Origin of the sequence: Virgibacillus kekensis (genome assembly GCF_042654125.1) — a bacterium.
GTDB classification, from domain to species: Bacteria; Bacillota; Bacilli; order Bacillales; family Amphibacillaceae; genus Lentibacillus; species Lentibacillus kekensis.
This window is the reverse complement of sequence record NZ_JBHSFU010000005.1, coordinates 1-113,987: the sequence shown is the minus strand read 5'-3', so window position 1 is coordinate 113,987 and position 113,987 is coordinate 1. Positions and strand designations below refer to the sequence as shown.

The following is a 113,987-nucleotide window of genomic DNA, read 5'->3' as shown; positions in this document are numbered from 1 at the left end:
CTGATTGCTTGTCTATGGATTGCAGCATTTGGGGGAACAGCAATTCACAGCGATTTGTTTAATGGAACACAGATTGCCGAAGCTGTTGATGTGAATGCAGCGGTTGCGCTGTTTGAAACCTATAACTTTCTGCCAGGAACGACAATACTTTCACTTCTGTCGATATTCTTAATCTTTACATTCCTGGTCACTTCTGCCGATTCGGCAACATATATTCTCGGCAGTATGACATCAAAAGGAAGTCTTAACCCTCAATTATTTACGAAGATTGTTTGGGGTGTTCTGATTACAGCGATTGCTGTGGTGCTGTTGCTTGCAGGTGGGCTGGATGCGCTGCAAACTGCATCATTGATTTCTGCACTTCCGTTTACAATAATTCTGCTGGTGATAGTAGTAGCGTTTATACGGATGATAAAAAAAGAACCCATTCCGAAGACGGTAAAGAAAAACGATAGATAATACACAAAGGGAGGCAGCTAAGATGTATCAATCAGCTGCCTTCTTCCATTAGGAAGGCACTCGTGATGCTGTAGGTAGTGAGACCGATCATGGATACCATCAGGATAGAATAGAAGATTGCGGCATCTTGCATCACCAGCCAGCCAAAAAGTAATACAGCGCCGTCTATTAAAAAAATAATAATACCCACATTTAGCGGAATTAACCTGGTAAGCATCAGCGCTAGCAGGTCGACCCCGCCTGTGGTTGTCCTCGTTAAAAGCATAATGCCGATTCCTGAACCAATCAGGAAGCCCCCGGAAATTGAGCTGATAAGTACAGGGGCTGTATGCCATGCAGATAATGGGTGAAAATAATCGATAAACAATGAGGTCACAAGCAAGCCGTGGACCCCGTTATAAAAATAAGAACGAAATTTAAACCACGCAACTGCGTACAATGGCAGACTTAATAAAAGAATTGTCACTCCTGGCTTGAGACCAAGCGTATATTTGGCGATAAGTCCAAGCCCTATAATCCCGCCGTCGATCAGCTGATGAGGGATCACAAAATAATTGACACCGATAGCAACAAAAAAACTGCCGAACAGAATGGATAGTATTTTTTTAATCATACCAGGAATCACCACATAACTTGTCCATTTTTAAATCTTATGAAAAGATATGAATTAATCGAGCAAATTATCCATCCGTGTTAGGGGGAGAAATTCTTGGAGTTTCTAAACTTATTAATGGTTGCTGTATTGATAGGGCTTACTGCATTTTTTGTAGCAACCGAATTTGCAATAGTAAAGGTCCGCGCAACCCGAATCGACCATCTGGTTGAAGAAGGAAATAAAAAAGCAGTCCATGCAAAGAAGTTGCTCGACAACCTAGATGCATACCTGTCTGCCTGTCAGTTGGGAATCACCGTAACTGCACTAGGAATCGGGTGGTTAGGTGAACCGGCAGTCGCAAGCCTGTTACAGCCGATTTTTCATAACTTGGAAGTTAATCCCGCATTATCGCATGGAATATCCGTAGCGGTAGCATTTGTGATTATTACTTTTCTGCATGTTGTGGTAGGAGAACTGGCACCAAAGACGATTGCTATTCAGAAGGCAGAGGAAGTAACCTTGAGTCTTGGACGTCCGCTGATTCTTTTCCATAAGGTGATGTACCCGTTTATTTGGTCACTCAATGGATCGGCAAGGCTGTTGGTGAAATTGTTTGGGTTTGAACCGATGCAGGAGCATGAAGTTGCCCATTCAGAAGAAGAACTCCGTCTTATTCTTTCTGAAAGTTATAAGAGCGGGGAAATTAATAAATCAGAAATGATGTATGTAAATAATATTTTTGAATTCGATGACCGGTTGGCTAAGGAAGTTATGATACCGCGTACCGAAATGATTTGTTTTTTTAAAGAAGATAGTTTTGAAGAGAATATCGAGGTAATCTGGGAGGGCCAGTTCACCAGGTACCCTGTCGCTGAAGGAGATAAAGATCATATTATTGGGCTTGTTAACCTGAAAGAGATCTTCACTGGTCACATAAAAAAGAAATATGATTCAATTGACCAATTTATTCGCCCCATTATTCATGTGGCCGAGAATACACCTATTAAACAGGTCTTGGTACAGATGCAGAAAGAGCGGATTCATATGGCGATTGTGATTGACGAATATGGTGGAACGGCCGGCCTTGTTACAGTTGAGGATATTCTTGAGGAAATTGTCGGTGAAATCCGTGATGAATTTGATATTAATGAAAAACCGATGATTGAAGAAGTGGATGAAAATACAACAATGGTTGCAGGTAAGGTATTACTTGATGAAATTAATGAAATTTTGGGTACGGACCTTGAGGATGAAGAGGTCGACACAATCGGCGGTTGGATTATCACGCACCATTTGGATGCCGAAAAAGGAACGGTTGTGGAATATGACGGTTATCAGTTTATCGTGGAAGAGATTGACGGTTACCAAATTAAGAAGGTTAAAGTTATCAAATTATAATTGTGGTGGCGGAATTTCCGCTTCGTATGGACCCGGGATGGTATGCCTGGTTTTTAATGTGGGGGATAAATATTATGAAAAAGAGCTGGAACATTATATTTGTAGCAGGTTTATTTGAGATTGGCTGGGTAGTGGGGCTGAAACATGCTGATAGCGTGGTGGAGTGGCTGTTGACTGGACTATCCATATATCTGAGTATGCATTTGTTGATTGTTGCATCAAGGAATCTTCCAGTCGGTACAGCGTATGCAGTCTTTACCGGCATAGGGACCGCCGGAACAGTGGTTTTGGATATTATGTTGTTTGGCGAAGAGTTCAACCCCTTCAAGATTCTACTGATAGTTGTGTTGTTATCGGGGGTATTTGGACTGAAAATGGTTACACAGGAACATGAAGGGGAGCGGTCTGGATGAGCTGGTTTTTTCTTATAGTAGCAGGAGTCGGTGAAATGGCTGGTGTAATCGGGATTAATATGGTTAACCGGGAGAAAAGCTTAAAATCATTTATCTGGTTCATTGGCGGTTTTGTTGGCAGCTTCGTTTTTCTGACGTTAGCGATGAACACCATCCAAATGAGTACTGCATATGCGGTATGGACCGGAATTGGAACAGTCGGCAGCGCTATTGCTGGTATGGCTTTCTATGGTGAATCAGCAGATTGGCGCAGAATTGTGTTTATCAGTATGATTATTGCCGCAGCAGTCGGATTGAAGCTTGTATCATAGCGATTTACGATGATGATTATGGGATTTGTTACTGTTTTCATGTTTATTTTCATCCCATAGCGGAAACAAGTCTATTAAAGAAATGAATATGAATAAAGGAGTGCCAATGCCCTATGAATCTCGATGATCAGATAAAACAACTTGAGAATGTAAGAAAAGAAGGTTCCAATAAGGTATTTTCCATGTATTTAAATACCGATCCTTCCGATCCAGAACAACAGGGGGGCGAATGGAAAATCCACTTTAAAAACGGTCTGCGTAATTTTGAGAGTTATCTGCAGGAGGATGAAAACAAAGAAGAGCTTAAAAACTTCCAGCAGGTAAAAAAGAAAGTGGAAAAATTTGTGCGCGGTAATGAACAGAACTATCGTAGAGGAATTATTTTATTCGCTACCGCTGATGAGGAAATCTGGTTTGCTCATCGTGTACAGACACGCCTTGAAACAGAATTCCACTGGGAAGAGACCCCTCAGCTTGACCAGTTGAAAAAATTACGGGATGAATTTCCTAAATCCGGAATTATCCTTGTACAGCAAGATCAGGTGAAAGTTGTGGAAGCAAATATGAATGAGATTGAAGATACTGTTTATTATGAGTTCGATGTTGATACCGATGACTGGCGGCAGTTTACAGGTCCACACCGGGCTGATCCGTCTATGGGGTCCGGCGGTAAAAGCCTGCAACAGGACAATTTTAAAGACCGCTATGAAGCAAATAAACACCGATGGTTCAAAAGTATTGCACCAAAACTTGATAAGCGGGCTAAAGATCATCAGTGGGAAAAAGTTTACGTTGTAGGAGAACCGGACCCAACGCAGGAACTCAAGGAGCAAATGAACAAACCAATTGACGATATAATTCAAAAAAATATGCTCGACCATGAAGAATCCAAGGTACTTGAAGAAGTATTTGGATAAAACACGGAAAACACCCTAGAAGCGGCTGAACGCTTCTAGGGTGTTTTTAGTGAAGCTCGTAGGAGTCGAATTCAGCAGAGCTAAAAGAAAGTAGAGACGGAATCGGAAATATAAAGCAAGGATTACTAGATTCAAATACTTAATACCACGAATACAACCAATAGGCTTACCCCTACTGATGCTCCGACATAGCCGAGCGCTCGCCAAGTTTTCCCTTCATGGATAAGTTGTACAGTTTCATTTCCGAAAGTCGAAAATGTTGTATAAGCACCGCAGAATCCAACCCCGCACAGGAACCACATCCATTCGGCAAGCGCTGTTTCCATATAATACCGGAGCAGGAGGCCCAAGATAAACGAGCCGGTAACATTGGCTATCCATGTGCCGAGTAAACTGGCAAATCTTGATGAGATATAAAATCGGGCAATACTACCGATAAATCCTCCCACCATCACCAATAGGATATTCATGATACTGCCTGCTTTCTTTTAGCCAACTGACTTGACACATAACTTAAGCCCAGCCCGCCGAACAAACTAATCAGCACATATCCAGCTGCAAGTGTTATGCTTTTATCAAACAGCCTAACGGTTTCCACTGAGAAAGTTGAAAACGTGGTAAACGCACCTATCATTCCGGTGCCAAGTCCGCTTACCATAATGGAGCCGAGACGTTCTCGCAGCCTGGAGTTATGGATTAAGTATCCAAGGAGAAAACATCCTATCAGGTTGGCGGCTAATGTTCCAAAAGGAAATCCGCTTCCAGCCCAAACGCCGGAAAGCCCGTACCGTCCAGTGGCACCTATCATTCCCCCGAGACCAACTGCCAAATAAACTTTCAAGTTCATACGGCCTGACATAGTGGACACAGGCCGTATATTTCAAACTTATGTCCTTCAATTGCATAATTGCCAAGATCACTCTCTACCTGATCCATTGGACATACGTTAATTGCTTTTGTTTTCCCGCAATCTTTGCAGATAAAGTGATGATGATGCTGCTGATTGCAGGAGATTCGGAAATGCTTTTCTCCGTTTAATTCGGTTGTTTCCAAAATGCCAACTTCATCAAATAAATGCAAATTACGGTAAACCGTATCAAAGCTGATTCCTTTGTAGGCTGGTTCCATATGCTGCAGAAGGTCTTTAGCGGTACGGTAACCATCAGCCTTAGCAAAAAAGGATAATATATCCTTACGTTTGGCGGTTGTTTTATAGCCTCGTTTTTTTAGGCTTTCAATTGCTTCCTGTAATTTCATTGCTTTACCCTCTTTCTTTTGGGAGAAGTATTAAGCTTTTTGAATCCAATTGCGGCTAACAGTATAAGGATGGAAACAAGTACGATGGTACCACCTGGTGGAATGCTGAAATAATAGCCGGAAATAAGTCCAAGAATAACAGCGGTCTCACCGAAAATAATCGAGTAACCTATCATTTGTTTGAATCCTCTGGCAAGTCGCATGCTGGCTGCTACCGGCAGGGTCATCAATGCAGAAACAAGAAGGACCCCAACAATCCGGATGGACGCAGCGATAACCAGTGCTGTCATCACAATAAACAGCAGGTGAATTCGCTTAGAATGGATTCCTGATACCTCAGCATGCTCCTCGTCAAATGAAAGGGCAACAAGCTCTTTATAAAACAATCGTATTACTAGAATAATAACTATTGAGATAGCCAAAATGGAATAGAAATCAGTCCGGCTGACAGCGGAAACTGAGCCGAACAAGTAGTTGAAGAGCTCTGTATTGAACCCATTAGCAAGAGATATAAAGATAACACTTAAGCCTACACCACCAGATAAAATGATTGGTATTGCCAGTTCCTGATAGGCTTTATAGACACCCCGCAGTTTTTCGATAAAAACCGATCCGATTACCGAAAAAGCCATCCCGCTATATAAGGGGGAAATCCCGACAGCGAACTTCTTTTCCACAAGAAGCCCGAACGCAATACCTGCCAGCGTAACATGCGACAGAGCGTCAGCTATAAGGGAGAGCCTTCGTACGACGATAAAGGTGCCCAGTAGTGGTGCAATCAGGCCAATCAGTAGTCCAGTATAAAATGTATTTCGTAAAAATTCATATTGTAATAAATCCTGCAGCATAATTTTTCCCCCAACATCAGTGATCGTGTGTAACTATATTTACCGGATGACCGTAGAATTGGGATAACTCTTTCTCTGGAAGAGCAGTATATTCTTCGGGTTTACCGTGAAAATGCAATGTTTTGTTCAAGCAGACAATGTCTGTTGCATGCTCGGTCATCGCGCCAGTATCGTGCGTGACAAGCAGCAGTGTAATATTTCGTTCATTATTCAGCTGGTGAAGAAGGTCATAAAACCGCTGTACGTTTTCATAGTCAACACCGACTGTCGGTTCATCCAATATCAGCAATTCTGGATCACTCACCAGTGAACGGGCAATGAATACACGCTGTTGCTGTCCTCCTGACAAGTTTCCGATATTTTCATAGGCATAGTCAGCCATGCCGACCTGCTCGATTGCCTGCAATACCTTTTTTTTATGGAGTGTTGTAAAAAATTTAAGATATCCAACTTTGGCGGTCAATCCCATACAAACCACCTCATAAACAGTTGCCGGAAAACCCTTATTGAATGAATTGGATTTCTGTGAGACGTAGCCGATTTTATCCCATTCTTTAAATTTTTCGATTGGCTGATTAAAAAGGTGAATAGACCCTGAATCAGCTTTTAACAATCCCAGAATCAGCTTGATAAGTGTGGTTTTCCCTCCGCCGTTGGGACCGACCAGGCCCATAAACGCCCCTTCAGGAATTTCAAAATTAATACCATCAAGGACGACTTTATTTTCGTATGCGTAGTTAACATTCTGCATGGTAATAACTGGTTTACTCATTAGCTGTTCCCTCCTGCTCAGTAGCTGTGTCAAGCACGCTGAGGTTGTGTCGCATTAATGATAGATAATTCTCATCATCTCTTATATCTTCTTCCGTCAGAACCGACAAATTGTGAATATACAAGGCCCTAGCATCAATTTCCTGTCTGATGATTTCAGTGACACGATCAGAACTGTTTTGTTCAAGTATTAAATAGTTCATATTATATCGTTTCGCCGCCTCGATAATTCGTGTCAGATCTTTCTGTGAGGGTTCGTTACTGGATGATATCCCGCTTATTGCTATCTGCTCAATTCCATAACGATCCTCCCAGTAGCTGTACGCAGCATGGGAGACAAGAATCCGCTTATCGTTCTTTGGTTTTAGTGTTTCAATAAACTGCTGATCCAATGCCAGCAAATCATTCTTCAGTGTGGAAAAATTCTGCTCGTAAAACTGTTTATTTTCCGGGCGCATGCTTATAAGTTCTTCTTTAATTAGGGAAGCCATTTCTATCATCCTTAATGGATCTAGCCAGATATGCGGATTTACATCTCCATGATCATGGCCGTGGTGCTCTGCTTCCGTTTCTTCATGAGAATCATGAATTTCCTCATTGTGAAATAACTCGTCATGCTTTCCCAGTTCAATCAATCTGACATCCTGCGATTTCAGTGCTTGTGCTGTTGTTTCAGCAAATGCTTCCATGCCCGCACCCAGGTAAATAAAAGCATCCCCTTCAGCAATCGCAGTGATCTCTTTGGCAGCAGGTTCATATGTGTGCGCATCCACCCCGGGGGGGTATACGGATTTGGTTTCCACTGTCTTGCCAGCAATACGTTCTACAGCGTATTGAATTGGATAAAGTGACGTATAAACCGTAAACTGGTTATTTTTCTGTGTATTAGGTGAGGATGTACATCCTGAAATTATAAATCCGCAGATGATAAACATGATGACTAAGTATTTATTCATGGTCGAATCCTCTCTGAAAAGTAATCGCTTATTTATATTATCGTAATGATTACGATTTGTAAATAAGAATGATTACGATTACAGGGAAGTTTTGAAAAGTTGCTTTTTCGTTCAATGTTTTTTTTCAAAAGAAACGTTTATATTCGTTATGATTAACGTATAAGGAGGTAAAGTAAATGAAAAAGTATATATGGATATTAGCCGTGTTGATTCTTGCATTAGTAGCATGCTCAAATGCGGGAGAAAAATCAGAGGAGCAAGAAGAACATGCCAGTGGCCTGCCTGTGGATGATTCGCTTGAGGGACTTTCTTACAATATGAAAACAAATGAGTGGTCGCCGATGATGGTTAAGTTTTTGGCAGAAGTGAACGATCCCCGGGTAAAAGATGCATATGAGACTGCCATTCACAATGCTGATGTGCTTGATTATATGCCGTGTTACTGTGGCTGTTATGATAGTAACGGACATGAGAGTAATACACATTGTTTTGTGGATGAATTTAATGGAGATGTGGTTGCGCTAGACAGTATGGGCTTTAGTTGTGGTATTTGTATCGATATAGCTAAAACATCTGTTGCAAAATACAAGGCAGGAGAATCACTGGTTGAAATCCGAAATTATATTGATGATAACTTTGGTGGAAATGGAATCGGGCCTACGCCTACCCCAATGCCTCAGGGATAATATATCGCTCGTCCAGGTGGAGAGACAACTATCTCCGCCAAGCATTTTTATTGTTTTATATACTGTAGGGGGGTATAGTATAATTATCAATAAAAGGATGTGATCCAATTGGAAAAACAGCCGGTAACTCCAAGAACAGACATTGAAAAACAGGCGGTCATCAATCGAATGAAACGAATTGAAGGCCAGGTCAGGGGCATTCAGAAAATGATTGAAGATGACCGCTATTGTGTTGATGTTATGGTTCAAATCAGTGCGATTAATGCCGCGCTGAAAAAAGTAGGGTTTTCATTAATGGAGCGGCATACGAAGCATTGTGTAAGTCACGCTGTGAAATCTGGCGAGGGCGACGATGCAATAGAAGAGTTGATGGAAGTCATGAAGCAACTATCCAGATAAATGGGGGTGACATTATGGAAGAGGCAAAGAAACATATAGATGTAGGCGTTACGGGAATGACATGTGCGGCTTGTTCATCAAGGATAGAAAAAGTGTTGAACAAAATGGATGGTGTCGATGCCCAGGTGAACTTGACCACCGAAAAAGCAAGTGTCGACTTTGATCCTGGAAAAGCAAGTGTGCAGGATATCACAGCTAAAGTTGAAAAACTTGGTTACGGTGTACAGGTGGAAAAAGCCGAATATGATGTGTTTGGCATGACTTGTGCGGCCTGTTCAACGAGAATCGAAAAGGTATTGAATAAGCAGGAAGGCGTAAAACTGGCCACTGTTAACCTTGCCAATGAGACGGCATCCATCGAATATAATCCAGGCCTGATTGGAGAATCCGATATTATTGGCCGAATTCAGAAGCTAGGTTACGATGCGAAAGCAAAAGCGGACAAAGAAACAAAGAAATCGCAGAAGGAAAAGCAGTTGCAAAAGATGCGGACCAAGTTGATAATTTCAGCGTTGTTATCCATTCCACTTCTTATAACGATGCTGGATCATCTGATGGGTTTGACACTGCCCGCTATTTTGATGAATCCATGGTTTCAACTGGCTCTTGCTGCTCCGGTACAGTTTATTATCGGATGGCAGTTTTACGTTGGGGCGTATAAAAACCTTCGCAATAAGTCAGCCAACATGGATGTCCTGGTAGCACTCGGTACCAGTGCTGCGTTCTTTTTCAGCTTGTATGAGGCATTGAAAACAATCGGTAATCCAGATTACATGCCACACCTCTATTTCGAGACCAGTGCTATCCTTATTACGCTGATTTTGTTCGGCAAATACCTGGAGACCAGTGCGAAAGGCAGAACAACCCATGCAATTTCCAAACTGCTTAATTTGCAAGCAAAACAGGCTCGGGTTATTCGAGATGACAACGAAGTGATGGTTCCCGTTCAGGACGTGCTGAAAGGGGAAAGAATTATTGTCAAACCTGGTGAAAAAATACCCGTCGACGGTATAGTCTTGAAGGGAAGTACGTCGGTGGATGAGTCAATGATAACCGGTGAATCAATTCCAGTTGAAAAAGGAGCGCAGGCCCAGGTGATCGGTGCCACACTGAACAAAAATGGTACCGTTGAAATAGAAGCAACCAAGGTTGGAAAGGAAACAGCGCTTGCTTCGATTGTAAAGGCTGTGGAGGATGCCCAAGGATCCAAAGCACCAATACAGCGTCTGGCAGATATTATTTCAGGTTACTTTGTGCCGATTGTGGTGGGGATTGCCGCAGTAACATTTCTGGCATGGATTATCCTTGTCGCTCCCGGAGAATTCGAGGCTGCCCTGACAGCAGCAATAGCAGTTCTTGTTATTGCCTGCCCATGTGCTCTCGGTCTTGCTACTCCAACGTCCATCATGGTGGGGACCGGGAAGGGTGCCGAAAACGGTATTCTTTTTAAGGGGGGTGAGCATCTCGAACGGACGCACCAGCTCGATACAATTATTTTTGATAAAACAGGAACGATAACAAAAGGTAAACCAGAAGTCACTGATTTTACCGGTGATGATGAAACACTAGCATTGCTTGCCAGTGCCGAAAAAGGTTCCGAGCATCCGCTTGCTGAAGCAATTGTTGCATATGCGACGGAGAAAAATATTCAACTCAAAGAAGTTGCATCCTTTACAGCAATACCCGGCCGTGGTATCCGGGCAACCATTGATGATCATGATGTACTTGTTGGCACCCGTAAACTAATGACGGATAACGGGATTGATGTTACGCATCTTGAGGATGATCTTACCACTTATGAAACTGCCGGAAAAACAGCTATGCTTATCGCTGTAGATAGTAAGTTACAGGGGATTGTCGCTGTTGCCGATACGATAAAAGAAACTGCAGTGGAAGCCATCAACCAATTAAAAGCCCAGGGACTTGAAGTGATTATGCTGACAGGGGATAACGAACGTACTGCAAGGGCAATTGCGCAGCAGGCAGGTATTTCCAATGTTATCGCACAGGTTTTACCGGAAGAAAAAGCGGATAAAGTAAAAGAAGTCCAGCGTCATGGCAAAAAAGTCGGAATGGTCGGTGACGGTATAAACGACGCGCCAGCCCTCGCAACAGCAGATATTGGTATCGCGATTGAAACCGGTACGGAAGTGGCTATCGAAGCTGCCGACGTAACGATTCTAGGCGGCGAGCTTTTGCTGATTCCAAAAGCCATTAAGCTTAGTAATAAGACTATTCGAAATATCCGGCAAAATCTGTTTTGGGCATTTGCCTACAACAGTGCGGGAATTCCAATCGCAGCAGCAGGACTTCTTGCACCATGGATAGCCGGCGCAGCAATGGCTTTCAGCTCCGTGAGTGTGGTTACCAATTCACTTCGCCTAAAGCGAGTGAAAATAAATTAAAGTTTTCTCTAAGTTTTGGTTGCTATATGAAAGGGTAGACTTCTAAGCACCCACTCGTAGAGGAGATAGTTTGGTTCATCTAGACTGTTTCATTATGAAAACAGTCCTTACTATAATAATCAAATTTCTGAAAGGGGTAGTTAAATATGCAAACAACACTAGATGTAAGAGGAATGACATGTGGTCACTGTGAAAGCTCAGTAAAAAATGCTCTGGAATCACTTGAAGGGGTACAGGGTGTTGAAGTTAACCTTGGAACCGGTCGAGTTGACGTAACGTATGATGAGGCATATGTAACCATCAAACAGATGCGTGAAGCAGTTGAAGAACAGGGTTATGATGTAGTGGCTTAATGAATGGCTGACTCCCTGTTGAAGGGAGTCAGCTTTTCTTTTAATTGTAAGTACAACTATGGCTGTAGTCATAAAGTCATGAACTTCAGAAGAAGGATTGCCGAGTTTTCTATTATACATGCGAAAACGGAATTTACCGGCTAAAAACAAGAGAAAAACCTCCCAATTACGACAGATTAGGCCAAATTTAAGCAAATAAAGTTAAAAACAGTACTCTTTTTTTACTTTTAATGATAAGATAGTAAAGGTGTACTAATTGTAGCAATAGATAAAATTTTTTATATGGGGGTAATCACCATGGAGCAGCTAATGCGAAACTTCTTTTTATTTTTGTCCAAAAATAAAACGCTTACCAACCTGGCGAAAAAATATGGACTCCGTTTTGGGGCAGCCCGGTTTGTGGCAGGGGTAGATATTGACCAGGCATCAAAGAAAATCAAGGAAATTAATGATGATGGATTTGTTGTGACGGTCGACCACCTAGGCGAGTTCATCGATAATGAAAAAGAGGCCCGTGAGTCAGCCGATGAATGTATTCATGCGATAGAAGTGATTGCCGAAAAAGGGCTTGATTCTGAGCTTTCCCTAAAAATGACTTCCATGGGTCTTGATATCTCTGAAAAGCTGGTAATGGACAACATGCGACGGATTTTGGATGCCGGTAAAAAACATAATGTCATGGTCACAATTGATATGGAAGACTATGAACGCAGTGGAAAAACACTTGATATTTTCAAAGAGTTGCGAAGCGAGTATGAAAATGTGGGAACGGTCCTGCAGGCATATCTTTACCGAACCGTTGAAGATATTGAGGATTTGAATGAGTACAATCCATATCTGCGCCTTGTAAAAGGAGCTTATAAAGAATCGCCGGAAGTAGCCTATCCGGATAAAAAAGATGTGGATGAGAATTATAAAAAAATTATTAAGATGAATTTGCTTAATGGTAACTATACTGCTATTGCTACACATGATGAGGCCATTATTGATTATGTGAAAGAACTTGAAAAAGAGCATAATATTTCGCGCGATCAGTTTGAATTCCAGATGCTGTTTGGTATTCGTCGTGACCTGCAGAATAAACTGCTGAAAGAAGAATATAAAATGCGTGTATATGTACCGTACGGGGATGATTGGTATGGCTACAATATGCGCCGTCTGGCTGAACGTCCGGCAAATGCTATGTTTGTATTAAAAGGTGTCCTGAAATAGATTAATAGATGGATTAAGAATGCCCCATTTCAGAAGTCTGAGACGGGGCATTTTTGCTTACAGTTTTTGTCCATAATATTTGTCGAGTGAGAAACCGCGTCCAAGAATTTCGGAGGCGTTGATGAACACTACAAACGATGTAGGTTCTTCCTTCTGAAGAATCCTTTTTAACTGTACTGCCTCTTGTTGTTCCGTGACACAGAGTATCATGGTTTTATCCTGGTTGGAATAACCGCCAACAGTACGGACTTTAGTTAGTCCACGGTCAATTTGTTCTTGAATTAGCTGCTGGATTTTTTCTTCTTCCTCGGTGATGATTAAAATCAATTTTGAAGCAGAGGTGCGTAACTGCACAATATCAATGGTTTTACTTGTAACATAGATACACATCAATGCAAACAGCGTCAGTTCCAGACTAAAGACAATAATAGAAGAAATTACGACAAGCCCGTCTACAATTAGCTGGGAATACCCGCTTGAAAGGCCAGTAAATTTTTTTACTACCTGAGCAATTGCTGCTGTTCCACCTGTTGAACCATTTCCTCTATATACTGTCCCAAGTCCTACGCCGAGAACAATTCCTCCATAAATCGCGCCCAAAAGCGGATTAGTTATCGTGAAGGGGAGGTCAGCTGTTAAGTAAATAATGAACGGTACCCAAAATGTGCCGACCAGTGTTTTCCAGCTGAAGTCCTTTCCCAATGCCAGCCACCCCGCGATAAAGATGGGAAGGTTGATCAGAAATTGTGTATAAGCTGGGCTTAATTCGTAAAGCTCAAAAAAAATGGTACTAATCCCTGAAATTCCTCCGGCAGCCAGTTTTGCCGGCAATAAAAATAAATTGTATGACAGGGCGACAAGGGTTGCGCCAATAATTATCTGAAGATATTCATAAACTAACTTTTTTTTCATCGATATGCTTCCTTTCCTATATATAAGGCCATAAATAGTTTAACGCAGTTCGCATCAGCATTAAAGTTTTATCAACATAATTATTTTTTTCAAAAACCTTCTTTTTTATTGCGAAATATCAGAATATAATCTATACTGATAAATAGATGGATAGGGAACTATCTTTTATTTTTAGGAGCAAAAATGAATGAGTATTCATTCAAATAAAGATAGGGGGACAAAACATGAAGCAATCTATCAAGCGCGCAGCTGTCCTCGGATCCGGAGTAATGGGTTCAGGTATCGCTGCACACTTGGCTAACGTGGGGATTCCAACAATTATGCTGGACATCGTACCGCGGGAGCTGACTAAGGATGAGGAGAAAAAGGGGCTTACAATGGAAGACCGAGCTGTCCGCAATCGGATTGCGGAACAGAGTAAGAAGGCCCTGTTAAAACAGAAACCGTCACCTATTACGACGAAAAAAAGTCTTGATTTGATCGAAGTCGGCAATATGGATGATGACATGGAAAAGCTTGCTGACGTTGACTGGATTATTGAAGTGGTAGTAGAAAATCTGGATGTTAAAAAGAAAGTCTTTGCAAATGTGGATAAATATCGTAAAGAAGGGTCTATAGTCAGCTCAAATACCTCTGGCATTTCAGTTGAAGATATGGCAGAAGATCGGTCTGGAGATTTCCGGGCACATTTTCTAGGGACACACTTTTTTAACCCGCCGCGTTATTTAAAGCTGCTTGAAGTCATTCCCACAAAGGATACTGATCCGGATGTACTCGAGTTCATGAAGACATTTGGTGAAGATGTACTCGGTAAAGGCGTTGTTGAAGCGAAGGACACACCGAACTTTATTGCCAACCGGATTGGTACGTATGGACTTTTGGTTACGGTAGAGAAGATGCTTGAAGGCGGCTATAGTGTCGGTGAGGTTGATTCGGTTACAGGGCCAATGATTGGCCGGCCAAAAAGCGCTACCTTCCGTACGTTGGATGTTGTGGGGCTTGACACTTTTATTCATGTAGCCAAAAACGTGTATGACCAAGTGGAGGGTGATGAGAAGAAAGTCTTTGATGTTCCCGATTTTATCCTGAAGATGCAGGATAATGGCTGGCTTGGTGCTAAAAGTGGTCAGGGTTTCTTCAAGAAGGTTAAAGGAAAAGATGGAAGCAAAATCTATGAGTTGAATCCTGAAACACTAGAATATGAGGATCGAAGAAAACTGAAAACAGCAGCTACAGAAATGGCTAAACAGGAAAAAGGTTCACGCCGGAAATTGAAAGCGCTTGTATCTCAAAAAGGTGACAGAGCCAGCGACCTTGTTTGGTCCATTCTAAAGCCGGTACTTATTTATTCAGCTGAATTAACCGGGGAAATCGCGGACGATATTTTATCGATTGACCAGGCGATGAAATGGGGATTCGGCTGGGAGATTGGTCCATTTGAAACATGGGATGCAATTGGGCTTCGTAAGTCAGTAGAACGTATGAAGGAAGAAGGCGAAACGGTTCCTGAATGGGTATTGAACATGTTGGAATCCGGCAATGAATCTTTCTATAAAACGGAAAATGGAAATGTCTATTATTTTGAGAACGGCGAATACAAATTGCAGAACTTCAATAAAAAGGAAATCAATCTGAAACGATTAAAAGATGTTAAAGGTGTCATTAAAAAGAACACCGGTGCTAGTTTAATAGACTTGGGTGATGGAGTGGCAGGATTGGAATTTCATTCCCAAAGCAACGCAATCGGTCTTGACATCATTCAGATGGTGAATTTCGCGATTGAAGAAGTCAACAAGAACTTCAAAGGTCTCGTGATTGGCAACCAGGGCAAAAACTTCTGTGTTGGCGCAAACCTTGGAATGATGCTGATGGAGGCCCAGGATGACAATTTCTTTGAACTGGATATGGTTGTCCGTCAGTTCCAGAATATGGCGATGAATATCAAATACTCAGAAAAGCCAGTTGTAACAGCACCATTTAATATGACGCTCGGTGGTGGAGCGGAGGTATCTCTTCCAGCTGCAGCTATACAGGCATCAGCTGAAACGTATATGGGGCTGGTAGAGTTTGGTGTAGGACTTATCCCAGGCGGTGGCGGAACCAAAGAGCTTTATCTGAAAGAACTTCGCAATCTGCCTAAGGGAGTCAAATTTGACCTTACCAAAGTTGCAAACGATGTCTTTGAAAAAGTAGCCATGGCCAAGGTATCGACATCTGCTGCCGAGGCGCGGGATAACGGCTTCCTCGACAGTAATGATGCAATCAGCGTAAACCCTGACCATCTTCTGTATGATGCCAAGCAACGAGTAATTGCATTGGCCGATGCCGGATATCAGGCACCAAAGCGGGAGAAAATTCCGGTTGTTGGAGATGCTGGGTATGCAGCAATGCTCCTGGGAGCAAAAACGTTAAGATTTGGCGGGTATGCATCAGACCATGACGTCAAAATTGCAGAAAAACTGGCATATGTTTTATCAGGTGGCCGGATTAAAGAAGGCACTTTAATCGATGAACAAGTAATGCTTGATCTTGAGCGTGAAGCATTTTTAAGTCTAATTGCAGAACCGAAAACACAACAGCGTATGCAACACATGCTGTTAAAAGGAAAACCACTGCGCAACTAATTTGAAGAGGGGGAAGAAATGTGAAGGAAGCAGTAATCGTTGCAGGTGCAAGAACCCCTGTAGGAAGAGCAAATAAAGGATCACTCGCCAACACACGACCAGATGACTTGGCGGCGTTAACGATAAAGGAAACACTGAAACGTGCTGGAGGCTATGACGGCAATATTGATGATGTGATTATCGGATGTGCCATGCCGGAAGCAGAACAAGGAATGAACATGGCCCGGAATATTGCCGGGCTTGCAGGGATAAAAAATGATGTCCCGGGTATTACCATTAACCGTTATTGCTCATCCGGTTTGCAGAGTATCGCCTTTGCAGCCGAGCGCATCATGGTCGGTGCAAGTGACACCATCATTGCTGGTGGGGCAGAATCTATGAGTCTAATTCCAATGGGCGGCCATGTCATTAAACCGAATACAAAACTTGTTCAGGATGCACCAGGCTACTATATGGGCATGGGGCACACCGCTGAAGAGGTTGCCAACCGATTTGGCATCTCACGGGAGGACCAGGATGCTTTTGCAGTCCGCAGTCATGAGCGCGCGGCAAAAGCAATCAAGGAAGGCAAGTTTAACGATGAAATAGTACCCGTAGAAGTAACACAGCGGGCTGTTGGTAATAACAACAAAATTGAAGAGAAATCAGTCACTTTTGAAATGGATGAAGGAGTCCGTCCGGGTACCACCACGGACATCCTGGCAAAACTACGTCCAGCGTTTACCGTTAATGGCTCGGTTACAGCGGGTAATTCGTCACAAATGAGTGATGGTGCGGGAACTGTACTGGTCATGGACCGAGAGAAAGCTGAGTCGGAAGGGCTTAAGCCAATGGCTAAATTTCGCTCCTTTGCAGTAGCAGGAGTGGAGCCGGAAATTATGGGAGTCGGTCCGGTCGAAGCAATCCCGAAAGCTTTGAAAATAGCTGGATTGAGTTTATCCGACATTGGATTGTTTGAACTTAACGAAGCGTTCGCCTCCCAATCTGTCCGGGTAATCCAGGCATTAGACCTTAATCAGGAGATAGTCAATGTCAATGGAGGAGCAATCGCGCTTGGTCACCCACTTGGCATGACAGGTACCAAGCTGACATTGAGTTTAATTCATGAGATGAAGCGCCGAAATGTCCAGTTCGGGGTTGTAACCATGTGTATTGGTGGCGGAATGGGTGCAGCGGGAGTCTTTGAGCTTTTGTAAAAAGTGACCTGAGGCAGAATACCCAAGTCAGCCAACCGAATACCAGCTATCCTGTGTTGTAAAAGTGCTTAACGGCGTCTGCAGCAGGACGCCGACTTAATAATTCCTTATATGGAAAGGACGATTTATATGGGTGAAACAAAAGAAAAGTTGTTTAAAGGCGGGGCATTTCTTATTGAAGATTTAACCGGGGACGATGTTATCACCCCTGAGGATTTTTCGGATGAACATCATATGATCGCTAAAACCACAGATGATTTTGTGGAAAAAGAAGTTTTGCCTAAAGTGGATAAACTTGAAAATCATGAGTTTGAGCATTCGGTTGATCTTTTAAAGAAAGCGGGTGAACTTGGCCTTCTTGGTGCAGACGTACCAGAAGAATATGGAGGTCTCGCCCTTGATAAAATCAGTTCCTCGCTGATAACCGAGAAGTTTTCACGCGCAGGTGGTTTCTCAGTAACCCATGGTGCCCACGTTGGAATCGGTTCATTACCAATTGTATTTTTCGGTAATGATGAGCAAAAAGAAAAATATCTGCCAAAGCTTGCAACCGGTGAGTTGCTGGCGGCATATGCGCTGACTGAACCAGGTTCCGGTTCGGATGCGCTAGGGGCAAAAACTACAGCCAAACTGAATGAAGCGGGAACGCATTATATTTTGAACGGGGAAAAACAATGGATTACAAACTCGGCATTTGCTGATGTATTTGTTGTTTATGCAAAAATTGATGGCGAGCATTTCTCAGCGTTTATTGTTGAGCGTGATTTCCCTGGTGTGTCTACTGGACCTGAAGAACACAAGATGGGAATTAAAAGTTCATCAACACGCACATTAATTCTTGAGGATGCGGAAGTACCTGTTGAAAACCTTTTAGGTGAAAAAGGGCGCGGACATGTAATCGCATTCAACATTCTCAATGTAGGACGTTACAAGCTTGCAATCGGTGGTGTAGGTGGTTCCAAGCGTGGCATCGAAGTAGCAACAAAATACGTGAACGAGCGTAAGCAGTTCGGTACACCTATTTCAAGTTTCTCACTTACACAGGAAAAACTTGCTACCATGGCAGCAAGGACATATGCAAATGAGAGCGCTGTTTACCGGACTGTAGGGTTATTTGAACAGCGTATGGGGTCATTGACCGATGAGCAATTAAAAGATGGGCGTGAGGTGGCACGAGCAATCGCGGAGTACCAGATTGAATGTTCCATGAATAAGTATACTGCAACCGAGTGTCTGGACTATGTTGCAGATGAGGCTGTACAACTCCATGGTGGATATGGATTTATGGAAGAATATGAAGTGGCGCGTATGTACCGTGACTCGCGAATTAACCGTATTTTTGAAGGAACAAATGAAATCAATCGCCTGATCGTTCCAGGGACGCTGCTTAAGAAAGCAATGAAAGGTGAACTGCCACTACTTCAAAAGGCACAAAGCCTGCAGGAAGAATTAATGATGATGATGCCGGAAGAACCTGGTGAAGAGCCACTGGCCCAAGAAAAGTATTTGCTCCGAAATGCTAAGAAAATGGTATTGCTCGGCGCAGGCCTTGCAGCACAGAAGTACATGAAAAAGCTCGAGAATGAGCAGGAAATTCTAGTTAATCTGGCTGACATGACCGCTGAGGTTTATAATATGGAATCAGCCATTCTCCGTACTGAAAAAGCGATCAGCAAATCCGGTGAGGAGAAGAATAAGCAGAAGCTTCTTTATACACAGGTATATGTACAGGAAGCATTCAACCGTATTGAAGCCGATGCAAAAGAAACACTGATTGCAGTTGAATCCGGCGATACATTACGAATGATGCTTTCCTCATTGCGGAAGCTAACCCGTCATACGCCGACCAATGTAATTGCCAAGAAGCGGGAAATCGCCGCAACAATTATTGAAGAAGAGAAGTACACAGTATAAGCTACTGCCATCCTCCAATATGGAAGGATGGCAGTTTCATTTCATTAAAAACTTTACGTAGAGATAAACAACGATTTTACCCAATATATATCCGGCAATAACCCCAAACGTGTTTAGAATTAAATCATCCACATCGGAACTTCGCGCCAGCAACCCTGACTGTGAAAGGGCATATTGGACCCATTCAATTGCCAATGTGGTTAAAAATCCGATCACGAAAACCTTCCAAAAAGAAATTTTTCTATTCGTAAGTACTAGCAGGAATCCAATTGGGACAAACACTACTATATTTCCAATCAGATTAACAGAGGCAGCGAAAATTCCTCCGTGGGTAAACAAAAAAATATAATCTTCTATAGTATCGAATGGAATCAAATTGACACCGGTCCAGTCACTGCGTATCACGTCGCTATGAGGGAAGACGGTTAGATACAATAAGCTTTCCAAATAAAGGAGCCATAGTATATAAACCAGCTCTCTCCAGTAAGAAACTTTACGGCCCTGACGTTTAAGTAGATATAATCTTATCGGGGTATATATAATCAGGGACAGCAAAAGAAATTCATACGGTAAGGAATATATATAATGCATTGCTGGCCCTCCTCTCCTGTCCATCTTACTTCCAAATATATTCTTCAAAAAAAGAATTAGGCAATATTATAAAAAATGACGTTGCACAAAATTTATAAACTGCGACGTAGTGAAGACTTCTAAGATAGAGTACTGATACACTGCTACGGAAATACACTACGCTTTCCGCGGGCTCGCGCTGAGCCTCCTCGTTCGCCAAGAACGCGTGGGGTCTCAACGTCTTCGCTTTCCCGCAGGAGTCTTCGTGTATTTCCTCCGCTTGTTAGTATTTTGATCAAGGATTTGTACAGTCCTTCGTTATATGAATGAGGTTTATTTCATCCTAATTTTGAAAGCTATCCTAAGCTGCGAAAAAATGCGACACTCCAGGGGGGAGAGCAGCTTCCGAAGACCCCACAGCGAGGGAACGAGCGAGGAGGCTGAGGTGCTGCCCCCGGAAAGGGAGTGTTTTTCCGCAGCGTCGGTTAAACTTACCATTAGCCTAATGATGAAAAGCACATTATAAATTATCATTACATCGCATTTTATATCAAGCTGCGAGGATTAATGAGCAACAAAAAATCTACGATAATAGTCAAAAGTTAAGTCTAGAACGAAACAGTAATTCCCAACAAGATTACCCGTTTTTTCTCTCGCCAATCGATTATTTCACAATTCTAATCTACTTTTAATTTCCCTGTAAAAAAGACGGTCCCATTATAGTACAATCCAATCGACCTTCGACCAGCTTGTTTGGTATAATAAAATATATGAATAGAGAAATAATAAGGAGGGAAATAACATATGGCACTGACATTTTATTGGTATCCCAATTGCGGAACATGTAAAAAGGCCAAAAAGTGGCTGGACGATCATCAAATTGAATATACACCTATACATATTGTTAATAATCCACCTGCAAAGGAAGACTTACTCGACTTCATGTCCAAAAGCGAGATGCCACCTAAAAAGTTCTTCAACACAAGTGGGAAAAAGTACCGTGAATTGAATATAAAAGAAAAAATTACTGATGCGGATACTCAGGAAATGGCTGAAATACTCGCATCTGATGGTATGCTGATCAAGCGTCCAATTGTAACAGATGGAGAGAAAGTAACTGTTGGATTCAAGGAAGAAACTTTCAACGATACATGGCTACAAAGTTAAGCTGAAATACTAGAAAAAAGCATTATTACCTAGTATAGTAATAATGCAATTATTAAATGGAGGGATTTTCTATGAGCTTGCCAAAAGACTTATTATATTCTGAAGAACATGAGTGGGTTAAAAAAGAAGACAGCAAGGTCCGTATCGGGATCACTGATTTTGCACAGTCTGAATTAGGTGATATTGTTTTTGTGGAACTGCCTGAAGTTGGTGATGAAATTGAAGCAGATGAACCTTTCGGAAGTGTTGAATCTGTTAAAACAGTCTCTGAATTGTATGCGCCATTAAGTGGCACTGTAGTAGAGATTAATGAGGAACTTGAAGACAGCCCTGAGTTCGTTAATGAATCTCCATACGAAAAGGCATGGATGGTTGTTGTCGAACCATCTGACGACTCAGAATTCGAAAACCTGTTATCTGCTGAGCAATATCAGGAAGTAACAGAAGAAGACTAATTATATCAGATTTAATACAGAGATTGGCTATTGAACAGCTATGGTTCATAGTCAATCTTTTATTTTACCGCCAGTATTCACTCCTTGTTCTCAAGCTAGATATTGGGCAAATTTCTTATGTGTGCCTAAACCTTGTGTTTTTACATAAAATAAAGAAAAGAATGTTTCCCCAAACGATACGTATGTGTGAATCAAGGGAATTAATGGTAATGTCAGTTCGGTAATTTGACCTTGTTTAAGGAGTGCATGTTATGATGACGCATGACCCGGAAAAAGTGATTATCGTGGAAGGTCTTACAGATAAAAAACAAATCAAACGGGTAATAAACGATCAAGTTGAAATTATCTGCACCAATGGTACGCTTGGCGTTGAACGTCTTGACGAACTTTTAGAGACATATGATTTGGATAATCGTGATGTTTATATACTGGTTGATGAAGATAACTCCGGATTAAAGTTACGTAAACAGCTTGCGAAGGAGCTTCCGCATGCTGAGCATATTCATGTAAGCAGTGAATATCGGGAGGTGGCCACTACACCGGAAAATGTCCTTGCCACCGCATTAATCGGAAAGCGAATTGAAGTCAATCCACTTTTTTTACTTTAGCAGGTAGTTAGTTAAGTTATACTGCCTGCATATGTGCGACTATGGCATTCGCCATTAGGACTTGTATTTCATATATAAGGACCTTTTAGAAAGCAGAGACTCTTTTTGGAAATTCTATATCAAATACTAAGTTTTATATTTAATGCCGAACCAAGTTATTAAGGGTGATTTTGTTGGAAAAGGTTACGGACGAAATTTTGAAAAAAGACCATTACTTGCTATATATTTATACACCATTTTGTGGGACCTGCGCAGTTGCCAGGGGAATGCTTGAAAAAATAGAAAAGGTCCATCAGGATACTATTTTTTTCGAAATGAATGCCTCACTACACCCTGAATTTATGCAGGAGCATCAGATTGAGAGTGTTCCTTGTTTGCTGATTAAAGATGGTAATCGGATCAGGGAAAAAGTGTATGCATTCAAATCCACTGCCAATATATACAGTTACCTCATGAAATACGAGCCAAGCTTATTTGCAGGAAAATAACATTTTTTATTGACAGGTTAACAAAGCAATGCTATCATCATGATTATCGATTTTAAATTAAATATGTATTATCTCTTATCTTGAGCGGTGGAGGGGCTGGCCCTGTGAAACCGCGGCAACCTCAGATGAATTATATATCTGAAAGGTGCCAATTCCTGCAAAGCAATGGCTTTGACAGATAAGGGAACTTGAAGACCACATATGTTTACGTCTTTCTGTTCTCTTGCAGAAAGGCGTTTTTCTATTTCATTAGGACATAATAGCAGATAAGGCAGAGGAGGATTACCGTGATTACAATTAAGGGTTTAAACAAAGTATTTACAGCCAAAGATCGTAATATTACAGCAGTTGATAATTTGACCCTTGATATAAAAGAAGGCGAAATTTTTGGTGTTATCGGATACAGCGGGGCGGGCAAAAGTACGTTCGTAAGGCTGCTGAACCGGCTGGAAGAACCAACCGGAGGAAATATTACAATTGACAATCAGGAAATTACTGCACTTAACACAAAACAGCTTCGGGCAGCAAGGCAGGAAATCGGGATGATTTTTCAGCACTTTAACTTGCTCTGGTCCAGAACAGTAGCAGATAATATCGCCTTTCCGCTGGAAATTGCTGGGGTCCCTAAGAGCGAGCGGCAGAAAAGAGTGCAGGAACTGATTGAACTGGTTGGCCTGGCAGGAAGAGAGCATGCATATCCTTCCCAACTAAGTGGTGGCCAGAAGCAAAGAGTTGGGATTGCAAGGGCACTTGCCAATAAACCTAAAGTACTGCTCTGTGATGAAGCAACATCAGCACTGGATCCGGAAACAACCAATTCCATACTCGACCTATTGGTGGATATCAATGAGAAGCTGGGTTTGACTGTTATCCTAATCACTCATGAGATGCACGTCATTCGTAAAATCTGCAATCAAGTTGCAGTTATGGAGGATGGGAAGATCGTGGAACAGGGAGATGTTCTCGACGTCTTTTTACGTCCAAAACAGCCTGTAACCAGGAAATTTGTTGAGCAGGTTATGGGTGTGAATGATGAAGACGAAGGAATTGACCATCTAATCGGAACATATGAACACGGTAAACTTCTTCGACTTCACTTTATCGGGGAGACCACAAACCAGGCATTAATCAGCCAGGTTTCCAAGAAATTTAATATCGAAGTAAATATCCTGCAGGGTAAAATTACCAATACTCAACGTGGTGCGTACGGAACCTTGTTTGTACAAGTGATTGGAGAATCGCAAGAGATTAGTCAGGCAGTCGGTTTTATTACAGAGGAAACTTCAGTGGAAGTGGAGGTGATCCATGATGCTGAATAATTTGTTTCCCAACCTGGACATGCAGGACTTGTATACGGCGACATATGAAACATTTTATATGACGATAATTGCACTGGCAGGAACGTTTATTCTTGGAATTCTGCTTGGACTGCTTCTCTATTTAACAATGAAAGGTGGCATCTGGCAGAATAAGTTCCTTAACCTGATTGTAGCTGCAATCGTAAACGTATTTAGGGCAATACCTTTCATTATTTTAATCTTATTGTTATTTCCGTTCACCGACTTTCTTATTGGAACGATCCGTGGTCCTAATGCTGCATTACCCGCTCTGATAATCGGCGCGGCGCCATTTTACGGTCGTCTTGTAGAAATCGCCTTAAAGGAAGTTGACAAAGGTGTGGTAGAAGCCGCCAAGTCAATGGGGGCAAAAACGCACACGATTATTTTCCGGGTATTACTTCCTGAATCGATGCCTGCATTAATATCAGGGCTGACTGTTACAGCAATCGCCCTTATCGGCTATACAGCAATGGCAGGTGTAATCGGTGCCGGTGGCCTTGGAAATTATGCATATTTCTTCGGGTTTCAGCGTCGGGAGTTTGATGTTGTGTTTGTCTGTACCGTACTCATCATAATTATCGTATTTATTTTCCAATTCATTGGAGACTTTATTTCAAATAAATTAGACAAAAGATAAAAAGGAGATAGGAAAATGAAAAAAATATTAGCATTTGCTTCAATACTAACTGTACTTATACTGGCAGCCTGTGGTGGAGAAGAAACAAACTCGGACGATAATGTTATTAAAGTTGGAGCATCAAGTACACCGCATGCGGAAATCCTTGAAGAGGCAAAACCAATTCTTGAGGAAAAAGGGATCACTCTTAAGATCGAAGAATATCAGGACTATGTTTTACCAAACGAAGACCTATCAAACGGCAATCTTGATGCGAACTATTTTCAGCACATTCCATACCTCAATAAGCAGATAGAGGAAGTTGGTTATGATTTCACCCATATCGGTGGAATTCATATTGAGCCAATTGGTATTTACTCCAAATCAATAAAAAGTGTAGAAGAGATTCCTGAAGGCACCGAAGTACTGATGAGCCGTAGCATAGCCGACCATGGTCGTATTCTTTCCTTACTAGAGGCGGAAGGTTTAATCAAACTTAAGGAAGGCATCGAAAAAGTTGAAGCTACAGTTGATGATGTCGTAGAAAACCCTAAAAACCTTAAGTTTTCGTATGATTACGATGCAGCATTACTACCGGAACTTTACGAAACCGAGGAAGACACACTTGTTGCAATCAATACCAACTATGCAATCGGTGCTGATTTGAACCCGCTTGAGGATGCATTAATCCTTGAAGGCGAGGAGTCACCTTATGTTAACGTAATTGCAGTGAAAAAAGAAAACAAAGATAATAAAGCACTAAATACACTGGTGGATGTTCTTCATTCCGAAGAAATACAGAATTTTATTATCGAAAAATTTGACGGAGCAGTTGTCCCAGTGGACGGTTCTTCTAGCAACTAAAATGGCGAATTTTAAGGAATGTACAGCAAATGGAAGGTATTTGCGGTATGTTTTAAGATGAAGTGGTTATGTTTTCACCATTCTTTCAAACCTAATCCCTGACGTTTTTATACGTTTAAATGCACTTTGTGAAGGGAACCGTATTTGTGATAACCTTATTATCGTAATCAAATCGAAAGGATGGTTCACTATTAATAGTGGGATAACGATGAATTACACTCCAGAGATGGAGAAGGCAATGCAGCAGTCCAATAAGATGCCGTATGCTGAATACGAAAGAAAATTGGAAAAGCGTATTGCAGTCGAGAAAAGACGACAGAAAGAATATGAACAGTGTAAACACATGGTTGCTGAAATCGATAGTCAAATTCATAAATAATCAGTATAAAAATAGAGCACTGATACTCCAGGTTGGGTATCAGTGTTTTTTTGTACTATCAGAATTTATAAGTTTCTACGGAAGATAGTATAAGAAAAACTTCGACACTCGTTATAGACGAGACGAATGTAGAGTTTTTCTAACATATCAGAGCGGTGAATTGCTATTTAAACTCCACTTTCTGCCAGGAAGAATTACCAGTAAATCCAACCCTGTAGCGCATACTGTAGATAGTGTATAATATTGAAAGAACACGTTATCCCACAATAATTTCAGCCAATAGTCAAACCACCGTGTAGCTCAATGGGAAAGAGTTGATATTAAATTCGAAATGCTTTAAGATTGTAATGAGAATAGATTGAGAATGGATGTAATATCCATTTGAAAAATAAGCATAATAAAAGTAATTGGAGGTATCGATATGGCAGGATCAACGCTAGAAATCAAAAATCTTCATGTTTCAATTGAAGGCAACGAGATATTAAAAGGTGTAAACCTTACGATAAAGGGTGGCGAGTTCCACGCGGTAATGGGTCCGAATGGTACTGGTAAATCTACACTTGCTTCAGCAATTATGGGACATCCTAAATTTGAAATTACAGAAGGGACGGTTCACCTTGACGGGGAAGACGTGCTTGAAATGGAAGTAGACGAACGTGCTCGTGCTGGTCTTTTCCTAGGTATGCAATATCCAAGCGAAATCAGCGGTGTAACTACATCCGACTTTTTACGCTCTTCCATTAATGCACGTCGCGCGGAAGGCGATGAAATTCCTTTGATGAAATTTATCAAAGAAATGGACAGTACACTTGATTATTTGGAAATTGACAAAAACATGGCACAGCGTTACCTGAACGAAGGGTTCTCCGGCGGGGAGAAAAAGCGTAACGAAATCCTTCAGTTAATGTTGCTTAAACCGGAAATCGCAATTTTGGACGAAATTGACTCCGGTCTTGATATTGATGCCTTGAAAGTTGTTTCAAAAGGTATCAACAAACTGCGCGACGATAACTTCGGCTGCTTAATCATTACCCACTATCAGCGGTTACTTAACTACATTACTCCTGATAAAGTGCACGTAATGATGCAGGGACGTGTTGTTAAATCAGGCGGACCTGAACTCGCACAGCGTCTTGAAGCAGAAGGTTACGACTGGATTAAGGAAGAACTTGGTATCGAAGACGAAACAGTTGAGCAAAAAGCGTAAAAAGTCAGGAGGGGTAGGATATGACCGTGGACACAAAGCTGCCATACGATAAACAATACATCGAACAGTTTTCAACTGATAGAAATGAACCGGAATGGATGAAGTCATTGCGCCAGCAGGCTTTGGAACAAGCTGACACGCTTGGAATGCCGAAACCTGATAAGACAAAAATAACCAGGTGGAATTTCAGCAAGTTCAAGCATGAATCAGCGGAGACGAATAAGATTTCTTCTCTAAGTGAACTGCCGGCTAATATACAGGATTTTCTGGATAAAGATAATATCCCTGAAAACCTTATTGTACAGCGTAACCATTCAGTGGCATATGCTGCTTTGAATGAGGAACTTAAGAATAAAGGCGTTATTTTTACTGATATATTTACTGCTTTGAAAGAACATGAGGATCTAGTGAAGCGTTATTATATGAAAGATGCAGTATCAGTTGATGAGCATCGACTTACAGCACTTCATACTGCATTGATGAATGGCGGAGTTTTTGTTTATGTTCCGAAAAATGTTCAGCTTGAAGATCCGCTTCAGGTTATTTTTTGGCAGGAAGATCCGGAGACAGCGTTATTCAACCATGTACTTGTTGTTGCTGACGATAATAGCTCATTAACTTATGTGGAGAATTATTTCTCAGAGAATCACGAACAGGAAACAGTAGCTAATATTGTTACTGAGGTAATTGCCCATAATAATGCACAGATATCTTTCGGTGCTGTTGATAACTTTGCAGCAGGAACAACAACATATGTAAACCGTCGTGGTGTTGCATACCGTGATGCTAAAATTGACTGGGCTCTGGGACAGATGAACGATGGTAACACGGTGTCTGAGAACATCACACACCTTGTTGGTGATAACTCCGAATCCAATGCTAAAACTGTCTCTGTTGGCCGTGGAAAGCAAATTCAGAATTTCACTGCTAATATAGTTCATTTTGGAAAAGAATCAGAAGGCCACATTCTCCAGCATGGGGTTATGAAAGACAGTGCCACTTCCATTTTTAATGGTATTGGCAAAATTGAACATGGCGCATCTAAATCCAATGCAGAACAGGAATCGCGTGTCCTTATGCTTAGTGAAAAAGCACGGGGGGACGCTAACCCGATTCTTTTGATTGATGAGGATGATGTTACAGCGGGACACGCAGCGTCAGTCGGCCGTGTTGATCCAATGCAATTATATTATCTGATGAGCCGGGGTATTACACAGAAGGAAGCAGAACGCCTGGTTATTCATGGCTTCCTCGCACCAGTTGTAAATCAGCTCCCTATTGCTTCTGTTAAAGAACAATTAACACAGGTAATCGAGAAGAAGGTATACTAATGGATGTAAAAGCATTACGAGAACAATTTCCGATTCTGAATCAGGAAGTCAACGGTCATCCGTTGGTTTACCTTGATTCATCGGCGACATCACAGAAGCCCGTATCGGTAATTGAGGCAGTAAATGAATATTACCGGCAGGACAATTCAAACGTGCATCGTGGTGTTCACACACTTGGTACACGGGCTACTGAGAAGTATGAGGGCGCCAGGGAGAAAGTTAGACGTTTTATCAATGCCGGAAGTACAGCAGAAGTCATTTTCACTCGTGGTACAACCACTTCAATTAATACTGTTGCGTATAGTTATGCGCGGACCAATCTGAATGCCGGGGACGAAATCGTGCTCACTCCAATGGAGCATCACAGTAATATAATTCCCTGGCAGCAGGCAGCGAAAGCTACCGGCGCCACTTTGAAATATGTGCCGTTGCAGTCTGATGGAACGTTTACTTTAGACGATATTCGTGAGACAATAACAGATAAGACAAAAGTTGTTGCTGTTACTCATGTATCCAATGTACTGGGAACAGTAAATCCTATTAAAGAAGTAGCAAAGATTGCCCATGAAAATGGAGCGGTCATCGTAGTCGACGGTGCACAGGGTGCGCCACACATGAAGATTGATGTGAACGACCTTGATTGCGATTTTTATGCCTTTTCAGGACATAAAATGTGCGCACCAACTGGAATAGGTGTCTTATATGGAAAGCGGGAACTTCTCGAGGAGATGGAACCTGTTGAATTCGGCGGGGAAATGATTGATTTTGTTAACCTATACGATTCGACATGGAAAGAGCTCCCATGGAAGTTTGAAGGTGGAACACCAATCATCGCGGGCGCAATTGGACTTGGTGCAGCAATTGATTTCCTGAGTGATGTTGGGCTTGATAACATCACAGCACACGAGAAAAAAATAGCTGACTATGCGATGGCCCAGTTGCGATCAATTGATGGAATAACCATTTATGGTCCAGAAGAACGTGCTGCACTGGTGACATTTAACTTGAATGATGTCCATCCACATGACACGGCTACAGCCCTTGACTCAGAGGGGATTGCCGTCCGTGCAGGGCACCATTGTGCACAGCCATTAATGCGCTGGCTGGACGTTACCGCCACCGCAAGGGCAAGTTTTTATTTGTATAATACAGAAGAAGATATAGATCGTTTAGTCGATGGACTATTGAAAACGAAGGAGTTTTTTGGTGATGTCTTTTAACAACCTTGACACACTATACAGACAAGTAATCATGGATCACTATAAAAACCCAAGAAACCGGGGAACTGTTGACGGGGATGCATCACTAACTGTTGATATGAACAATCCAACATGCGGTGACCGGATTCAGCTGCAACTTCAAGTAGAGGATGGCATAGTTAGAGATGCCAAATTTGACGGAGAAGGCTGTTCCATCAGTATGTCATCCGCATCCATGATGACCCAGGCGATTAAGGGAAAAGAACTTGATAAGGCATTAAAGATGTCAAAAGTCTTTTCACAAATGATGCTTGGTGAAGAAGTGGATACAGACGAACTGGATCTGGGTGATATTGAAGCACTGCAGGGGGTATCCAAATTTCCGGCACGAATTAAGTGTGCCACCCTTGCATGGAAGGCAATGGAAAAAGGAGTCCAGCAGTAGCGGGAAAGCCTGTCAGTGATTGGAACACAGTGTTTAAAATCCATTGCCTGGAGAAATCCGGTTGATGGAGACACTAAAAGGAGGTTTTTTTACATGGCAAAGCAAATGCCGGAAATGGAAGAATATAAATATGGCTTTCATGATAAAGACGTATCGATTTTTCGCTCTGGAAGAGGATTGACCCGTGAAATCGTCGAAGAAATCTCTCGTATGAAGGAAGAGCCTGAGTGGATGCTTGAGTATCGTCTGAAAGCATTGGAGCAGTTTTATAAAATGCCAATGCCGCAATGGGGCGGAGACCTTTCAGAACTTGACTTCGATGAAATCATTTACTACGTTAAACCCTCTGAAAGAACAGAAAAATCATGGGATGAAGTACCAGACGAAATCAAGCAAACGTTTGATAAGTTAGGTATCCCTGAAGCCGAGCAGAAATATCTTGCAGGTGTATCTGCACAGTATGAATCAGAGGTTGTTTACCACAGTCTGAAAGAAGATTTGTCAGAGATGGGTATCGTGTTTAAAGATACCGATACGGCACTAAAAGAAAACGAAGATCTTTTCAAGCAGTATTTCGGAAAAGTAATTCCAGCGTCAGATAATAAGTTCGCTGCACTTAACTCAGCAGTATGGTCCGGTGGTTCATTCATCTATGTACCAAAAGGTGTTCAAACAACCACACCACTGCAAGCATATTTCCGGATTAACTCCGAGAATATGGGACAGTTTGAACGTACACTAATCATTGCTGACGAAGGATCATCTGTTCATTATGTTGAAGGTTGTACTGCACCGGTTTATACAACGAATTCACTGCACAGTGCTGTGGTTGAAATCTTCGTTCATAAAGATGCATATTGCCGTTATACAACCATTCAGAACTGGGCAAACAATGTCTATAACCTGGTTACAAAACGTGCTACTGCGGATGCAAATGCAACAATGGAATGGATTGATGGTAACATTGGGTCCAAACTGACAATGAAATACCCTGCTGTTCTTCTTAAAGGCGAAGGTGCACGTGGTAATACATTGTCAATCGCAATTGCAGGTAAAGGTCAGTTGCAGGATGCTGGTGCTAAAATGCATCACCTTGCACCGAACACTTCATCTACAATCGTTTCCAAATCCATTTCTAAACAGGGTGGTAAAGTATCATACCGTGGTATCGTACACTTTGGACGTAAAGCAGATGGTGCCCGCTCTAACATTGAGTGTGACACACTCATTATGGATAACGAATCAACATCTGATACGATTCCGTACAATGAAGTATACAACAACAATATTTCATTGGAGCACGAAGCTAAGGTATCCAAAGTTTCGGAAGAGCAGTTGTTCTATCTGATGAGCAGAGGCCTATCCGAAGAAGAAGCTACAGAGATGATCGTAATGGGCTTCATTGAACCATTTACAAAAGAACTACCAATGGAATATGCAGTTGAAATGAACCGACTGATTAAGTTTGAGATGGAAGGTTCTATCGGCTAAACAATACCACATAAAAGAGCTCGCTTAGCGGGCTCTTTTTGTATTGGTAATAATATCTCAATTAACTTGCACAGCATAACCCATGAAGATAAGGAGGCTAAGTGCTAGAATAGATATTAAACACTATAATACCTTGATGGAAGGGATATTGTTGGTCTACATAATATGCATGCTAATTGCAGTAATCGCCGCATTTATTGGGAGCTTGATAGGACTGGGCGGAGGAATAGTACTGATTCCAAGTCTGATATTCATGCACCACTTTACCGATGCCTTTGAATGGGCAACGCCACAAGTTATTGTTGGTATTTCCCTGGTAACAATGGTGTTCACTGCCATGTCATCTACTGTTTCCTACTTTAAAAAAGGACGAGTTGACTATAAAACGGGAATGTTATTTTTGACCGGCAGTATTCCCGGTGGTATTTTTGGGTCATGGTTAAATCAATACGTGGAAATGGAAAGTTTCTCCCTTTATTTTGGAATACTGACAATAGCGATTTCCATGTTGTTTCTGATTAAGCGGAAACCCGGAAAAACAGTTAAAGATGAATCAAAAGGCCGGACATTTATGCTGGAAGGCGAGAATCATTATTACAACGTATCTGTTTTTCCAGCTTTTATAATATCATTGGTAGTCGGGTTAATTTCCGGTTTATTTGGAATCGGAGGTGGCTCAATCATGGTGCCGGCGATGATTATTTTATTCGGGATACCGATTCACATTGCTACCGCCACTTCGATGTTTATGATTTTTTTCATTAGTGTAATCAGTGCAGGTACCCATGTTTATCTGGGACATATTATTTGGGAATATGCCATTTTCTTTATCCCTGGCGCGTGGATTGGCGGGACATTAGGGGCAAAGGTTAATCAGATGATTAAGGGAAACAAGTTGGAATGGTTGTTGAGGGTGGTACTAGTAGTGATTGGTCTGAGATTGATTATTGAAGGTATGATATAAGGAGTACAGCTAATGCAGGAAAAATTATTCTTTTACTATACAAATGATTTACACAGTAACTTTGAGAATTGGACAAGGGTTGCTGGGTATCTGAAAAAAGAGAAGGAACGAAGGATCGCAAGTGATCAGTCCTGCTGGTTGTTTGATATTGGTGATCATGTGGATCGTGTAAATCCGATTGCAGAGGCTTTTCTTGGGAAGGCTAACGTGCAATTAATGAATGACGTCGGTTATGACATTGCTACAATCGGAAACAATGAAGGCATTACATTGCCACATGAAGACCTTTTTCATTTATATGATGATGCCGATTTCCAAGTATCGTGTGCGAACCTTCATAATATTACAGAAGATGAACCAAATTGGCTGAAACCCACGGTTGAAATCAAGTCTATTAATGGGATAAAAATAGGTGTCATTGGACTGACAGCACCATTCAATGCATTTTATGAACTGCTTGGCTGGCATGTCGCTCCGCCTATAGAGACACTTGAAAAATATATTAATGGCCTAAATGAATCGACTGATGTTATTATCCTTTTGTCGCATCTGGGAATTAGTGAGGATCAGGAAATAGCTAGAAGGTTTGAGGAAATTGATCTGATAATTGGTGGCCATACCCATCATCTGTTGCGTACCGGAGAAATGGTAAATAATACACTCATTACTGCTGCGGGAAAACATTGTGCATTTGTGGGCGAAGTTATTCTTACCTGGGATCATGAAAAGGAAAAACTGGTTCATAAAGAAGCATATACAACGGATGCCAGTGATTTGGCCAAGGACCTTCACACGGAAAAGTTACTGCAGGAATTGATCGAAAAAGCAGATGTTTTGCTTGGTGAGCCGGTAGTTACTATTAAAGAACCAATTGAAGTTCAATGGTTCCGGCACACCGAAATAATGCAACGGCTGACCGATACGCTGCAGGAGTGGACAAGAGCTGATGTTGCATTATTGAACGCCGGTCTCCTGCTAGACCAGTTCTCCCCAGGTGTTGTCACATATAAAGATATTCATCGGATTTGTCCTCATCCTGTTAATCCTGTGGTAGTTGAACTGAAGGGGGATGAACTGCTTGAAGTAATCAGGGCTTCTCTTACAAAAGATCTGACCGAACTTAAACTGAAAGGTTTTGGTTTCCGCGGTGAGATTATAGGCGAAATGATTTTTTCAGGCATGAAGGTCGAAACAGTGGTTCAGGACAATGGGCATGAATATGTAAAGCAAGTCTGGATAGGTGCCGAGTTGCTGGATCCTGAGCAAACTTACTCCGTTGCAACCGCGGATATATTTACATTTGGAAGGCTGCTTCCCGAAGTAGCCAAATCTAAAATGAAAAAATACTTTCTCCCTGAGTTTCTGCGTGATTTACTTGTGGTTACACTCAGGTCGCATTTTAGTAATCATTAGGCAGGTTACCATTCTGCTCCCTAATGCATATCATATCGTATACGCAAAAGGGAGGAATGTAACTGAATGATCACAATAAACCCGTTGGAACTTGATGGCGTGTTTTTTACTGCAATAAAAGTTGAACTTCCGAAAACCAATCTCCTTATGATATCGAATGAGGTTGGTTATATTATGTGCGGCGCATTGGATGTTGATGTCTTAAATGACGTGTTGAAAGACAGAAAAGTAATTGCTGGTCGTGCAGTTGGCGTTAAAACGATTGATGACCTTCTCCATGCTCCACTGGAAAAGGTTACAGACGCTTCAAAAGAATATGGGTGGGAGCCTGGAATTATTGGTAAAGAGGCTCTGCTTAAAATATCCTAGATGTCTCCCCCAGGGGAGGCATTTTTGCTTTTCACTATAGCTTTATCGACGGTTTTCTGGTATGATTTCTTTGGAGATTGTCGAAATACATAGAAAAGTGTTGAACTTGGGGCAGTTAGGAGAACATTATGAGACTTGTGAGTACGAAATCACTGAAGCCTGGCGTAATGCTTGGCCAAACCATTTACAACGAACGTGGGCAGGTTTTGCTTCAAAAGGGTCTAAACCTTACAGAGCGGCTGATCAGGCGATTAACTGAACGAGGTATTACATACGTTTATATTGAAGATGAATTGACGAATGATATTCATATTGAATCGCCAATATCGGATACGCTACGGATTGAAGCAACGGAAGTGATTAAGGGAACCTTCACAGATATGCGGAACAGTGGAATAATGGATAATTCTTATATACTGGATAAAAGAGGTGAAAAACTGACCAATGTAGTTCAGCGGATTGTTGATGAGATGAGGAACAATTCCGGTACACTGTCATTACTTGCAGACATTTTTGTAACAGACAATTATATTTTTCAGCACTCGCTTAATGTCACCATTTACACCTTAGCAATTGGGTTGGAAATGGGAATGACAACAAAACAATTGTCCGAGATTGGAACTGGAGCCATGCTGCATGATATCGGAAAAGTTTTTATCGATCAGGATATCCTGCAAAAGCCCGGTAATCTGACCGAAGAAGAATATGAAACGGTAAAAAATCATACGAAACTAGGATATGACTTTTTAAGGAAGCAGCTGGAAGTGCCGCTCCTGGTTGCTCATTGTGCCTATCAACATCATGAGCGCTTGGATGGGACAGGATATCCGCGTGGTATCAAAGAAGAAGAACTTCATCCCTATGCCAAACTTCTCGGTATTGCTGACGTGTTTGATGCTGTTACAAGTAATCGGGTATACAGAGATGCCATGCTTCCACATGAAGGTTTGGAGATTCTTTACGCAGGATCAGCCAAATTATTTGATATTAATATAATTGAGGCGTTTAAGAAGAGTGTTGCGGTATATCCGAACGGTTTAACAGTGCAGCTAAGCGATAACAGGACAGGCATTGTTTCCAGACAGAATAAATTTTTATGCGACCGTCCGGTAATTAAAATACACAGGGAAGACGATAAAGAAGTAACCAAACCATATGAAATTGATTTGGGCAGGGCTTTAAATCTCACGATCACCTCAATCTCTGCGTAACATCAGAAGAAAAATTAAAATTCTAACCCTCGTGATACAGGCATAGTCTGTTTTAGGGGGGTTTTTGTATTGAGAAAACCTATGCGATTCAGCAAAAGAAGAATTCCAGGGACACCACCGCCCTTGAAAAATATTGTGGCAGTCACGATGGTGCTTTTTGTTGTTATTTCAGCGTTAAGTATTTGGCTGATTGATGAAGGGATAAAACCAACACTTATGGAGATTGCCGAAAGAAAAACCGAGGAGTTTGCTAGCCGTGCAATAAACTCTGCAGTTAAGTTTGCAGAAGATTATACATTTGAGGACTTTACAAAAATGACAACGGATGATCAAGGCAATATAACTACATTTGGTTGGAATTCTGAAGTGGTCAATGAAATAAACAGAGTGGCAACTGATCGTGTTGAAGAATTTTTTATAAGTATGAATGAGGGGCGGCAGCCAAGATACGAAGAATCGTTGAATGAACCTGTTGAATATGATGACCGAGCTGAAAACCTTCCTAAGAAAGATCCCACCGTAATTGAGATACCACTTGGGCAGGCAACAGGAAATACCGTACTTGCCAATCTGGGTCCCACAATACCGGTTAACCTTAATCTCGTAGGAAGTGTGCGAACCGATATCGTACATGTAAAGGAAAATCTTGGGATAAACGGAGCCCTGATCACACTTTACGTGATGGTCGAAGCAGATGTACAGATTGTGGTCCCATTCATAACAGATGTTAAGGAAGTTAGTACTAAAATATATATCGATAAAAGAGTTGTCATGGGTGATATTCCACAATTTTTTGGTGGGGATGGCGGTCCTGTGCTTTCCATTCCAAAGGAGGAGATAGAAGAAGATAAATAAGCTATTTTACAACCAAACCCATAATATTGAATTCTGGTAATTCAAAAACAATAATAAATATAGAAAATTATAATATTACTTTGACATAGGACAAAAGTATCGTTATAATACAAACATAAATATCAGAAAACAAGAAACATTTTAAAGATTCCTCGCTGCACATCGGGCGGTTCTTGGCTGATGACAGCAAGGAAAAAACAGGGGAGGTACTCAAATGGAAAGTCGTTCACAGTGGGGAACACGTGCAGGTTTTATTTTAGCTGCAGTAGGTTCGGCAATCGGCCTTGGAAACATTTGGCGGTTCCCATCCGTAGCGTTTGAAAACGGGGGAGGAGCATTTTTTATCCCATATCTTGTGGCGTTGTTAACTGCCGGAATTCCAATTCTTATTATGGAATTTACAATGGGACATAAATATCGTGGATCTGCTCCGCTAACGTTCAAGCGAATGGGGGGAAAGAAAACAGAGTGGATTGGATGGTGGGCAGTTCTGGTGTCGTTTGTCATCTCAAGCTACTACTCTGTTATTATTGCCTGGGCAATATCCTATTCTGTCTTCTCGTTCAATTTGAATTGGGGATCTGATACGGAATCATTCTTATTTAATGACTATCTAAATTTGACTGTTGATCCAGGTCAGACAGGGAGCTTTGTTCCTGGCGTTTTAATTCCATTAATTATCGTATGGATTGTAGTACTTGGAATTTTGTTTAAAGGAGTCAAAAAGGGGATTGAAGTTGCAAATCGGATCTTTATACCAGCTCTAATCGTTATTTTTCTTATTATTGTAATTCGGGCGATTACACTACCTGGGGCTATAGAGGGACTTAATGCTTTCTTTGCACCGGATTTCAATGCTATTATGGAACCTGATGTCTGGGTTGCTGCATACGGTCAGATTTTCTTCAGTCTTTCAATTGCATTTGCAATTATGATAACGTATTCAAGTTATCTGCCTAAAAAGACAGACTTGACCAATAACGCGTTCATTGTAGGTTTTGGTAACTCGAGTTTTGAACTCCTTTGTGGTATTGGAGTGTTTGGGGTTCTTGGGTTTATGGCTGCACAGCAAAATGTGGCAGTGGATGAAGTTGTAACAGGTGGCGTCGGATTGGCTTTCGTTGTCTTCCCGGCAATCATCAACCAGTTCCCGGCGCTTAATGAGTTATTTGGATTTCTGTTCTTCGCATCACTTGTACTAGCAGGATTGACATCGTTAATGTCAATCACGGAAACATATGTAGCAGGTCTTTCTGACAAGTTTGGTGTCTCTAGAAGTAAAGCTGTATTATTTGGTGGTGGAACTGCAGCAGTCATTTCACTGTTATTTGCTACACAGGGTGGTCTGTCATTCTTGGATGCAGCAGACTACTTCATCAACCAGTTTGGTGTAGCATTCCTTGGTCTTGTGGAAGTAATATTAATTGCTTGGTTCCTACGAAAACTCAACACGTTTAAAGACCACGCAGATGAAATATCTGATATCCGGCTTGGGCCATGGTGGACAATTAGTCTAAGTGTAATTACACCTGTTGTACTTGGTTACACAATGTTTGGTCTGTTCAGACAGAACCTTCTCAAGTTATTTGATACCGACACAGGTAACTATGGTAACTACTCTGATACCTTTATCATGTTCGGTGGATGGTTTGTTGCTGGTGGAGCAGTAGTAATTGCTATTCTGCTTTCATTAACCCGGTGGAAAAAGACAGAAGCCGAAGAAGAAGAGACAAGAAAAACTGGGGAGGGCTACTAGATGAGTGGTGGAGCAATATTTGTCATGATCCTTGGTATGGTTATTATCTGGGGCGGTTTAGCAGCCAGTATTTTCAATGCAGTAAGAAAAGCTAAATAATATAATAAGCGAGCCTTTGCCGTATGGCAAAGGCTCGCTTATTGTTTCATCTAATTTCTGGCCATGCGTTCCCATTTACGTAGATATGGGTACGGATCAAAGGACCATTCGCTGTATCCGTTATCCTTGTACATCCCATAATGTAAATGAGGCGGGAATTTCCCCGAAGTTCCAGGCGGTCCATAGCCGGTGGATCCTACCTTACCAAGTATATCTCCAGGTTGTACAATATCACCGACTTTAATATCATCGTTATACCCGCTTAAATGACCATAGTAATGGTAAATATTATAAATATCCCTTATGCCGATTCGCCAGCCTCCATAAAGGTTCCATCCCTTTAGCTCGACTACTCCATATGTAGTCGATTTCACTGGTGTGCCATAATCAGCAAAGATATCAGTTCCTTCATGGATCCGCAGACCGCCAAAACCCCGTTTGTGTCCCCAGGTACTCCTGTAACTATAGTTGTAACTTGTATCAACAGGGAAGTCCCGCTTAGTAAGGTAAACTTTATTGAATTTGCGGAAAACACGAGCGGTGTTCATAATGGTTTTTACCGATAAATCCCGTTTATAGTAATCCCAAAGAGCGATTTTCACTTCATCTTTAGACGACCCGTACTTAAGAATTATACTGGCCATTGTGTAGAGAACGTCTTCAGGATTACCTGGATTAGCTTTTCCATCTCCATTGCCATCTTTTCCGGCACCTTGGAAAAACTCAATAATGGTTGTATCCATAATCATTGAGCTATTTCCGAGACCATACCAGATTTCACTTGGTATATCAATGGAAATCAGCTTATCATCGGCACTCTCCTTTTTACTGTTTCGCTCATATTGATCAATAGCCGCTATATAATACCAAGGAAGCTGTGTAAGTGCCTCTGTTTTCTTGAACAAGGCTAAACGTTCTTTATATATACTTTTGGCGTCCTCGGCCTTTGCTTGCCCACCGAAACCTAAAAGCATTACAATAAACAGCAACAGAAACATGTTTATCAAGTTCTTCATCTCTGTTCTCACCTCCTATGGAAAATAGGACTAATCATATTAGCCCTATCATTCCGTTATTTTTTGTTGCCCTGTGGGGTTTTTTTCATTTCATTAATTATTCTTTCGACGGTTTTATCATAACTGTTATCCAGTACACTTGAATTATGAAGGCTCTGAATATCCGACATTAGCGTTGCATTGTCGGAAACATAAATATCGTAGTACCCGGGAAGGACTGAAACGGCCGTTTTCTTGGCAGTATCGGCTGCTCGAGAAGAATCAAGCGCTTCGTCTTTTGAATAAGCAATCAGGGCCACTTCATCTGTAACAAGTGTAGCGACTTCATTAAAACCTTCACTTCGTAAAATTATTCGTGTGATCATATTCGCAAGTTTAGTGCGGTCAACCCGTACAGTATGGTTACGTTCGTTGTCATTTTCAATCTGTTCTTTTGTGTAACGTACATAGCCAAGTTTGTTTTCCTCACCTGGGTTCTGGTTTTCCTGTTCAGGATCCAGTTCATTTACTATCTGTTCATGTTCATCAGCTGCATTATCATTACCCCCACACGCAGTAAGCATGGCTGTTAACAATATAGCAGCAGAAAGATACACTTTCTTTTTCATAGGTCTCCTCCTGTTAAAGGTGATTATTGTGTATAACCCTAGTTTGCTGATTTTGTGTCGAAATCATGCAACGAATTATTATAAAATTGGTGGTTGAGATTGTTACAGGTGTGATAAACTATAGTGTAAGTGGGGTGACGGACTTGATTGAACTACAGGGGAAAAAATATGAAATCATCGAAAATGTAAAAGATGGATTTGATGAAAAAAGACTTAGTGAGCGCTTTTCCGATATATTGTCAAAATATGATTTTATTGTCGGCGATTGGGGATATGATCAATTGCGGCTGAAAGGCTTTTATGATGACCAAAATCCAAAGGCAGCTTTCGACACTAAAATCAGTACACTTGATGATTATTTGTATGAGTATTGTAATTTTGGCTGTGCCTACTTCATCCTTAAAAAAATAGATCAATAAAAAGAGCGGTAGCCCTGTTAAGGACTATCGCTCTTACTGTACGGGGTTCACATCATCGGGTTCGTCATGGATAGGGTGGGCTCCAGGAGTCTGCCGCGGCAGGTCTTCGTGCAATTCTTTATAGGGATAAACGAATGCACTCTCACGACGCTGACCCTCTTCCCAAGGTGTCGACTTACTCTCCACTGGCTCATCCGCATTAATGGATGATCCAACCGGTCCTTCTGGAAATTCTTCTGGAATAAGATTATTATTCCTACTTCGGACATTTGAAAAGTCACTGAATTTTTTCTTGTCTTCTTTCGACATGCAACATTCCTCCTTATCTATAGCTTTTACTTAATAAAGAGAAGTAACATTCCAATTTCAGGCAAATGCATAATCATTATTTCCTACAAAAATATCCTGAATTTAAGATAACTGACATTTGTGCAATAATTTCAAAAAATCGATTTATATTACTAGTTATTTGCCTTTAATATCCATTAAATGTAAATATATGGTACTTATTCGTGACTTTAATCATGATTACCCCCTGTCTTAAGGCGGTATTTCTTTAAAGATTATCACCAAAACTAGGTAATTTTACCCGTGAGGAAACCACCCCAAACTGTAACATAATTGACACACGTTTTTAATGTGTAATGATTAGAATATATTATTTTTACCAGGATTTTCATGATTATCCTACATTGAAAGAGAGGTTCATGCATGCTTGAGTCGAAGAGGAAAGCAATTATATTTTTCTTAATCGCAATCTTATTAGCTGCTTTATCAGGATTTTTAGTATTAAAGAAGGTGCAGGCCCTAAATAGTAATTTAGGAACAATGATAGAAGTTGTTATTGCCAGTAACGAAATTTCCTCACGGGCTTTAATCACACCAAATGACATAACTACAGAGGAAATCCCCAAAAAGTACCTTAGAGACGAACATATTACTAACGTTGAGGATTTAATGAATAAAGTTTCTGTTGTACCGCTTTCCTCAGGAGATATTATTACGAAAAACATGCTTAAACAGGCATCTACTGTTACAGAAGCAGATAATCGACTTGTTACAGTTATACGGTCGGAGCGGGTTTTCTTCGATGAAAAGTTAACGCCCCTTGATCGCGTTGACTTTATCGTTTCACACACATTTAATGGAGAACCTGTTACAGAGGTGTTTATGAAAGACATCAAGGTAGCAAGGACAACAACAGATAACGAAGGTAAGTTTCAAGGTGTACAACTGGAAGTTTCGTTTGCGGATGTCCCAAGATTAATACATATGCAGAATTATGCAGACAGTTTACGAGTTATAAAATCAAACGTTGGTCAGGAACAGGAAACCAGCGAATCACCTGGGTCAGAAACAGAATCCGTGATTGAAGAAAAAGAGAAAGAAACAACCAAAGAAAAACAATCAAAAGAGGATCAAGAACTGAAGAAGGAAGAAAAAAACACTAAAGAAAAGCCAAAAGAAGAGGGAACGAAAAAAGATGGCGAGTAAATACGTTTCTTTTTCTATGGAGGAATCTTATGAAAAAAATAAATGAACTACATGTAATTGGGGAAAATGAACTTCTCTATGAATCAATTCAAGCCCAATTAAATGAAGAATTTCAAATACACCATATCTTAACTCCAGACGTAAAAAAGCATGCAATTCATATTGCACTTGTTTTAAAAACTGGACTAGAGTCACCACTTGACCTAGTCCAAATTGTGCTTGCAGAACACCCTAAAGCAGCAATTGTTTTTATAAATGATACTCAAGACTTCGATTTATTAAGGGACTTGACTAAAATTGGTGTGACAAACTATTTTGTTTTACCAGTAGAAGAGGAAATGCTGAAGGAAAGCTTAAACAATCTTATTGAAACTAGATTACAAGGTGAATTAGGTTCTTCAGAAGTATTTAAACGAGGTGGAGGAAGTGTATTTACCTTTTACAGTGGTAAAGGAGGATCTGGAAAATCATTACTTAGTACCGTTTTTGCCCAAACCTTAAAACTTGAGTCGACTGCTAAGGTGCTTTATATTGATTTGAATCTTCAATATGGTGGAGCGGAAACATTTTTAGGATTAGAAAGTAACCGTTCCATTATTGACTTAATCCCAGTCATTCATGAATTAAATGAACATCATCTACGTAATATTGCAGAGAAAGAGTCTCATTCAGGGTTAGATGTTTTGGTTAGTCCGCGCGATGCTGAGATGGCAGAAAAGATTGATCAGGAATTTATTCTACGTTTGATGCGAGCAAGCAAACGAAGTTATGACTTCATTATTGTTGATGTACCAACATGGATGGAAGAACGGGTTTATACTGCACTCGAAGAATCGGAGAAGATTTATTACGTGATGAATTTGGATACAGTTGCGATTCGAGTATTAAAAAATGTTGAAACATTGTATCAACAGCTGGGTATTAATGCAGCAGATCGAATGGAGCTTGTGATTAATTTTGCCGGTAAAGACAATGAATTAACAAAGAAGGATATAGAACGATTTGTTTCTTATCCTGTTGCATCTGAAATCAGAAGGGATTTAAAAGGCGTCCAGAGTCTTATCAATCAAGGCGTTCCATTACGTAAAGAACCAAAGGAAAAGAAGCTTATCCCTGTTGCAAAAGACGTTCAAAAATGGGTGCGTTACATGCTGAAATAGGAAATTATCATAATTAAAGGTGGTGAGACAATGCCTCTTTTTCAGCGCAATAATAAGGAAGAACCTAAGGATAATTATCGGTCAGACTATATAGTCAGTAATTCTTACATAGATGAGTTGGTAGAACACTATAAATCCAGACTGTTAACAGAGGTCAACCTTGAGCAGCTCACCAGCCTGCATGATGCTGATAAGCGGCTCAAAATTGAACGATTTATTAACCAGTTCATGACTGAAGAAAAAGTTGTTATTCCTAGACATGATAAAGAGACCTTACTTACAAGACTTATTGATGAAAGTGTAGGATTTGGTCCAATTGAATCGTTGCTAAAAGACGATGAGATAACTGAAATTTTGGTGAATGGACCGAAAGAGATTTATGTAGAAAAATACGGGAAGCTTGAGCAAGTAGATGTAGCGTTTAAAGATGAAGCACATGTCAGACATATTGTCGATCGAGTGGTTGCACCGCTGGGGAGAAGAATTGATGAAAGTTCTCCTATGGTTGATGCAAGGCTTCCAGATGGTAGTCGTGTAAATGCAGTGATTTCACCGATTAGCCTCGGTGGGACCATTATTTCCATTCGTAAATTCAGAAAGACGCCTTTTATTATGGATGATTTACAGAAATACGGCACCTTTACCAGTGATATGTCTAAATTTCTGCAAGCTTTAGTAAAAGGAAAAATGAATGTACTTATTTCAGGTGGTACTGGTAGTGGTAAAACAACGCTGTTAAATGCATTGGCAAAAGTTATTCCACTTAATGAACGTGTGATTACGATTGAAGATTCTGCAGAGTTAAGACTTGGGCGTAAGAATGCAGTCGGAATGGAAGCCAGACCACCGAATGTTGAAGGTGAGGGTGAAATTTCCATTCGCCAATTAGTAAAGAACTCACTACGTATGCGGCCAGATCGAATCATCGTGGGGGAGGTTCGAGGTGCAGAAGCCTTCGATATGCTTCAAGCAATGAACACTGGTCATGAAGGATCGCTAACCACCGTTCATTCTAACACACCAACAGATGCGATTAATCGAGTAGAAGGTATGGTTGTTATGGCCGGCATGAACTTACCCACCCACATTATTCGGGAATATATTGTGGGAGCATTAGATTATATCGTTCAAGTACAACGCTTGTCAGACGGTACTAGAAAGATAATGAATATTGCTGAAGTTGAAGTTGGAAAAGACAATAAAATTGAGGTTCGGGATATCTTCCGGTTCAAACGAACAGCTGTAGACGAACAGGGAATGATCCATGGTTATTATACAGCTACTGGCATCCGCCCAAAGTGTATAGAACTTATGGAAACATTGGGCATTACGTTTAGGACAGATTTCTTTGAACCTGAAGGGGAGATAACAGATGAGCTTAACCGTGTCCGTACTTTATAGTTTAGCAGTCCTGTCTTTACTCATCTGTTCATATTTTTTCCTGGGTTACAGGAATCAAAAAAAAGAATGGAAGCAAAAGGTTAGAGAATGGTATCCCGAGGAGCAAAGAAAAAGTGTAATCAGTAAATTGGGTGACCAATTTGATGAACGCGAAAGCTCAAACAAATTACGAAATAAGCTACAAAATGCCAATTTAAAATTATTGCCATCCGAGTATATGGGGGCGTTGATACTCGGGTATCTTGTTTTATTTGTTTTGTTTTACTCAATATTCAATATGCCTGTACCAGTTAGTCTATTACTTCCGCTTGCTATTGTAGTAGCACTAAACTTTTTACTCTTTTACTTCAGGAAAAATAATTATGAAACTCGTTTTAATGAACAATTATCAGAGATTTGCAGATTACTAGGAAATGCAGCAAGATCAGGTCTTACTATAAACCAAGGTATTGACATTGTGGCAAGGGAAGTAAGTGAACCTGCAGGGGGTGAATTTAAGCGTATTTCAAATGAATTAAAGTTAGGGGTCTCCTTAGAATCAGCATTACGATCAGTGCAAAAACGAAACAAATCAAGAGACTTCAATTTGTTTATTGCAACGCTATTAATCCAAAAGAAAACAGGTGGTAATCTTGCTTTGACACTGGATACGATGGCTAATACCTTTGAAGATCGTAAAGTGCTCACCCAGACAATAAAAACTATGACCTCGGAACAAAAATATATTTCATTTATTGTTCCAGCACTACCGGTGTTTTTGTTACTTGTAATGAATAACGTTATTGATGGGTTTATTGATCCGCTTTGGAATGGATTTGGAATCGTACTATTAATTCTTTTCCTTGGAGCAATCCTTCTTTCATTCTTCTTAATTCGAAAAATAACAGATATAAAGGTGTAGCTTATGGATGCATTAATTATTATAACGATAATAGCATTTTGGTTTTGTTTTGTACTATGTATGAAGCATTTATGGTCGTTTTTGCAGGGAAAAAGAAGTGTGCTTGATCATGTCGCAAATGTAACACATGTTGATCCATTTGAGAAAAGGCAAAAGAAGAAAAATAGAAGAGCATCTGTATTTCAGCAAGTTACCAAATACGCAGATGATTTTTCAGAACTTGGTCAACGAATTAACTTTTTTAGTGAGAACCACAGTGTGAAAGAGTGGTTAAGAAAATCCGGGAATCCATTACAGTTAACGGTTGAGCGATTTCAGGGATTAAAAATATTTCTCTTTATAGCTGGTTTCATTATAGGGGTTTTAGCTGTAATTATCGGTCTTCCGTTTTCTCAATATATGTTAGTGTTTGCACCTATTCTGGGATACTTTATTCCTATCATTCTAGTTAGAAAAGAAGCTAAAAAGCGGCAAAATTTAATCCGTAAAGACTTACCTGACTTTCTTGATACGGTAAGTACTAGTGTGCAGGCGGGTGTTAGCTTGGATCACGCATTAAGAGAGGTAATCCGTTACTTCGATGGACCGATACGTGAGGAATTTTCAAGGTTCAATCAGGAAATAGATTTAGGTGTACCTAGGGAAAAAGCATATCGAGAACTACTCAATCGTAATGATAACCCTGAATTTCAATCACTAATTAAAGGACTTATCCAAGGGCTGAATTTAGGAATCCCGATTGCGAAAACGTTTAGAATCCAGGCGGATGATATGCGGCAGATTCGTGAAGAACAAGTTAAGGAACAGGCAGCAAAAGCATCGCCAAAGGTTACGCTGGTAACAACTTTTTTAATTGCCCCAGTATCCATATTGATGATTGCGGGATTGATGATCATGAATATGTTGATGGGTGACAATAGTATTTTCAGTAATTTCTAATAAAAAATTTGGGAGGAATTTAAAATGAATTATTTAAATGGACTTTACGCGAAAATGGTGAACACGCTTGAAGGATGGAAAAATGACGAAAGAGGATCTCAGACATTAGAGTGGATTGGGATTGCGGCAGTGGTTGTTATTGTAGTAGGACTGGTTTCTACAGCATTTGGTACGTTGAAAATAGGTGAGACCGTGGTAGAGAAATTTGAAACATTCCTTGAAAATATTGGAAGTGGCAGCTAATACAATTATTAAATCTACAACTCTGTAAATATAAGGAGAAGTAATTCATGCTAAAAAACTTATGCTATATTCTTTCAGTTTTCATCTTTTTATTAATCATGACTGCTTGCAGCGAAAATAAAACAGGTGATAACAATGCCGAAGATGCTCTCAAAACAGAAGAAACATTAGAATCTCAAGAAAAGACTAAAGATGTAGCGAGCTCTGATAGTAGTGATGAAGGTAGTAAAGAAGGTAATAAAAAAGTTAATGAAGTTTTAAAAAATACCCCACTTCTTCCGACAGATGAGGCTGGGTTTGTTAAACAAAATCCAGGAAAATTTGCGAATAAAGTTATATGGGATGTAGAAGAAGAAGTTAAGCAAGAATTAAAAAAGCTTCCACCAATGAGCGAAAATTCAACTGAACAAGAGTTGAAAAAATATTTAAGCTATATGTATTGGCTGGTGGCAGAAGACTTTCCAAACCCTGCAGATGTAGTCAAAAAATGGGAGTTTGCTTCATTTGGAAACCCAAACTTACCAGATGCAAGATATCATTTTAAAGAAAATTATAATGTGGAAATCATTCTGGATGCTAGTGGAAGTATGGCTGCCGACGTGAACGGAAAAACACGTATGCAACTTGCTAAAGAGACCATTAATAATTTCCTTAAGAGTATTCCTGAAAAAGCAAACGTCTCTTTACGTGTATATGGACATAAAGGATCAGGGTCTGACAGTGATAAAGAAATGTCGTGTGGTGCGATAGAACAAGTTTATGGATTTGCTCCTTACGTTGAAGCTAAGTTTCAAAAGGCACTTAACCAATTTAATCCAAGTGGATGGACTCCGATAGCTGCAGCATTAAAACAGTCAAAGAATGCATTAAAACAATTTGATACCAAAACCAATACGAACCTCATATATCTGGTAAGTGATGGAATCGGTACCTGCGATGGAAATCCCGTTGAGGTAGCTGAATCACTATCAAAGTCGAATGCAAAGCCAATCATTAATATTATTGGTTTTGGAGCGGATGCAAAAGCACAATCACAATTACAAAAAATGGCAGAAGTATCTGGCGGAATATATAGCACTGTAAATGATCAGCGAGGCTTAGCTGAAGAGTTTGAACGTGCTGAGGAAGTATTGGAAGCCTGGGAGGACTGGAAAGAGGATGCCATAGAAGACCTTGATATGGTAGGCGTACACAACAGCTTTGACATTATGAAAATAACAAACGACTGGTCTTCCATTTCAACATCACAATCAAATAACTTAGTTAAAGTGATTGGGATCGCTCAGGATCTTGGAATAATTACAATTGATCAGAGGTCAACTTTATCTAGTATGGAAAACGATGTGGTTGATAGGATTGATAAAATTAAAGATAATATTGAAAACCGCTTAGAGAATATTAGTATCGAAAACATTGAAAAACTTAAAAAATCCATTAATGAAAAATACAACAAACAAACTCAGAATTAACATAAGCGAGGGATGATTATAAGAAGAGTGTAAAACGGGGTGATGAAAATTGGCAGGTTAATGAGTAAAGTTTTTGCTCTTATAGCAATCCTTTTCGTCACTTTCCAGCCGGTAATGGTTCCTGTTGTATACGCTGTGGATTCATGGACTGGAAAGACATGGTCGGGAGATCCCTGGGAAGGCAACCCATGGGAGGGTAACCCTTGGGACGGAAGTAGATTAGAATGGGAAGGCGACCCGTGGATTGGAAAGTCGACTGAAGGCGAAACATGGTCCGGTAAAATGACAGACGGTGATAGCTGGGCCGGAGATGGAACTGACGGAGCTAGTACGGATGGGCAGGATTGGACGGGTTACGACTGGGAAAGTGTACCCTGGTATCTAAAAGGATGGAATCAAACTGGGTTTAATGGGGAGAGCTGGAATCAAAAAGGTTGGATAGGCAACGGCTCGTCAGGTAATCCCTGGTTAAATTCTGGCTGGGAAGGAAATGGTACAGCCGGCAATCCATGGTTGAATCCATCTTGGACTGGGCTTTATGGACCTGATAGTCCATGGATGATGTACGGTCAAAATGGTTATGGAACAATTGGAAATCCATGGGCAATTCCTGGTTGGTCGGGAAATGAAACCTTAGCTGAATCCGGAATCCCGGAGATACCGAATTTTTATGACACTGAAGGGTTCCAGATAGGTGAATATGTTGTAAAGGATATTATAAACGGGCAAGCACAATTTATAAATGCAGCAATGATTTACCAAGAAAAAATGGCGGCCGGTGAAGATGTCAAATTCGGAGTTGGTAGTGCAAGGAAAATGTTCGGCAACATGGTTGTCAACGGTATGAAGTTAGGAGTAGGCAGTAATTTTATTACGGATGCTTATGATACTGCAACACATGTTGAAGATGGAATCAATGCAGTTAGTGACTTTCAGAAAGCGCGTGACCTGAAAAGATTAGCAAATGCTGGTAATGTAGCTGAGGCAGCAGATGATCTGACTGATGCGGTAAATGCAGGTGATACTTTATCAGACATATCTAATACAACTGGTAAAATGGGTGCATTGTCCAAACTTAATGTCGGAGTTGCAGCCTTGGGAACTGGAGTTTCAGCTGTAAAGACATACAATAGTATTGACAACGCAGTAGAAACTTTTAATAGTGACGCTACAGGAGCTGAAAAGACCTCAGCAGCTGCAGATGTTGGTGCAAACCTTGGTGACACATTAATGAATGCTGGAATCGTTACAAGCGCAATCCCGGGTGGTCAAGTAATTGGCGCGGGAATGGCAGCTGCGGGCGCTGGTTTATGGGTAATATCAAAAGGTGTTAAATTATTTGCAAACAATTGGAAAGGAAGTTTAGGATCGACCGCTAAATCCCTGGCGAAAAAGGCAGGTAATGCTATTAAAGATGGCGCTAAGAAGGCATGGGATACTGTAACTGGCTGGTTTTCCTGATGAGATAGTAGAATAGCTCTGGCTCCCCGCCGCTAAACATTTATTGAATAGGACCAAACAACAAGGAGTTTAAGTATGGATAAAATTGTTTTAAATAAAGAAAAGCTAGTAAAGATTGCCAAAGACAACAAAAAACTTTTCGAAAATTATTATGTAAAACGTTTTGCTTATTTGGTTAACGGAAAACCATATTATTTTGCAATCTTTAAAAAAGGAGATAAAACAAAGGGGTATGCTGTTTTATCTCCCGAGTCTGGTAATAAGAATGATCAACTAGTGGCTTTACGGCCATTATTGCATTATTCCGTAACCATCAACAATATCTTAACAGACGGAAAATACCGGGCAGACGTTAATTTCGCAGGATTTTATGAGGTACGGGATTATTTAAGAAGAGTTGTTGAGGGCTCTGTATTGAACGCTGATCTTGAAGTGATTTATCGACGCTCCCTATCCATCATTCAGAATATGATCGAGTTGCAAGAATCCTTAGTCGAACACTACAAGGAAGCAATACGTAAATACGAAGCTGTAAAAGAAAAAGGATTTATTACCGAGGAAGATATAAATGATATAAAGAAATATATACCACTTCTTATGAGGATTCAATATAAGCAGTATTTAGAAAGGTACGACTACAGGAGCGATTTTGATGTAATATATGCAAATAGAAAGGAATTTGAAATTAAACAATTTGATCAGTTTACAGATCCCAGGACACTGAAACAATTGACAACAGATATTGCGGAAAAAGAAATGAAAGAGGGACTATCACGGTTGGATTATGGAAGAGATTTACATGATATGACAGATGAGGAATATGATGAAATGGTTCTAACTGAATATAATATGAAACTTGATCAACAGTTGGAACGAGTCAAAAGTAAATTAAGATATCCTTAAGGGACCAGGAGTTTATTATGATAAAACCTTTAAAATTCACATGGGAAATATACACAGGAAAGTTTGAGAAGCTTCTTGTTATAATGCTTCTGACAACTTTACCGTTGTTAATAGTACATTCACTAGTTACAAACTATGTATATGCCATAACGCCTAATTTAATTGGTGTGTACTCTGTGGCTGATATTTACTATGGTTTTTTGACCTTACTATTGTATCTATTTGCACAGATACCTTACATTAGCTTTGTACTTGCTGAATATGAAGGTAATGAACATAGTCTTAAACACGCTCTATATATATTTATTATAAACGGATTCACCATCTTCCTATTTTCTTGTATTGTTTCATTGATATCAACAATAGGATTTATGTTATTTGTAGTACCTGGGTTAATATTGCTCTCACTAGTTTTCCCTATCCCTTACATCAGTATATTTGATGAAAAGTCTGTGTGGAAGTCTTTTAAAGAAGGTTTTCGATTAGGAAAAAAGCATTTCTTTAAGCTTTTATTAATTGTATTTATTTCAGGTATGGCCGAGCTTATATTCGGTATCTTCGTAACAGCTCAACTGTTTAACATTACATCTTCCTATGCAGCACAAATCATCACGCAAATTGTTTTAAATCTATTATTCTACCCATTCATTATTATCCTTTTAACTTCTTACATGATTAAATGGCGTGAAAAACAAGAAGTTTTGGAAGTAAATGTTGAGGAGGCATAATTCCCATGAATTGGTTGAGGAAACTCCAAAAAAATGAAGAAGGCAGTGCAACAATTGAATTCCTTGGAATTGTCCCGTTAGCATTTTTGTTATTAATGATTATTTGGCAGTTTATTGTGGGAATTAATGGCGTTTTGATTACTCAATCTGCTGCAAATGAGTATGCAAGTGTATATTCGATTACGAAAAGCCACGTAGAAGCTCATCAGGCAGCTAATGAGATACTAAATGCCACTGGTGATTACTTGCATACAGTTGCGATTTCAGGTCCGCCTGCTGGGGTTAAGGAATTCGAAGCTAATGTAAGTGTAAATATTGAATTTGTATTTTTGCCTGATCGTATTTTTGGTGAAATCTCACCATTTATTCCATATACATCTACTGCGTACGGCAGGGTGATTGAGTGATGGAAAAGTTTAAAAATGAACAGGGTAATATCGCATTATTTGTACTTGGAATGCTTGGAATTATGATGGTACTCTTTATCTTCATTGTCAATATGGGGTTTGCCTTAACGGTTAAAGAGGATTCAGCAACAACGGTTCAACAAGCAAGTATGGCTGCATCGAGTGTATTGTATGAGAATGTCAGAAATCTCATTTATAACTATGAACATGACACTTTAGAGGGTGCTGTGCAAGCTTTCTTCAGAGATATTGAAGAAAAAGTTGATCAGAAAGCTGAAGAACTATCAAGTAATCCAACATACCATGACTGGTCTGCTAATGAAATTGAGTTAGAAGCATTTGATATTGTCTTAGAGAATGAACTCGATAGAGATATAGTTAGAGCAAAGCTAATGGATATACTGCAGTATGAAGATATAGAGGAAAATGTCATTGATATGGCTAAACAAACTATTAGTCAAAATGGTGGAGAACTGGCAGGGGCTGAATTGGCAATACATAACAATAGAATCTATGTCCGGGCTTCTAATGAAATGGAAAGTGTTTCATATGATGGATTTATGGAAGGGATTAGAAAGAAGATTTATCAAGAATCTGCAGGTCCAAAAATAGACTTTCTTGAAGATATTTGGACATATGATTCGCTGATTCAATTAGATTAAGGGGAGGAATGTGTGTTGTCTAAATCCGAAAAAAGGTGGAGAAGATTCTATTTGACCTTGATGATCTTCATATATGCTGTTTATGTTCCTGTGACACTGATCGAGTGGTTGGCAGGAGGTGGCGGTATTCCATATACTGCTGTAATCGTCGGAATAGCCTTACCTTACATGCGGAAAAACCATATCGAATCAATACGGGAGAAGGAAGGGAAATCGGGGGTATAAATTTCACCCTACTCTTCATTATGTTTGTTTGAATCAAGATAGCATGAGAACTCTTTTGAAACGCTGTTTGTTTCTGTGAATTAAGGTGATATTTTGAACGACAAATTATGGAAAATAATACAAATTTCAAGCTTTGGGTTTGCGATGGCAATAGTGTTATGGGTGATTTTTACATTGCAGAGTACCTCAACCTGATGGTGGTTGGCAACTTACATTTCCAAGTGTAAGGTATCAAATAGTTGCTTTAGTTCCATTTACTCTGCTAACTCTAACATGGGCATTTGCTACCTATGTACGAAAGGAAGGCGAAGTTTCTGTTAAAGCAGCAAAACGTGCTGGACTTTTTTAGTAGGGTTCGGGATATTTTATTTAATCCTACAGGTGATTAATCCGTAGAATTACAAGTAGTTAACCGTTGTTGGAATAGGGTGGTATTTTGAAAACCAAACTCTGGAAGATAATACAAATTGGTGTTAATGCTTTTGGGCGTATACAATATTATAGTTCTTCCGCTTGAAAAATTACCAGGTGGGGGATGGCAAGCCACCTTTCCGAGTTTAACCTATCAGAAGAGAAAGAAAGGGCAAGGGAATTAATTGATCAAATGAGGAAAGAGCGGGCGAAAGATTAACTTCTATATAGATATGCACCTTTGGACTTGAGGATAAGTTTGAAGGTGCATGTTTGTTTTACGGAGAATTAGCTTATGAAAAAGATGTTGGTTTTCTTAATAGAATAAAGCGTTAGCTCTATTCTATTAACTTTAAAAATATTTCTATGTCAATTATATGGGAGCCACAAAAATGGAAAAAATTATTCTTGAAAAAGAAAAAATTATAAAGCTAGCCAAAAAGCAAGAAAAGTGGTTTGAGAACTATTATATTAATCCATATGCTTATTTAGTTAATGGAAATCCATTTTATTTTTCGAGTTTTAAAAAAGGTGATAAAACAAAAGGGTATGCAATCATTTCACCTACCAGTAAAAATAAAGAAGATCATTTACAGGCACTTAAACCACTTTTACATTATTCAGTATCAATTCGAAACATAACTACAGATGGTAAATATCGAGCAAATGTTAATTTCTCGGTATTTTACGAGGTACGAGATTATTTAAAAAGAGTGGTTGAAGGAAACGTATTGGACGCTGATAATGAAATGATTTATAGACGTTCACTATCAATCATTCAAAATATGATTGATCTGCAGGATTCATTAGTTGAACACTATAAAGAGGCAATACGTAAATACGATGCAGTAAAAGAAAAAGGTTTTATTACCGAGGAAGATATACAGGATATCAAAAAATATATACCACTACTTACGAGAATACAATATAAACAATATCTGGATAGGTACGCTTACCGGGATGATTTTGACGTAATCTATGAGAATAGAAAAAAACCGGAAATTAAACAGTTTGACCAGTTTTCAGATCCAAGAACACTGAAACAATTGACAACAGATGTTGCGGAAAAAGAAATGAAAGAGGGACTATCACGGTTGGATTATGGAAGAGATTTACATGGTATGACAGATGAGGAATATGACGAAATGGTTCTAATTGAATATAATATGAAACTTGATCAACAGTTGGATCAAGTCAAAGGCAAATTAAGATATCCTTAAGCAACCGGGAATTTATTAGGTTGGCAGGTGTAAAATGTCTAAAAAAGTATGGAAGAAACTAAGATTAACTTGTATGATATTAGCCTTTTCAATTATTGGATTTTTAATGAATTATTTTGAAACACCTGATGATGGTTCAAAGAGTTATTTGGGTGTTACGTTGATGGTATTGTTCTCTATGTACGGTGTCTTTTTGATTTTCGAAAGAGTGAAGGAGTTAGTTACGAAAGAAGTCAATTATAAAACTTATATATACGGGGTTTGTCTTACTTGCAATGTATTTGTTCTCGGTTTTCGTATAATTGTTTAAATATGCTTGGTACTACTATAAAACTTGTGGATGGTAGAGTCTATAGGAAAAAGAGAAAATGAGAAATACTTAAACGAACATCTGCAATTACAGGTTTCAGATCAATAAAATAGGGCATTAATGCTCTATATTATTATGCCTATAATAATATAGTTACAGGAGGTTATTATGGAAAAGGTAGAGCTGAATCAGGAAAAGTTAATAAAGTTAGTAAAAAAGCATAAAAAACTATTTGAACACTATTTCATCAAACCTTATGCTTACATTGTAAATGATTCATTATTCTATTTTGCAAGCTTTGAGAGAAGAGGGAAGACAACTGGATATGCCATTCTATCCCCAAACTCTAATAATGAAAGTGATTATATGAAGGCAATAAAGCCATTATTACACTACGCAGTTTCAATAGGGAATATATCGAATGATGGTAAATATAGAGCAAACGTAGATTTCAGAATTCTTTACGAGGTCAGAGATTATTTAAAAAAAGTTATAGAAGGCAATGTATTAGATAGTGATAATTGCATAATTTATCAAAGGTCATTAGACATCATTCAAAATATGTTGGATAACCAGGCAAGGTTGATAAATACTTACAAAAATGCAATAGAAAAGTTTGAGCAAGATAAAGAAAAGGGGTATATAACAGATGATGACATGCAGGAAATGAAGGGTTTTATACCAATATTTATGCGTCTGCAATATAAACAATTTGTTGACCGGTATGATTATAGAGAAGATTTTGATGTAATTTATAATAATAGAAACAACAAAGAAATAAAGCAGTTTGATGAGTTTTCGGATTCAAACACTCTAAGAGAAATGACATCAAAAAAAGCGGAGAATGATTTGAAAAATGCCTTAACAGAGGTTTCCTATGGAAGGGACCTCCGAGATAAAACAGATGATCAATATGATCAGATAGTTATGGATGAATTAAACAAAGAGTTAGATATACTTCTGAAGCGAGTTAAGATTAATTTGAGAAATCCTTAAACAATAATAAGGGGCTTATTATGAAAAAACCACTGAGATATACATGGGAAACATACACAGAAAAATTTATGAAACTTCTTGTTATAATGCTTCTCACACACGTGAAATATACACAGGAAAGTTTTAAACCCGGGGGGATTATTCCCGCCGGGTTAATGTCTAAAGCATATTCCTCAAAAACTCTCTGATTTCATCAGCTTCCATTTCGGTCTCATGGAAAATATGTTCTATCTCGCCCTCTTTTTCTAGTTCTTCTTTTCCCAGTACAGCAAATCGGTTTTTCTGCAGATAGATAACAATACTTTTATCTGGGTTTTCCTCATTCTGCATAAATGCAAAATCGTACCGCTGCAAATTGCCCATGAAACTGATGTAACGGACTTCTTTCGACTTTGTTTCGTCCTTCAGAATATCAAATTTCTCTTTCATTCATTTTCACCTCACGGAATTGGCATTTTTTTTACTATATCACGATTTGTTTCTGGGTTCATTTATTTTGTGATAATATGTACATAGCAGTAATTGGAGGGGAAAAAATGTACTTTGTTGATCGTAAAAAAATTGAAGAAACGCTGGAGTATTTTAATACGTTGCTTAAGGAAGTATCTAATCATAAATTTGAAACGTTTGCTGAAAAATTATACTTAGAGCGAACAGTACATATGGCGATAGAATCAATCCTCGATGTAGGTAATATGATGATTGATGGGTTTATCATGCGTGACCCGGGCAGCTATGAAGATATTATCGATATTCTTGTCGATGAAAAAGTAGTCCCTGAACACGATGCGGACGATTATAAGTCGTTTATTGAATTGAGAAAGATGGTTGTGAAAGAATATTTGCAGATTGACCATACGGCACTAGCTGAAGCACTTCGGAACAACAATGACCTGCTAAATAGCTTTAGTGACCATATTAGGAGTTACCTGGATAATGAGCTCGGCGTTGCTAATGCTTTTTCAAATGAGTAAGGGAGAACTGTATAGTGATAAAACAATATAATGCATATTTGATTGATCTCGACGGCACGATGTATCGTGGCAGTGAGAAGATTGAATCGGCCTCCAGGTTTGTCAGAAAACTGAAGGAAAAGGGTATTCCGTATCTTTTCTTAACCAATAATTCATCAAGTACACAGGAGCAGGTTTCCCAAAAGCTTGAATCTATGGATATAGACTCCACACCAGAACATGTCTTTACATCCAGTATGGCTACTGCAAAGTTTATCAAAAGCAAGAAGGAAAATGCTCGTTGTTTTGTAATTGGTGAAGAAGGATTAAAGGATGCTTTACAGCGTGAAGGCCACACCCTTACTGATGAGGCATGTGATTTCGTGGTAGTGGGGATTGACAGGGATATAAATTATGAAAAGCTTTCTATTGCTTGCTTGGCGGTCCGTAACGGAGCGGAATTTATATCAACCAATGGAGATGTTGCATTGCCGACTGAACGTGGTCTGGAACCAGGAAATGGTGCGCTGACGTCTGTTATTACTGTAAGTACCGGACAAGAGCCAACATTCATTGGAAAACCGGAAGAAATCATAATGGAGCAGGCATTGGAAACTATCGGGGTTTCTCGCGAAGAGACACTGATGGTGGGGGATAATTACCACACGGATATTCTTGCGGGGCTCAATGCTGGGGTGGATACACTTATGGTCTTTACCGGTGTGACGCCTTTTGAGAACTATGGAACCCTTGAAAGGAAGCCGACTTATTATGTGAAAGATTTGGCGGAATGGATGGAAAATATATAAGTGAAGCTGCTCGTAATGAGCAGCTTTTATTTTAATATAGTATATAATTTGAGGCGTTGTTCAGCTTTTGACAGGGCAAGCCATGTCCAGCTCCAGCGCCCAGCAACTAGCAAACTTCACACTCCTTCACTACGATAAAGAAGACTTGCCGATTGGTGTAACTAGAGGCTTAGTCGCCCTTATACCCCAGGGTGAAAAGAAGACTTGCCGATTGGTGTAACCAGAGGCTCAGTCGCCCTTATACCCCAGGGTAAAAGAAGACTTGCTGATTGGTAAAACCAGAGGCTCAGTCGCCCTTATACCCCAGGGTAAAAGAAGACTTGCTGATTGGTGAAACCAGAGGCTCAGTCGCCCCTATACCCTTGTGGTGAAAGTCAACATCACTTCGAAATGTAAGGAAGGCCGACTAAAACCGGCCTATGCGGCCATCGTCGGCATACCCCATTTGCAGGGGCATGTTTCCTTTATCTCATTATAGAAAAAGGAGGATCGTCTAAAACCGCCACTTTGCGTGGCAACGCCGACCTACCTTCGATGAGCGGGCACAATTTGTACGTTGCTAAACGGGTGCTTGCGCTTTTCTTTATTCATCAAGCATTTTATCATCGGCAGTGGCGTGTGCCAGTCTGCTTGAAGCAGCGGCGGCGATAGCCCCCACGATGTCATCAAGAAATGTATGGCATTCACCAGTGGATTTGTCGTTCAGTTTTTTCAGGATCCCTGGCTTTTGTTTGTCGATATAACCATAGTTGGTAAAACCAATTGAACCATATACGTTTACAATGGAAAAGGCTACAATTTCATCAATTCCATAAAGGCTTTCATCGGTCTCCAATGTTTTTTGCAATGGTTGATCCAGCTTTTTTTGTTCAGTCAGTCTATCAATCTGAATACCGGTTAAAATTGCGTTTTGTACTTCTCTTTTTGTTAAAACTCTGTCAACGTTATAAAGGCAATCTTCCATACTTAAATCCTCATGATATTTTGACTGAAGGTAATAAACGAGTTCTGCAATATCGTCAAGGGTTACTCCTCGTTCAGTAAGCCATTCTCGGGCTTTTAATTCCAATTCACTTTGATTTGTGTTTTTATCCATTACTACCACCTACTCTTCCAAAAAAGTTGTTAAGAACCATCCTTTTAAAACATACACTAATGTTGACAGGATTAACAGGGAGGGAAAGCCGTGAAGGAATTGCTCAGTATTCATTATGGAATTCACGTTGATGAACGTATCATATGGAATGGACTGGAAGGATTCCGATATGATAATTTCTTTTATTTTACCACCCCGCTGTTCCATAGGGAAATTATCCATATGGAACAGTCGGCCCTCGCTTATTATTTACACGAAAATGGCTGGCCTCAAACTGCCATTCCGATTCCGAATAATGAGGGGAACTGGTATACACGATACAGGGAAAAAGATTATCTGGTTTTTCAAGTAGAATATAAGTCTTATAACCATAGTATGCCGAATGGTGAAGCGTTGGCGACATTTCATGATACTGGAGCAAATTACCAGTATGAACCACAGATGATTTCCAGTTATGGGCAATGGAAACATCTCTGGGCTGAAAAGCTGGATGCATTCGAACAGCGAATTTTAACCGATATAGGTGACTACCCGGGTTCTTATTACCGGTTGGTACATGATACGCTTCCATATTTAATCGGGATTAGTGAGAATGCAATTCAGTATATGCAGGAAAGTGAGCAGGAAACACGCTTTCATAAAGCTGATCAGGGCGCCATAGCTTTTAGACGATACAACGGCCAGCTTCATAATAATGTAATTATGATGACCGACTTTGTGTATGACCATCCCGTACGAGATATCGCAGAATACATACGCAGCAGATTTCTACAGGAAGAAGATCCACAAAAGGAAATCGCTTCTTTTTTGAATGATTACCAAAAAATTCGTTCGTTATCCGTGTTCAGCTGGAGAGTATTATATGCCCGGCTGATTTTCCCAGCACACATATATGATGTTATTGAGCAAGGGTTTCACGAGGAAAACAAGGAACGGTGCAATACAAATCTGGCCGAACTATTGAATCAGCAACAACGGTATGAAAAAAGGCTTGCTGAATTCTATAATATTGCGGGTACAGATTATGAACGTATGCAGATTCCTGTGTTACACTGGTTATAATCATATTTCGTGGAGTGATTACGGATGAAAAAACCAGTAATTTTTATTACCCGAAAAATTCCGGAAGCAGTTTTGGATCCTTACCGGAAATCATTTGAGCTTCTGATGTGGGATGAGGAAGAGACACCTGTCCCGCGGGATGTTTTGCTACAGGAAGCAAAGGGTGCAGATGGAGTCCTATGTTTATTAACTGAAAAAATTGACCGTGAATTTTTTGATACAGCGGGGAGCCTAAAAGTTGTGGCTAATATGGCCGTTGGATTTGATAACATTGACACTGAGGCTGCTAAAGAGAAAGGTGTGGTTGTTACTAACACACCTGACGTTCTAACCGAGACAACTGCTGATCTGGCGTTTGCACTATTGATGGCCGCAGCACGCCGTATTGTAGAAGCAAGCGACTATATCCGTGAAGGTAAATGGGAACATTGGTCGCCATATATGCTAGCTGGTAGTGATGTCCACGGGAAGACAATTGGAATTGTCGGCATGGGGAGAATTGGTGAAGCTGTAGCACGCCGGGCAAAAGGGTTCGGCATGTCGATTATCTACCATAACCGTTCGAGAAAGGTTGACGCCGAAAAGGAACTGGATGCCAAGTACAAAGATTTTAATTCCCTGCTGGAGGAAGCTGATTTCGTTGTTTGCCTTACGCCGTTAACTAATGAGACACGCAACATGTTTAGTGAAGATACTTTTAAAAGAATGAAAGATTCTGCTGTATTTGTTAACGTGTCACGCGGTGGAACGGTTGATGAGGAAGCGTTATATCATGCAGTAGAGCGGGAAGAAATAGCTGCGGCTGGGCTAGATGTCTTTCAGAATGAACCCATTTGTGCTGATCATCCGCTTGTTCAGCTTAAGAATGTTGTCTGCCTTCCGCATATCGGGTCGTCAAGTACAGAAACCCGAACCAAAATGCTAGAGCTTTGCCTCGATAACCTGAAAGCCGTATTTAATGACGAACCGCCTATCACTCCTGTTTAATCAGACAAAAAGGCAGACACGGTAACCCGTATCTGCCTTTCCCTTTTAACGTTGCTTTTATATATGATTAAAATACTTGTTCGATTTCAGTTACACCAGGAACTTCGGCCATAAGGGCACGTTCAATTCCAGCTTTAAGTGTGATTGTAGAACTTGGACAGTTCCCACAAGCACCCATGAGACGAAGAAGTACAATGCCATCATCATCAACATCAATTAGCTCCACATCTCCACCATCCCGGAGTAAAAATGGGCGTAATTTGTTTAACACTTCCTGTACTTGCTCTTGCATTATGCATCTTCTCCTTTCTATGTATCATTATAAAACGAAATGAAGAAAAAATCTATCCAAAATTTCACTTACCTATTATAGTTACTTTTATTTTATCTTTAATGAAAGTTTTTGTAAAATAAAAGTAACTACGAGTTAGGGGGGTAAATGATGGGGGAAAATATTATCATTACGGTGTATGGTGCCGAGCAGATCTGTGCAAGTTGTGTAGGTGCTCCGGGATCTAAAGATACGTATGAATGGTTGCAGGCTGCGATTGGCAGAAAATACGCTGATGATTCGATTACTTATGAATATGTGGATATAGATCAGACCCCTGAGGATAAAAAACATCAACAGTTTATTGAACGAATAGTTGAAGAGGATTTATTTTATCCAATAGTTTTTGTAAACGATGTTATGGTTGCAGAGGGAATCCCCAGGTTAAAAACCATATACAGCGAACTAGATAAACATGGCGTGGAACTTTTATCATCATGAAATGAGGTTTTTGAATAATGGAGATACCTTTCACAAAAATGCATGGACTTGGCAATAACTATATATATATTAATTTATTTGAGTTTAACCTGGAAGAACGGCATTTCAGCAGATTGGCACAAGCGGTATCAGATGTCCATACAGGTGTCGGCTCTGACGGACTTATTCTGATTCATCCCACTGATGAGGCAGATGTTGGAATGCGAATTTTTAATAGGGATGGTTCTGAGGGGAAGAACTGCGGGAATGGCCTGCGGTGTGTAGCAAAGTTTGCCTATGAAAATGGAATTGTTAAGAAGGATACATTTAAAATTGAAACACGTGCTAACACGGTAGAAGCGAAAGTGAGAGCCGATGCGGGTGCGGTAAGTGAAATAACAGTAAATATGGGGCAGCCACTATTAAAGCGGTCATCAATTCCGATGGTAGGGGAGGAAGCAACGAATGTTGTAGCCGAGCCATTTCCGGTGGGCGATCTGGAGCTTTCGTTGACAGCTGTATCAATGGGTAATCCTCACGCCGTCTTTTCGGTTGACGCCATAAAAGACGCTCCAGTATACCAACTCGGACCAGTTATTGAACAGGATGAACGTTTCCCGGAAGGCGTGAATGTTGAATTTATTGAAATAATCTCACCAACCGAGATAAATTTCAGAGTCTGGGAGCGGGGCTCCGGGGTGACGCAGGCATGCGGAACCGGTGCGTGTGCCTCGGCCGTAGCAGCCGTATTGAATGGAAAAGCGGAGCGGGATCAGGATATCACAGTTCACCTTGAAGGCGGCGATTTGAACATTAAATGGGATACTAATGGGGATGTTTGGATGACCGGTGGCGCCGAGGTCATTGCTTCAGGGACTTTTAACTATCGAATTTAACGTTTGAATCGTATGGTGAATGCTAGTATACTGGAAAATAATAAGTCCATCGCATCGAGAGGCTTTCCGTATGGTAAGTTTTCTCAGAAACAGTCAACTCAAGGAAATTTGTGAGTAAAGAGGAGGACATTAAGATGGTTATTACGGTCACAGAAGAGGCTGCAGGCCAGGTAAGAGAAATGATGAAGGCAGAAGAAGAAGGTGTCCGTCTCCGCTTTGGGATTAAAGGTGGAGGTTGCAGTGGATTATCTTATTCTTTAGGGTTCGATTACGATGTTAATGAAGAACTGGATATGGTTGATGAGATTAACGGTATTCCAGTTGTTATCAATAAGCAGGATGCACCTATTATCGAAGGAACTAAGATTGATTTTAAACAGAACATGATGGGTGGCGGCTTCAGTATTGACAATCCAAACGCGATTGTTTCCTGTGGTTGCGGATCTTCCTTTAAAGCAAAAGAGAGGGAAGGTATACCAGAAAAATGTTAACGAAAAAACTGGAGCGCTGATGAGGCACTCCAGTTTTTTTGGGCTGAGATTTGTTTCTGCAAGAAGATTATTGAGGGAAGTCAAGCGCTTATCCGGCGATTTTCAGGTAGAATCCGGCGAAAATTGAAGTGATTCCGGCGAATTAGCACGCGAATCAGGCGAAAATCACTGAACATCCGGCTATTTCACTAAAAAAAGCTGTCACATTAGGATCCAGTATCCTGAGTGACAGTTTTTAACAATTTAAAACATACTCGTTGAGTGTTTTGGTTGTATACGTGCTTTTGGATCGATATATTGTTTTGCGTTGTTAATTGCAGTAGGTCCTTCCCCGAACCCTGTGGCAATCAGTTTAACCTTACCTGGATACGTTGTAATATCGCCGGCAGCGTATATGCCTGGTATATTCGTCTCCATTTTGGAATTTACAACGATACTATTTTTTTCTATTTCAAGACCCCAATCCTTGATTGGCCCTAGCGTTGAAATGAATCCATAGTTACAGAGTACAGAGTCGACTTCAACTTCCATTTTCCTATCACCTTTAACTTCCTCAAGTGTTACATGAGTAATCCTCTCGGTACCATGCACATCAGTTGGAACAAACGGCGTCAACACATCGACATTAGAATCCATCAGCTTTTCGACACTGCTTTCATGGGCACGGAATTTATCACGACGGTGAACGAGACTTACTTTTTTTGCAATCGGTTCAAGCATAAGGGCCCAGTCAACTGCTGAATCCCCGCCACCAAGCAGCATAACGTTTTGATCTTTGTATTGATTCATATCTTTTACGTGGTAATGAAGGTTGTTTCCCTCAAACTTTTCCGATTCCCCCACACCTAAGCGACGTGGCTGGAACGCACCATTTCCGGCTGTAATAATGATAGTTTTGGTGTAGTGCGTTTCTGTGTTAGAAGTAAGTTTGAATGTCCCGTCTTCCAAACGTTCGACATCGGTTATCGATTGTCCCAAAACGATTGTAGGATCAAACATCTTTGCCTGTTCCTCAAGATTGTCCACTAGATCCTGTGCACGGACCTTCGGAAAACCTGCAACATCATATATATACTTCTCGGGATAAAGAGCGGTTAGTTGTCCGCCCGTATGTGGTAAACTTTCAATTATTTTAACGCTTGCCTGCCGCATTCCGCCATAAAATGCCGTAAACAGACCGGTTGGGCCAGCGCCGATAATTGTTACATCATATATTTTATCTGACATGGAAATTCCCCCATTTATCGTTGTCATGTTTTGCACCATTCCTATCATAGCATAAACAAATAGCGTATGTGTAACGATGGACACAGTGCTTTTTTTTGGATTATCTCTAATTCTATGAAAAAATAAGGTTGAAATTTGTCGAAAAAAAGTCTAATATAGTCAATAGGTATTTATATTACATTTGTGTAACAAAAATTACATAGTTGAAATCAGTGCTTTTTTTATGTCTTTATACGTGAAATAAGTCACATACGTGATTAAAATGATCGCTCTTAAATAAAAAAATGGAAGTGATGGGGAATGAAGAAACCAAATATCGTTATTTTAGGTGCAGGATATGGGGGAATGATGACTGCGGTAAAGTTGCAGAAATCACTTCACATCAATAATGCAGCAATTACGCTTGTTAATAAACACGATTATCATTATCAGACAACATGGCTGCATGAAAATGCTGCGGGTACACTTTCACCAGAACGCACCCGTATTCCGATCAAGGAAGTCTTAGATACCACAAAAATCAACTTTGTAGAGGATACCGTGGTAGCAATAAAACCTGAAAACAAGAAGGTTAAGCTGGAGAATGGAGTACTTGAGTACGATATTCTTGTCATTGGGCTCGGATTTGAATCTGCTACATTCGGCATTCCGGGGCTTGATGAAAATGCATTTTCAATCACCAACCTCAACAATGCCCGCTTGATTAGGGAGCATATTGAATATAACTTTGCTATGTACCACAGTGAGGGGAATAATCAAGGACGAATCAATATAGTAGTAGGTGGTGGAGGTTTCACTGGGATTGAATTTCTTGGTGAACTTGCCAACCGGATTCCTGAACTATGTGAAGAATATGATGTGGATAAAGCATTGGTACGTGTCATAAATATTGAGGGGTCGCCATCAGTATTACCTGGATTTGATCCGCAACTAGTGGAATATGCGATGAATTCGTTGGAAGCACGTGGGGTCGAATTTATTACAGGGGCTATGCTGAAGGAATGTAAGCCAGATGGTGTGGTATATGAAAAAGACGGTAAGATTGAAGAAATTCATGCTTGTACAACCGTCTGGGCCGCTGGGGTCAAAGCAAACTCCCTCGTCGAAGAATCAGGGTTTGAGACCAACCGCGGTAAAGTGGAAGTTCGTACCGACATGCGCGCACCTGAATATGATGATGTGTTTGTAATTGGCGACTGTGCTTTAATTATGAATGAAGAAACAGGACGCCCATATCCTCCGACCGCGCAGATTGCTATCCAAGAGTCAGACGTAGTTGCGCACAACATTAAAGCACTCGTTGAAGGCCATGAAGAACTAGAAACATTTGAACCAAAGATACTGGGAACGGTAGCATCCCTTGGACATAACGATGCGATAGGTGTTGTTATGAACGACCGGAAACTCTTTGGCTTTAATGCCACAGTTATGAAAAAAATCATCGATAATCGTTATCTGCTTAAATTGGGTGGTATCGGATTGCTGATGAAAAAAGGGAAATTCAATATATTCTATTAAAAGCAGAGGCATTTCCGCCTTTGCTTTTTTCTACTATTAATAATAAAATGGTCTTTGTATGTAAGATTTACTGAGGGGAGATACGGCGTTGATTCAGTTTATAATTTCGATATTATTGTTTTTTGTCATATTCTTTGGTCTGGCGTTTATATTAAATATGCTGTTGAGACGGACATGGCTTATGGCAATTATTTATCCATTTATAGTATTGATGATTGTTGATAATATATCCACATGGAATTATTTTACAGATCTAGGGGCGTCTTTTTCAAAAGCATTCGATGAATTAAGCAAGATAACAGCTGCCGACATCAGCATTCTCGGAGCTGGATTTGCAGGTACAATCGTTTCCGGAATTGTTATAAAATTCCTCCGAAAGAGCGGTTACCGCATGTTTTAATAGTAAATTTTGAATAAAAACTTACTAGATTGGAAATGATGACATCCAGAGAGGTGTTATCAATGAAAAAAATCAAAATCTTACGTAGAACAGGAATGTCATTGTTGTTTCTGGCCGCATTTATTGCAACGTTATCGTCTATTTCCAATCTGACTGTCACTGACGTTAAAGCATGGGTTTCCGAGGAGATTTACAGTTCCGCGAGCTATACGGGTAATTCTGCTGAGTATAAGGAAACGGCGCTTAAAAAGAAAGGCCTGAATTATGTTGAACAGCAGAAAAGATATATATCCAGTGAGCAAATTGAAGGTCCAGCGACACTGAAGGAATATCTCAATCTGGAACAATATCCGAGTGATACTGTGGTAGCAACAGGATATACGGCTGGATACGAATCAACTGGGAAGACCCAAGATCACCCGCAGTACGGAATTACTTATTCTGGTGTAAAGGTTAAGCGAGATGTCTATTCTACTATTGCAGCAGACTTAAGTGTCTACCCGATTGGAACCATTCTATTTATTCCTGATTATGGATTCGGGGTGGTTGCCGACAAAGGCGGAGCGATTAACGGAAACAAAATTGATTTATACTATGAAACCGTCGAAGATGTCTATTCCCAGTGGGGTAAAAGACAGGTGAAAGTATACGTTATTGAACGCGGTGATGGCAATCTTACTGAAGAACAGCTTATTAAGCTGAACAGTAATGAAGCGTTGCAGGTATTCAGAGATGAGATTATCGAAAGCTAAAAGAAGACGTTCCTCATACTAGGAGGAACGTCTTTTTACATGGAATTAGCTTCTATTCTAATATAGCTGATACATCAGGAAGGCTATTGCAACTCCTGAGAGGCCACCGAAAAACACCTCTATCGGCTGGTGCCCAAGTAACTCTTTTAATTCCTGTCGCTTTTCCATTTCCTCTTTCTTATTCCACTCTTTTGCTTCGTCCATAAAGTACTGAAAGTCTTTAACCAGGCGATTAAGTACAATTGCCTGCTCACCCGCCTGTCTGCGAACTCCGGAAGCATCAAACATAATGATTACACTGAAAATCGTGGCGACTGCAAATATGGTTGAGGTAACACCGTCGGTAATCCCAACTCCCGTAGTCAAGGCGGCGACTGCGGCTGAATGACTGCTGGGCATTCCACCGGTACTGAATGCTAGTCCTGGTTTAAACTCTCGGGTCACAATTAGTCTAATAGGGATTTTAACTACCTGGGCGAAAATTATCGCTGCGAATGCTGCCCATAATGGAAAGTTTGTAAAGAAATCCATGAATTCACGAACATCCTCTCTGTTGCAGTACCTTCAAAAATATAGTATTAGCATCTGACTAATGATATGTCATTTTAACATATACCCGTAGGATTTTCCTGCTAAAACAAAAAGGATATCCCACATGGATATCCTTGGCGGAAATGAAAGTATTATACTATTGTGTTATCACTGTGAATATTAATTTTATGCCCGAGCTACTGAGGTCCAACGGGATGGAACTCGTTTTGCCAGGCTGACCATAAATACGGCAGCCATACATGCAAGGGCAGTATCCTTAATAAGAAAAGGAATCATGCCAATCCAGGCTGCTGAATAGGAAACGTGAAGCTCAAGCCATGTATTCATTGCCAAATACATATAGGTTACACCGATTCCATAGTTCATCACCAGGCCGATAAGAGCCGCAACTATGTAGACCGGGATATTCGGCTTTTTAGTGAGTTCTGCTACTAAACCGACAAAAAAGGCGATAAATACAAAAGAAATAATAAATCCTCCGGTTGGTGAAACAAGTGCCATAGGCCCTGCGCTAAGCTGGGCAAATACCGGTACACCTGCTACTCCAACAAGGATATACGTAATCATGGAAATGACCCCAAGTTTTTTTCCGAGCATAAGTCCAGCAATAATGGCAAAAAAAGTTTGCAGTGATAGAGGAACGGCCGCTCCGCCGATTGGGACTGCCAACATTGGGAACCATACAGTTATATTGGCACCAACAGCCATCAGGCATACAAAGACCGCACCAAATGTAAGATCAATTGGTCGTAGTTTTTTCAAAATAATCGCTCCTTTCTCTATGATAATATATGGATTGCAACACTATTGTCAACTGATTTTATAATATGGTTTACAATCAAGGTGAAAAAACAGCCTTTCCTAAGAAAGACTGCAAGTGGTAAGTTATTGAATTGCTGCATCAAGCGCAATTTCCATCATTTCCTTAAATGTTGTTTGACGTTCTTCCGCAGTAGTTTCCTCTCCAGTCAGAATGTGATCAGAAACGGTGAGGATTGATAATGCCTGACGGTCAAACTTTGCAGCAAGAGTATATAATGCTGTTGTTTCCATCTCGACTGCGAGTACTTTGTAGGCTGCCAGCAGTTCATTTATTTCTTTTGCATCATCACGATAGAATGTATCACTTGTAAATACATTACCGACTCTTAATTTTAGCCCTTTATCTGTACCAATATCGTAAGCTTTTCGAAGTAGTTCAAAATCAGCCAATGGAGCGTAGTCAATCCCTTTGAAAATCATGCGGTTCATCTGTGAGTCGGTAGTAGCTCCTTGAGCGAGAATGACGTCACGGACTTTCACATCTTTCTGAATTGCTCCACATGTTCCCACGCGTATCAGTTTCTGAACATCATAACTCTGCATTAATTCATTGGCATAGATAGAAATGGACGGAACACCCATCCCAGTTCCCTGGACAGAGATTCTTTCCCCCTTATATGTGCCAGTATATCCATTCATTCCCCGGACTTTATTATATTGTTTCACGTTTTCCATAAAATTTTCTGCGATGAATTGTGCCCGTAATGGGTCACCTGGTAATAGAATTTTATCAGCTATGTCGCCTTTTTCAGCGCCAATATGTACACTCATACGGATACTTCCTCCTATATTGGGTAATTATACAAAGTAACGTTATCACAACAATTAGGTAAAAACAACTATTCCTCAATTTGTCACAGGATTCACTGCTTTTTTGTTTCAATCAGCAGAAAAATTGTATATAATTATACGTATGCAATATTGCAGGACACGCACTATCAAGGAAATAATTGGTGGAAGGATGAATCATAATGCAGGAAAAAACATTTACAATCACAGCGGAAACCGGGGTACATGCCCGTCCGGCGACCCTATTAGTAAATAAGGCAGGACAATTTGAATCAGAAGTTGAAGTTTCTTATAACGGAAAAAGTGTTAACCTAAAATCCATTATGGGTGTAATGTCACTTGGGATTCCAAAAGGTGCAGAAATTAAAGTATCAGCGACAGGCAGTGATGAAGAGGAAGCATTGAATGGTGTGTCTGAAGTAATCAAAGAACACTTAGGTGAATAATTCATACAGCTAGAGATGCCATGCTCTAGCTTTTTCTTTCGGGGGAGCAATTGTTAATGTACAATTGCTTCCTTCTATACATATAGTAATATCAATTATTCTGACGAGGTGAAAAAAATGAAAATCACTGTTTCGCAGCTTCCTGGAATCGGCCAGAAAATCTCTATGAAGACGGCTGAGGACGATATGCTCGTTATTATCGTCCACCATACTGGTAAAAGAGAGTTATACTTTTTTGATGATGCCGATAGTGAAGAGGCGGATTTTGCAATGGATTTGACTCCTGATGAGACAAGGGAGATTGCTGCACAACTTCTCGGTGCAACGTATCAGCCGGTTGGCATCGATAAAATGCGTATGTTTAAACGACAAATTATTATTGATTATATTACATTGGAGGAGTCCTCCATCCTTGCAAATAAAACAATTGAGGAATCAGATGTCCGTAACAGGACCGGCGCCACGATCATCGGAATTGTCCATGGGGATGATGTTACAGCGATCCCGGAGGCGGACACAGTGTTGGTGCCTGGCGATATTCTCATGTCTGTGGGAAAAGAAGATCAAATTTCGAACCTCTCCAAACTTTGTAAGGGCGAGGTGTGATGCCTTTTGTTACATGACTTTCCTGCTTTACTTGGCGGGGGCGCAGTTTTATTAGGGATATTTGTACTGGGATTCATCGGATTCCGGACAAGGTTTCCGAATGTTATTTTATATATTTTGTTTGGTGTTGCACTTGCTGGGGTGCTTGACCATAATAAGATTCTGCATTTTTCCAGTGAAGTTGCAATTGTTCTCCTTTTCTTCTTACTAGGTTTAGAATTCAGTACTAAACGGCTTGGGGATATTGCCAAAAAAATATGGAGTGCCGGCCTGCTGGATGTCTTCCTGAGTTTGGTGGTATCCATGCTGATCACGGTGGCGTTCGGACTGGACTGGTTCACCGCCTTTTTGATTGGTGGTATTACATATGCGACCAGTTCTTCCATTACCGCAAAACTGCTCGATGACCAGGGCAGGATGGCCAATGCTGAAACCGAGTATATTCTTGGTATATTGATATTCGAAGATCTTGTCGCACCAATTGTAGTGGCTGTATTAATTGCCATGAGTGCAGGGGGTGCTTTCGGTGGCACGGAGTTACTAATATTGCTTGGCAAAATCATTGCAATGATGGCAGTTGCAATTCTATTAGGCAAAACACTCTTCAAAGAATTCGAGGATTTTCTTGCGCGAATTGAAGATGAAGACTTTAAAATCGCTTTACTGGTTGGTTTAGCAATGGGGTATGGAGGACTCGCTCTTTATCTGGGCTTATCCGAAGTACTTGGCGCATTTCTAGCCGGAGTCATGCTGGCTGAGATTGGCCGCATAGAGCGAGTGGAGACTACTGTATCACCAATCAAAGATCTTCTGCTTCCTACATTCTTTGTTTATTTTGGGACAACCGTCAGCCTGGGTGAAGGAGTACCGATGCCTGTACTGCTGATCGTGCTGATCATCTGGTCTGTGATTGCGAAGGTGTTAGTCGGTATTATTGGCGGAAGACTTTACGGATTATCAAAGCGTGTGTCATTCCGGGCAGGCCTTTCAATTTGTGCCCGTGGTGAATTTTCCGTGGTTATTGCGGCAATAGCAGTTGGCTCCATTAAAATTTTTAGCGGTGTTTATATAGTGGTAGCTGCCTTTATTGGAATGATTCTGTTCAACTACGCACCAAAACTCACTACCAAGATATACGGGAAACCGGAAAAGAAAAAGAAGAACTTAAAGGTTCCCACTGTGTGAAAAAAGAGGCTGGGACAACAGTGTATTAGTAACATGAAATCCGAACTATAAGATAGTTCGGATTTCATGTTAGCATGCCTTCGTATAATTTATAAACTGCAAACAATAGCCTAAGATTCGCTCCAGCAATACACTTCGCTTTCCGCGGACTCCCCACGAGCCTCCTCGGTCGCAAAAACCGCTCCCTGTGGGGTCTCTTAGGCTCGTTTTTCCGCAGGAGTCTACGCGTATTGCTTCCGCTAATATGAGTTTGATTGTAGCGTAGGGAAGTCGCCTCCTGCGGGAACAGCAACAGATGAAAAACCCGCAGGAAGTGCTTTCCTTCCGAGGAAGTTGAAGCGTTGCCCAGCGGCAAAGGAAACACTGTGAAAACTTTAGCTTGAACAGATGTTGGACTTGCACCCGGATTGGTGAAAGCGACTGCCCGGAGCGGAAATCAATAAGCTGCTACTTGGGAAACTATGCTGTTAGTTCGCATTTTATATCAACTGTGAAATAAAATCCAATTATAAAAGGGTAACTTTAAAAGCTTTCATCCTTATTCGTTCGTCTCTGGAAAGCAAAGTTTTAGTTTTGACCCAGCCTCTTTTAATAAATTGTTCACTTATAATAACTCTTTCCGTAGTCGTTTGTTTCCAATTCTTCGAGTTTCTCCAATGCTTTTTGGTTAAATTCCGAATCCTTTAGTGTAAGCTTTTGCTTTAATTTTTCTATTGCGGACATCAGGGATTCCCGGTAATCCGGAATTTCTCCTTCGTAAGGGTGAACAGCAGGTTTTTTTACATTCATTTTTTCATTACGGGCAAGTGCTTTTCGCTCATGAAAAAATACCCCTTCCACCTCACCAGGATTGTGAAGATCTCCCTGCATCGGATGCTTTTGAACTGCCAATACCTTTATCAAAAAGCGGTCGCCTCTGTCTTCGACCACTTCACCTATGTATTTTCCGGAATTATAATGTGCGCGGACAACCTCTCCAACTGTAATGTTCGCCATTAAATCAGCCTCCCTTATTACCATTGTGCCAAATATGTGAACGATTCGGCAATTATTTAGGTCAGTTGTTTTAGAAGCGGGGGTGAAAATGGTATAATACAAGGTAAGGATGTGAGCAGTTATGATGGAATTTTTGTACTTCCCGGAAGACAAAACAGAGTATATTCCAGCAGTCATAACGCTGATTATTTTTATGATTGGCGCTGCTGCAGTAATGTACTGGTTCTATAAAACGTCAAAAAAAGAAGCAGAAAAGTTTGATGAAAAATTTCAACAGCATACAAGCGACAGGAATGAGAGCTGATCTTCTGATTAGAAGGTCCGTTTATTTTTAACCCTTTTGCAGATACTTATTGATAAAGCATCTGTAAAGGAGCTGCAAGAATGAGGGTACTTTTTATTGCTTTATTATTGATTCTTGGTGCGTGTCAAGCAGATGAGGAAACGACTCGTACTGTTGAAATGTATAATTCAACTGGTGATATGATTGGAACAGCGAAACTCAGTGAGCGACCTGAGGGAGTACAGGTTAAGCTGAAGCTTGAAGGACTCGCGCCAGGATTTCATGGAATCCATGTTCACGAGTATCCCGAATGCGAAGGACCGGATTTTGTCAGTGCTGGCAGTCATTTTAACCCAGACGGAAAAGAACACGGACTCATGCATCCAAAAGGGGCACATTTAGGAGACCTTCCGAATATCGAAGCGGACAGTGGGGGACTGGTAAAAGCTGAACTGATGCTCGCCGGAGCAACCCTGAAAGAAGGGAAGAAGTCACTCTTAAAAGAGGAAGGAACCTCGCTGGTTATCCATGAAAATATGGATGATGGCGTCAGTCAGCCAGGTGGTAATTCGGGTGCACGAATAGCCTGCGGAATAATACCGAAAGATAAAGATGCTGCCAAGAAAACACCGACAGATCCCACGAAATTTAACGAAAAACAGAAAGAATAGACAATCCGAAAAGAGCTTCTACAGCAATTGCTGCAAAAGCTCTTTTTTTATCTGTTATTTACTGCATTAATTATTCGTTGCACGCCTTCTTCCAGTGTCTGGCGTGGGCAGGCGATGTTCATACGCATATAAGTTTCGCCTTCTTCACCATATTCAGCTCCACCATTTAAGCCCACGCGTGCCTCTTCTATCATGAATTTCTTCAGTTCTTTACTGTTCATATTCAATTTACTGCAGTCTATCCAAAGAAGGTATGTTCCCTCGGTTTTTGTTACTTCTAATTCACTGGTTTGTTCAGCCAGCATTTTTGTTACATAATCTTTATTATCCTGGAGCACACTTCTCAGTTCATCCAGCCATTCGGCACCTTGCAAATAGGCTGCTTCCATCGCCGTGTTTCCCATCATATTGAGAATGTGGTGTCCCTGTTTGCCCAGGTGCTCGTTAAGGGCATCACGCTTTTTCTTATCTGGTGTAATAATATAGGATGCCTGCAACCCAGCTAGATTAAAGGTTTTGGACGGTGACATGCAGGTGATTGTCTGATCAGCAACTTCCTGTGATACCGTAGCTATTGGTATATGCTTCACGCCCGGGTATACTAGGTCCGCATGAATTTCATCGGAAACAATCAGAACATCATACTTCATACAAAGTCTGCCCATTTCCTCAAGTTCTTCTTTTGTCCACACTCGTCCAACAGGGTTATGGGGCGAACATAATATGAACAGTTTGACACCCTGTTGGAGCTTTTCCTCAAAGTCATTGAAATCAATATGATAATAATTATCTTTTTTCAAAAGTGGGTTTTTTACGAGTTCACGATTATGGTTATTAATCGCGCTGTAAAATGGCGTATAAACTGGTGTTTGGATTAACACTTTCTCTTCAGGCTCTGTAAACGCCTGTATGGCCATATTAATGCTGGTCACCACACCAGGGCTAAAAGAAAGCCAGTTTTGATCAACTTCCCAATCATGCCGGTTCTTTATCCAGTTCCCTACAGAACTTTTAACATCCTCATCAACAATGGTGTATCCGTAAATGCCATGGTCTGCCCGTGCTTTAAGTGCATCGTTAACAGCTTCTGGAGCCTTAAAGTCCATATCAGCAACCCACATTGGGAGCACATCATCGGTCTGGAAAATGGGCTTTAGCAGATCCCATTTAACAGAGCGGGTATTTTTGCGGTTATATATTGTATCAAATAATCCCATTGCAGAACCTCCTTGTAATCATGTTTTCATTATATCGGAAAAAAGGCAAAAAAAAAGCAAAGCGCTTATATGTACGCTTTGCTTACAGGGGGAATACGAGAAAGTCTTACATTTTAAGTATTACCCCGTCCTAAAAAATATAAACATCTTTTGGTAATTTTTTTTAACAAAATTTAATTTTTACTTTAACCGGTCTTCCAATTTCTTTTTTTCTTCTTCAAATCCAGGCTTACCGAGTAAGGCAAACATGTTTTTCTTGTATGCCTCTACACCTGGTTGGTCGAATGGATTCACCCCAAGAAGATAACCGCTGATTGCGCAGGCCTTCTCGAAGAAATAGACCATATATCCAAATGTGTATGCATCAAGTTCAGGAAGGGATACCACCAAATTTGGAACCTCTCCGTCCGTGTGTGCAAGAAGGGTACCCTCGAAGGCTTTGTCATTAATTTCATGAATTGTTTTCCCCGCAAGATAATTTAGCCCATCTGCATTCTGACTGTCTGATTCAAGTGTAAGGTCCTTTCTCGATTTTTTCACATGAAGCACAGTCTCGAACAGATTACGTCGGCCATCCTGAATGTACTGTCCCATAGAGTGGAGGTCTGATGTAAAGTTCACCGACGCCGGGAACAATCCTTTTTGATCTTTTCCTTCACTTTCCCCGAAAAGCTGTTTCCACCATTCGGAAAAATATTGAAGGTGCGGCTCATAATTAACAAGAACCTCAGTAGTCTTGCCCTTGTTATATAGGATGTTTCGGACAGCAGCATACTGATATGCCGGATTTTTCTCTAATAATGGTTCAGCCAGTTCATTCATGGCGGTGGCTGCTCCCAGCATCATATCATCAACTGAGATACCACTGACCGCAATTGGTAGGAGCCCGACAGCTGTCAGGACGGAATAACGCCCACCAACATCATCCGGAATGACGAATGTTTCATAACCTTCTTTGTCAGCAACCGTTTTTAAAGCACCTTTTTCTTTGTCAGTTGTTGCGTAAATTCGCTCTTTTGCTTCCTCTTTACCATATTTTTCTTCGAGGTATTTTCGGAAGATACGGAAGGCGATTGCTGGTTCGGTTGTTGTTCCACTTTTGGAAATAACATTGATGGAAACATCTTTTCCTTCCAAAACATCAAACAAATCACTCATGTAAGTGGAGCTTAAATGATGACCCACAAAAATAACCTGGGGTGCATTTCTGTCTTCTTTGGACAAAACGTTCTGGAAAGAATGGGTAAGCATTTCAATTGCTGCCCGTGCCCCAAGGTATGATCCGCCGATACCGATAACGAGAAGTACATCCGAGTCTTTCCTGATTTTATCTGCAGCAGATTTAATACGTGAAAATTCCTCTTTATCATATGCTTCCGGGAGATCAACCCATCCAAGAAACTCATTACCGGCACCGGTTTTATTATGTAGTTCCTGGTGTGCTATACTTATAAATTCATTTAAATGATTGAGTTCATTATCCTCAAAAAAGCCAAGTGCTTTATTGTATGAAAAGTTAACGTGTGTCATAGCATCCTCCTTGGTAAAATGGTTCATGTTCACTTTACCGAAGTGAAGTTTTTAAATCAAGAATGAAGTATAAATTTTTATTTTGGTGAGAAAATAGGGGAGAAGATTGTCTAAGGAGGTGAATGGAATGAGTGGAGTTCAAAGATTTTGCCTGGCGTTAACTGTAATCGGCGCGATTAATTGGGGACTTATCGGATTATTTCAGTTTGACTTAGTCGCAGCTGTTTTTGGTGGCGGCGAACAAAGTGGTGCGTTTGCACGTGTTATTTACACGCTGGTGGGTATAGCAGGTCTTGTAAACCTGGCCTTGCTGTTTAAGCCAGATGAAGCATTTGCTGATGCCAACAGCCGCGAACACGAGGCGCGTACAGATACTTAAGCAAAAGAGGCTTGCTCAGTATATGAGAAGCCTCTTTTCAGCTTTATTTCTTATAATTTCCTTCTGATTGTTCAATCCATTCTTCCAGCTTGTCTTTTAGCGTGTTGAAGCCAGCATTTGAATTATCCTGTTGTTGCTGCTTTGGTGCGTTATTTTTCTGAGGTTTTGTTCGAGCTTTCGGCGCTTCTTCGGTTGCACGGATGGATAGAGAAACTTTATTTTTTGCTTCATCCACGTTGAGGACTTTTACTTTAACTTCATCGCCAACTGAAAGATGTTCATTAATATCTTTTACATATCCATGTGTGATTTCTGAAATATGCACTAAACCTTGTACTTCATCGTCCAAAGCGACGAATGCACCGTATGGTTGAATGCCTGTTACCTTTCCTTCTAATACCTGACCAGTTTCAAACTTGTCTGTCATGCTGAACAACTCCTATAACTTATTCGATTCTATTTCTTTTTACACAATAAAATATTTTAGCATAAATTCGCGAATCAGGCAAAAAATAAGGGAAAACAAATGGAAGGGATGGTTCATTTGGTACCGCTGGAATCGAAAATAGAGAACAAGATTTATCCGCTTTATGTACTCGAGGAAATGCTGAAACCACAGGGATTTGTGATAGGATCCAACTGGGACTATGAAAAAGGATATTTTGACCTGAAAATTGATGACGAGGGCGTTTACTATTTCCTGCGTATACCTTTTTATGCCGTAGCTGGGTCACTTGATTATCCGGGAGTAACGGTGAGAGTAGACCAACCGTTTATTTTGGCGCATGAATATAAAAAAGGGTATGACGATGAAGGGCTTGGTGGCGCATTCCGTGGCGCAGTGGACCAGTTTCAAACACCTGAGAACCCTGATGCTGAAGTGCCTGAAGAGTACATTCATAAAGGGAAAAACTACCTGAGGGACGTAGAGAAACTTCTACTTCCAGGCAGTTAATGTTATTAAAGTATCCTTTTCTTTAATTTGGAAATCATTCACCGGATTCATGATCCACTCATTATCCCGAATCACCCCTGTAAGAAGTTCACGTTTGTTCAGGAAAAATATGGACGCCTCTTTAAACGATTTGTTTACTAATTGTTCCGGTACGGGCAAGTTGACAAACTGTTGGTTGTTCAGTAAATGTAAAATCGAATCAAATGGTTTGGTATCCTCGTTATGAAACAGTTCATGGTAAAATAAAGTGCTCATAAAGTCATTCGAACTTATTATCGTATCGGCCCCCGCCCGAATTGCATTATCTGCCTGGGTCAGGGACAATATTTCAGCATTAATGGGTACGACGGGGTTATTCCCCCTGATTGCGATGATAGCAAGTATCGTGGCGATATCTGCCTGCCGTTCTGTTTTTGTTATGTCCGATGTGATCATAACCGATGCTGCTTTCTCCACATTAGCCTGAACAAGGGTTGCATCTTCACTGGGATCTCCGTGTATAAAATGGACTGGGAAGTGCTTATATGGCAAGTGGTCTAGTGAACGGTCAATTAGAACCATCTCTATGGTGTTATCTTTTGAGTTAATCATCTGGACGAGTTGTCTTGTTCGTTCGTTCCATCCAACAATGATGATATGGTTGTTCCCCTTAAATGAAACCTTACCTTTGGATAAATCACGCTCATGGTCCACTGTTGCGGCAGAGAGAGTGGCGATATAAAAGGTCAGGAGACCACCTCCTGAAAGAATCAGTAAAATACCGATGATTCTTCCAACCGGGGTTAAGGGGACATAATCGCCATATCCAACCGTTGCGCCGGTGACGAATGCCCACCAGATACCGTCGAATATAGATGGAAACTCGTCAGGTTCAATTATGTGAATCGTTACGCCAAAAAGCACCATTACAAAAAGAATGGTCAATAATAACCTTACGATGGTTGGAAGCCGGAAATAGATATGCTTAAATGTTTCGATATTCATTATACGTACACCTTTTTTAATACAGTATAGGCTTTAATACTTAGTGTCTATACATAATAACCCACCTTTGTTGGAGGGTTAAAGTGTTTTCTGCAGCGTTTTTTTTAGGCTGTTATAAACTTCTTTCCAAAAGTCTGTGTTATCACGATAAGACTTAGTCATAAACATAAACATTTCTTTTGATTTTTCCTCATAGTCTTCCGCTTCTTTTGATGGAAGGTTATTTCTGGAGTTATCAACAAACTCCTGAATTGTCTTCGCACGAGGCCCCCATTTGGCAATCTCATTCCCTGCTTCATCAATAAAAATGAATATAGGGATGGATCGGGACTTCCCGTTTGTCAGGTACTGATCCATCAGTTCGAGATTCTCATCACGTAAAAGCATACGTACACTCATTCTCGCCTGTTCTGCAAGCCTAATCAGAATAGGGATATTTAGCATGGCATCACCGCACCAGTCCTCTGTCAGGACAATCACCCGCAAGTTCTTTTCTGCCAGCTTTTCAAAAAAGTCGGTATCCTCAGGAGGGGTGAATTCATCATAAATATGTAAAAGGCTAGCTTTATGCTGGTTCATCGACTCAATATATGTGTCGGGATTCACTGCTTTTTCATACCAGTGGTTTAAGTTCATTGTTACCGCACGCTCCTTTGGTTTATTCATATAGAGTCTACCCAAAATAGGTATCCGCGTAAACAAAAGTGTCCTTTGCCCGAAAGTTTGCTATCATTGAATTAATTGATTTTTAAGGAGGCAATTATATGGAACAAGCTAACAGGGACTTCTTACTGGAGTTACTTCATACACCTTCGCCTTCAAGTGACGAGGTGAGGATTCAAAAAAAGTGGATTAAGTATGTAGAGAAATTTGCAGACCAAATACAGACAGATAATGCTGGTAATGCCATTGGTGTATTAAATCCAGACTCGCCGTTCAAGGTACTACTTGCCGGTCATTGTGATGAGATTGCTTTGGTTATAAACCGGATTGATGATAAAGGGTTTCTTCACTTTGATAAAATGGGCGGAATTAATCCTAAAGCGGCAGTTGGGATGAAAGTATCTGTTCAGGGTATAAATGGGGAAATCACTGGGGTAATTGGTGTTAATGCCCAGCATCATGGGGGGCTTAAAGACGATTTCGGGCTTGAGGATCTGTTCATTGACTGTGGATATAAGACAAAGAACGAGGCGGAGAGGTTTGTGCAGATTGGTGACCTGGCTGTATACAAAACATCCCCGGAAATCCTGATGGACCGCTATGTATCCGGCAGGGGACTTGACAATCGGACAGGCTCTTTCATCGTTGCTGAAGTATTGAAGCGGCTTGCAGAACGTGGCTGTACTGTAGGTGTATATGCAGCAAGTACGGTGAATGAGGAAACGAATATGGGCGGAGCCTATTTTGCGGCTGCCGGTATTGAACCGACGATAGCTATTGCGTGTGATGTTACATTTGCAACTGATTACCCTGGTGTTAATAAAAACAAATACGGTGATGTCACGCTTGATGGGGGACCTGTATTAGCAAAAGGTGCGCCAATCAATATCAAAATCAATAAACTTCTTGAAAAAACAGCAAGAAAATTAGCCATTAATGTGCAGTATGAACTTACACCAAGAATGACAGGGACCGATGCTGACAGAATGCGTCTCACTGGTCGTGGAGTTCCGGTTTCGCTTGTTTCCCTTCCATTAAGATATATGCATTCACCTGTGGAAACCTCCAGTTTGAAAGATATCGATGAAGAAATTGAACTATTGGTATCTATGATTGCTGGGCTAACTGGTGAAGAGAGCCTGAATCCACTTGACGATTGATTTATAGTCGTACCTCAGACGTTGTGGTCTGAGGTGCTTTTTTTGAGACAGGAAGATTATAGTAAAATAAGGGATAGAGAATCCTAAAGTACAGGGAAGTGGTTCCTTATTCCGTTAAAAGGGGGAAAAAGTGGTTCCATAAGGGCTGAAATTGATTCTGATTCCGCTAAGTACGCCATTTTGATAGAATTTGAAGGACAAAAAGTTAAATAGAGGAACGAGGATCCGAAATCATGCTTTTACAAGGAGTTTTAGAGGAAATAGAGGGATGAGGTTCCTATAAATCAGCTGCAAACGAGTTGGTGAAAAAGTAATAAGGCTCAGAGAATTACTGAGCCCCTTTGTATGTTCTTGGCCAATGCCAAGTTATTTGTGATTTAACATTTTATTTTCATTATTCTCTCCTCTTTTTAAAATGTTTACAAATACTTCCGCCTTTTCTTTCGGTGCTTTGGTCATGAAGCTTACTATCACGAAAATCAAGCTGGATAGTAGTAGCCCCCAAATTCCAGCAGCAAGCCCAAGAGGTTTTACCCCGGTAAATTCAATTAGAAGAACGATTAACGCGCCGACTGAAACACTCGAAATTACTCCAGCAGCTGTCCCACGTCTCCAGAAGAAAGTACTAAACAAAGCTGGAACTGAAACAATCAACCCAGAAGAAGCGGCAACTGACAGGACAGCTATAAGGTCAAGTTTAAGTTCAGCAAATGCAAAAGCCAGAACAGCAATAACCGGAATCACAATTTTTGCAACCTTCAATTGGCTGGCATCATCCGGAGCTTTCTTCGTGTTCCCGTATACATCCCGTGCAAACATGGAAGCCAATGTCAGCATTATTGAATCGATCGTAGATACTGCAGCAGCAAGAATCCCCACCATAACAATTACTCCTAGAAAAGGTGGCACCAAATCAGATGATAATAATTTAGGTGTTGCCAAGTCTGCTGTCGATAGACTCTCAAACATCTGAATAGCAGAGAAACCCCATAAAACAGATACAAAGGTATAAATAAAACCAAATACCAGAAACCCGATCAGCATTTGCCGTAAACCTTTAAGGGATGCAGGCATAAATAAGCGTTGACTTACCTGTGGATTAGATAAACTGAAAAAGAACCACGGTAATGTAAGACCGAGAAATGTAAGAAAATCAAAGAAGCCATTCCCTGGTACGGACAACGATTCAGGGTGGTCAGACTGTAATGTTTCAAAAAACTGCCCGAAGCCGCCAAGCCCATTTATTACAAGGATAACGACGATTGTGGATGAAATAATCATAATAATTGCCTGAAGTGAATCTGTCCAAACTACAGAGCGGATGCCCGCAGCATAGGAAAAAAACAGTGCAAGTACAGTTGCGATAATCACACCAGTTGTAAATGGTATAGCGTTATCTGTTATGCCCTGCAGCAAATATCCAACCCCGGCCAGCTGCACAGCGCAATAGGGAATGAGAAACAGACAACTGACAAGAGAAATCGAGGCAGCGGCGGTCTTGCTTTCGAACCTATCACCAACCATTTCAGATGGAGAGACATAGCCAAACTCTTTACCGGCGCGCCAGAACCGCGGTCCAAATAACGCAACCAGTGATACCCCGGTGAAATAGACAATCTCAAATCCAAGGGCGCCAACTCCGCCCATATATGTTAGTCCCGCTAGGCCGACCATCATGAAGGCGCTGTATGTAGTCGCACTATAGCTCAGCGCTGAAAGAATACCGTTCATGTTACGTCCTCCAAGGAAAAATCCGGGCATGTCAGTACTTTTTCCTTGCCTGGACATAAAAGCCACCGATACTGCTAAAATAATATAAATAATAATTCCCCAAACTACCAGATTTGTACTCAATTTATTTCCCCCAATCTTTTGTGACGAATAAATTTGCGATTATGATGATAACCCCGATCATTCCCCATATAAGGAAACTGCCGTACCAGGCCTGCGTTTCCGAAAGTACTGTGTATGGAAGTACATATGCCAAAATAATCAGGACAGGAATCATCAAACCCCATATTGTTTTTGCTTTTCTTTTCTTCAAAATACCACCCCTTTTTGTGAAATTGTGAACATAATACCCAAAAAAATAAAAACGTTTGACTGACTAAAGGTGTCTTTACACCTATAATGACATATGTAAATTTTTTAATCAAGACTCTATTTAAAAAGAGGGGCCTACATAGAAGGATGTTTGATATAATGGAAGGAGAAGAGGAATAACGAAAGAGGGTGAATGGCGTGGTTGCAGGTGACAAAGTGACAGGGTCAAAAAGGAGAAAGTTAATTTTATCTATGTTAAAAAAAAGCAATGACCCACTCTCGGGTAAGAAACTTGCTGAAAATATGGGAGTAAGCCGCCAGGTAATTGTTCAGGACGTTTCCCTGTTAAAAGCTAAGGGCGAACCTATTATTGCCACTGCACGTGGATATATTCTTTTTAAGGAAGGTAATGACGCTTCGGGTTTCACACGAGTAATCGCCGTTTCGCACGGACTCGAAGATACAGTTTCGGAATTATATACATTAGTAGATCATGGAGTAACAATAAAGAATGTCATGGTAGAGCATCCGATTTATGGAGATTTGACAGGATCACTGATGATCAAAAACAGGCATGAAGTCGATGAATTTGTGAAGGATCTAAAAAAGTCAGGTGCAGCGCTCTTATCAGATCTTACAAATGGTGTCCATTTGCATACCATTGAGGCAGCTACAGAGGAACAATTGAAAAAGGCTTGTGCTCAACTCGAGGAGCTTGGAATACTTTTGAAATAAGCTGAGAACTACAACTTGACGGAGTATAACTGAGTTTCCTGAATTGCGGTTTTAAGGAAATTCGGGTAAACTTATAGTACAATGTTATATCGATTCCATCTTCGGGGCAGGGTGCAATTCCCGACCGACGGTAATCAGCAGAATCTGCTGTAAGTCCGTGACCCGCCTTATAATTAGTAAGGAGGCTGACCTGGTGTAACTCCAGGACCGACAGTTAAAGTCTGGATGGGAGAAGATGCCGAGCTGATACAGGTGCTTTTTGCGCCTTTATTTCTGGTGGACCACGCCCTGAAGCCACGTATAGGTTTTGGGGTTTTTTATATGCTTAACAAGCAATTCAGGCAAGGTTCTCAGTAAAAATCAGGCTCATCCTTCATCACGAGATTGGAATCGGTAAATTGATGGAGGAGGATATCAATCATGCAGAATAAAGGAATACAGCCGTCGAGGTTATTAAAGCTGGTGGTCTTGGCATTAATGGGAACAATATCGTTTGTGCTGTTCTTTTTAAATTTTCCGGTTCCGTTATTGCCCACACCTTACCTGAAAATTGATTTCAGTGAGGTTCCGGCATTAATTGCTGCCCTGATCTTTTCACCGGTTGCAGGGGTTATTGTAGAAGCGGTTAAAAATCTATTGTATCTTGCCGTTTCAGGTTCGGGAGATCCAATAGGAGTAACGGCTAACTTTGTCGCCGGGGTAATGTTTATTTATCCTGTGGCACTGTTGTATCATAAATTCAAAGGATTAAAAGGCCTTGTATTTGGGTTAATTACGGGGACGGTCATAATGACAATTGGAATGAGTGTCCTGAACTTTTACGTCATTCTTCCAGTGTATGCATGGTTTCTCGGTCTCCCAGAAATGGCAGAGACCTCGGCAAAAACTTTTGCAGTATTTGCAGGAGTTCTTCCGTTTAATATGATTAAAGGAATAGTAGTAGGTCTATTATTTATACCATTATTCGTAAAGATGAAAGTTTGGATTGAACAGCAACAGAGCAAGTTTGCAGCAGATTGAATATAAGAAAACGGCTGTTCAGCGATGAACAGCCGTTTTTCTATTCTTTTTCTTCAACCAGGTAACGGGCAGTGGGCATTACTTCAAGCCGTTCCTCTGGTATTGGTTTTCCTGATTTTTCACTGATTCCATAAGTCCCATTCTCTATACGTTCAAGTGCATCATTAATTTCACGTAGCCGTTCTTCTCTACGGTTATCCAGACCGGCGTTCATTTCCTGCTCAAATTGTTCCGTTCCCATGTCTGCTGGGTGGTTATCATAATCGGCAAGTTCGCCGGTTGCATCGTTTGGGCTGTTTTCCTGGTTGCTCTCAATTTTTTCTTCATTTTCTTCTTTCATTTGAAGTAATTTTTCTCTAAAATAGTTAAGTTTCTCTTCTGAAAGCATGGAATTACTCCCTCCTATCGTTTGGGAACAATACCAATTGTACACCTGGAAATGCAAATCAACTCATCATCCTCGTCCGCAATTCGGATTTCCCATACCATGGTTGTCTTCCCATGGTGGATTGGAGTTGCCTTCGCTGTTACAGTACCTTCACGTTTACTTTTAACATGGTTTGCGTTAATTTCTATGCCGAAGACGTTGAACTTTTCGCTGTCCACATTCACATACGCGCCAATACTCGCAGCTGTTTCAGCAAGTGCTACATTGGCACCCCCGTGCAGATAACCCGCAGGCTGGTGTGTTCGCTCATCCACTGGCATTGTCATTACCACTTGTTTTTTATCGAGTGAGGATACTTCAATTCCCAGCGACTCCATTAGTGTGTTATTGAATTCCATTTATAAGCCCCTTTTTAGATAAAGTTACTGATTAATAAAGAAATACCAAGTAAAAACCCGTAAATAGTATTCGTTTTTCCGGTGGCAATCATTGCAGGAAGCATTTCAATTGGTTGTGTTTTCCCCTGAAACTTCCTGATGACCTCGATGGCTTTCACAACACTGAGGAAGGTCAGGATAGATAATACTGGAAGCATCCCTGCTATGATAAAACCAGCCGTAAGTCCGTATGCTAAAACAAACATAATAGCAAGGAACCGGATGGCATTCTTTCTTCCCAGCAGAATGGCCAACGTTTTCCGGCCGTTCTCTTTGTCTCCGTCCAGATCACGGATGTTGTTTGCCATCATTATCCCGCCAATAAAAATAGCCACCGGCACAGAAATCCAGATTACGGAGCTTGTAATCGTCATTGTCTGAATAAAATAACTGATTCCGATAATAACGGTTCCCATTAAGAATCCGGAAAACAGTTCACCTAATGGAGTATAAGCAATTGGTATAGGTCCACCTGTATATAGATAACCAAAAAGCATACAGGCTAAACCAACCGCCGCAATCCACCAGCTTGACTCCATGCAGATGTAAGCCCCAAGCAAGATAGAAATACCGAAGAAGGTAAGTGCAAGGTTTAGGACCGTTTTAGGCGATATTCCATCACGGACAATTGTTCCCCCTATGCCTACAGACTCCTCGTTATCCAAACCGCGCACATAATCATAATATTCATTAAACATATTCGTTGCTGACTGGATCAGCATGGATGCCAGCAGCATCGCTAAAAATAGGAATATATGGATACCTTCATCAATTAAGGCCAGCATTGTTCCCACGAAAACAGGAACAAAAGAGGCAGTTAACGTATGTGGTCTTAATAACCGCCACCAGACCTGAAAACCGCTTCGTTCATTCAGCACCTGTCTGACGGAAGTTTCGTTTGTAGAATTCAAGTTGCTTCTCTCCCCTATTTGTCTATATCATATTAAGTTTAGGCAATCCGAGTTGGGGTGTCAATTGGAAAATTTCATGAAAACGTAACATTTATTAACACTAACCTTGAAACACTAATATGGCCACCCTGAAAGGTCATTTCTTGAGAAACAGCTCAAAAGAGAATAAAATAGATGTGGTGATTTGTGATTGTTTTTAATACGGAGGTTTAGAACTCATGATAGATATAAAAGAGGGACGGATAGAATCACTCTTGAAGAATGCGGTTGAACGTGCAAAATTTAATAATGAACCGCAAATAATTAGTATAACAAAACAGATAAATAATATTGACCCACTCCATGTTTTTGAATCGGCGAGAAAATTCTCGACTAACCGTACATTTTGGACGAGCACCGCTGACGACTATTGGTTGGTTGGGGCAGGGTCTGTTCACCGGATAACTGCTAGTTCGGACCGTTTTGATAAAACCGAAGAAAAGTGGCAGGAAATACTTGGAAAGGCAATCATTCATAACCCGTTTGATGTTCCTGGTACAGGGCTACTCGCCATGGGTGGTATGTCTTTTGACCCCAAGGGGAGTAAATCGGCTTTATGGAAGAATTTTGATGAAAGTTCTTTTATCATCCCTGAATTTTTGCTGACCGTTCATAACAGTAGCAGTTATTTTACTGTAACGGTAAAGGTGCACCCTGCAGATGAACCGGAAAAACTGGCAGACTCGTTAAGGGAAAAGGAAGCAGTATTGCTGTCATCCCCTGATTATTTTCCTCAGGAGGTAGATATTCAATCCACAGAGGAGATTGCTCCTGATGAGTGGAAGCAGGTGGTACAGCGTGCAACTGAAGAAATCCGTCACAGTACAACGGATAAGATAGTGTTGGCCCGTGAACTTAGGCTTAAGCTTTCTGCCAATGTTGAAATTACTGCTGTATTAAATAATTTGATTTCTTCTCAACCAAACAGTTTTGTTTTCGCTTTTGAGCGTGAGGGTGATTGTTTTGTTGGGGCGACACCGGAAAGACTGGTAAAACTTGAACAGGATCGGCTGCTTTCAACTTGCCTTGCAGGGACCGCTCCAAGGGGAGAGACCAAAGCGGAAGACGATCAAATTGCAGAAACACTTCTTCATGATGAGAAAAATCGAAGTGAGCATGATTTTGTGGTGAAAATGATTAGACAGGCAATGGAAAAGTATTGCTCGGATGTAAATATACCGGACAAGCCTGTTATTTATCCACTGAGGAATCTGCAGCATCTATACACACCGGTATCGGCAACATTAAATAAAGACTTCAGTATTTTTGATATTGTAAAAGAACTTCATCCTACACCAGCGCTTGGTGGAGTGCCACGGGATACATCCCTCGAATTTATTCGTAAGTATGAAAACGTGGACCGGGGTTGGTATGGTGCGCCAATCGGCTGGCTGGACAGCAGCCGAAACGGGGAGTTTGCGGTTGGAATCCGATCCGGACTCATCCGGGGAAATGAGGTTTCTCTGTTTGCTGGGTGTGGAGTGGTAAAAGACTCGAATCCAGAAGCCGAATATGAAGAAACAAAAATCAAATTCAAACCAATGATGTCCGTTCTGGGAGGCTAACTATGGATCACACAGATGCTTTAACACGATATATCGGAAATTTTGTGGATGAACTTGCATCCAGCGGCCTGTCAGATGTCGTTATATCCCCGGGTTCACGTTCCACACCTTTGGCTATGACAATGACGGAGCATCCTGCCATTAATCAGTGGGTGATTATTGATGAGCGATCGGCAGCTTTTTTTGCCCTCGGTATTGCAAAAAAACAACAGCGGCCAGTCGCAATTGTATGTACATCCGGAACAGCAGCTGCCAATTATTTTCCCGCCATCGTTGAAGCGTACTACAGCAGGGTACCACTTATTGTACTAACTGCTGATCGCCCACATGAACTTAGGGATGTTGGCGCTCCGCAGTCCATCGGGCAGATTAAATTATACGGTGACTACCCAAAATGGTTCCATGAGATGGCACTGCCTGAAGGTGATAACAAAATGCTTGAATATGCGCGCAGCAAAGCGTCCCGGGCAGTAAACACTGCACAGGAAGGAAATGCGGGACCTGTACATTTGAATTTTCCACTGCGCGAACCGTTAATTCCCGATTTTACGCTGGATAATTTATGGGGCAAGCGTGAAGACGCGCATGCTTATTATCCGGTTACGTCCGGGGCACGGCGCTTGGACAGTAAACAGATTAGCGATTTAAGAAATAAATTCAGCAGTAAAAAAAGAGGCTTGATTGTCTGTGGACCTCAAACCGATGGTGAATTCGCTGCTGCTGTTACAGAGCTTGCTGCATCACTCGGTGTACCTGTGCTTGCCGATCCACTCTCCCAAATAAGGTCGGGTCTGCATCAAAAGGATTTGGTCATTGAGGGATATGACGCGTTTCTGAGGAATAACGAAATACGTAAAGAGCTTAAGCCTGATTACATTATCCGCTTTGGTGCAATGCCGGTATCAAAAGCGTATCTGTTTTATATTAATGAGCATGCGAACGTTCCGCAGTACGTGGTGGAGAGTGAGGCAGGATACCGGGAGCCTGCCGGAAATGAGACCGGATTTATTTATGCAGATGCCAAGCTATTTTGCCGGGATCTAGTCGAAACCGGGAAATTAAATGAACCGGATAGTGAATGGCTGGAAACCTGGCAGGAGATGAACCGGCTAGCCAAGAAACATCTTAATAATACGGGTGAGCAGTCCGCGGTAACAGAGGGTGAGGCAACCCGTGCGTTGCTTGAGGTTATTCCTGAGGCTGCCAGTCTTTACGTGGGCAACAGTATGGCTGTTCGGGATCTTGATTCTTTCTTTATGACGACACCAAAGCATCTTACTATTTTGGCTAATCGCGGGGCAAATGGGATTGATGGGATGGTTTCCAGTGGACTTGGGGCTGCCACGGACGGTGAACCGGTGACATTGCTGCTTGGCGACCTTTCGTTCTTTCATGATATGAATGGACTGCTTGCCGCTAAGCATTATCAGCTTAATATTACTATTTTAATTATCAATAATAATGGCGGTGGAATATTCTCATTTCTACCGCAAGCCAACTATGAAAACCACTTTGAAGCGTTATTTGGTACACCGCTCGACATTGAGTTTAAACAGGCAATCGAAATGTATGGAGGGACATACAGCAATCCTTCCAGTGAAGCTGAACTCAAGAATGCACTCGAGGCGAGTTACGAGCATCAGGGATTGTCGGTGATTGAGGTTAAAACTGACAGGACAGCTAATATGGAATGGCACAAGAATATCTGGAAAAATATCGAGCAAGAGGTGCTTGATAGTAGGGAATGATTTTGGTATGTATTATAAGGTAAAAGATGCCTCTTACTGGTATGAAATGTTCGGGGAGGGAGAGCCGCTTGTTTTCCTCCACGGTTTCACCGGTGCCAGCAGTACGTGGGAGGGCTTTGTGGATTGTTTCAGTGATGACTTCACCATGATAATAATCGATTTGCCTGGCCATGGTAAAACAACTGCGGAAACACCGAAAACGATGGAGAGTTTCTGTAGTGACCTGGCTGACCTATTAAGCCATCTTAATCTTGATACGGTTCACCTTGTCGGCTATTCAATGGGTGGTCGTACCGCTCTTTCTTTCGCAGTTTTCAACCCGAAAATGGTAAAGTCACTTATTCTTGAAAGTGCTTCACCTGGATTGGAAGACTCCAAAGAACGATTTGCTCGAAAAGAGAATGATGAGCAGCTCGCACTGCGTATCGAACAAGAAGGGTTAAACAGTTTTGTGGATTTTTGGGAAAACATCTCATTGTTTGAAACACAAAAAGCATTACCGGAATTTGTGCAAAGTAAAGTTCGTAAAGAGCGGCTTTCTCAAACCGAAGCGGGCCTGGCTGAGTCACTCCGTTATATGGGCACCGGTTCCCAGCCATCTTGGTGGAGCAGGCTACCAGAACTAAAAATGCCTATTTGTTTGGTAGTCGGTAGACTTGATGAAAAATTTGTCAGATTAAATGAAGCAATGGAGAAAGAGCTCCGGGAAGGCAAGCTGATTATCGCAGAAGATGCCGGACATGCACTTCACGTGGAAAGACCCGGATTTTTTGGTAAAATAGTCAATGAGTTTGTTAAGGAAGTATCTGTTTAAATCTGTATAAGTATGATAAAGGAGGAAAATTAATGACTGTTCAATGGGAAGAAGCAAAAAAGTATGAAGAAATTATTTATGAAAAATACGATGGTGTTGCAAAAGTAACCATGAACCGTCCGGAGAAACATAATGCGTTCACTCCATTGACTGTAAATGAGATGATCGATGCATTTGCTGATGCTCGGGATGATGCATCAATCGGAGTAATTGTTTTGGCAGGTGCCGGGGATAAAGCATTTTGTTCCGGCGGTGACCAGTCAGTACGCGGCCATGGAGGGTATGTAGGCGATGACCATATACCACGGCTAAATGTACTTGACCTTCAGCGACTGATCCGCACTATCCCTAAACCGGTTGTTGCGATGGTATCGGGGTATGCTATTGGTGGTGGACATGTCCTGCATGTTGTTTGTGATCTAACGATTGCTGCAGACAATGCTGTATTCGGACAAACAGGTCCAAAAGTAGGCAGCTTTGATGCCGGATACGGAGCTGGATACTTAGCACGCATGGTTGGACATAAGCGCGCACGTGAAATCTGGTATCTATGCCGCCAGTACAGTGCAGAAGAAGCTTATGAGATGGGCATGGTCAACACAGTCGTACCGTTGGAAAAACTGGAAGAAGAGACGTTGCAGTGGTGTGAGGAGATGCTTGAGAAATCTCCAACAGCACTTCGTTTCCTGAAGGCTTCTTTTAATGCAGACACAGATGGTCTTGCTGGCCTGCAGCAAATGGGAGGCGACGCGACTCTTCTTTACTATACAACTGATGAGGCAAAAGAGGGCCGTGACGCATTTAAAGAAAAAAGAAAGCCGGACTTCAAACAGTTTCCGCGTTTTCCGTGATTCTCATATAGAAAGTTATGCAGAAACCTTTGCTTCCGGCAAAGGTTTTCCTGTTATGCTTAGTGTTTTATACCGAACAGGGAGGTACCCATTATGCCTGAATTAATGCCGCACTGGCTTACAAAACAAGCTGAACTTTCCCCAAACAAGACCGCGATTGAACTCCCGGATGGTACGGAGGTTTCTTTTCTTGAATTAAAGAGAAGAAGTCAGCTATTTGCTGAAAAGCTTTTTTCTATAGGGATTAGGAAAGGAGCTAAGGTTGGAATATTTTCAGCTAATCACGTTGATATGGTGATTGCACTTCATGGACTAAGCTATCTCGGGGCTGTAGCGGTAATGCTAAATATTCGTTTGACTGACAAGGAGGTCCATTACCAAATTCGTGACGCTGATGTTTCTGTAATCCTTACTCAGAATAAGCAAAGCTCGTTTCATGTTCCAACTTATACATTTAACGATATAGAGGCTCTCGAGGGGCAACCCGCAGAATTAATAAACGAAATCGATCTAGACGCTATTTTCACGATTATTTATACATCGGGCACTACTGGTTTTCCTAAAGGTGTGATGCATACATACGGAAATCACTGGTGGAGTGCGGTCAGTTCCATGTTGAACCTGGGGCTTAACCAACATGATAAATGGCTAGTGACGCTACCGATTTTTCATGTCGGAGGGCTGTCCATCCTTCTTAAAAGTGTAATCTACGGTATGCCGGTTTATTTGATGGAGAAGTATGATAAGCAGCAGGTACATCAGGCAATTATGTCGAGCGGTGTAACGATTGTTTCGGTGGTAACGTTAATGGTGCGGGAACTGATTGACCAGCTTGGTGAAAATTCCTATCCTGAGTCATTCCGGTGTATGCTTTTGGGCGGCGGGCCAGCACCGAAAGCTTTATTGGAGAAGGCGAAAGAAAAAAACGTTCCCATATATCAGACGTATGGTATGACGGAAACTTCTTCTCAGATTGTTACGCTCAGCCCAGGAGATGCCCTGGAAAGAATCGGCTCATCAGGGAAACCCTTATTTCCTGCCCAGCTAAAAATAGATGCTGAGAAGGGTTCAATTGGTGAAATTCTGGTGAAAGGACCAATGGTTACACAAGGATATTATAATAAAGTGGAGGCGACGGATAAAGCACTCACGAACGGCTGGCTTTCAACTGGTGATCTTGGATATACAGATGGCGAGGGCTTTCTGTACGTTGTTGACCGGCGAAAAGACTTGATTATTTCAGGCGGCGAAAATATTTATCCAACCGAAATTGAGAGTGTGCTTTCGGGCATGGAAGGTATCCGTGAAGCAGGTGTCACGGGTCGGGAAGATATAAAGTGGGGCCAAGTTCCTGTGGCATTTGTAGTACTCGACGATGAGACACTTACCCCTGAAAAGATACTTCAATATGCTGCTGAAAACCTGGCAAGTTATAAACTTCCGAAAGAAATACATTTTATCGACCAATTACCCAGAAACGCCTCCAACAAACTTGTTCGTAACCGCTTGACTAGCTTGCTTTCATAAAAAGTGTTCATATTTCTGTCGTTTGATTTGTATATTTTAATGAAAATGATTCTCAAAATCATTGACTTATATCAAAAAACCCAATAAACTATAGATATAATGCTACAGAGAAGACTTTGCATATACATTCCTGTACATATGTATGTGTTTTTTAGTGGAAAGAATGTATAAGATGTGGGGAGAGATTCCAATGCAAACTTTAACGGCGAAAGATTTAACGCTTGGATATGGCGAAGATATAATAATCGATGATTTGAATATAACAATACCTAAAGGCGAAATAACGGTATTTATCGGCGGAAACGGCTGTGGGAAGTCCACATTGTTGCGTTCACTTGCACGATTGCTTAAGCCAAAAGGCGGCGACGTTGTGCTTGATGGTCAGGACATTGCTAAAATGGGTACGAAAGAAGTTGCAAAGAAGTTATCCATTCTGCCACAAAGTCCTGTTACACCAGAGGGATTATCCGTCATGGAACTGGTTAAACAGGGACGGCATCCTTACCGTGGGTTCTTAAAACAGTGGTCCAAAGAGGACGAAGACGCAGTAATTAAAGCATTAGATGCTACCAATATGCTGCACATGAAAGATCGTCCGGTTGATTCACTGTCAGGCGGCCAGCGTCAGCGAGCCTGGATTGCAATGACGCTTGCACAGGAAACAGACACCATTTTACTTGATGAGCCTACTACCTATTTGGATATGACCCATCAGATTGACGTGCTGGATCTTCTTTTTGAACTTAACGAAAAAGATGGTCGTACAATTGTAATGGTTCTGCATGATTTGAATTTGGCATGCCGCTATGCACATCATATTGTTGCAATCAAAGATAAGAAGGTATTTGCTCAGGGCAAACCTGAAGAAATTGTTACATGTAATTTAGTTCATGAAGTTTTTCAGATGAAATGTGATGTAACATTTGATCCGATGTTTGGTACGCCAATGTGTATCCCTCATGGCAGAGGCCGCTGTATTTATGCAAACGGAGCGCCTTCTCCTCAAACAGCTTTTAAATAATATTTATAGATAATATAACCCCATCAATCAAACGATTGACGGGGTTTTTTAATGGATAAAGTCACCTTCCTCCTAAAAAGCTTTCCGTAGGGCGTGTTTTTGTACATGTTTTGGTTAAATTTAGGCAAGTTATCAGTAGGAGGTGTGCATATGGATAGGAAAAAGTTTTATGTCAATATAGGCAGTCAGGAAATATCCCAGATTAAGTACGGAAATAACGATGAGTTTATAGTTTATGCCACAGAAGAGGAAGCGAGAATTCTGCGTGAAAAGATGGATAAAATGTACGTAGCTGATGGACGGGCATATGTACGTTCCCATGTGCCTATTATGGAATATCATAATGATAAGGCAAATGACGAGTATGACGCAGGATTGGCAGAAGCATTTGAAATGATTCATGATCTTGGAGATGATCAGACAAGAGAGTTTATCGAGGGATTGGGTATTTTGGATGATAAAAATAAATAGCTGGTTCTCCACAAGGAATAAGAGTGGTTGCTCTTATTCCTTTTTAAGCGTTTTTAATTTGATTTCTAGTAATTTTTTCTAATTAATAGTTTATGAATCTGGGTATTAAGGAATAGTATAACCATAACCGTATTATATATGTATTGAAAGGGGACAAGCAACGATGAGAATAAACTGGCGTCAAAAATACATAAAATTGGTTATCGGTGTAGCAATTATTTTACCATTAATATTCACACTTCAAGCAACTACAGGAACTGAACGAGCGGAGGCTGTCGGACAGCATAAAGCATCAGAGACAGTGCTTGAGAATGCTAAGAAAGCAGAGGGAAAAGTATCTGGGAAGAATCTTACCCATGAGCAGATTGTTTCCCTCACAGGAGGGTTTATGGATACACTGGTGCAAGAGATTGATAACCAGAACAGAGTAAAAAACTTTAATACTAAAAGTGAATTGCTCAATGCATTTAAGTCCATAACAACGAAAGAAGTGGCGTCCAAATATGTCGACTTCTATTTTATCGAGCGGGCAAATGGACTCTTTATAAAGCCAACTGAAACGCCGCCGTGGTTTAATGCAGCGAATAGTTATGAAAAGGTGGAAGAAAGTAAAAATACTGTAACAGTAAAACAGCACAATGTAACGGATTTATATGGTTCGTATACGATTAATTTTGAATTCACCCGTACAGGAAAGCAGTGGAAAATAACCGATATAGCATATTAATCAGCAGTAAATCAGGAAAGCAGTTGAAGCAATGTATACATTCAGAGACTATTATCGAAACCAAGTAAAATTATCATTTGAAGATCATCCATTTTCCCGAGAGCCGAAGCATGTATGGGTTATTTGTCGATACAAAGACAAATGGCTGCTCACTAAACATAAGGACCGGGGGCTCGAATTTCCTGGTGGAAAAGTGGAGGACGGTGAGCATGCACAGGATGCTGCGGTCAGGGAAGTGATGGAGGAAACGGGTGGAGAAATTAAATCCATTCGTTATGTCGGACAGTATTTCGTAAATGGCAAGGGCGGGACAATTATAAAAAATGTCTACTTTTCTGAAATTGCTGAGCTGATTGAGCAAGATAACTATTATGAAACTGAGGGACCAGTTCAACTGGAAACCATCCCAGCTAACGTTAAGCAGAATCAGAATTACAGTTTCATTATGAAAGATGATGTATTAACGCACTGTTTACGTGTGGTAACAAAAGAGTACAGTAAAAAATCGCCCTGACACGGGGCGATTTTTTAACGAGTGACGGTCTGCCGTGATTGTCTCAGCGGGATCATCGCATCGTACGGTCACTCATACCCCTGATGAGTGACGTTTCGCCGGGATTATTGCATCGAACGGTCACTCATAACCCCGATGAGTGACGTTTCGCCGGGATTATTGCATCGACCGGTCACTCATAACCCTGATGAGTGACGTTTCGCCGGAATTATCGTATCGACCGGTCACTCATACCCCCGATGAGTGACGTTTTGCCAGGATTATCGTATCGACCGGTCACTCATACCCTCGATGAGTGACGTTTTGCTCGTATTATCGTATCGACCGGTCACTCATAACCCTGATGAGTACCGTTTTGCCAGGATTATCACTTCGTACGGTCACTCATTGATTTATTAAGAGAACCCGCCATATTCCACAGTAGTATATACTGCAAAGCTTGCCCTCCTAGGGACCTTAAATCTAACTTCGAAGACCCCTAATAACAATTGCCAAGTTTGCTAGTTATAACGGTTTTTGATAATCCATTTTTCTAGTTGATCCATTAATCTGTACAAGATGGCTGAAAGAAATATAATGATGAACAGGGTTAGAATCATCGTTCCATAATCTGATACTCTCATCCTATTTACCAGAAGATAACCGAGCCCTTCCTCGCCGGCCAATAACTCGGCGACTATTACTCCTGCCCAGGCAAGCCTGGTACTGGTCTTCGCTTCAGAAAAGATAACTGGAAAGGAGGCAGGAAGAATTGCTCTGATGAAAATCCTCCATCTTCCCATTCCCAAACCACCGAGAATTCGTTTGTAGTTCGGATCAACACCCAGAAAAGAATTATAGCTGCTTATGATGATAGAAAGGAAAACGATAACTAAGCATACTGCTGTAATTGCAATATGGTCAGCTACCGGAAGAAATAATAGAAGGGGAATAACTGCGATTTTAGGAAATGATTCAATCAGTTTTAGATAAGGGCCGGCTATAATGGAAATCCATCTTGAACTCCATATTAAAATGGCAGCAAGTATTCCAGCGATTACTCCAGAAATCCAGCCAAGCAATACGGCTGTGATTGTCGACTTCACATGAGCGAGCATTTCTCCGTTTATAATTGTCTGGGCAGACCAGCCAATTAATTCAACAGGGGAACGTAAAGGCGAAATGGAAATCCATCCGAGTATCCCGGCAAGTTCCCACAAAACAATAAGTATTAAAAAACTACCTGCGTGTGTAAGCAGCGTTATCTTTTTTTCGCGGTTTAATCTGTCCTTGTTATGTTGAAGCAGACGACGTTCCGGATTATAAATCATGCCGAGACCGCACCACCTTGTTTACCGACCTGGTTTGGTTTTTGTTCATTTCCTGCCAGATTTTATCAAACAACAATTGATACTTGGGATGCTGTCTTGCCAAAAGGGGCACTTCCTGTCGTAATTCCAATGGCACTTCAAAAATCTTAGTGATTGACCCCACATCTGAATTGAGTAAAACAATCCGGTCACTTAACGCGATTGCTTCGTCAATATCATTGGTTGCAAATACCGCAGTCTGTTGATGACTGTGTAAAAGATGGATAACCATTTCCTCAAGTTTAAGCTTTGTCTGATAGTCGAGTTTTGAAAAAGGGTCATCAAGTAAAATAATATCAGGGTTACATAACAGAGCACGTAGGAAAGCAATACATTGCCTGGTCCCGGCAGGAAGAGTGGATGGATAATGGTTATATGAACTGGAGAGTCCTGTTTTCTCCAATAGCGTTAATGCGTTTTCTTTTATTTCTTTTTGTCTGATAACGAGCATATTATCTATAACTGTTTTCCACGGGAACAAATAATCTTTCTCCAGTAGCCATCCAATAGTGATATTATGTTCCTCCAGTGACTTATTGCATAAGTGGATGTTACCTTCTGTGGGTTTCACAGTTCCTGCGATCATGGAAAGAAGGGTGGATTTCCCGCAGCCACTAGGTCCAAGCAGCGTGACAAATTCACCTTCTTTTACGGAGAAGGTAATGTTATCGAGTATTTTTGTATAACTGTGTCTGGCAAAATAATAGTGAGATACGGTATCCAAGGTAAGAAATGACATGAATTTCCCTCCTTAGGATCAGTAAGTAAAAGCCAGATATTTGTTTCCATAGTTTATGCAGAACTGGGCGTTATGTGAACTGCAGACATGCTTTCCTAACCAAAAAAAAGCCGGCTCCCTATGTAGAGGTAGGAGACCGGCTGCCAGTTTAGCTGACATAAACTTTCCTTCATATTTTAAAATCCTTTTGGGATGAGGAAACATAGTTACTGAGGCCGATAAATCGGGCCTGCATTTTTAATATCATCACTTGCCTTGTCGAAGTTCTTGAAGTTCTCGTGGAACTTTATTGCCAGTGATTTTGCTTCTTCTTCATAGGCTGATTGATCGTCCCATGCATTTCTAGGTACTAGTACCTCGGCTGGAACGCCTGGTACATGCATTGGTATTTCCAGACCGAAAATATCATCGGTAACTGTTTCAACGGAATTGAGTTCACCTTCCAGGGCAGCGTGCACCATTGCGCGTGTATAGGAAAGTTTCATTCGCTTACCAACACCGTATTTGCCACCAGTCCACCCAGTGTTCACGAGAAAAACATTCGTGTTGTACTGATCAATTTTCTCACCTAGCATTTTAGCGTAGGTAGACGGCGCAAGCGGTAGGAATGGTGAGCCAAAGCAGGCAGAGAATGTCGCCTGCGGTTCGGTTACCCCACGCTCTGTTCCGGCCAGCTTGCTGGTATAACCGCTTAAGAAATGGTACATTGCCTGCTCTTTGGTTAGTTTACTGATCGGCGGTAATGTGCCTGATGCATCTGCAGTCAGGAAGATAATTGTATTCGGGTGTCCCGCGACACTTGGAGAAATAATATTATCCACATTTTCGAGCGGGTATGCTGCACGGGTGTTCTCTGTCAGTGATGTGTCATCATAGTTAGGGAGTCTTGACTCATCTTCAATAATTACGTTCTCGAGAACCGAACCGAAACGGATTGCGTCAAAAATCTGCGGTTCTTTTTCCTGTGAAAGATTAACACATTTTGCATAACAGCCGCCTTCAATATTGAAAACCCCATTCGGGCTCCAGCCATGCTCGTCATCACCGATCAGCCGACGGTACGGATCCGCAGAAAGCGTAGTTTTTCCTGTCCCTGATAGACCGAAAAATAGTGCTACATCGCCTTCCTGGCCAACGTTTGCTGAACAGTGCATGGACAGGATGTCGCGTTGTGGCAGCAAGTAGTTCATGACAGAGAAGATTGATTTTTTAATCTCGCCGGCATATTCAGTACCGCCGATCAGGATGATTCTTTTTTTGAATGAAACCAAAATGAACGTTTCGGAGTTTGTACCGTCGATTTCTGGATCTGCCCTGTATGTAGGGGCAGAAATGATGGTGAACTCAGATTCACGGTCGGTAAATTCCTCATCATCCGCAGTGATGAATAACTGACGGGCAAAAAGATTATGCCATGCGTATTCATTAATTACCTGAATTGGCAGGCGGTACTTTGGATCTGCTCCTGCATATCCTTTAAAATGAAAGAGTTCGTTCTTATCTTTTAAATAAGCAACAACTTTTTCATATAAGTTTTCAAACTTAGCTTCATCTATTGCCTGGTTTACTGTTCCCCAGTCAACAAGCTCCTCAGATGTTTCATCACGTACAATAAATTTATCTTTCGGGGAGCGCCCGGTATATTTCCCGGTAGTAGCACGGACTGCACCAGTGGCGGTCAGAATTCCTTCTTCACGGGATAAAATTTTCTCAACAAGCTGTGGGACAACCAGGTTTTTGTGTAAATTGCCTTGGTCCAGCAATTCCTTAAGTAATTTGGATTTCTCCACCGTATTCATATAAGATACCTACCTTTTCGAGATGGATTTTGTATGGAAGCAACAGCATTCCAAGTCTGTTCACTGAATCTGATTATTAGTATAACACATTAGTGATATTAGTCCATACTAATAATAGTATTATTTATATGTAATTTTGTTTGCAATAGTGTAACGGTCCGGTAAATAGTTGACACTGCAAGGCTTATTCGTTACGATAATTGACGAGCGGACACTCTCTTATTCAGAGTTGGTGGAGGGACAGGCCCTATGAAGCCCGGCAACCGTCATTTCGATGAAAAGGTGCTAATCTGTTGCAAGGTTGATCCCTTGAACAATAAGAGCGAAAGGCCCAATTTCCTTTCCTCCTAGATGCAGGAAAGGTTTTTTTAATTTTGTTGTGTGGTACCCTTATTATTAGGGTTGTAAACAACTTTAGCAAGTCCCACACATTAACCTGATCGACACACATGCATATACTGAAAAAATAGAGTTCCGTAACATATATTAAGGGAGGATTTAGCCTTATGGCTGCAAATCGTCGTCTATTTACATCTGAATCTGTAACAGAGGGGCACCCCGATAAAATATGTGACCAGATTTCAGATGCGATTCTTGATGAAATTTTGAAAAAGGACCCGAATGCCCGCGTTGCATGTGAAACAACCGTAACCACGGGACTTGTGCTTGTATCCGGCGAAATCTCTACTACTACATATGTAGATATTCCGGCTATTGTTCGCCAGACAATTAAGGATATTGGCTACACCAGAGCTAAATACGGGTTCGATGCCGATACATGTGCAGTACTGACTGCCATTGACGAACAATCGGCAGATATAGCTGGTGGTGTAAACACAGCACTAGAAGCCAGACAGGGGAAAATGAGTGATGAAGAGATAGCTGCAATCGGTGCTGGTGACCAGGGGTTGATGTTCGGTTTTGCCTGTGATGAAACTGAGGAACTGATGCCTTTGCCGATAGCACTTGCACATAAACTGTCTAAACGGCTTTCCGACGCGCGTAAGGAGAAAATTCTTGATTATCTTCGGCCTGACGGTAAAACCCAGGTCACCATTGAATACGATGAAAATGATAATCCGGTTAAAGTGGATACAATCGTTATATCTACACAACATCACCAGGATATTAAGACTGAACAGATTGAGAAAGATTTGGTTGAACATGTAATCCGTCCGGTAGTCCCTGCTGAATTGCTTGACGAGACTACCAAGTATTTTATTAATCCTACAGGCAGGTTTGTTATTGGCGGTCCTCAGGGTGATGCTGGGCTTACCGGCCGCAAAATCATTGTCGACACCTATGGCGGATATGCACGGCACGGCGGGGGAGCGTTCAGTGGAAAGGACTCCACAAAAGTTGACCGGTCCGCAGCATATGCAGCCCGTTATGTTGCCAAGAATATTGTGGCAGCAAAACTCGCAAAGACCTGTGAAGTACAGTTGGCATATGCAATAGGCGTCGCTGAACCCGTATCGATCGCAATTAATACATTTGGAACCGGAACTGTAAGTGAAGACACACTTGTTAATGCTGTACGCAAGCTATTTGACCTGCGACCAGCAGGCATTATCCGTATGCTAGACCTGCAGCGGCCGATTTTCCGGAATACCGCAGCTTATGGTCATTTCGGAAGAACAGATATCCTGTTTCCGTGGGAAAAAACAGACAAAGTGGAAGAATTGCAGGCATTGGTAAAATAAAGTCACAACGGGGGTATTGGTTTGTTCAATACCCTCTTTTTGTTTTAAGTATGTAATAAGCATTCACAATCTACATCCAAAATAGGATTTTCGTTTATATCTCTACAGGGGCTTTTATGGTATAATTTGAAGGATTCAACATGATTGGAAAGCGAGGCAAATGCAATGTGCGGTTTTATTGGTATGTTTCGAAATAATCCAGTTGCGCCAACCGATGAGCAGCTGACTTCATTCAAGAAACAGAATAATATTATTGATCATAGAGGGCCGGATGATGAAGGATATTACCACGATGATTATGTATCATTCGGTTTCAGACGTTTAAGTATAATTGACCTTGAAAGTGGAGCACAGCCATTAAGTTACAACGATGAGAAAATTTGGCTGATATTTAATGGAGAGATTTATAATTACGTAGAATTACGTGAGGAGCTGCTTAAAGAAGGTTATGCCTTTGACACAGAGTCAGACACCGAAGTAATTGCAGCGTTATTTAAAAAGTATAAGGAAAAAGCGTTTGAGCATCTGCGGGGAATGTTTTCCATCTTAGTATGGGATAAAGAAGCGGAAGAGCTATACGGAGCACGCGATCCATTTGGGATTAAACCATTGTTTTACCGTGAGACTGAAGAGGGCATTATTTTTGCCTCTGAGAAAAAAAGTATTACCCTGATGATGGAACAGGAAGAAGTGGATTCGGAAGCGTTACAGCATTATTTAAGCTTCCAGTTTGTTCCTGAACCATTAACCATGACCCAAGGAATTAAAAAAGTGGAACCGGGGCATTATTTTGTAAAAAAAACCGGTGAACCAATCAGCTTTACTCGATACTGGCATGCAACATTCCGTCCGGCTCTGATGGAGAAACAGGATTGGATTAAACGAATTCAGGATGTCATGTACGATTCAGTTAAGGTACATATGCGAAGTGATGTGCCTGTAGGCTCCTTCCTGTCCGGAGGTATTGATTCTACCATTATTGTGGCGATGGCAAAACGGTACAACCCGAATATTAAAACATTCTCCGTAGGCTTTGAGCGGGAAGGCTACTCTGAGGTAGATGTGGCCAAGGAAACAGCCGAAAAACTTGGTGTGGAAAATATCTCGTATATTATTTCCCCAGAGGAATACGTTGAAAAACTTCCTAAAATTATGTGGCATATGGATGACCCGTTGGCAGACCCGGCATGTGTCCCGTTATATTTTGTCTCCAGGGAGGCACGTAAGCATGTTACGGTTGTGTTATCTGGTGAAGGTTCTGACGAATTGTTCGGTGGATACAACATTTACCGGGAGCCTGAATCCCTGAAAATGTTCCATTCTATCCCAACCCCGGCAAGAACCCTGTTGGGCAGAGTGGCCGAGGCTATTCCGGAAGGGGTCAGAGGTAAAAGTTTCCTTGAGCGTGGTACCACACCACTCAAAGAACGTTATATTGGAAACGCAAAAATGTTTGAGGAAAAGGAAAAACGCAAACTTCTGAAGTCATTCAATGAAAATCTGTCATATCAGCAGATAACTGGAAAACTTTATGATACAGTATCTGAATACCCGCTCGTCAATCAAATGCAATATGTTGATATTCATACATGGATGCGTGGCGATATTCTATTGAAAGCTGATAAAATGACAATGGCCAACTCGCTCGAGCTGCGTGTTCCATTTCTAGATAAAGAAGTGTTCAAGGTCGCAAGTGAGATACCTGTTGATCTGAAAATCGCCAACGGTACTACTAAGAGTATTTTGCGGGAGGCTTCCCGGGGAATTATCCCGGACCATGTACTTGATCGTAAAAAACTTGGGTTCCCAGTTCCGATTAGACACTGGCTGAAGGACGAGTTGAATGGCTGGGCTAAACAACTGATTCAAGAGAGTCAGACTGACCATTTACTTTACAAATCATACATTCTGAACCTGCTTGACGATCATTGTCAGGGTAAAGGTGACTATAGCCGAAAAATCTGGACAGTGCTCATGTTTATGCTATGGCATCAGATTTATGTAGAAGGAAAATTTGATATTAGTGAGTTAAGTAAGCAGGACATTGACTTAGAGCCTGTAACAGCTCCAGTGTAAAAAAAAACAGGCGATTACGGTTTAAAATACCGTAATCGCCTGTTTTCCCATTTGTATCCATGCTTCTTTAAAGTCATTAATAGGTGCCTTATCTGTACGGTTAAGCGGGTCATTAAAGTAAATGAATTTTTCGTCATATCCTGTTACCAGAACAGAGTGTTCTTTCATGGTTATCTGGATTGGTCCATCTTCTGTCTGCCAAGTGGTAAATTGATCTTCAGGCAACTCACGATATTCTGCATTGATAATAACCCATACCGGACGGTTCTGATTCAGCTGATCAATAATCTGACTGAAATTCTCGCCGGAAAAGTCATGAACACGCTCAACCCCAACATATTGGGCTGCGAGTTGAGCGATTGGACCATGATATACCCCATAACCTGGCGTGTTGTACGAGTACATATCCCCAACGAAGCCTTTGTGCGGATTCCCAAAAAAAGTACCTTCCTTGGTCTTCCGGTAATGGGTATTATCTCTTGGTACCTGATTGGCAAGCTCGCTTTTTGTTACCTCGATTCCGCTGTATTGAAGCAGCATTGCCAGGCTTGTAACTTCACAGCCACGAGGCAGTTCCGGTAATTGATTGATCTGCGGTGCAGACAGCCGGACGGACTCTCTGATGGTAAGCGGTGACAGCATTGTATCTGGAGCCCCTGCGGCTTTGGTGACAGTAGCAGTGTTGAACATTTTATCAGAAAACGTGGAAAAAACAGCCTTATGCTGATTGATATAGAGATAACCAGCAAACAGTGCAGTTACCATGAATCCTAAGCTATATATTTTAAAAGATTTCCTTACCCACTTGATGCTAACTTTTTCACTGTACAAAATGAAAAATAGCCCCAAGAAGCAGGATACAAAAAATAATACAATATGCATGGTTAAAACGCTCCTGTTTTATTGAAAAGATTATACCTTTTATATCGGACAGTTTTTCTTATCTATCAACAGTAGTGCTAAAAATAGTTCATAGGTCCGTATTCTGTCGGTAGTATTGTCCTTTTTCGGTATATGACTCGCGTACCCGCTTCATTTCTGCATAATCTTTATCAGTAAGTGTCCGGACTACTTTTGCAGGTCTTCCCAGTGCCAGTGAGTGAGGAGGGATTTTTTTGCCGGGTGGTACAAGACTGCCAGCACCGATAAAAGCGTGCTCGCCTACTTCAGCACCGTCTAATATAATGGATCCCATACCAATTAGAGCGTTGTTGCGAATTGTGCATGCATGCAATGTTACTTGATGTCCGACGGTAACATCATCTTCCACGGTGACCGGCATCCCGGGACTTTGGTGTACAAGGGAGAGGTCCTGAATGTTTACTCGTTTTCCAATAACGGTAGGAGCCACATCCCCACGAATAACCGTTTTGAACCAAACACTTGAAAGTTCTCCAATGGAGACATCACCAATAACTGTTGCATCCTTTGCCATGAAAACAGAATCATGAATACTCGGCTGACTGCCTTTGTAGTGGTGTATCATTTGAATCCCCCTAAGAATTATGGTGATATAAGTAGTATAGCAAAAAAAATTCCCAATTACTGAATGACCGGCTGAAACGGAGGAAAAAAGTTGACCTCTTATGTACCAAAATCATCATTTGCACTAATGGCGACTGTCTACCGAAAGATTTTTCCGGCTGTGAACGAAGAGCTTTCTCACTGGCAGAGCCGTGCTGAACAAATACCGGATCCTGAACTAAGAACACAGGCCTTGGCAAGTATACGAACTAAACGGTTTCATTGCCTGGGAGGAGCGGTATACAGTCTTCTTGCCGGAGACAACTGGCGAACGGCATTGCGCTTTATAGTTGCCTATCAGACCATAAGTGACTACCTGGACAACCTGTGTGACCGAAGCACCTCTATGGACCCGGCTGATTTCAGGCTGCTGCACGAATCAATGGGTGACGCTTTAAGCCAGAACAATTGTATTAAAAATTATTATCAGTTTAGAAACGAGCAGCGTGATGGTGAATATTTGGCTGATCTGGTCCGTACCTGTCAGGGCGTTATGCGAAGCTTCAATGGATATGAAATGATACGCGGATATCTTTTAAGGCTGGGCGGTTTATATGGAGATCTTCAGGTACATAAGCATGTTAAGGTTGAAGAACGTTTGCCGCGCTTGAAGGAATGGTACAGTGAACACAATACGGAGAATGAATCATTAAGCTGGTATGAATTTGCAGCTGCAGCCGGATCGACACTAGGTATATTTTGCCTTGTTTCCTATGCATTGGACAACAAGATGAGTTGCAAACTCGCAGAAAGTGTTATGCAGGGATATTTCCCATACATGCAAGGGTTACATATATTGCTGGATTATTATATTGACCAGCTGGAGGATAGGGAAGAGGGAGATCTTAATTTCTGCAGTTATTATGATAATCGGGAACAAATGAAGAAACGGCTTGTCTATTTTATTGAGCAGGCAAACTGGCATACTGACCATATGCCTGATAGCCATTTTCATAAAATGGTGTGCCGTGGTCTGGTAGGACTTTATCTTGGCGATCCTAAGGTTAAATCATTGGATAGCGGCGCGGAAATGACACGGAAACTACTGCAGGTTAGCGGGCATAAAGCACGTTTTTTTAACTGGAATACTCGGCTTTACTATAGGCTCTTTTCTTGAATTTTGTTTTTGTTTAAACCTCGCAGTCAATATAAACTACGAAGTAACTCGTAGCTTCGCTCGGGAAATACATTACGCTTTCACCACTCCGGGTGCAAGTACGACATCTGCTTATAAATTCGCAGTGTCATCTTTGCCGCCGGGCAACGCTTCAACTTCCTCGGAAGAAAATCACTTCCTGCGGGATTTTCAGCTGTTGCTTTTCCCGCAGGAGTCTCCATGTATTTCCCTCGCTGGATTGAGGCTGATTTGCACTGTATTTACATTGGCCTCTTGTTCTTATCAAATACTTAACGTATATTAGCGGAGGAAGAATACGGAGACTCCTGTGGGAACCGTGCCCCTTCAAAGGGGTGCCGACGTTGGGCGCAAAGCCCGTTTTTAGTCGGCCTTCCTTCAGACCCCCGCAAGAAGCGTTTTTTGCTTCTGAGGAGTGAGGCCAGGCCCGCGGCAAAAGGAAACACTGTGAAACTTTAGCTTGAACAGATGTTGGACGTGCACCCGGTGTGGTGAAAGCGACTGCGCGAAGTGGAAATCAACATAGCTAGCTACGTCGCAGTTTACAGTTTTAAGGCACCCAACAATTGTCTTTCAGAAAACAGTATTACTATAAAAAATAGGAGATCCCAGATTTAAACTGGGATCTCCGTTTATAACACTTTACTTAAGAATGCCTGTGTCCGTTCGTGTTGTGGGTTATTGAACAATTCATCAGGTACATTTTCCTCAACAATATACCCTTCATCTATATACAGTACCCGGTCACATACTTCCCGGGCAAAGCCCATCTCGTGGGTAACAACCACCATTGTCATGCCTTCCCGGGCAAGTTGTTTCATTACTTCCAGTACATCTCCAACCATTTCCGGGTCAAGTGCCGATGTGGGTTCATCAAATAACATGATTTTTGGATTCATTGCGAGGGCCCGCGCAATGGCAACTCGCTGCTTTTGTCCACCGGATAGAGACCCAGGATATGCATCCGCTTTGTCACTTAATCCGACCTTTGTTAGCAGTTCGTTTGCTTTTTTAGTGGCGTCCTCTTTGGATGTCCCTCTTGTTTTCATTGGGGCCAAAATAATATTCTCCATTACTGTTTTGTGCGGGAAGAGGTTGAATTGCTGAAAAACCATTCCCACTTCCTGTCTGATTTCGTTTATATTCGCATCTTTAGACGTTATGTCCTGTCCATCGATAATTACATGGCCATCAGTAATGTCTTCCAGGCGATTAAGGCAGCGGAGAAATGTACTTTTCCCGGAACCTGAGGCACCGATCACACAAACAACTTCCTGCTCGTTAATCGAGACACTTATATCTTTAAGGACTTCCGTATCTCCGAATGATTTCTTCAAATTTTTAACTTCTATCATTGTCATCGAAGTTCATATCTCCTTTCTAAGAAGCTCGATAGTAAGGATAGTGCATAAATTATTGCGAAATACATTAACCCGACTACAGACCAGATGATAAACGCCTCGAATGTTGCTGCAATTACTACCTGGCCTTGCTGTGTTAAATCTGCTATTCCAATAACAGACAAAAGCGACGTATCCTTTAAACTTATAATTGATTGGTTCGTGAATGTAGGGAGCATCCGCCGGAATGCCTGTGGCAGGATAATATATCGCATATTCTGCGTGTTGGAAAGCCCTAAAGAACGAGCAGCTTCAGTCTGTCCTTTGTCCATAGACTGGATGCCGGCACGGATAATTTCAGCAAAATAAGCACCTGCATTAATTGCAACCGTGATGATTCCCGCTGTGGTGCGGTCGTAAGAGATAAATTCCAAGGAATTCAGACCGTAGTAGAAAAAGAACAATTGAACAAGAATGGGCGTTCCACGGATTAAATCTATAAAAATTTTGGCAATCCAGTTCAGTATAGTGAGTGGAGACAGGCGCAGCAGGGCTATGATCAACCCAATAACGAACCCTAGTACAATAGCAACGATAAATATATACATCGTCATTTTTAAGCCTTCCCATAAATAGGGAAGGGCTTCAATTATTACATCCATCAGGTCAACTCCTTAATTGTTGATTAAAAAAATAAGCGCGCCTTATTAAGCGCGCGCAAATTAAAATTTATTGATCGCCAAGATACGTATTTAAAATTTCATCATATTTGCCGCTCTCTTTTAAATTAGCTAATCCTTCATTAATTTTCTTAAGGAGTTCGTCATTTTCACCTTTTAATACTGCTATTCCATAGTTGTCACCATTTAGTCGGTCACCAACAACCTGGAGACCTAAGTCATCCTGTGCAATCGCGTAGGAAATTACCGGATAATCTTCAATAAGTGCATCTGCACTTCCATTGGATACTTCTTGGAACATGGACGTACTGTCATTTACCTGAACAATTTCAAAACCGTATTTATCCTTGTTTTCAGTTGCGAAGTTTGCTCCTGTTGTTCCTTTTTTAACTGCTACTGTTTTACCGTTTAGGTCTTCAAGACTCTTAATTTCGGAATTGCCTTCAGCAGTTACAAGTGATAATCCTGCTTCAAAATACGGTTCAGAGAAATCAACTACTTTCTTTCGTTTATCTGTTATACTCATCCCAGCAATTGCGATATCCAATTCACCAGCCTGCATTGCAGGAATAATACCACTGAAGTCCATTGGCTCAAGTTGGATTTTAAATCCCTGGTCCTCAGCAATCGCGTTAATCAGATCGATATCGATACCTTTATATTCGCCATCTTCCTGAAACTCAAATGGGGGATATGTAGTGTCAACACCTACTTTGTATACTTTATCTTCGCTATCTCCCCCGGATGCACTGTCGCCTGTTCCTTCAGAATCACTGGAACCACAAGCGCTTAATGCCAGCACCAAAATTACCAATATGCCCAAAAAACTGAATTTTTTCATGAAAAAAAGCCCCCTTTTTGTATGTATTTCTCACTTCGTATTCTATACAAAAGAATTTTTATAGTCAAGAAATATCAAAATATTTAAAATGGAGGATTAATTTAGTTGAGAGGACCAAGAATAAAACCAGCCACACATGTTAGAACATATATGGCTGGTAAATTATCTTTATAGGGTATTATGCTAATTAAAGTTTTTCCAGATAATTACGGATAATTTTATCGAGTTTGCCTGTTTCCTTAAGATTTTTCAGGCCGTTGTTTATTTTTTCGAGAAGTTCTCCGCCAGTATCCTTTGAAACGGCAATCGCATAATCGTGCTCTTCAAGTTTTTTTCGTACAATTTTTAAAGGTAAATCCTTCTCTTTGATTGCATAAGAAGCTACCGGCGCGTCGCCCAGAAAAGCTACACCTTCTCCGTTAATTACCGTGCCATACATTTCTTCTGAATTGGTTACCTGAGTGATTTTATAGTTATACATATCCTTATGCTCTTTTGCATATTCATAACCGGTTGTTCCGGTTTTGACAACTAGTGGCTTGTTCTTCAGGTCTACCAACCCTTTGATACCGAGTTGATCCTTAGTGGTTACCAATGATAAACCTGCAGTATAATATGGTTTTGAAAAATTGACGATTTCTTTCCGCTTATCTGTAATACTTATCCCTGAAATGGCAATATCCAGGGATCCTGTTTGAAGGGCTGGCATTAGACCACTGAAGTCTGTCGGCTTCAATTCAACTTCAAAACCCTGATCTTCTGCAATGGCTTTAATAATGGCAACGTCTATACCTTTATAGCTATCCCCGTCTTCGATGACAAATGGGGGAAACGTGGTATCAATACCGACTGAATAGGTTTCTTCGTCACTGTCACCGAGTGTGGCACTGTCGGGTTCTCCTTCTCCAGGGTCACAGGCGGTTAATCCGATAGTCAGCACGAGTATGAGACTTAACAGGCTAAGTTGCTTCATGGAAAAACTCCTTCTGCATAGTTGTCTCGCTTCCGATACCTATGTAATACCTGTATAGCGATGGCTAGTTCCGTTTTTGGATTGCAAGAATAAATGGAGGATTGTTCTTCTGGTTAATAAAGCCATAATAAAGAACACTGAACAATTTCTGATCCAGCTGTCGGGTATACCGCATTAGCTGTTCTTTTTCTTGTGTACCCCCCTCATGTCCGTAATAAACAACCAATACAACGATTCCATTTCGTTTCAAATGAGAAAGAATTCCTTCAATAGCGAGTATGGTTGATTCACTTCTGGTAATAATGGATTTATCGCTACCTGGAAGATAGCCTAAGTTAAAAATTGCTCCGCCAAGCTTAGTCAACTGATCGACTGGTATATGGTGGATAAAGTTACTATGGCTATCCTTAATGATTGACGCGTTTGTCAGACTGCTCTGTGCAAGTCGTATTTTTGTATTCTCAATCGCCTGGTCTTGTATATCAAATCCGTAAACATGTCCTGTTTCTCCCACAAGTTTAGCAAGAAATGTTGTATCATGACCGTTGCCGCAAGTGGCGTCGATAACGGTGTCTCCTGCAGTCACTGCTGTCTCCAGCAGATAGTGTGAATAATTAATAATTCCTTTAATCATTGGAAATACTCCTTTATGTAGAATAAGATAATTTTATCATGAAGAATTACATTGGGGAAACAAAGGGCTGCATTGCCTTGACATTAGGGAACGTATTCATTAAAATTCTAATATACATATGATAACAACGAAGCGAAGGATCAGTAGTAAAGGTTTTCAGCTTGAGAGAGGCAGTGGGTGGTGCAAACTGCTGCTGAAAAACTTACGAACTCCCCTTCAAGTTGCAGAGGTGAACCTAAGTAGTTTCTGCCGTGACTATCCGCGTTAAGGATACAAGTGAACGCAGAGTTGCGTTAATTTGGGTGGTACCGCGGGAAACAAAGCTTCTCGTCCCTTCTCTAGGGATGAGTGGCTTTTTTTATACTATCAGAATTTAAAAGTGTTTCTTTGAAAGATAGTATAAGAAAACTGTGACAATCGTTATCAATCAGACGATTGCCGTTTTCTGATAGTTGACAGGGATTCTATCCAAGGAAACATAAGGAGGAAACAAAAATGACGTTTAATCACCGGGAAATTGAAAAGAAATGGCAAAAGCATTGGCTGGAAAATAAGACATTTAAAGCAGATACTTTCTCTGACAAAGAGAAGGTTTACGCCCTGGATATGTTCCCTTATCCATCTGGAGCGGGACTGCACGTTGGTCACCCGGAAGGATACACAGCTACCGATATTTTTTCCAGAATGAAACGGATGCAGGGTTATGAAGTACTTCATCCAATGGGCTGGGATGCATTCGGATTGCCGGCTGAACAGTATGCGCTTGATACTGGTAACAGCCCGGCAGAGTTTACTGAGCAGAATATCGCCACGTTTAAACGGCAGATACAGGAACTTGGATTCTCATATGACTGGGACCGTGAAATTAACACAACAGACCCGGCATACTATAAATGGACCCAGTGGATTTTCACGAAACTTTATGAAAATGGCATGGCTTATATGGACGAAGTAGCAGTGAACTGGTGTCCTGCACTTGGAACTGTACTTGCCAATGAAGAGGTAATTGACGGTAAGAGTGAGCGTGGGGGTCACCCTGTAATCCGTAAACCAATGAAGCAATGGATGCTTAAGATAACTGCCTATGCAGACCGTCTATTGGAAGACCTGGATGAGGTCGACTGGCCGGAAAGTATAAAAGATATGCAGCGTAACTGGATTGGTCGATCAGAAGGAGCTGAGGTAGCGTTTAAAGTGGATGGGCATGATGAGGGAATCACTGTATTTACTACCCGTCCTGACACACTTTTTGGTGCTACTTATGCTGTTTTGGCTCCTGAGCATCCGCTGGTTCAAAAAATTGTAACCGACAAACAGAAGGAAGTGGTCGATAATTATCTGAATCAGGTCCAATCTAAATCCGACTTGGAGCGTACGGACCTTGCTAAAGAGAAGACAGGTGTCTTCACAGGAGCCCACGTTATCAACCCGGTTAACAACGAAAAGATGCCAATATGGGTTGCTGACTACGTTCTTATGTCATATGGAACAGGCGCGATTATGGCCGTGCCGGGGCACGATGAACGTGACTATGAATTTGCACAGAAATTTGATCTTCCGATTATTGAAGTAGTCGCTGGAGGCGATGTTTCCAAGGAAGCATATACCGGCGATGGCGAGCATGTTAATTCGGAATTTCTTAATGGGCTTGGAAAAGAAGAGGCAATTACTAAGATGATTAGCTGGCTAGAGGAGAACGGGAAAGGTGACAAGAAAGTAACCTATCGTCTACGCGATTGGCTATTTGCCCGTCAGCGCTATTGGGGCGAACCTATACCGATTATCCACTGGGAAGACGGCACCATGAGTGCAGTGCCTGAAGAAGAACTTCCGGTAGAGCTTCCTAAAATGGATGAAATCAAGCCATCTGGCACAGGAGAATCTCCGCTTGCAAACAGTACCGATTGGCTGAATGTCGTCCATCCGAAAACAGGTATGAAAGGACGCCGGGAAACAAACACGATGCCACAGTGGGCAGGAAGTTGTTGGTACTTCCTGCGGTTTATCGATCCGGCCAATCCTGAGAAACTTGCTGACCCTGAAGCACTGAAGGAATGGTTGCCGGTTGATATTTATATAGGAGGGGCTGAACACGCCGTACTGCATCTGCTTTATGCACGGTTCTGGCATAAATTCTTGTATGATATCGGTGTTGTACCGACTAAAGAGCCATTTATGAAGTTATTTAACCAGGGTATGATTCTTGGTGAAGGTAATGAGAAAATGAGTAAATCCAAGGGCAATGTTGTTAACCCGGATGATATCGTATTTTCACATGGAGCTGACACTTTAAGATTGTATGAAATGTTTATGGGTCCACTTGAAGCAGCGGTTGCCTGGTCGACAAATGGCCTTGATGGAGCACGCAGATTTTTAGACCGCATCTGGCGCCTGACAATTGGGGAAAACGGTGAAATCGCAGAGAAAATAACAGCGGATGCTGATAAGTCCGGTATGGAAAAGGTTTATCATGAAACCGTCAAAAAAGTAACCGAAGACTTCGAAAACCTTCATTTCAATACGGGGATATCTCAGCTTATGGTCTTCATCAACGAGGCATATAAAGCCGACAGTATTCCAACAGAATATATAGAAGGCTTTGTAAAAATGCTATCTCCTGTAGCGCCACACTTGGCTGAAGAACTATGGAGACGCTTGGGACACGAAGAAACGATTACTTATGAAAAATGGCCTGAATATGACGAATCCAAACTAGTCGAAGAAGAAGCTGAGATTGTTCTTCAGATAATGGGTAAAGTTAGAGAGAGAATTAACGTACCTGTTGATATTTCAAAGGAAGAACTTGAGAAGAAAGCACTCGAGAATGAAACAATTCAGGAGTGGCTGGAAGGTAAAACAATTCGTAAAGTGATTGTTGTTCCAGGCAAACTAGTCAATATTGTAGCAAACTAAAAGAAGGGATCTCCTGTTTTAAAGGAGGTCCCTTTTAAATTATCCGGAACTAACCCATTCTGTTTTTAAGATAATCCATTTTCCCTTTTCGTAATACCATAGCGTTTCGATAGTGCCGAGCTGGTCAGCGTGGTATGCTCCACTGATCTGTTGATAACTCTTCAAGCCATAGCCTTTTTGCTCGCTTATTAGAACAGGTTCATAAAGCGCAATAGGATCAATCATTGGTGAATTGTTGCCCAGAACTTTTCCTTCTTTATTATATATACCAAGACGGATATATTCTGAAAATCTGTTTTTAACATTTTTATATATTGGATCATCCTCCGGGTTAAGTTGAATCTTAACTTTAAAATTATTCAAAAATGCTGCACTTACATAGCGTTGAACCGGCAGAGAGATCTCTTTTAAAATGTGTTTATTTAATGTATGCAGATGGTAATAATGCAAGCCACCACTTCCACCGGTGGCACTTTGGTAAAATATATCGGCCACGCCATCATGGTTGAAATCGATAAATTGCAATGCCGGATCGTATCCGCCCTCATAGCCTATCTTCCATTCATCCCCGTCTTCAGTTGTTACTTTCACCCATGTATCCATAAAATAGTCGCTTTCGTTAGTGAGTTTTGTTCCTTCAAGTAATATTGTTTCCTTATGGGAATCACCAGTTACATCCTCCTTGTATTTTTCAATTATTTCAGAAGATGGAGTATTGGTATCTTCCTCGGCCATAGTTTGATTTGGCAAAACACTAACGAAAAGCAGTCCAAACACCATAAAGAAAAACTTCATTTGACCACTCCGTTCTATTTACTTGCTATATTTTGTGTAAGATAGTTGCATGCTATTCACGGGTAACGTTATGATAAGCGTGCACAGATTAGGATAGGAGGATGAATGCAATGGACCATATTAATAAAGTTTCCCCACAGGATGTAGAAAGAATTATTAAAGAGGATAACGATATAGAAGTAATAGATGTTCGGGAAGACGAGGAAGTTGAAGCAGGTAAGATACCGGGAGCAAAACATATCCCATTAGCTGAGATTCCAGAGTCGGTAAGTAAACTTGATAAGGACAAAGAGTACATCCTTGTCTGCCGATCAGGCAGAAGAAGTATGAATGCAGCACTTTATTTGGATGAGTATGGATATAAGGTTTCCAATATGACTGGCGGTATGCTGGAATGGGATGGTGAAGTCATATCCTAGCTGTTGATTGGAGGGTGAATTTTCCATCTCTAATACCGTTGACTTTTATACTTACAGGTAGTATTATAAATCTCGCTGCTGAAAAACGCAGCAGAAAGAGCTTTTTATTATAAAGGTATGAGTTGACGCGGTTCTATAAAATTTATAAAATCATATTGACAACACATACCGATTCATGTAGTATAGGAAGTCGCTGCTCACGAAAGTAGCACAAAAAACACTTCATTAACGTATTGACAACACGATGCGTCAATGATATACTATTTACGCTGTCGAATATGGCAGTGAAAATTTGATCCTTGAAAACTGAACAAAACAACCAGTATGTCAAGAAGACAGGAAAAGCATTTATTGCTTTCCCTTGGATTCTATTTTTAAAAGCTAAGACATTATATGATTGATTGGTGTCAATCATATCAAACTTTTTTGGCAAAGAAGAATATTTACTTATTCTTCTTTGCATAAGTGCAACTACACTTTTGATGAAATCAAAAGTTAGTTTTCTATGGAGAGTTTGATCTTGGCTCAGGACGAACGCTGGCGGCGTGCCTAATACATGCAAGTCGAGCGCGGGAAGTAGGCTGATCCCTTCGGGGTGACGCCTGTGGAACGAGCGGCGGACGGGTGAGTAACACGTGGGCAACCTGCCT

At 41.0% G+C, this 113,987-nt stretch carries 125 protein-coding genes, 1 rRNA gene, 3 riboswitches and 1 other annotated feature (1 of these 130 running past the window's edge); of the genes, 84 read left to right on the top strand and 42 right to left on the bottom strand.

The window, feature by feature from the left end; translation table 11 throughout:
- Positions 1–459 carry the end of a BCCT family transporter gene (locus ACFO3D_RS10835; protein ID WP_390295792.1) on the top strand. Its footprint begins 1,053 nt before the window's first position, so 459 of the gene's 1,512 nt are visible here — the last part of the coding sequence; the start codon falls outside the window, past its left edge; the stop codon is at positions 457–459.
- A gap of 31 nt (positions 460–490) precedes the next feature.
- Here ACFO3D_RS10835 and ACFO3D_RS10830 read toward each other — a convergent pair whose 3' ends face one another.
- Positions 491–1,072 (bottom strand): YitT family protein, encoded by a 582-nt coding sequence (locus ACFO3D_RS10830; RefSeq protein WP_390295790.1) that lies wholly within the window; start codon positions 1,070–1,072, stop codon positions 491–493.
- Positions 1,073–1,168: 96 nt separating this feature from the next.
- On the opposite strand from ACFO3D_RS10830, the gene ACFO3D_RS10825 reads away from it, so the two are divergent.
- From ACFO3D_RS10825 to ACFO3D_RS10810, 4 genes are all read left to right on the top strand, one after another.
- A complete protein-coding gene (locus tag ACFO3D_RS10825; protein ID WP_390295788.1) occupies positions 1,169–2,452 on the top strand; it encodes a hemolysin family protein in 1,284 nt (427 codons plus the stop codon).
- Between the two features lie 74 nt (positions 2,453–2,526).
- Positions 2,527–2,865, top strand: a complete 339-nt coding sequence (locus tag ACFO3D_RS10820; RefSeq protein WP_390295786.1) for a DMT family transporter — start codon at positions 2,527–2,529, stop codon at positions 2,863–2,865.
- Positions 2,862–3,176, top strand: coding sequence for a DMT family transporter (locus tag ACFO3D_RS10815; RefSeq protein ID WP_390295784.1), 315 nt, complete (start codon positions 2,862–2,864; stop codon positions 3,174–3,176). The genes ACFO3D_RS10820 and ACFO3D_RS10815 overlap by 4 nt, the downstream gene beginning before the upstream one ends.
- Before the next feature lie 113 nt (positions 3,177–3,289).
- Positions 3,290–4,093 carry a VLRF1 family aeRF1-type release factor gene (locus tag ACFO3D_RS10810; RefSeq protein WP_390295782.1) on the top strand — a complete coding sequence of 268 codons (804 nt, stop codon included), beginning with the start codon at positions 3,290–3,292 and terminating at the stop codon, positions 4,091–4,093.
- A 131-nt stretch (positions 4,094–4,224) separates the two neighbouring features.
- On the opposite strand, the gene ACFO3D_RS10805 is transcribed toward ACFO3D_RS10810, so the two are convergent.
- From ACFO3D_RS10805 to ACFO3D_RS10780, 6 genes are read right to left on the bottom strand one after another with little or no spacing between them, the layout of a single operon-like run.
- On the bottom strand, positions 4,225–4,563 hold the full coding sequence (locus ACFO3D_RS10805; RefSeq protein ID WP_390295779.1) for a fluoride efflux transporter FluC: 339 nt from the start codon (positions 4,561–4,563) through the stop codon (positions 4,225–4,227).
- Positions 4,560–4,940 carry a fluoride efflux transporter FluC gene (locus ACFO3D_RS10800; protein ID WP_390295777.1) on the bottom strand — a complete coding sequence of 127 codons (381 nt, stop codon included), beginning with the start codon at positions 4,938–4,940 and terminating at the stop codon, positions 4,560–4,562. The genes ACFO3D_RS10805 and ACFO3D_RS10800 overlap by 4 nt, the downstream gene beginning before the upstream one ends.
- Positions 4,937–5,350, bottom strand: a complete 414-nt coding sequence (locus ACFO3D_RS10795) for a Fur family transcriptional regulator (RefSeq protein ID WP_390295774.1) — start codon at positions 5,348–5,350, stop codon at positions 4,937–4,939. Before ACFO3D_RS10795 ends, ACFO3D_RS10800 begins: the two co-directional genes overlap by 4 nt.
- Positions 5,347–6,198, bottom strand: coding sequence for a metal ABC transporter permease (locus ACFO3D_RS10790; protein ID WP_390295769.1), 852 nt, complete (start codon positions 6,196–6,198; stop codon positions 5,347–5,349). The genes ACFO3D_RS10795 and ACFO3D_RS10790 overlap by 4 nt, the downstream gene beginning before the upstream one ends.
- A 16-nt stretch (positions 6,199–6,214) precedes the next feature.
- On the bottom strand, positions 6,215–6,970 hold the full coding sequence (locus ACFO3D_RS10785; RefSeq protein ID WP_390295767.1) for a metal ABC transporter ATP-binding protein: 756 nt from the start codon (positions 6,968–6,970) through the stop codon (positions 6,215–6,217).
- Positions 6,963–7,925: a metal ABC transporter solute-binding protein, Zn/Mn family gene (locus tag ACFO3D_RS10780; protein WP_390295765.1), complete on the bottom strand. Its 963-nt coding sequence runs from the start codon at positions 7,923–7,925 to the stop codon at positions 6,963–6,965. The genes ACFO3D_RS10785 and ACFO3D_RS10780 overlap by 8 nt, the downstream gene beginning before the upstream one ends.
- Before the next feature lie 176 nt (positions 7,926–8,101).
- Between ACFO3D_RS10780 and ACFO3D_RS10775 the strand changes: the two genes are divergently transcribed.
- The 5 genes from ACFO3D_RS10775 to ACFO3D_RS10755 all read left to right on the top strand — a co-directional run bounded on the left by ACFO3D_RS10775 (position 8,102) and on the right by ACFO3D_RS10755 (position 12,980).
- Positions 8,102–8,611 (top strand): PCYCGC motif-containing (lipo)protein, encoded by a 510-nt coding sequence (locus ACFO3D_RS10775; protein WP_390295763.1) that lies wholly within the window; start codon positions 8,102–8,104, stop codon positions 8,609–8,611.
- A gap of 108 nt (positions 8,612–8,719) precedes the next feature.
- Positions 8,720–9,010 carry a metal-sensing transcriptional repressor gene (locus ACFO3D_RS10770; protein ID WP_390295761.1) on the top strand — a complete coding sequence of 97 codons (291 nt, stop codon included), beginning with the start codon at positions 8,720–8,722 and terminating at the stop codon, positions 9,008–9,010.
- Between the two features lie 14 nt (positions 9,011–9,024).
- Positions 9,025–11,415 (top strand): heavy metal translocating P-type ATPase, encoded by a 2,391-nt coding sequence (locus ACFO3D_RS10765; protein WP_390295759.1) that lies wholly within the window; start codon positions 9,025–9,027, stop codon positions 11,413–11,415.
- 146 nt (positions 11,416–11,561) lie between these two features.
- Complete coding sequence (gene copZ, locus ACFO3D_RS10760; protein WP_390295757.1) at positions 11,562–11,768, top strand: copper chaperone CopZ; 207 nt, start codon at positions 11,562–11,564, stop codon at positions 11,766–11,768.
- Between the two features lie 297 nt (positions 11,769–12,065).
- A complete protein-coding gene (locus ACFO3D_RS10755) occupies positions 12,066–12,980 on the top strand; it encodes a proline dehydrogenase family protein (RefSeq protein ID WP_390295755.1) in 915 nt (304 codons plus the stop codon).
- 57 nt (positions 12,981–13,037) lie between these two features.
- Here the strand turns inward: ACFO3D_RS10755 and ACFO3D_RS10750 are convergent, their stop codons facing one another.
- Positions 13,038–13,892 (bottom strand): YitT family protein, encoded by an 855-nt coding sequence (locus ACFO3D_RS10750; protein WP_390295753.1) that lies wholly within the window; start codon positions 13,890–13,892, stop codon positions 13,038–13,040.
- 224 nt (positions 13,893–14,116) lie between these two features.
- On the opposite strand from ACFO3D_RS10750, the gene ACFO3D_RS10745 reads away from it, so the two are divergent.
- The 3 genes from ACFO3D_RS10745 (at position 14,117) to ACFO3D_RS10735 (ending at position 19,626) form a co-directional block, all read left to right on the top strand.
- Complete coding sequence (locus ACFO3D_RS10745) at positions 14,117–16,516, top strand: 3-hydroxyacyl-CoA dehydrogenase/enoyl-CoA hydratase family protein (protein ID WP_390295751.1); 2,400 nt, start codon at positions 14,117–14,119, stop codon at positions 16,514–16,516.
- Between the two features lie 20 nt (positions 16,517–16,536).
- Positions 16,537–17,712, top strand: coding sequence for an acetyl-CoA C-acetyltransferase (locus ACFO3D_RS10740; protein WP_390295749.1), 1,176 nt, complete (start codon positions 16,537–16,539; stop codon positions 17,710–17,712).
- A gap of 129 nt (positions 17,713–17,841) precedes the next feature.
- Positions 17,842–19,626, top strand: coding sequence for an acyl-CoA dehydrogenase family protein (locus ACFO3D_RS10735; RefSeq protein WP_390295747.1), 1,785 nt, complete (start codon positions 17,842–17,844; stop codon positions 19,624–19,626).
- A 36-nt stretch (positions 19,627–19,662) separates the two neighbouring features.
- Here ACFO3D_RS10735 and ACFO3D_RS10730 read toward each other — a convergent pair whose 3' ends face one another.
- On the bottom strand, positions 19,663–20,217 hold the full coding sequence (locus ACFO3D_RS10730; protein WP_390295745.1) for a VanZ family protein: 555 nt from the start codon (positions 20,215–20,217) through the stop codon (positions 19,663–19,665).
- A gap of 783 nt (positions 20,218–21,000) precedes the next feature.
- Here ACFO3D_RS10730 and ACFO3D_RS10725 point away from each other — a divergent pair.
- From ACFO3D_RS10725 to ACFO3D_RS10630, 20 genes are all read left to right on the top strand, one after another.
- Entirely contained in the window at positions 21,001–21,363 is a 363-nt protein-coding gene (locus tag ACFO3D_RS10725; RefSeq protein WP_390295742.1) for an arsenate reductase family protein, read from the top strand.
- A gap of 71 nt (positions 21,364–21,434) precedes the next feature.
- A complete protein-coding gene (gene gcvH, locus ACFO3D_RS10720; protein WP_390295740.1) occupies positions 21,435–21,818 on the top strand; it encodes a glycine cleavage system protein GcvH in 384 nt (127 codons plus the stop codon).
- A 254-nt stretch (positions 21,819–22,072) separates the two neighbouring features.
- Positions 22,073–22,426: a toprim domain-containing protein gene (locus ACFO3D_RS10715; protein ID WP_390295837.1), complete on the top strand. Its 354-nt coding sequence runs from the start codon at positions 22,073–22,075 to the stop codon at positions 22,424–22,426.
- Between the two features lie 173 nt (positions 22,427–22,599).
- Positions 22,600–22,914 (top strand): thioredoxin family protein, encoded by a 315-nt coding sequence (locus tag ACFO3D_RS10710; protein WP_390295738.1) that lies wholly within the window; start codon positions 22,600–22,602, stop codon positions 22,912–22,914.
- 72 nt (positions 22,915–22,986) lie between these two features.
- A riboswitch (SAM riboswitch) is annotated at positions 22,987–23,099 on the top strand.
- Positions 23,100–23,201: 102 nt separating this feature from the next.
- Positions 23,202–24,233, top strand: a complete 1,032-nt coding sequence (locus tag ACFO3D_RS10705; protein WP_390295736.1) for a methionine ABC transporter ATP-binding protein — start codon at positions 23,202–23,204, stop codon at positions 24,231–24,233.
- Entirely contained in the window at positions 24,223–24,891 is a 669-nt protein-coding gene (locus tag ACFO3D_RS10700; RefSeq protein WP_390295835.1) for a methionine ABC transporter permease, read from the top strand. Before ACFO3D_RS10705 ends, ACFO3D_RS10700 begins: the two co-directional genes overlap by 11 nt.
- A gap of 15 nt (positions 24,892–24,906) precedes the next feature.
- The gene (locus ACFO3D_RS10695) at positions 24,907–25,734 is read left to right on the top strand and encodes a MetQ/NlpA family ABC transporter substrate-binding protein (RefSeq protein ID WP_390295734.1); all 828 of its coding nucleotides are present in this window, start codon (positions 24,907–24,909) and stop codon (positions 25,732–25,734) included.
- Positions 25,735–25,942: 208 nt separating this feature from the next.
- Entirely contained in the window at positions 25,943–26,113 is a 171-nt protein-coding gene (locus ACFO3D_RS10690; RefSeq protein ID WP_390295732.1) for a YuzK family famiily protein, read from the top strand.
- Between the two features lie 421 nt (positions 26,114–26,534).
- Entirely contained in the window at positions 26,535–27,320 is a 786-nt protein-coding gene (gene sufC, locus ACFO3D_RS10685) for a Fe-S cluster assembly ATPase SufC (protein ID WP_390295730.1), read from the top strand.
- A 20-nt stretch (positions 27,321–27,340) separates the two neighbouring features.
- Positions 27,341–28,651: a Fe-S cluster assembly protein SufD gene (gene sufD, locus ACFO3D_RS10680; protein WP_390295728.1), complete on the top strand. Its 1,311-nt coding sequence runs from the start codon at positions 27,341–27,343 to the stop codon at positions 28,649–28,651.
- Positions 28,651–29,871, top strand: coding sequence for a cysteine desulfurase (locus tag ACFO3D_RS10675; protein ID WP_390295726.1), 1,221 nt, complete (start codon positions 28,651–28,653; stop codon positions 29,869–29,871). Before sufD ends, ACFO3D_RS10675 begins: the two co-directional genes overlap by 1 nt.
- On the top strand, positions 29,861–30,295 hold the full coding sequence (gene sufU, locus ACFO3D_RS10670; protein WP_390295724.1) for a Fe-S cluster assembly sulfur transfer protein SufU: 435 nt from the start codon (positions 29,861–29,863) through the stop codon (positions 30,293–30,295). The genes ACFO3D_RS10675 and sufU overlap by 11 nt, the downstream gene beginning before the upstream one ends.
- Positions 30,296–30,388: 93 nt before the next feature.
- The gene (gene sufB, locus ACFO3D_RS10665; protein ID WP_390295721.1) at positions 30,389–31,786 is read left to right on the top strand and encodes a Fe-S cluster assembly protein SufB; all 1,398 of its coding nucleotides are present in this window, start codon (positions 30,389–30,391) and stop codon (positions 31,784–31,786) included.
- Positions 31,787–31,937: 151 nt separating this feature from the next.
- The gene (locus tag ACFO3D_RS10660) at positions 31,938–32,750 is read left to right on the top strand and encodes a sulfite exporter TauE/SafE family protein (protein ID WP_390295719.1); all 813 of its coding nucleotides are present in this window, start codon (positions 31,938–31,940) and stop codon (positions 32,748–32,750) included.
- A gap of 12 nt (positions 32,751–32,762) precedes the next feature.
- The gene (locus tag ACFO3D_RS10655) at positions 32,763–34,163 is read left to right on the top strand and encodes a bifunctional metallophosphatase/5'-nucleotidase (protein ID WP_390295717.1); all 1,401 of its coding nucleotides are present in this window, start codon (positions 32,763–32,765) and stop codon (positions 34,161–34,163) included.
- Positions 34,164–34,229: 66 nt separating this feature from the next.
- Positions 34,230–34,532, top strand: coding sequence for a YunC family protein (locus tag ACFO3D_RS10650; protein ID WP_390295715.1), 303 nt, complete (start codon positions 34,230–34,232; stop codon positions 34,530–34,532).
- A 128-nt stretch (positions 34,533–34,660) separates the two neighbouring features.
- Complete coding sequence (locus ACFO3D_RS10645) at positions 34,661–35,743, top strand: HD-GYP domain-containing protein (RefSeq protein ID WP_390295711.1); 1,083 nt, start codon at positions 34,661–34,663, stop codon at positions 35,741–35,743.
- 69 nt (positions 35,744–35,812) lie between these two features.
- Positions 35,813–36,598: a sporulation protein YunB gene (yunB, locus tag ACFO3D_RS10640; protein WP_390295709.1), complete on the top strand. Its 786-nt coding sequence runs from the start codon at positions 35,813–35,815 to the stop codon at positions 36,596–36,598.
- Between the two features lie 214 nt (positions 36,599–36,812).
- On the top strand, positions 36,813–38,354 hold the full coding sequence (locus ACFO3D_RS10635) for a sodium-dependent transporter (RefSeq protein ID WP_390295707.1): 1,542 nt from the start codon (positions 36,813–36,815) through the stop codon (positions 38,352–38,354).
- Complete coding sequence (locus ACFO3D_RS10630) at positions 38,355–38,453, top strand: methionine/alanine import family NSS transporter small subunit (protein WP_390295705.1); 99 nt, start codon at positions 38,355–38,357, stop codon at positions 38,451–38,453. It begins immediately after the preceding gene.
- Between the two features lie 50 nt (positions 38,454–38,503).
- On the opposite strand, the gene ACFO3D_RS10625 is transcribed toward ACFO3D_RS10630, so the two are convergent.
- Together ACFO3D_RS10625 and ACFO3D_RS10620 are read right to left on the bottom strand one after the other, a co-directional pair.
- Positions 38,504–39,469 (bottom strand): M23 family metallopeptidase, encoded by a 966-nt coding sequence (locus ACFO3D_RS10625; protein WP_390295703.1) that lies wholly within the window; start codon positions 39,467–39,469, stop codon positions 38,504–38,506.
- A 56-nt stretch (positions 39,470–39,525) separates the two neighbouring features.
- Positions 39,526–40,077, bottom strand: a complete 552-nt coding sequence (locus ACFO3D_RS10620) for a YhcN/YlaJ family sporulation lipoprotein (protein ID WP_390295701.1) — start codon at positions 40,075–40,077, stop codon at positions 39,526–39,528.
- A 143-nt stretch (positions 40,078–40,220) separates the two neighbouring features.
- On the opposite strand from ACFO3D_RS10620, the gene ACFO3D_RS10615 reads away from it, so the two are divergent.
- The gene (locus ACFO3D_RS10615; RefSeq protein WP_390295833.1) at positions 40,221–40,496 is read left to right on the top strand and encodes a YutD family protein; all 276 of its coding nucleotides are present in this window, start codon (positions 40,221–40,223) and stop codon (positions 40,494–40,496) included.
- Between the two features lie 33 nt (positions 40,497–40,529).
- On the opposite strand, the gene ACFO3D_RS10610 is transcribed toward ACFO3D_RS10615, so the two are convergent.
- Positions 40,530–40,805, bottom strand: coding sequence for a hypothetical protein (locus ACFO3D_RS10610; protein ID WP_390295698.1), 276 nt, complete (start codon positions 40,803–40,805; stop codon positions 40,530–40,532).
- Positions 40,806–41,207: 402 nt separating this feature from the next.
- On the opposite strand from ACFO3D_RS10610, the gene cpaB reads away from it, so the two are divergent.
- The 15 genes from cpaB to ACFO3D_RS10535 all read left to right on the top strand — a co-directional run bounded on the left by cpaB (position 41,208) and on the right by ACFO3D_RS10535 (position 55,426).
- On the top strand, positions 41,208–41,990 hold the full coding sequence (cpaB, locus tag ACFO3D_RS10605) for a Flp pilus assembly protein CpaB (protein ID WP_390295696.1): 783 nt from the start codon (positions 41,208–41,210) through the stop codon (positions 41,988–41,990).
- A gap of 29 nt (positions 41,991–42,019) precedes the next feature.
- Positions 42,020–43,150: a CpaE/TadZ family protein gene (locus tag ACFO3D_RS10600; RefSeq protein ID WP_390295694.1), complete on the top strand. Its 1,131-nt coding sequence runs from the start codon at positions 42,020–42,022 to the stop codon at positions 43,148–43,150.
- Between the two features lie 30 nt (positions 43,151–43,180).
- Positions 43,181–44,551 (top strand): CpaF family protein, encoded by a 1,371-nt coding sequence (locus ACFO3D_RS10595; RefSeq protein WP_390295692.1) that lies wholly within the window; start codon positions 43,181–43,183, stop codon positions 44,549–44,551.
- Positions 44,523–45,452: a type II secretion system F family protein gene (locus tag ACFO3D_RS10590; RefSeq protein ID WP_390295690.1), complete on the top strand. Its 930-nt coding sequence runs from the start codon at positions 44,523–44,525 to the stop codon at positions 45,450–45,452. Before ACFO3D_RS10595 ends, ACFO3D_RS10590 begins: the two co-directional genes overlap by 29 nt.
- A 3-nt stretch (positions 45,453–45,455) precedes the next feature.
- Positions 45,456–46,391, top strand: coding sequence for a type II secretion system F family protein (locus ACFO3D_RS10585; protein ID WP_390295688.1), 936 nt, complete (start codon positions 45,456–45,458; stop codon positions 46,389–46,391).
- A 24-nt stretch (positions 46,392–46,415) separates the two neighbouring features.
- Positions 46,416–46,634: a hypothetical protein gene (locus ACFO3D_RS10580; RefSeq protein ID WP_390295686.1), complete on the top strand. Its 219-nt coding sequence runs from the start codon at positions 46,416–46,418 to the stop codon at positions 46,632–46,634.
- A 47-nt stretch (positions 46,635–46,681) separates the two neighbouring features.
- On the top strand, positions 46,682–48,103 hold the full coding sequence (locus ACFO3D_RS10575) for a VWA domain-containing protein (protein ID WP_390295684.1): 1,422 nt from the start codon (positions 46,682–46,684) through the stop codon (positions 48,101–48,103).
- A gap of 60 nt (positions 48,104–48,163) precedes the next feature.
- Entirely contained in the window at positions 48,164–49,564 is a 1,401-nt protein-coding gene (locus ACFO3D_RS10570; protein ID WP_390295682.1) for a hypothetical protein, read from the top strand.
- Positions 49,565–49,639: 75 nt separating this feature from the next.
- The gene (locus tag ACFO3D_RS10565) at positions 49,640–50,467 is read left to right on the top strand and encodes a hypothetical protein (protein ID WP_390295680.1); all 828 of its coding nucleotides are present in this window, start codon (positions 49,640–49,642) and stop codon (positions 50,465–50,467) included.
- 17 nt (positions 50,468–50,484) lie between these two features.
- Entirely contained in the window at positions 50,485–51,195 is a 711-nt protein-coding gene (locus tag ACFO3D_RS10560) for a YciC family protein (protein ID WP_390295678.1), read from the top strand.
- Between the two features lie 5 nt (positions 51,196–51,200).
- Entirely contained in the window at positions 51,201–51,602 is a 402-nt protein-coding gene (locus tag ACFO3D_RS10555) for a TadE/TadG family type IV pilus assembly protein (protein WP_390295675.1), read from the top strand.
- Positions 51,599–52,264 carry a Tad domain-containing protein gene (locus tag ACFO3D_RS10550; RefSeq protein WP_390295673.1) on the top strand — a complete coding sequence of 222 codons (666 nt, stop codon included), beginning with the start codon at positions 51,599–51,601 and terminating at the stop codon, positions 52,262–52,264. The genes ACFO3D_RS10555 and ACFO3D_RS10550 overlap by 4 nt, the downstream gene beginning before the upstream one ends.
- A gap of 15 nt (positions 52,265–52,279) precedes the next feature.
- Positions 52,280–52,489: a hypothetical protein gene (locus tag ACFO3D_RS10545; RefSeq protein ID WP_390295671.1), complete on the top strand. Its 210-nt coding sequence runs from the start codon at positions 52,280–52,282 to the stop codon at positions 52,487–52,489.
- Positions 52,490–53,292: 803 nt separating this feature from the next.
- A complete protein-coding gene (locus tag ACFO3D_RS10540; protein ID WP_390295669.1) occupies positions 53,293–54,120 on the top strand; it encodes a hypothetical protein in 828 nt (275 codons plus the stop codon).
- A gap of 478 nt (positions 54,121–54,598) precedes the next feature.
- Entirely contained in the window at positions 54,599–55,426 is an 828-nt protein-coding gene (locus ACFO3D_RS10535; protein ID WP_390295667.1) for a hypothetical protein, read from the top strand.
- Positions 55,427–55,585: 159 nt separating this feature from the next.
- On the opposite strand, the gene ACFO3D_RS10530 is transcribed toward ACFO3D_RS10535, so the two are convergent.
- Complete coding sequence (locus ACFO3D_RS10530) at positions 55,586–55,855, bottom strand: SAV0927 family protein (protein WP_390295664.1); 270 nt, start codon at positions 55,853–55,855, stop codon at positions 55,586–55,588.
- 107 nt (positions 55,856–55,962) lie between these two features.
- Between ACFO3D_RS10530 and ACFO3D_RS10525 the strand changes: the two genes are divergently transcribed.
- Positions 55,963–56,400 (top strand): DUF86 domain-containing protein, encoded by a 438-nt coding sequence (locus tag ACFO3D_RS10525; RefSeq protein WP_390295661.1) that lies wholly within the window; start codon positions 55,963–55,965, stop codon positions 56,398–56,400.
- Between the two features lie 17 nt (positions 56,401–56,417).
- Positions 56,418–57,188 carry a TIGR01457 family HAD-type hydrolase gene (locus ACFO3D_RS10520; protein ID WP_390295831.1) on the top strand — a complete coding sequence of 257 codons (771 nt, stop codon included), beginning with the start codon at positions 56,418–56,420 and terminating at the stop codon, positions 57,186–57,188.
- A gap of 583 nt (positions 57,189–57,771) precedes the next feature.
- Here ACFO3D_RS10520 and ACFO3D_RS10515 read toward each other — a convergent pair.
- Positions 57,772–58,284 (bottom strand): phosphatidylglycerophosphatase A family protein, encoded by a 513-nt coding sequence (locus ACFO3D_RS10515; protein ID WP_390295658.1) that lies wholly within the window; start codon positions 58,282–58,284, stop codon positions 57,772–57,774.
- A gap of 90 nt (positions 58,285–58,374) precedes the next feature.
- On the opposite strand from ACFO3D_RS10515, the gene ACFO3D_RS10510 reads away from it, so the two are divergent.
- Both ACFO3D_RS10510 and ACFO3D_RS10505 read left to right on the top strand, forming a co-directional pair.
- Entirely contained in the window at positions 58,375–59,346 is a 972-nt protein-coding gene (locus ACFO3D_RS10510; protein WP_390295655.1) for a protein kinase family protein, read from the top strand.
- Between the two features lie 24 nt (positions 59,347–59,370).
- Positions 59,371–60,333: a 2-hydroxyacid dehydrogenase gene (locus ACFO3D_RS10505; RefSeq protein WP_390295653.1), complete on the top strand. Its 963-nt coding sequence runs from the start codon at positions 59,371–59,373 to the stop codon at positions 60,331–60,333.
- A 67-nt stretch (positions 60,334–60,400) separates the two neighbouring features.
- Here the strand turns inward: ACFO3D_RS10505 and ACFO3D_RS10500 are convergent, their stop codons facing one another.
- The gene (locus ACFO3D_RS10500; protein ID WP_129673330.1) at positions 60,401–60,625 is read right to left on the bottom strand and encodes a NifU family protein; all 225 of its coding nucleotides are present in this window, start codon (positions 60,623–60,625) and stop codon (positions 60,401–60,403) included.
- Between the two features lie 147 nt (positions 60,626–60,772).
- Between ACFO3D_RS10500 and ACFO3D_RS10495 the strand changes: the two genes are divergently transcribed.
- The 3 genes from ACFO3D_RS10495 to ACFO3D_RS10485 all read left to right on the top strand — a co-directional run bounded on the left by ACFO3D_RS10495 (position 60,773) and on the right by ACFO3D_RS10485 (position 62,471).
- Positions 60,773–61,105, top strand: coding sequence for a YuzD family protein (locus ACFO3D_RS10495; protein WP_390295650.1), 333 nt, complete (start codon positions 60,773–60,775; stop codon positions 61,103–61,105).
- Between the two features lie 14 nt (positions 61,106–61,119).
- Complete coding sequence (dapF, locus tag ACFO3D_RS10490) at positions 61,120–61,980, top strand: diaminopimelate epimerase (protein ID WP_390295829.1); 861 nt, start codon at positions 61,120–61,122, stop codon at positions 61,978–61,980.
- A 134-nt stretch (positions 61,981–62,114) separates the two neighbouring features.
- Entirely contained in the window at positions 62,115–62,471 is a 357-nt protein-coding gene (locus tag ACFO3D_RS10485) for a HesB/IscA family protein (RefSeq protein ID WP_390295647.1), read from the top strand.
- A gap of 243 nt (positions 62,472–62,714) precedes the next feature.
- Here the strand turns inward: ACFO3D_RS10485 and ACFO3D_RS10480 are convergent, their stop codons facing one another.
- Positions 62,715–63,698 carry an NAD(P)/FAD-dependent oxidoreductase gene (locus ACFO3D_RS10480; protein WP_390295645.1) on the bottom strand — a complete coding sequence of 328 codons (984 nt, stop codon included), beginning with the start codon at positions 63,696–63,698 and terminating at the stop codon, positions 62,715–62,717.
- A gap of 300 nt (positions 63,699–63,998) precedes the next feature.
- On the opposite strand from ACFO3D_RS10480, the gene ACFO3D_RS10475 reads away from it, so the two are divergent.
- The 3 genes from ACFO3D_RS10475 (at position 63,999) to ACFO3D_RS10465 (ending at position 66,368) form a co-directional block, all read left to right on the top strand.
- On the top strand, positions 63,999–65,216 hold the full coding sequence (locus ACFO3D_RS10475) for an NAD(P)/FAD-dependent oxidoreductase (RefSeq protein ID WP_390295643.1): 1,218 nt from the start codon (positions 63,999–64,001) through the stop codon (positions 65,214–65,216).
- A gap of 88 nt (positions 65,217–65,304) precedes the next feature.
- Positions 65,305–65,616: a YuiB family protein gene (locus ACFO3D_RS10470; RefSeq protein WP_390295640.1), complete on the top strand. Its 312-nt coding sequence runs from the start codon at positions 65,305–65,307 to the stop codon at positions 65,614–65,616.
- A gap of 62 nt (positions 65,617–65,678) precedes the next feature.
- Positions 65,679–66,368, top strand: coding sequence for a 3D domain-containing protein (locus ACFO3D_RS10465; RefSeq protein ID WP_390295638.1), 690 nt, complete (start codon positions 65,679–65,681; stop codon positions 66,366–66,368).
- Between the two features lie 57 nt (positions 66,369–66,425).
- Here ACFO3D_RS10465 and ACFO3D_RS10460 read toward each other — a convergent pair whose 3' ends face one another.
- From ACFO3D_RS10460 to deoD, 3 genes are all read right to left on the bottom strand, one after another.
- A complete protein-coding gene (locus ACFO3D_RS10460; RefSeq protein ID WP_390295636.1) occupies positions 66,426–66,899 on the bottom strand; it encodes a divergent PAP2 family protein in 474 nt (157 codons plus the stop codon).
- Between the two features lie 186 nt (positions 66,900–67,085).
- Complete coding sequence (locus tag ACFO3D_RS10455; protein WP_390295634.1) at positions 67,086–67,682, bottom strand: biotin transporter BioY; 597 nt, start codon at positions 67,680–67,682, stop codon at positions 67,086–67,088.
- Between the two features lie 123 nt (positions 67,683–67,805).
- Positions 67,806–68,513 carry a purine-nucleoside phosphorylase gene (gene deoD, locus ACFO3D_RS10450; RefSeq protein WP_390295632.1) on the bottom strand — a complete coding sequence of 236 codons (708 nt, stop codon included), beginning with the start codon at positions 68,511–68,513 and terminating at the stop codon, positions 67,806–67,808.
- Positions 68,514–68,713: 200 nt separating this feature from the next.
- On the opposite strand from deoD, the gene ACFO3D_RS10445 reads away from it, so the two are divergent.
- The 3 genes from ACFO3D_RS10445 (at position 68,714) to ACFO3D_RS10435 (ending at position 70,768) form a co-directional block, all read left to right on the top strand.
- Positions 68,714–68,977, top strand: a complete 264-nt coding sequence (locus ACFO3D_RS10445; protein ID WP_390295630.1) for a phosphocarrier protein HPr — start codon at positions 68,714–68,716, stop codon at positions 68,975–68,977.
- A 117-nt stretch (positions 68,978–69,094) separates the two neighbouring features.
- Positions 69,095–69,583, top strand: coding sequence for a cation:proton antiporter regulatory subunit (locus ACFO3D_RS10440; RefSeq protein ID WP_390295627.1), 489 nt, complete (start codon positions 69,095–69,097; stop codon positions 69,581–69,583).
- A 6-nt stretch (positions 69,584–69,589) separates the two neighbouring features.
- The gene (locus ACFO3D_RS10435; RefSeq protein WP_390295625.1) at positions 69,590–70,768 is read left to right on the top strand and encodes a cation:proton antiporter; all 1,179 of its coding nucleotides are present in this window, start codon (positions 69,590–69,592) and stop codon (positions 70,766–70,768) included.
- A gap of 600 nt (positions 70,769–71,368) precedes the next feature.
- On the opposite strand, the gene kapB is transcribed toward ACFO3D_RS10435, so the two are convergent.
- Complete coding sequence (gene kapB / locus ACFO3D_RS10430) at positions 71,369–71,764, bottom strand: kinase-associated lipoprotein KapB (RefSeq protein ID WP_390295623.1); 396 nt, start codon at positions 71,762–71,764, stop codon at positions 71,369–71,371.
- A gap of 121 nt (positions 71,765–71,885) precedes the next feature.
- Here kapB and ACFO3D_RS10425 point away from each other — a divergent pair, with 121 nt between their 5' ends.
- Both ACFO3D_RS10425 and ACFO3D_RS10420 read left to right on the top strand, forming a co-directional pair.
- A complete protein-coding gene (locus ACFO3D_RS10425; protein WP_390295621.1) occupies positions 71,886–72,068 on the top strand; it encodes a hypothetical protein in 183 nt (60 codons plus the stop codon).
- Positions 72,069–72,148: 80 nt separating this feature from the next.
- Positions 72,149–72,718, top strand: a complete 570-nt coding sequence (locus tag ACFO3D_RS10420) for a superoxide dismutase family protein (protein WP_390295618.1) — start codon at positions 72,149–72,151, stop codon at positions 72,716–72,718.
- Between the two features lie 47 nt (positions 72,719–72,765).
- On the opposite strand, the gene ACFO3D_RS10415 is transcribed toward ACFO3D_RS10420, so the two are convergent.
- Positions 72,766–73,935, bottom strand: a complete 1,170-nt coding sequence (locus ACFO3D_RS10415) for a MalY/PatB family protein (protein WP_390295616.1) — start codon at positions 73,933–73,935, stop codon at positions 72,766–72,768.
- 180 nt (positions 73,936–74,115) lie between these two features.
- A complete protein-coding gene (locus ACFO3D_RS10410) occupies positions 74,116–75,465 on the bottom strand; it encodes a glucose-6-phosphate isomerase (RefSeq protein WP_390295614.1) in 1,350 nt (449 codons plus the stop codon).
- Positions 75,466–75,592: 127 nt separating this feature from the next.
- Here ACFO3D_RS10410 and ACFO3D_RS10405 point away from each other — a divergent pair, with 127 nt between their 5' ends.
- Positions 75,593–75,844: a DUF378 domain-containing protein gene (locus ACFO3D_RS10405; RefSeq protein WP_390295827.1), complete on the top strand. Its 252-nt coding sequence runs from the start codon at positions 75,593–75,595 to the stop codon at positions 75,842–75,844.
- A 43-nt stretch (positions 75,845–75,887) separates the two neighbouring features.
- On the opposite strand, the gene yugI is transcribed toward ACFO3D_RS10405, so the two are convergent.
- Positions 75,888–76,271 (bottom strand): S1 domain-containing post-transcriptional regulator GSP13, encoded by a 384-nt coding sequence (gene yugI, locus ACFO3D_RS10400; protein ID WP_390295612.1) that lies wholly within the window; start codon positions 76,269–76,271, stop codon positions 75,888–75,890.
- Between the two features lie 99 nt (positions 76,272–76,370).
- Here yugI and ACFO3D_RS10395 point away from each other — a divergent pair, with 99 nt between their 5' ends.
- Positions 76,371–76,799 carry a YugN family protein gene (locus ACFO3D_RS10395; RefSeq protein WP_390295610.1) on the top strand — a complete coding sequence of 143 codons (429 nt, stop codon included), beginning with the start codon at positions 76,371–76,373 and terminating at the stop codon, positions 76,797–76,799.
- On the opposite strand, the gene ACFO3D_RS10390 is transcribed toward ACFO3D_RS10395, so the two are convergent.
- Positions 76,782–77,783: a potassium channel family protein gene (locus tag ACFO3D_RS10390; RefSeq protein ID WP_390295608.1), complete on the bottom strand. Its 1,002-nt coding sequence runs from the start codon at positions 77,781–77,783 to the stop codon at positions 76,782–76,784. The genes ACFO3D_RS10395 and ACFO3D_RS10390 overlap by 18 nt on opposite strands.
- 78 nt (positions 77,784–77,861) lie before the next feature.
- Positions 77,862–78,419 carry a thioredoxin family protein gene (locus ACFO3D_RS10385; RefSeq protein WP_390295825.1) on the bottom strand — a complete coding sequence of 186 codons (558 nt, stop codon included), beginning with the start codon at positions 78,417–78,419 and terminating at the stop codon, positions 77,862–77,864.
- A gap of 128 nt (positions 78,420–78,547) precedes the next feature.
- Between ACFO3D_RS10385 and ACFO3D_RS10380 the strand changes: the two genes are divergently transcribed.
- Positions 78,548–79,606, top strand: coding sequence for a M20/M25/M40 family metallo-hydrolase (locus tag ACFO3D_RS10380; RefSeq protein ID WP_390295606.1), 1,059 nt, complete (start codon positions 78,548–78,550; stop codon positions 79,604–79,606).
- A 366-nt stretch (positions 79,607–79,972) separates the two neighbouring features.
- Here the strand turns inward: ACFO3D_RS10380 and ACFO3D_RS10375 are convergent, their stop codons facing one another.
- Together ACFO3D_RS10375 and ACFO3D_RS10370 are read right to left on the bottom strand one after the other, a co-directional pair.
- Positions 79,973–81,460: a sodium:solute symporter family protein gene (locus tag ACFO3D_RS10375; protein ID WP_390295604.1), complete on the bottom strand. Its 1,488-nt coding sequence runs from the start codon at positions 81,458–81,460 to the stop codon at positions 79,973–79,975.
- 1 nt (position 81,461) lies between these two features.
- The gene (locus ACFO3D_RS10370; RefSeq protein ID WP_390295602.1) at positions 81,462–81,650 is read right to left on the bottom strand and encodes a hypothetical protein; all 189 of its coding nucleotides are present in this window, start codon (positions 81,648–81,650) and stop codon (positions 81,462–81,464) included.
- Positions 81,651–81,847: 197 nt separating this feature from the next.
- On the opposite strand from ACFO3D_RS10370, the gene ACFO3D_RS10365 reads away from it, so the two are divergent.
- Positions 81,848–82,384 carry a transcription repressor NadR gene (locus ACFO3D_RS10365; protein ID WP_390295599.1) on the top strand — a complete coding sequence of 179 codons (537 nt, stop codon included), beginning with the start codon at positions 81,848–81,850 and terminating at the stop codon, positions 82,382–82,384.
- A gap of 93 nt (positions 82,385–82,477) precedes the next feature.
- Positions 82,478–82,625, top strand: a riboswitch (FMN riboswitch).
- Positions 82,626–82,804: 179 nt separating this feature from the next.
- Entirely contained in the window at positions 82,805–83,404 is a 600-nt protein-coding gene (locus tag ACFO3D_RS10360; RefSeq protein ID WP_390295597.1) for an ECF transporter S component, read from the top strand.
- Positions 83,405–83,444: 40 nt separating this feature from the next.
- Here the strand turns inward: ACFO3D_RS10360 and ACFO3D_RS10355 are convergent, their stop codons facing one another.
- Genes ACFO3D_RS10355 through ACFO3D_RS10345 form a run of 3 tightly spaced genes read right to left on the bottom strand, consistent with a single transcriptional unit; the run spans position 83,445 to position 85,140 of the window.
- Positions 83,445–83,792 (bottom strand): TraR/DksA C4-type zinc finger protein, encoded by a 348-nt coding sequence (locus tag ACFO3D_RS10355; protein WP_390295595.1) that lies wholly within the window; start codon positions 83,790–83,792, stop codon positions 83,445–83,447.
- A gap of 14 nt (positions 83,793–83,806) precedes the next feature.
- Positions 83,807–84,190: a hotdog fold thioesterase gene (locus tag ACFO3D_RS10350; RefSeq protein WP_390295593.1), complete on the bottom strand. Its 384-nt coding sequence runs from the start codon at positions 84,188–84,190 to the stop codon at positions 83,807–83,809.
- Between the two features lie 14 nt (positions 84,191–84,204).
- Complete coding sequence (locus tag ACFO3D_RS10345; protein ID WP_390295591.1) at positions 84,205–85,140, bottom strand: 1,4-dihydroxy-2-naphthoate polyprenyltransferase; 936 nt, start codon at positions 85,138–85,140, stop codon at positions 84,205–84,207.
- 218 nt (positions 85,141–85,358) lie between these two features.
- On the opposite strand from ACFO3D_RS10345, the gene ACFO3D_RS10340 reads away from it, so the two are divergent.
- The 9 genes from ACFO3D_RS10340 to ytkD all read left to right on the top strand — a co-directional run bounded on the left by ACFO3D_RS10340 (position 85,359) and on the right by ytkD (position 94,417).
- Complete coding sequence (locus ACFO3D_RS10340; protein WP_390295589.1) at positions 85,359–86,744, top strand: isochorismate synthase; 1,386 nt, start codon at positions 85,359–85,361, stop codon at positions 86,742–86,744.
- A gap of 2 nt (positions 86,745–86,746) precedes the next feature.
- Positions 86,747–88,492, top strand: coding sequence for a 2-succinyl-5-enolpyruvyl-6-hydroxy-3-cyclohexene-1-carboxylic-acid synthase (menD, locus tag ACFO3D_RS10335; RefSeq protein WP_390295587.1), 1,746 nt, complete (start codon positions 86,747–86,749; stop codon positions 88,490–88,492).
- 7 nt (positions 88,493–88,499) lie between these two features.
- On the top strand, positions 88,500–89,306 hold the full coding sequence (gene menH, locus ACFO3D_RS10330) for a 2-succinyl-6-hydroxy-2,4-cyclohexadiene-1-carboxylate synthase (RefSeq protein WP_390295585.1): 807 nt from the start codon (positions 88,500–88,502) through the stop codon (positions 89,304–89,306).
- Positions 89,307–89,338: 32 nt separating this feature from the next.
- Positions 89,339–90,157, top strand: a complete 819-nt coding sequence (gene menB / locus ACFO3D_RS10325) for a 1,4-dihydroxy-2-naphthoyl-CoA synthase (protein WP_390295583.1) — start codon at positions 89,339–89,341, stop codon at positions 90,155–90,157.
- A gap of 93 nt (positions 90,158–90,250) precedes the next feature.
- Positions 90,251–91,684, top strand: a complete 1,434-nt coding sequence (locus ACFO3D_RS10320; protein WP_390295581.1) for an o-succinylbenzoate--CoA ligase — start codon at positions 90,251–90,253, stop codon at positions 91,682–91,684.
- A 190-nt stretch (positions 91,685–91,874) separates the two neighbouring features.
- Entirely contained in the window at positions 91,875–92,705 is an 831-nt protein-coding gene (locus ACFO3D_RS10315; RefSeq protein ID WP_390295579.1) for an ABC transporter ATP-binding protein, read from the top strand.
- A gap of 150 nt (positions 92,706–92,855) precedes the next feature.
- Entirely contained in the window at positions 92,856–93,176 is a 321-nt protein-coding gene (locus tag ACFO3D_RS10310; RefSeq protein ID WP_390295577.1) for a hydrolase, read from the top strand.
- A 163-nt stretch (positions 93,177–93,339) separates the two neighbouring features.
- Positions 93,340–93,903 carry a hypothetical protein gene (locus ACFO3D_RS10305; protein WP_390295575.1) on the top strand — a complete coding sequence of 188 codons (564 nt, stop codon included), beginning with the start codon at positions 93,340–93,342 and terminating at the stop codon, positions 93,901–93,903.
- Positions 93,904–93,934: 31 nt separating this feature from the next.
- Positions 93,935–94,417, top strand: a complete 483-nt coding sequence (ytkD, locus tag ACFO3D_RS10300; protein ID WP_390295573.1) for an RNA deprotection pyrophosphohydrolase — start codon at positions 93,935–93,937, stop codon at positions 94,415–94,417.
- Positions 94,418–94,917: 500 nt separating this feature from the next.
- Here the strand turns inward: ytkD and ACFO3D_RS10295 are convergent, their stop codons facing one another.
- The 3 genes from ACFO3D_RS10295 to pckA all read right to left on the bottom strand — a co-directional run bounded on the left by ACFO3D_RS10295 (position 94,918) and on the right by pckA (position 98,304).
- On the bottom strand, positions 94,918–95,727 hold the full coding sequence (locus ACFO3D_RS10295; protein WP_390295571.1) for an ABC transporter permease: 810 nt from the start codon (positions 95,725–95,727) through the stop codon (positions 94,918–94,920).
- Positions 95,717–96,505: an ATP-binding cassette domain-containing protein gene (locus ACFO3D_RS10290; protein WP_390295569.1), complete on the bottom strand. Its 789-nt coding sequence runs from the start codon at positions 96,503–96,505 to the stop codon at positions 95,717–95,719. The genes ACFO3D_RS10295 and ACFO3D_RS10290 overlap by 11 nt, the downstream gene beginning before the upstream one ends.
- A gap of 206 nt (positions 96,506–96,711) precedes the next feature.
- A complete protein-coding gene (gene pckA / locus ACFO3D_RS10285) occupies positions 96,712–98,304 on the bottom strand; it encodes a phosphoenolpyruvate carboxykinase (ATP) (protein WP_390295567.1) in 1,593 nt (530 codons plus the stop codon).
- Between the two features lie 216 nt (positions 98,305–98,520).
- A riboswitch (SAM riboswitch) is annotated at positions 98,521–98,627 on the top strand.
- A 183-nt stretch (positions 98,628–98,810) separates the two neighbouring features.
- Between pckA and metK the strand changes: the two genes are divergently transcribed.
- A complete protein-coding gene (gene metK / locus ACFO3D_RS10280) occupies positions 98,811–100,007 on the top strand; it encodes a methionine adenosyltransferase (protein ID WP_390295564.1) in 1,197 nt (398 codons plus the stop codon).
- A 165-nt stretch (positions 100,008–100,172) separates the two neighbouring features.
- Positions 100,173–102,083, top strand: a complete 1,911-nt coding sequence (gene asnB / locus ACFO3D_RS10275) for an asparagine synthase (glutamine-hydrolyzing) (protein ID WP_390295823.1) — start codon at positions 100,173–100,175, stop codon at positions 102,081–102,083.
- Positions 102,084–102,104: 21 nt separating this feature from the next.
- On the opposite strand, the gene ACFO3D_RS10270 is transcribed toward asnB, so the two are convergent.
- On the bottom strand, positions 102,105–102,965 hold the full coding sequence (locus ACFO3D_RS10270; protein WP_390295562.1) for a C39 family peptidase: 861 nt from the start codon (positions 102,963–102,965) through the stop codon (positions 102,105–102,107).
- 88 nt (positions 102,966–103,053) lie between these two features.
- Positions 103,054–103,569 carry a gamma carbonic anhydrase gene (locus tag ACFO3D_RS10265; RefSeq protein ID WP_390295560.1) on the bottom strand — a complete coding sequence of 172 codons (516 nt, stop codon included), beginning with the start codon at positions 103,567–103,569 and terminating at the stop codon, positions 103,054–103,056.
- 90 nt (positions 103,570–103,659) lie between these two features.
- Here ACFO3D_RS10265 and ACFO3D_RS10260 point away from each other — a divergent pair, with 90 nt between their 5' ends.
- Positions 103,660–104,724 carry a tetraprenyl-beta-curcumene synthase family protein gene (locus ACFO3D_RS10260; RefSeq protein ID WP_390295558.1) on the top strand — a complete coding sequence of 355 codons (1,065 nt, stop codon included), beginning with the start codon at positions 103,660–103,662 and terminating at the stop codon, positions 104,722–104,724.
- 80 nt (positions 104,725–104,804) lie between these two features.
- Here the strand turns inward: ACFO3D_RS10260 and ACFO3D_RS10255 are convergent, their stop codons facing one another.
- The 6 genes from ACFO3D_RS10255 to mnmM all read right to left on the bottom strand — a co-directional run bounded on the left by ACFO3D_RS10255 (position 104,805) and on the right by mnmM (position 109,210).
- Positions 104,805–104,945 (bottom strand): hypothetical protein, encoded by a 141-nt coding sequence (locus ACFO3D_RS10255; RefSeq protein WP_390295555.1) that lies wholly within the window; start codon positions 104,943–104,945, stop codon positions 104,805–104,807.
- 429 nt (positions 104,946–105,374) lie between these two features.
- A complete protein-coding gene (locus tag ACFO3D_RS10250; protein ID WP_390295553.1) occupies positions 105,375–106,103 on the bottom strand; it encodes an amino acid ABC transporter ATP-binding protein in 729 nt (242 codons plus the stop codon).
- Positions 106,100–106,744, bottom strand: a complete 645-nt coding sequence (locus ACFO3D_RS10245) for an amino acid ABC transporter permease (protein WP_390295551.1) — start codon at positions 106,742–106,744, stop codon at positions 106,100–106,102. Before ACFO3D_RS10245 ends, ACFO3D_RS10250 begins: the two co-directional genes overlap by 4 nt.
- Before the next feature lie 67 nt (positions 106,745–106,811).
- Positions 106,812–107,603: a transporter substrate-binding domain-containing protein gene (locus ACFO3D_RS10240; RefSeq protein ID WP_390295549.1), complete on the bottom strand. Its 792-nt coding sequence runs from the start codon at positions 107,601–107,603 to the stop codon at positions 106,812–106,814.
- 187 nt (positions 107,604–107,790) lie between these two features.
- Positions 107,791–108,576 carry a transporter substrate-binding domain-containing protein gene (locus ACFO3D_RS10235; protein ID WP_390295547.1) on the bottom strand — a complete coding sequence of 262 codons (786 nt, stop codon included), beginning with the start codon at positions 108,574–108,576 and terminating at the stop codon, positions 107,791–107,793.
- Positions 108,577–108,640: 64 nt separating this feature from the next.
- Entirely contained in the window at positions 108,641–109,210 is a 570-nt protein-coding gene (gene mnmM / locus ACFO3D_RS10230) for a tRNA 5-(aminomethyl)-2-thiouridylate-methyltransferase MnmM (protein WP_390295545.1), read from the bottom strand.
- Positions 109,211–109,331: 121 nt separating this feature from the next.
- Positions 109,332–109,548, top strand: a binding site (T-box leader).
- A gap of 157 nt (positions 109,549–109,705) precedes the next feature.
- Between mnmM and leuS the strand changes: the two genes are divergently transcribed.
- Entirely contained in the window at positions 109,706–112,123 is a 2,418-nt protein-coding gene (gene leuS / locus ACFO3D_RS10225; protein WP_390295543.1) for a leucine--tRNA ligase, read from the top strand.
- Positions 112,124–112,162: 39 nt separating this feature from the next.
- Here leuS and ACFO3D_RS10220 read toward each other — a convergent pair whose 3' ends face one another.
- On the bottom strand, positions 112,163–112,918 hold the full coding sequence (locus ACFO3D_RS10220) for a hypothetical protein (RefSeq protein ID WP_390295541.1): 756 nt from the start codon (positions 112,916–112,918) through the stop codon (positions 112,163–112,165).
- 110 nt (positions 112,919–113,028) lie between these two features.
- Between ACFO3D_RS10220 and ACFO3D_RS10215 the strand changes: the two genes are divergently transcribed.
- Both ACFO3D_RS10215 and ACFO3D_RS10210 read left to right on the top strand, forming a co-directional pair.
- A complete protein-coding gene (locus ACFO3D_RS10215) occupies positions 113,029–113,337 on the top strand; it encodes a rhodanese-like domain-containing protein (protein WP_390295539.1) in 309 nt (102 codons plus the stop codon).
- Positions 113,338–113,839: 502 nt separating this feature from the next.
- Positions 113,840–113,987 (top strand): 16S ribosomal RNA (locus ACFO3D_RS10210); the annotation flags it as partial.

Excerpts from the sequence above, each read along its gene's own strand:
- ACFO3D_RS10535 (WP_390295667.1), top strand. The coding sequence starts at position 54,599 with ATGGAAAAGGTAGAGCTGAATCAGGAAAAGTTAATAAAGTTAGTAAAA.
- ACFO3D_RS10410 (WP_390295614.1), bottom strand. The coding sequence starts at position 75,465 with ATGACACACGTTAACTTTTCATACAATAAAGCACTTGGCTTTTTTGAG.
- ACFO3D_RS10500 (WP_129673330.1), bottom strand. The coding sequence starts at position 60,625 with ATGCAAGAGCAAGTACAGGAAGTGTTAAACAAATTACGCCCATTTTTA.
- ACFO3D_RS10405 (WP_390295827.1), top strand. The coding sequence starts at position 75,593 with ATGAGTGGAGTTCAAAGATTTTGCCTGGCGTTAACTGTAATCGGCGCG.
- ACFO3D_RS10310 (WP_390295577.1), top strand. The coding sequence starts at position 92,856 with ATGGATAGGAAAAAGTTTTATGTCAATATAGGCAGTCAGGAAATATCC.
- ACFO3D_RS10505 (WP_390295653.1), top strand. The coding sequence starts at position 59,371 with ATGAAAAAACCAGTAATTTTTATTACCCGAAAAATTCCGGAAGCAGTT.
- sufB (WP_390295721.1), top strand. The coding sequence starts at position 30,389 with ATGGCAAAGCAAATGCCGGAAATGGAAGAATATAAATATGGCTTTCAT.
- ACFO3D_RS10245 (WP_390295551.1), bottom strand. The coding sequence starts at position 106,744 with ATGGATGTAATAATTGAAGCCCTTCCCTATTTATGGGAAGGCTTAAAA.
- ACFO3D_RS10395 (WP_390295610.1), top strand. The coding sequence starts at position 76,371 with ATGGAAGGGATGGTTCATTTGGTACCGCTGGAATCGAAAATAGAGAAC.
- ACFO3D_RS10265 (WP_390295560.1), bottom strand. The coding sequence starts at position 103,569 with ATGATACACCACTACAAAGGCAGTCAGCCGAGTATTCATGATTCTGTT.
- ACFO3D_RS10255 (WP_390295555.1), bottom strand. The coding sequence starts at position 104,945 with ATGGAGACTCCTGCGGGAAAAGCAACAGCTGAAAATCCCGCAGGAAGT.
- ACFO3D_RS10560 (WP_390295678.1), top strand. The coding sequence starts at position 50,485 with ATGATAAAACCTTTAAAATTCACATGGGAAATATACACAGGAAAGTTT.
- ACFO3D_RS10315 (WP_390295579.1), top strand. The coding sequence starts at position 91,875 with ATGCAAACTTTAACGGCGAAAGATTTAACGCTTGGATATGGCGAAGAT.
- ACFO3D_RS10655 (WP_390295717.1), top strand. The coding sequence starts at position 32,763 with ATGCAGGAAAAATTATTCTTTTACTATACAAATGATTTACACAGTAAC.
- ACFO3D_RS10800 (WP_390295777.1), bottom strand. The coding sequence starts at position 4,940 with ATGAACTTGAAAGTTTATTTGGCAGTTGGTCTCGGGGGAATGATAGGT.
- ACFO3D_RS10380 (WP_390295606.1), top strand. The coding sequence starts at position 78,548 with ATGGAACAAGCTAACAGGGACTTCTTACTGGAGTTACTTCATACACCT.
- ACFO3D_RS10340 (WP_390295589.1), top strand. The coding sequence starts at position 85,359 with ATGATAGATATAAAAGAGGGACGGATAGAATCACTCTTGAAGAATGCG.
- asnB (WP_390295823.1), top strand. The coding sequence starts at position 100,173 with ATGTGCGGTTTTATTGGTATGTTTCGAAATAATCCAGTTGCGCCAACC.
- ACFO3D_RS10645 (WP_390295711.1), top strand. The coding sequence starts at position 34,661 with ATGAGACTTGTGAGTACGAAATCACTGAAGCCTGGCGTAATGCTTGGC.
- ACFO3D_RS10785 (WP_390295767.1), bottom strand. The coding sequence starts at position 6,970 with ATGAGTAAACCAGTTATTACCATGCAGAATGTTAACTACGCATACGAA.
- ACFO3D_RS10350 (WP_390295593.1), bottom strand. The coding sequence starts at position 84,190 with ATGGAATTCAATAACACACTAATGGAGTCGCTGGGAATTGAAGTATCC.
- ACFO3D_RS10440 (WP_390295627.1), top strand. The coding sequence starts at position 69,095 with ATGAAAATCACTGTTTCGCAGCTTCCTGGAATCGGCCAGAAAATCTCT.
- ACFO3D_RS10700 (WP_390295835.1), top strand. The coding sequence starts at position 24,223 with ATGCTGAATAATTTGTTTCCCAACCTGGACATGCAGGACTTGTATACG.
- menD (WP_390295587.1), top strand. The coding sequence starts at position 86,747 with ATGGATCACACAGATGCTTTAACACGATATATCGGAAATTTTGTGGAT.
- copZ (WP_390295757.1), top strand. The coding sequence starts at position 11,562 with ATGCAAACAACACTAGATGTAAGAGGAATGACATGTGGTCACTGTGAA.
- ACFO3D_RS10830 (WP_390295790.1), bottom strand. The coding sequence starts at position 1,072 with ATGATTAAAAAAATACTATCCATTCTGTTCGGCAGTTTTTTTGTTGCT.
- ACFO3D_RS10415 (WP_390295616.1), bottom strand. The coding sequence starts at position 73,935 with ATGGGATTATTTGATACAATATATAACCGCAAAAATACCCGCTCTGTT.
- ACFO3D_RS10295 (WP_390295571.1), bottom strand. The coding sequence starts at position 95,727 with ATGATTTATAATCCGGAACGTCGTCTGCTTCAACATAACAAGGACAGA.
- ACFO3D_RS10715 (WP_390295837.1), top strand. The coding sequence starts at position 22,073 with ATGACGCATGACCCGGAAAAAGTGATTATCGTGGAAGGTCTTACAGAT.
- ACFO3D_RS10495 (WP_390295650.1), top strand. The coding sequence starts at position 60,773 with ATGATGGGGGAAAATATTATCATTACGGTGTATGGTGCCGAGCAGATC.
- ACFO3D_RS10385 (WP_390295825.1), bottom strand. The coding sequence starts at position 78,419 with ATGAACTTAAACCACTGGTATGAAAAAGCAGTGAATCCCGACACATAT.
- ACFO3D_RS10530 (WP_390295664.1), bottom strand. The coding sequence starts at position 55,855 with ATGAAAGAGAAATTTGATATTCTGAAGGACGAAACAAAGTCGAAAGAA.
- ACFO3D_RS10555 (WP_390295675.1), top strand. The coding sequence starts at position 51,201 with ATGAATTGGTTGAGGAAACTCCAAAAAAATGAAGAAGGCAGTGCAACA.
- ACFO3D_RS10445 (WP_390295630.1), top strand. The coding sequence starts at position 68,714 with ATGCAGGAAAAAACATTTACAATCACAGCGGAAACCGGGGTACATGCC.
- ACFO3D_RS10540 (WP_390295669.1), top strand. The coding sequence starts at position 53,293 with ATGGAAAAAATTATTCTTGAAAAAGAAAAAATTATAAAGCTAGCCAAA.
- ACFO3D_RS10390 (WP_390295608.1), bottom strand. The coding sequence starts at position 77,783 with ATGAATATCGAAACATTTAAGCATATCTATTTCCGGCTTCCAACCATC.
- menH (WP_390295585.1), top strand. The coding sequence starts at position 88,500 with ATGTATTATAAGGTAAAAGATGCCTCTTACTGGTATGAAATGTTCGGG.
- ACFO3D_RS10460 (WP_390295636.1), bottom strand. The coding sequence starts at position 66,899 with ATGGATTTCTTTACAAACTTTCCATTATGGGCAGCATTCGCAGCGATA.
- ACFO3D_RS10780 (WP_390295765.1), bottom strand. The coding sequence starts at position 7,925 with ATGAATAAATACTTAGTCATCATGTTTATCATCTGCGGATTTATAATT.
- mnmM (WP_390295545.1), bottom strand. The coding sequence starts at position 109,210 with ATGATTAAAGGAATTATTAATTATTCACACTATCTGCTGGAGACAGCA.
- ACFO3D_RS10775 (WP_390295763.1), top strand. The coding sequence starts at position 8,102 with ATGAAAAAGTATATATGGATATTAGCCGTGTTGATTCTTGCATTAGTA.
- deoD (WP_390295632.1), bottom strand. The coding sequence starts at position 68,513 with ATGAGTGTACATATTGGCGCTGAAAAAGGCGACATAGCTGATAAAATT.
- metK (WP_390295564.1), top strand. The coding sequence starts at position 98,811 with ATGGCTGCAAATCGTCGTCTATTTACATCTGAATCTGTAACAGAGGGG.
- ACFO3D_RS10745 (WP_390295751.1), top strand. The coding sequence starts at position 14,117 with ATGAAGCAATCTATCAAGCGCGCAGCTGTCCTCGGATCCGGAGTAATG.
- ACFO3D_RS10625 (WP_390295703.1), bottom strand. The coding sequence starts at position 39,469 with ATGAAGAACTTGATAAACATGTTTCTGTTGCTGTTTATTGTAATGCTT.
- gcvH (WP_390295740.1), top strand. The coding sequence starts at position 21,435 with ATGAGCTTGCCAAAAGACTTATTATATTCTGAAGAACATGAGTGGGTT.
- ACFO3D_RS10810 (WP_390295782.1), top strand. The coding sequence starts at position 3,290 with ATGAATCTCGATGATCAGATAAAACAACTTGAGAATGTAAGAAAAGAA.
- ACFO3D_RS10690 (WP_390295732.1), top strand. The coding sequence starts at position 25,943 with ATGAATTACACTCCAGAGATGGAGAAGGCAATGCAGCAGTCCAATAAG.
- ACFO3D_RS10215 (WP_390295539.1), top strand. The coding sequence starts at position 113,029 with ATGGACCATATTAATAAAGTTTCCCCACAGGATGTAGAAAGAATTATT.
- ACFO3D_RS10305 (WP_390295575.1), top strand. The coding sequence starts at position 93,340 with ATGAGAATAAACTGGCGTCAAAAATACATAAAATTGGTTATCGGTGTA.
- ACFO3D_RS10675 (WP_390295726.1), top strand. The coding sequence starts at position 28,651 with ATGGATGTAAAAGCATTACGAGAACAATTTCCGATTCTGAATCAGGAA.
- ACFO3D_RS10805 (WP_390295779.1), bottom strand. The coding sequence starts at position 4,563 with ATGAATATCCTATTGGTGATGGTGGGAGGATTTATCGGTAGTATTGCC.
- ACFO3D_RS10635 (WP_390295707.1), top strand. The coding sequence starts at position 36,813 with ATGGAAAGTCGTTCACAGTGGGGAACACGTGCAGGTTTTATTTTAGCT.
- ACFO3D_RS10475 (WP_390295643.1), top strand. The coding sequence starts at position 63,999 with ATGAAGAAACCAAATATCGTTATTTTAGGTGCAGGATATGGGGGAATG.
- ACFO3D_RS10525 (WP_390295661.1), top strand. The coding sequence starts at position 55,963 with ATGTACTTTGTTGATCGTAAAAAAATTGAAGAAACGCTGGAGTATTTT.
- sufU (WP_390295724.1), top strand. The coding sequence starts at position 29,861 with ATGTCTTTTAACAACCTTGACACACTATACAGACAAGTAATCATGGAT.
- ACFO3D_RS10790 (WP_390295769.1), bottom strand. The coding sequence starts at position 6,198 with ATGCTGCAGGATTTATTACAATATGAATTTTTACGAAATACATTTTAT.
- ACFO3D_RS10620 (WP_390295701.1), bottom strand. The coding sequence starts at position 40,077 with ATGAAAAAGAAAGTGTATCTTTCTGCTGCTATATTGTTAACAGCCATG.
- ACFO3D_RS10515 (WP_390295658.1), bottom strand. The coding sequence starts at position 58,284 with ATGGATAAAAACACAAATCAAAGTGAATTGGAATTAAAAGCCCGAGAA.
- ACFO3D_RS10755 (WP_390295755.1), top strand. The coding sequence starts at position 12,066 with ATGGAGCAGCTAATGCGAAACTTCTTTTTATTTTTGTCCAAAAATAAA.
- ACFO3D_RS10650 (WP_390295715.1), top strand. The coding sequence starts at position 34,230 with ATGATCACAATAAACCCGTTGGAACTTGATGGCGTGTTTTTTACTGCA.
- ACFO3D_RS10290 (WP_390295569.1), bottom strand. The coding sequence starts at position 96,505 with ATGTCATTTCTTACCTTGGATACCGTATCTCACTATTATTTTGCCAGA.
- ACFO3D_RS10600 (WP_390295694.1), top strand. The coding sequence starts at position 42,020 with ATGAAAAAAATAAATGAACTACATGTAATTGGGGAAAATGAACTTCTC.
- ACFO3D_RS10240 (WP_390295549.1), bottom strand. The coding sequence starts at position 107,603 with ATGAAAAAATTCAGTTTTTTGGGCATATTGGTAATTTTGGTGCTGGCA.
- ACFO3D_RS10725 (WP_390295742.1), top strand. The coding sequence starts at position 21,001 with ATGGCACTGACATTTTATTGGTATCCCAATTGCGGAACATGTAAAAAG.
- leuS (WP_390295543.1), top strand. The coding sequence starts at position 109,706 with ATGACGTTTAATCACCGGGAAATTGAAAAGAAATGGCAAAAGCATTGG.
- ACFO3D_RS10630 (WP_390295705.1), top strand. The coding sequence starts at position 38,355 with ATGAGTGGTGGAGCAATATTTGTCATGATCCTTGGTATGGTTATTATC.
- ACFO3D_RS10420 (WP_390295618.1), top strand. The coding sequence starts at position 72,149 with ATGAGGGTACTTTTTATTGCTTTATTATTGATTCTTGGTGCGTGTCAA.
- ACFO3D_RS10585 (WP_390295688.1), top strand. The coding sequence starts at position 45,456 with ATGGATGCATTAATTATTATAACGATAATAGCATTTTGGTTTTGTTTT.
- ACFO3D_RS10480 (WP_390295645.1), bottom strand. The coding sequence starts at position 63,698 with ATGTCAGATAAAATATATGATGTAACAATTATCGGCGCTGGCCCAACC.
- ACFO3D_RS10250 (WP_390295553.1), bottom strand. The coding sequence starts at position 106,103 with ATGACAATGATAGAAGTTAAAAATTTGAAGAAATCATTCGGAGATACG.
- ACFO3D_RS10465 (WP_390295638.1), top strand. The coding sequence starts at position 65,679 with ATGAAAAAAATCAAAATCTTACGTAGAACAGGAATGTCATTGTTGTTT.
- ACFO3D_RS10590 (WP_390295690.1), top strand. The coding sequence starts at position 44,523 with ATGAGCTTAACCGTGTCCGTACTTTATAGTTTAGCAGTCCTGTCTTTA.
- ACFO3D_RS10565 (WP_390295680.1), top strand. The coding sequence starts at position 49,640 with ATGGATAAAATTGTTTTAAATAAAGAAAAGCTAGTAAAGATTGCCAAA.
- ACFO3D_RS10575 (WP_390295684.1), top strand. The coding sequence starts at position 46,682 with ATGCTAAAAAACTTATGCTATATTCTTTCAGTTTTCATCTTTTTATTA.
- ACFO3D_RS10220 (WP_390295541.1), bottom strand. The coding sequence starts at position 112,918 with ATGAAGTTTTTCTTTATGGTGTTTGGACTGCTTTTCGTTAGTGTTTTG.
- ACFO3D_RS10815 (WP_390295784.1), top strand. The coding sequence starts at position 2,862 with ATGAGCTGGTTTTTTCTTATAGTAGCAGGAGTCGGTGAAATGGCTGGT.
- ACFO3D_RS10320 (WP_390295581.1), top strand. The coding sequence starts at position 90,251 with ATGCCTGAATTAATGCCGCACTGGCTTACAAAACAAGCTGAACTTTCC.
- sufD (WP_390295728.1), top strand. The coding sequence starts at position 27,341 with ATGACCGTGGACACAAAGCTGCCATACGATAAACAATACATCGAACAG.
- ACFO3D_RS10735 (WP_390295747.1), top strand. The coding sequence starts at position 17,842 with ATGGGTGAAACAAAAGAAAAGTTGTTTAAAGGCGGGGCATTTCTTATT.
- ACFO3D_RS10355 (WP_390295595.1), bottom strand. The coding sequence starts at position 83,792 with ATGCTTTCAGAAGAGAAACTTAACTATTTTAGAGAAAAATTACTTCAA.
- ACFO3D_RS10270 (WP_390295562.1), bottom strand. The coding sequence starts at position 102,965 with ATGCATATTGTATTATTTTTTGTATCCTGCTTCTTGGGGCTATTTTTC.
- ACFO3D_RS10485 (WP_390295647.1), top strand. The coding sequence starts at position 62,115 with ATGGTTATTACGGTCACAGAAGAGGCTGCAGGCCAGGTAAGAGAAATG.
- ACFO3D_RS10360 (WP_390295597.1), top strand. The coding sequence starts at position 82,805 with ATGCAGAATAAAGGAATACAGCCGTCGAGGTTATTAAAGCTGGTGGTC.
- cpaB (WP_390295696.1), top strand. The coding sequence starts at position 41,208 with ATGCTTGAGTCGAAGAGGAAAGCAATTATATTTTTCTTAATCGCAATC.
- menB (WP_390295583.1), top strand. The coding sequence starts at position 89,339 with ATGACTGTTCAATGGGAAGAAGCAAAAAAGTATGAAGAAATTATTTAT.
- ACFO3D_RS10765 (WP_390295759.1), top strand. The coding sequence starts at position 9,025 with ATGGAAGAGGCAAAGAAACATATAGATGTAGGCGTTACGGGAATGACA.
- ACFO3D_RS10750 (WP_390295753.1), bottom strand. The coding sequence starts at position 13,892 with ATGAAAAAAAAGTTAGTTTATGAATATCTTCAGATAATTATTGGCGCA.
- ACFO3D_RS10595 (WP_390295692.1), top strand. The coding sequence starts at position 43,181 with ATGCCTCTTTTTCAGCGCAATAATAAGGAAGAACCTAAGGATAATTAT.
- sufC (WP_390295730.1), top strand. The coding sequence starts at position 26,535 with ATGGCAGGATCAACGCTAGAAATCAAAAATCTTCATGTTTCAATTGAA.
- ACFO3D_RS10730 (WP_390295745.1), bottom strand. The coding sequence starts at position 20,217 with ATGCATTATATATATTCCTTACCGTATGAATTTCTTTTGCTGTCCCTG.
- ytkD (WP_390295573.1), top strand. The coding sequence starts at position 93,935 with ATGTATACATTCAGAGACTATTATCGAAACCAAGTAAAATTATCATTT.
- ACFO3D_RS10695 (WP_390295734.1), top strand. The coding sequence starts at position 24,907 with ATGAAAAAAATATTAGCATTTGCTTCAATACTAACTGTACTTATACTG.
- ACFO3D_RS10610 (WP_390295698.1), bottom strand. The coding sequence starts at position 40,805 with ATGTCGAAAGAAGACAAGAAAAAATTCAGTGACTTTTCAAATGTCCGA.
- ACFO3D_RS10795 (WP_390295774.1), bottom strand. The coding sequence starts at position 5,350 with ATGAAATTACAGGAAGCAATTGAAAGCCTAAAAAAACGAGGCTATAAA.
- kapB (WP_390295623.1), bottom strand. The coding sequence starts at position 71,764 with ATGGCGAACATTACAGTTGGAGAGGTTGTCCGCGCACATTATAATTCC.
- ACFO3D_RS10570 (WP_390295682.1), top strand. The coding sequence starts at position 48,164 with ATGAGTAAAGTTTTTGCTCTTATAGCAATCCTTTTCGTCACTTTCCAG.
- yugI (WP_390295612.1), bottom strand. The coding sequence starts at position 76,271 with ATGACAGACAAGTTTGAAACTGGTCAGGTATTAGAAGGAAAGGTAACA.
- ACFO3D_RS10425 (WP_390295621.1), top strand. The coding sequence starts at position 71,886 with ATGATGGAATTTTTGTACTTCCCGGAAGACAAAACAGAGTATATTCCA.
- ACFO3D_RS10820 (WP_390295786.1), top strand. The coding sequence starts at position 2,527 with ATGAAAAAGAGCTGGAACATTATATTTGTAGCAGGTTTATTTGAGATT.
- ACFO3D_RS10580 (WP_390295686.1), top strand. The coding sequence starts at position 46,416 with ATGAATTATTTAAATGGACTTTACGCGAAAATGGTGAACACGCTTGAA.
- pckA (WP_390295567.1), bottom strand. The coding sequence starts at position 98,304 with ATGAATACGGTGGAGAAATCCAAATTACTTAAGGAATTGCTGGACCAA.
- ACFO3D_RS10235 (WP_390295547.1), bottom strand. The coding sequence starts at position 108,576 with ATGAAGCAACTTAGCCTGTTAAGTCTCATACTCGTGCTGACTATCGGA.